Source organism: Novosphingobium colocasiae (genome assembly GCF_014652555.1).
GTDB lineage: Bacteria > Pseudomonadota > Alphaproteobacteria > Sphingomonadales > Sphingomonadaceae > Novosphingobium > Novosphingobium colocasiae.
Genome location: NZ_BMZA01000002.1, coordinates 395,834 through 510,321 on the forward strand (window position 1 = coordinate 395,834; position 114,488 = coordinate 510,321).

108 protein-coding genes, 1 tRNA gene, 1 pseudogene and 2 riboswitches (2 of these 112 running past the window's edge) are annotated in these 114,488 nt (G+C 65.0%); of the genes and pseudogenes, 51 read left to right on the forward strand and 59 right to left on the reverse strand.

All coding sequences use genetic code 11. The features are described 5' to 3' along the window. Window positions 1–148, reverse strand: partial view of a thermostable hemolysin gene (locus tag IE122_RS05675; protein WP_189620118.1) — the 5' portion only. It extends 398 nt beyond the left edge of the window; the window shows 148 of its 546 coding nt (coding positions 1–148); its start codon is at window positions 146–148; its stop codon lies beyond the left edge, outside the window. A gap of 284 nt (window positions 149–432) precedes the next feature. On the opposite strand from IE122_RS05675, the gene IE122_RS05680 reads away from it, so the two are divergent. From IE122_RS05680 to IE122_RS05690, 4 genes and pseudogenes are all read left to right on the forward strand, one after another. After that, window positions 433–1,164, forward strand: coding sequence for a helix-turn-helix domain-containing protein (locus IE122_RS05680; RefSeq protein WP_189620119.1), 732 nt, complete (start codon window positions 433–435; stop codon window positions 1,162–1,164). Window positions 1,165–1,461: 297 nt separating this feature from the next. Beyond that, a pseudogene (locus tag IE122_RS18545) lies at window positions 1,462–1,700 on the forward strand (Plug domain-containing protein); the annotation flags it as partial. 96 nt (window positions 1,701–1,796) lie between these two features. Further along, window positions 1,797–3,536, forward strand: a complete 1,740-nt coding sequence (locus tag IE122_RS05685) for a TonB-dependent receptor (RefSeq protein ID WP_373299112.1) — start codon at window positions 1,797–1,799, stop codon at window positions 3,534–3,536. Window positions 3,537–3,759: 223 nt separating this feature from the next. Further along, window positions 3,760–4,101 carry a hypothetical protein gene (locus tag IE122_RS05690; RefSeq protein ID WP_189620121.1) on the forward strand — a complete coding sequence of 114 codons (342 nt, stop codon included), beginning with the start codon at window positions 3,760–3,762 and terminating at the stop codon, window positions 4,099–4,101. A 292-nt stretch (window positions 4,102–4,393) separates the two neighbouring features. Here the strand turns inward: IE122_RS05690 and IE122_RS05695 are convergent, their stop codons facing one another. From IE122_RS05695 to IE122_RS05705, 3 genes are read right to left on the reverse strand one after another with little or no spacing between them, the layout of a single operon-like run. Further along, entirely contained in the window at window positions 4,394–4,813 is a 420-nt protein-coding gene (locus IE122_RS05695; RefSeq protein ID WP_189620122.1) for a hypothetical protein, read from the reverse strand. Then, the gene (locus IE122_RS05700) at window positions 4,810–5,835 is read right to left on the reverse strand and encodes a phosphotransferase family protein (protein ID WP_189620123.1); all 1,026 of its coding nucleotides are present in this window, start codon (window positions 5,833–5,835) and stop codon (window positions 4,810–4,812) included. Before IE122_RS05700 ends, IE122_RS05695 begins: the two co-directional genes overlap by 4 nt. Before the next feature lie 22 nt (window positions 5,836–5,857). After that, entirely contained in the window at window positions 5,858–6,919 is a 1,062-nt protein-coding gene (locus IE122_RS05705) for a zinc-binding dehydrogenase (RefSeq protein ID WP_189620124.1), read from the reverse strand. 218 nt (window positions 6,920–7,137) lie between these two features. On the opposite strand from IE122_RS05705, the gene IE122_RS05710 reads away from it, so the two are divergent. Continuing rightward, entirely contained in the window at window positions 7,138–8,190 is a 1,053-nt protein-coding gene (locus IE122_RS05710) for an NAD-dependent epimerase/dehydratase family protein (protein WP_189620125.1), read from the forward strand. A gap of 51 nt (window positions 8,191–8,241) precedes the next feature. Here the strand turns inward: IE122_RS05710 and IE122_RS05715 are convergent, their stop codons facing one another. Next, window positions 8,242–9,363: an Rv3169 family protein gene (locus IE122_RS05715; RefSeq protein WP_189620126.1), complete on the reverse strand. Its 1,122-nt coding sequence runs from the start codon at window positions 9,361–9,363 to the stop codon at window positions 8,242–8,244. Between the two features lie 249 nt (window positions 9,364–9,612). Between IE122_RS05715 and IE122_RS05720 the strand changes: the two genes are divergently transcribed. Next, on the forward strand, window positions 9,613–10,929 hold the full coding sequence (locus IE122_RS05720) for a sensor histidine kinase (protein ID WP_229813798.1): 1,317 nt from the start codon (window positions 9,613–9,615) through the stop codon (window positions 10,927–10,929). Between the two features lie 65 nt (window positions 10,930–10,994). Here the strand turns inward: IE122_RS05720 and IE122_RS05725 are convergent. From IE122_RS05725 to aguB, 3 genes are all read right to left on the reverse strand, one after another. Beyond that, a tRNA-Lys gene (locus IE122_RS05725) sits at window positions 10,995–11,070 on the reverse strand. Window positions 11,071–11,112: 42 nt separating this feature from the next. Beyond that, window positions 11,113–11,610 (reverse strand): 2-amino-4-hydroxy-6-hydroxymethyldihydropteridine diphosphokinase, encoded by a 498-nt coding sequence (gene folK, locus IE122_RS05730; protein ID WP_189620127.1) that lies wholly within the window; start codon window positions 11,608–11,610, stop codon window positions 11,113–11,115. Between the two features lie 5 nt (window positions 11,611–11,615). Then, window positions 11,616–12,491 (reverse strand): N-carbamoylputrescine amidase, encoded by an 876-nt coding sequence (gene aguB, locus IE122_RS05735; protein WP_189620128.1) that lies wholly within the window; start codon window positions 12,489–12,491, stop codon window positions 11,616–11,618. Between the two features lie 140 nt (window positions 12,492–12,631). On the opposite strand from aguB, the gene msrA reads away from it, so the two are divergent. Then, the gene (msrA, locus tag IE122_RS05740; RefSeq protein ID WP_189620129.1) at window positions 12,632–13,168 is read left to right on the forward strand and encodes a peptide-methionine (S)-S-oxide reductase MsrA; all 537 of its coding nucleotides are present in this window, start codon (window positions 12,632–12,634) and stop codon (window positions 13,166–13,168) included. A gap of 53 nt (window positions 13,169–13,221) precedes the next feature. Then, window positions 13,222–13,566: a nucleotidyltransferase family protein gene (locus tag IE122_RS05745; RefSeq protein ID WP_189620130.1), complete on the forward strand. Its 345-nt coding sequence runs from the start codon at window positions 13,222–13,224 to the stop codon at window positions 13,564–13,566. Between the two features lie 311 nt (window positions 13,567–13,877). Here the strand turns inward: IE122_RS05745 and IE122_RS05750 are convergent. Both IE122_RS05750 and IE122_RS05755 read right to left on the reverse strand, forming a co-directional pair. Beyond that, window positions 13,878–14,821 (reverse strand): IS630 family transposase gene (locus IE122_RS05750; protein ID WP_189620131.1). Its coding sequence is split into 2 segments (ribosomal slippage): window positions 13,878–14,483 and window positions 14,486–14,821, totalling 942 coding nucleotides; the frame shifts between segments, so codons are not numbered across the junction. A 241-nt stretch (window positions 14,822–15,062) separates the two neighbouring features. Beyond that, window positions 15,063–16,292, reverse strand: a complete 1,230-nt coding sequence (locus IE122_RS05755; protein ID WP_189620132.1) for an RsmB/NOP family class I SAM-dependent RNA methyltransferase — start codon at window positions 16,290–16,292, stop codon at window positions 15,063–15,065. Between the two features lie 55 nt (window positions 16,293–16,347). Between IE122_RS05755 and IE122_RS05760 the strand changes: the two genes are divergently transcribed. Next, window positions 16,348–16,518: a DUF1674 domain-containing protein gene (locus IE122_RS05760; RefSeq protein WP_189620133.1), complete on the forward strand. Its 171-nt coding sequence runs from the start codon at window positions 16,348–16,350 to the stop codon at window positions 16,516–16,518. Between the two features lie 17 nt (window positions 16,519–16,535). Here the strand turns inward: IE122_RS05760 and IE122_RS05765 are convergent, their stop codons facing one another. Next, window positions 16,536–17,525 (reverse strand): sensor domain-containing diguanylate cyclase, encoded by a 990-nt coding sequence (locus tag IE122_RS05765; RefSeq protein WP_189620134.1) that lies wholly within the window; start codon window positions 17,523–17,525, stop codon window positions 16,536–16,538. Between the two features lie 267 nt (window positions 17,526–17,792). Beyond that, window positions 17,793–19,409: a hypothetical protein gene (locus tag IE122_RS05770; RefSeq protein WP_189620135.1), complete on the reverse strand. Its 1,617-nt coding sequence runs from the start codon at window positions 19,407–19,409 to the stop codon at window positions 17,793–17,795. Window positions 19,410–19,581: 172 nt separating this feature from the next. Here IE122_RS05770 and IE122_RS05775 point away from each other — a divergent pair, with 172 nt between their 5' ends. Then, a complete protein-coding gene (locus IE122_RS05775) occupies window positions 19,582–20,667 on the forward strand; it encodes a helix-turn-helix transcriptional regulator (RefSeq protein ID WP_189620136.1) in 1,086 nt (361 codons plus the stop codon). A gap of 30 nt (window positions 20,668–20,697) precedes the next feature. On the opposite strand, the gene IE122_RS05780 is transcribed toward IE122_RS05775, so the two are convergent. Together IE122_RS05780 and IE122_RS05785 are read right to left on the reverse strand one after the other, a co-directional pair. Then, on the reverse strand, window positions 20,698–21,987 hold the full coding sequence (locus IE122_RS05780) for an adenylosuccinate synthase (protein ID WP_189620137.1): 1,290 nt from the start codon (window positions 21,985–21,987) through the stop codon (window positions 20,698–20,700). A 95-nt stretch (window positions 21,988–22,082) separates the two neighbouring features. Next, on the reverse strand, window positions 22,083–23,207 hold the full coding sequence (locus IE122_RS05785) for an ATP phosphoribosyltransferase regulatory subunit (protein WP_189620138.1): 1,125 nt from the start codon (window positions 23,205–23,207) through the stop codon (window positions 22,083–22,085). A gap of 163 nt (window positions 23,208–23,370) precedes the next feature. Here IE122_RS05785 and IE122_RS05790 point away from each other — a divergent pair, with 163 nt between their 5' ends. Then, the gene (locus IE122_RS05790) at window positions 23,371–24,096 is read left to right on the forward strand and encodes an EF-hand domain-containing protein (protein ID WP_189620139.1); all 726 of its coding nucleotides are present in this window, start codon (window positions 23,371–23,373) and stop codon (window positions 24,094–24,096) included. Window positions 24,097–24,161: 65 nt separating this feature from the next. Here IE122_RS05790 and serA read toward each other — a convergent pair whose 3' ends face one another. Both serA and IE122_RS05800 read right to left on the reverse strand, forming a co-directional pair. After that, window positions 24,162–25,748 (reverse strand): phosphoglycerate dehydrogenase, encoded by a 1,587-nt coding sequence (gene serA / locus IE122_RS05795; protein ID WP_189620140.1) that lies wholly within the window; start codon window positions 25,746–25,748, stop codon window positions 24,162–24,164. Window positions 25,749–25,897: 149 nt separating this feature from the next. Then, window positions 25,898–27,025: a phosphoserine transaminase gene (locus IE122_RS05800; protein ID WP_189620141.1), complete on the reverse strand. Its 1,128-nt coding sequence runs from the start codon at window positions 27,023–27,025 to the stop codon at window positions 25,898–25,900. A gap of 176 nt (window positions 27,026–27,201) precedes the next feature. Between IE122_RS05800 and IE122_RS05805 the strand changes: the two genes are divergently transcribed. Then, window positions 27,202–27,867, forward strand: coding sequence for an extensin family protein (locus IE122_RS05805; RefSeq protein ID WP_189620142.1), 666 nt, complete (start codon window positions 27,202–27,204; stop codon window positions 27,865–27,867). A 94-nt stretch (window positions 27,868–27,961) separates the two neighbouring features. Further along, window positions 27,962–28,666 (forward strand): DUF2490 domain-containing protein, encoded by a 705-nt coding sequence (locus IE122_RS05810; RefSeq protein WP_189620143.1) that lies wholly within the window; start codon window positions 27,962–27,964, stop codon window positions 28,664–28,666. Between the two features lie 2 nt (window positions 28,667–28,668). Here the strand turns inward: IE122_RS05810 and IE122_RS05815 are convergent, their stop codons facing one another. The 6 genes from IE122_RS05815 to ykgO all read right to left on the reverse strand — a co-directional run bounded on the left by IE122_RS05815 (window position 28,669) and on the right by ykgO (window position 33,799). Continuing rightward, complete coding sequence (locus IE122_RS05815; protein WP_189620144.1) at window positions 28,669–29,433, reverse strand: proteasome-type protease; 765 nt, start codon at window positions 29,431–29,433, stop codon at window positions 28,669–28,671. Window positions 29,434–29,488: 55 nt separating this feature from the next. After that, entirely contained in the window at window positions 29,489–30,352 is an 864-nt protein-coding gene (locus IE122_RS05820; protein ID WP_189620145.1) for a transglutaminase family protein, read from the reverse strand. 41 nt (window positions 30,353–30,393) lie between these two features. Further along, window positions 30,394–31,341: an alpha-E domain-containing protein gene (locus tag IE122_RS05825; protein ID WP_189620146.1), complete on the reverse strand. Its 948-nt coding sequence runs from the start codon at window positions 31,339–31,341 to the stop codon at window positions 30,394–30,396. A 40-nt stretch (window positions 31,342–31,381) separates the two neighbouring features. Continuing rightward, the gene (locus IE122_RS05830; RefSeq protein ID WP_189620253.1) at window positions 31,382–32,791 is read right to left on the reverse strand and encodes a circularly permuted type 2 ATP-grasp protein; all 1,410 of its coding nucleotides are present in this window, start codon (window positions 32,789–32,791) and stop codon (window positions 31,382–31,384) included. A 144-nt stretch (window positions 32,792–32,935) separates the two neighbouring features. Next, entirely contained in the window at window positions 32,936–33,577 is a 642-nt protein-coding gene (locus IE122_RS05835; RefSeq protein WP_189620147.1) for an HAD-IA family hydrolase, read from the reverse strand. 96 nt (window positions 33,578–33,673) lie between these two features. Further along, on the reverse strand, window positions 33,674–33,799 hold the full coding sequence (ykgO, locus tag IE122_RS05840) for a type B 50S ribosomal protein L36 (RefSeq protein ID WP_003046794.1): 126 nt from the start codon (window positions 33,797–33,799) through the stop codon (window positions 33,674–33,676). A gap of 267 nt (window positions 33,800–34,066) precedes the next feature. Here ykgO and IE122_RS05845 point away from each other — a divergent pair, with 267 nt between their 5' ends. From IE122_RS05845 to IE122_RS05855, 3 genes are all read left to right on the forward strand, one after another. Beyond that, a complete protein-coding gene (locus tag IE122_RS05845) occupies window positions 34,067–34,849 on the forward strand; it encodes a DUF4136 domain-containing protein (RefSeq protein ID WP_189620148.1) in 783 nt (260 codons plus the stop codon). Between the two features lie 78 nt (window positions 34,850–34,927). Continuing rightward, window positions 34,928–35,587: a DUF4136 domain-containing protein gene (locus IE122_RS05850; RefSeq protein ID WP_229813800.1), complete on the forward strand. Its 660-nt coding sequence runs from the start codon at window positions 34,928–34,930 to the stop codon at window positions 35,585–35,587. Next, window positions 35,584–36,723 (forward strand): M14 family metallopeptidase, encoded by a 1,140-nt coding sequence (locus tag IE122_RS05855; RefSeq protein ID WP_189620149.1) that lies wholly within the window; start codon window positions 35,584–35,586, stop codon window positions 36,721–36,723. The genes IE122_RS05850 and IE122_RS05855 overlap by 4 nt, the downstream gene beginning before the upstream one ends. Before the next feature lie 245 nt (window positions 36,724–36,968). Here the strand turns inward: IE122_RS05855 and IE122_RS05860 are convergent, their stop codons facing one another. Genes IE122_RS05860 through IE122_RS05870 form a run of 3 tightly spaced genes read right to left on the reverse strand, consistent with a single transcriptional unit; the run spans window position 36,969 to window position 38,661 of the window. Then, window positions 36,969–37,430, reverse strand: a complete 462-nt coding sequence (locus tag IE122_RS05860) for a cytidine deaminase (RefSeq protein ID WP_189620150.1) — start codon at window positions 37,428–37,430, stop codon at window positions 36,969–36,971. Next, window positions 37,427–38,164, reverse strand: coding sequence for a glycoside hydrolase family 25 protein (locus tag IE122_RS05865; protein ID WP_373299110.1), 738 nt, complete (start codon window positions 38,162–38,164; stop codon window positions 37,427–37,429). The genes IE122_RS05860 and IE122_RS05865 overlap by 4 nt, the downstream gene beginning before the upstream one ends. Window positions 38,165–38,178: 14 nt before the next feature. Beyond that, window positions 38,179–38,661, reverse strand: coding sequence for a UPF0262 family protein (locus IE122_RS05870; RefSeq protein WP_189620151.1), 483 nt, complete (start codon window positions 38,659–38,661; stop codon window positions 38,179–38,181). Window positions 38,662–38,824: 163 nt separating this feature from the next. On the opposite strand from IE122_RS05870, the gene IE122_RS05875 reads away from it, so the two are divergent. The 4 genes from IE122_RS05875 to IE122_RS05890 all read left to right on the forward strand — a co-directional run bounded on the left by IE122_RS05875 (window position 38,825) and on the right by IE122_RS05890 (window position 44,846). Beyond that, the gene (locus tag IE122_RS05875; protein WP_189620256.1) at window positions 38,825–40,339 is read left to right on the forward strand and encodes a replicative DNA helicase; all 1,515 of its coding nucleotides are present in this window, start codon (window positions 38,825–38,827) and stop codon (window positions 40,337–40,339) included. Window positions 40,340–40,436: 97 nt separating this feature from the next. After that, window positions 40,437–41,513, forward strand: a complete 1,077-nt coding sequence (locus IE122_RS05880; RefSeq protein ID WP_189620152.1) for a sensor histidine kinase — start codon at window positions 40,437–40,439, stop codon at window positions 41,511–41,513. 121 nt (window positions 41,514–41,634) lie between these two features. After that, window positions 41,635–43,560 carry an ATP-dependent zinc metalloprotease FtsH gene (gene ftsH / locus IE122_RS05885; RefSeq protein WP_189620153.1) on the forward strand — a complete coding sequence of 642 codons (1,926 nt, stop codon included), beginning with the start codon at window positions 41,635–41,637 and terminating at the stop codon, window positions 43,558–43,560. Window positions 43,561–43,853: 293 nt separating this feature from the next. Beyond that, window positions 43,854–44,846, forward strand: coding sequence for a LysR family transcriptional regulator (locus IE122_RS05890; RefSeq protein ID WP_189620154.1), 993 nt, complete (start codon window positions 43,854–43,856; stop codon window positions 44,844–44,846). An 18-nt stretch (window positions 44,847–44,864) separates the two neighbouring features. Here the strand turns inward: IE122_RS05890 and IE122_RS05895 are convergent, their stop codons facing one another. Next, window positions 44,865–45,347, reverse strand: coding sequence for a 2,4'-dihydroxyacetophenone dioxygenase family protein (locus tag IE122_RS05895; protein WP_189620155.1), 483 nt, complete (start codon window positions 45,345–45,347; stop codon window positions 44,865–44,867). A gap of 323 nt (window positions 45,348–45,670) precedes the next feature. Between IE122_RS05895 and IE122_RS05900 the strand changes: the two genes are divergently transcribed. The 6 genes from IE122_RS05900 (at window position 45,671) to IE122_RS05925 (ending at window position 53,361) form a co-directional block, all read left to right on the forward strand. Beyond that, window positions 45,671–46,873 (forward strand): CaiB/BaiF CoA transferase family protein, encoded by a 1,203-nt coding sequence (locus IE122_RS05900; protein WP_189620156.1) that lies wholly within the window; start codon window positions 45,671–45,673, stop codon window positions 46,871–46,873. 97 nt (window positions 46,874–46,970) lie between these two features. Next, complete coding sequence (locus IE122_RS05905) at window positions 46,971–48,167, forward strand: LLM class flavin-dependent oxidoreductase (protein WP_189620157.1); 1,197 nt, start codon at window positions 46,971–46,973, stop codon at window positions 48,165–48,167. A 154-nt stretch (window positions 48,168–48,321) separates the two neighbouring features. Next, window positions 48,322–49,806, forward strand: coding sequence for an aldehyde dehydrogenase family protein (locus IE122_RS05910; RefSeq protein ID WP_189620158.1), 1,485 nt, complete (start codon window positions 48,322–48,324; stop codon window positions 49,804–49,806). 8 nt (window positions 49,807–49,814) lie between these two features. Then, on the forward strand, window positions 49,815–51,467 hold the full coding sequence (locus IE122_RS05915; protein ID WP_189620159.1) for a flavin-containing monooxygenase: 1,653 nt from the start codon (window positions 49,815–49,817) through the stop codon (window positions 51,465–51,467). A gap of 67 nt (window positions 51,468–51,534) precedes the next feature. Beyond that, a complete protein-coding gene (locus IE122_RS05920; protein WP_189620160.1) occupies window positions 51,535–52,587 on the forward strand; it encodes an alcohol dehydrogenase in 1,053 nt (350 codons plus the stop codon). Between the two features lie 84 nt (window positions 52,588–52,671). Further along, window positions 52,672–53,361, forward strand: a complete 690-nt coding sequence (locus tag IE122_RS05925) for an EthD domain-containing protein (RefSeq protein ID WP_189620161.1) — start codon at window positions 52,672–52,674, stop codon at window positions 53,359–53,361. Between the two features lie 81 nt (window positions 53,362–53,442). Here IE122_RS05925 and IE122_RS05930 read toward each other — a convergent pair whose 3' ends face one another. Continuing rightward, window positions 53,443–54,246: an SDR family NAD(P)-dependent oxidoreductase gene (locus tag IE122_RS05930; RefSeq protein WP_189620162.1), complete on the reverse strand. Its 804-nt coding sequence runs from the start codon at window positions 54,244–54,246 to the stop codon at window positions 53,443–53,445. A gap of 159 nt (window positions 54,247–54,405) precedes the next feature. On the opposite strand from IE122_RS05930, the gene IE122_RS05935 reads away from it, so the two are divergent. The 3 genes from IE122_RS05935 (at window position 54,406) to IE122_RS05945 (ending at window position 56,244) form a co-directional block, all read left to right on the forward strand. Beyond that, entirely contained in the window at window positions 54,406–54,549 is a 144-nt protein-coding gene (locus IE122_RS05935; protein ID WP_189620163.1) for a hypothetical protein, read from the forward strand. Between the two features lie 107 nt (window positions 54,550–54,656). Beyond that, window positions 54,657–55,175: a nitroreductase family deazaflavin-dependent oxidoreductase gene (locus IE122_RS05940; protein ID WP_189620164.1), complete on the forward strand. Its 519-nt coding sequence runs from the start codon at window positions 54,657–54,659 to the stop codon at window positions 55,173–55,175. Between the two features lie 37 nt (window positions 55,176–55,212). Further along, entirely contained in the window at window positions 55,213–56,244 is a 1,032-nt protein-coding gene (locus IE122_RS05945) for an MDR family NADP-dependent oxidoreductase (protein ID WP_189620165.1), read from the forward strand. A 49-nt stretch (window positions 56,245–56,293) separates the two neighbouring features. Here IE122_RS05945 and npdG read toward each other — a convergent pair whose 3' ends face one another. Further along, window positions 56,294–56,947: an NADPH-dependent F420 reductase gene (npdG, locus tag IE122_RS05950; RefSeq protein ID WP_189620166.1), complete on the reverse strand. Its 654-nt coding sequence runs from the start codon at window positions 56,945–56,947 to the stop codon at window positions 56,294–56,296. Between the two features lie 231 nt (window positions 56,948–57,178). Between npdG and cofH the strand changes: the two genes are divergently transcribed. From cofH to cofC, 4 genes are read left to right on the forward strand one after another with little or no spacing between them, the layout of a single operon-like run. Then, entirely contained in the window at window positions 57,179–59,455 is a 2,277-nt protein-coding gene (gene cofH, locus IE122_RS05955; protein ID WP_189620257.1) for a 5-amino-6-(D-ribitylamino)uracil--L-tyrosine 4-hydroxyphenyl transferase CofH, read from the forward strand. Window positions 59,456–59,513: 58 nt separating this feature from the next. After that, on the forward strand, window positions 59,514–60,272 hold the full coding sequence (gene cofE / locus IE122_RS05960) for a coenzyme F420-0:L-glutamate ligase (RefSeq protein ID WP_189620167.1): 759 nt from the start codon (window positions 59,514–59,516) through the stop codon (window positions 60,270–60,272). Further along, a complete protein-coding gene (cofD, locus tag IE122_RS05965; RefSeq protein WP_189620168.1) occupies window positions 60,269–61,201 on the forward strand; it encodes a 2-phospho-L-lactate transferase in 933 nt (310 codons plus the stop codon). The genes cofE and cofD overlap by 4 nt, the downstream gene beginning before the upstream one ends. Continuing rightward, window positions 61,198–61,755, forward strand: coding sequence for a 2-phospho-L-lactate guanylyltransferase (gene cofC, locus IE122_RS05970; protein ID WP_189620169.1), 558 nt, complete (start codon window positions 61,198–61,200; stop codon window positions 61,753–61,755). The genes cofD and cofC overlap by 4 nt, the downstream gene beginning before the upstream one ends. A gap of 49 nt (window positions 61,756–61,804) precedes the next feature. On the opposite strand, the gene IE122_RS05975 is transcribed toward cofC, so the two are convergent. The 9 genes from IE122_RS05975 to IE122_RS06015 form a co-directional block, all read right to left on the reverse strand. Beyond that, a complete protein-coding gene (locus tag IE122_RS05975) occupies window positions 61,805–63,460 on the reverse strand; it encodes a flavin-containing monooxygenase (RefSeq protein WP_229813802.1) in 1,656 nt (551 codons plus the stop codon). 174 nt (window positions 63,461–63,634) lie between these two features. Beyond that, a complete protein-coding gene (locus IE122_RS05980) occupies window positions 63,635–64,675 on the reverse strand; it encodes a TIGR03857 family LLM class F420-dependent oxidoreductase (RefSeq protein WP_189620170.1) in 1,041 nt (346 codons plus the stop codon). Window positions 64,676–64,737: 62 nt separating this feature from the next. Continuing rightward, window positions 64,738–65,517, reverse strand: coding sequence for an EthD domain-containing protein (locus tag IE122_RS05985; protein WP_189620171.1), 780 nt, complete (start codon window positions 65,515–65,517; stop codon window positions 64,738–64,740). 6 nt (window positions 65,518–65,523) lie between these two features. Next, on the reverse strand, window positions 65,524–66,024 hold the full coding sequence (locus tag IE122_RS05990) for a hypothetical protein (protein ID WP_189620172.1): 501 nt from the start codon (window positions 66,022–66,024) through the stop codon (window positions 65,524–65,526). Next, a complete protein-coding gene (locus tag IE122_RS05995) occupies window positions 66,024–67,211 on the reverse strand; it encodes a phosphotransferase family protein (protein WP_229813804.1) in 1,188 nt (395 codons plus the stop codon). Before IE122_RS05995 ends, IE122_RS05990 begins: the two co-directional genes overlap by 1 nt. A gap of 352 nt (window positions 67,212–67,563) precedes the next feature. Then, window positions 67,564–70,233 carry a TonB-dependent receptor gene (locus IE122_RS06000; protein ID WP_189620174.1) on the reverse strand — a complete coding sequence of 890 codons (2,670 nt, stop codon included), beginning with the start codon at window positions 70,231–70,233 and terminating at the stop codon, window positions 67,564–67,566. 108 nt (window positions 70,234–70,341) lie between these two features. Continuing rightward, window positions 70,342–71,082, reverse strand: a complete 741-nt coding sequence (locus tag IE122_RS06005; RefSeq protein ID WP_189620175.1) for an SDR family NAD(P)-dependent oxidoreductase — start codon at window positions 71,080–71,082, stop codon at window positions 70,342–70,344. Between the two features lies 1 nt (window position 71,083). Next, window positions 71,084–71,917: an alpha/beta fold hydrolase gene (locus tag IE122_RS06010; RefSeq protein WP_189620176.1), complete on the reverse strand. Its 834-nt coding sequence runs from the start codon at window positions 71,915–71,917 to the stop codon at window positions 71,084–71,086. Between the two features lie 248 nt (window positions 71,918–72,165). Then, complete coding sequence (locus IE122_RS06015) at window positions 72,166–72,933, reverse strand: SDR family NAD(P)-dependent oxidoreductase (RefSeq protein ID WP_189620177.1); 768 nt, start codon at window positions 72,931–72,933, stop codon at window positions 72,166–72,168. 202 nt (window positions 72,934–73,135) lie between these two features. Here IE122_RS06015 and IE122_RS06020 point away from each other — a divergent pair, with 202 nt between their 5' ends. Further along, entirely contained in the window at window positions 73,136–75,544 is a 2,409-nt protein-coding gene (locus tag IE122_RS06020; RefSeq protein WP_189620178.1) for a membrane-bound PQQ-dependent dehydrogenase, glucose/quinate/shikimate family, read from the forward strand. A gap of 24 nt (window positions 75,545–75,568) precedes the next feature. Here the strand turns inward: IE122_RS06020 and fsa are convergent, their stop codons facing one another. After that, on the reverse strand, window positions 75,569–76,219 hold the full coding sequence (gene fsa / locus IE122_RS06025) for a fructose-6-phosphate aldolase (RefSeq protein WP_189620179.1): 651 nt from the start codon (window positions 76,217–76,219) through the stop codon (window positions 75,569–75,571). Between the two features lie 437 nt (window positions 76,220–76,656). Next, the gene (locus IE122_RS06030; protein WP_189620180.1) at window positions 76,657–77,358 is read right to left on the reverse strand and encodes a DUF4197 domain-containing protein; all 702 of its coding nucleotides are present in this window, start codon (window positions 77,356–77,358) and stop codon (window positions 76,657–76,659) included. 51 nt (window positions 77,359–77,409) lie between these two features. On the opposite strand from IE122_RS06030, the gene IE122_RS06035 reads away from it, so the two are divergent. Together IE122_RS06035 and IE122_RS06040 are read left to right on the forward strand one after the other, a co-directional pair. Then, window positions 77,410–79,575 (forward strand): primosomal protein N', encoded by a 2,166-nt coding sequence (locus IE122_RS06035; RefSeq protein WP_189620181.1) that lies wholly within the window; start codon window positions 77,410–77,412, stop codon window positions 79,573–79,575. Between the two features lie 107 nt (window positions 79,576–79,682). Then, window positions 79,683–81,296, forward strand: a complete 1,614-nt coding sequence (locus IE122_RS06040) for a tetratricopeptide repeat protein (protein WP_229813805.1) — start codon at window positions 79,683–79,685, stop codon at window positions 81,294–81,296. A 32-nt stretch (window positions 81,297–81,328) separates the two neighbouring features. Here the strand turns inward: IE122_RS06040 and ada are convergent, their stop codons facing one another. Further along, window positions 81,329–82,378, reverse strand: a complete 1,050-nt coding sequence (ada, locus tag IE122_RS06045) for a bifunctional DNA-binding transcriptional regulator/O6-methylguanine-DNA methyltransferase Ada (RefSeq protein WP_229813808.1) — start codon at window positions 82,376–82,378, stop codon at window positions 81,329–81,331. 371 nt (window positions 82,379–82,749) lie between these two features. Between ada and IE122_RS06050 the strand changes: the two genes are divergently transcribed. From IE122_RS06050 to IE122_RS06075, 6 genes are all read left to right on the forward strand, one after another. Then, window positions 82,750–83,304: a F0F1 ATP synthase subunit delta gene (locus IE122_RS06050; RefSeq protein WP_189620183.1), complete on the forward strand. Its 555-nt coding sequence runs from the start codon at window positions 82,750–82,752 to the stop codon at window positions 83,302–83,304. Between the two features lie 13 nt (window positions 83,305–83,317). Beyond that, window positions 83,318–84,847: a F0F1 ATP synthase subunit alpha gene (gene atpA, locus IE122_RS06055; protein WP_189620184.1), complete on the forward strand. Its 1,530-nt coding sequence runs from the start codon at window positions 83,318–83,320 to the stop codon at window positions 84,845–84,847. A 116-nt stretch (window positions 84,848–84,963) separates the two neighbouring features. Next, a complete protein-coding gene (locus IE122_RS06060; protein WP_189620185.1) occupies window positions 84,964–85,839 on the forward strand; it encodes a F0F1 ATP synthase subunit gamma in 876 nt (291 codons plus the stop codon). Window positions 85,840–85,860: 21 nt separating this feature from the next. Next, window positions 85,861–87,318 (forward strand): F0F1 ATP synthase subunit beta, encoded by a 1,458-nt coding sequence (atpD, locus tag IE122_RS06065; protein WP_189620186.1) that lies wholly within the window; start codon window positions 85,861–85,863, stop codon window positions 87,316–87,318. A gap of 177 nt (window positions 87,319–87,495) precedes the next feature. Next, complete coding sequence (locus tag IE122_RS06070; protein WP_189620187.1) at window positions 87,496–87,753, forward strand: ATP synthase F1 subunit epsilon; 258 nt, start codon at window positions 87,496–87,498, stop codon at window positions 87,751–87,753. A 416-nt stretch (window positions 87,754–88,169) separates the two neighbouring features. Continuing rightward, window positions 88,170–89,681 (forward strand): hypothetical protein, encoded by a 1,512-nt coding sequence (locus IE122_RS06075; protein ID WP_189620188.1) that lies wholly within the window; start codon window positions 88,170–88,172, stop codon window positions 89,679–89,681. A gap of 4 nt (window positions 89,682–89,685) precedes the next feature. Here the strand turns inward: IE122_RS06075 and IE122_RS06080 are convergent, their stop codons facing one another. After that, window positions 89,686–89,985 carry an HNH endonuclease gene (locus tag IE122_RS06080; RefSeq protein WP_189620189.1) on the reverse strand — a complete coding sequence of 100 codons (300 nt, stop codon included), beginning with the start codon at window positions 89,983–89,985 and terminating at the stop codon, window positions 89,686–89,688. 156 nt (window positions 89,986–90,141) lie between these two features. On the opposite strand from IE122_RS06080, the gene IE122_RS06085 reads away from it, so the two are divergent. After that, entirely contained in the window at window positions 90,142–91,671 is a 1,530-nt protein-coding gene (locus tag IE122_RS06085) for a TadA family conjugal transfer-associated ATPase (RefSeq protein ID WP_189620190.1), read from the forward strand. Between the two features lie 528 nt (window positions 91,672–92,199). On the opposite strand, the gene IE122_RS06090 is transcribed toward IE122_RS06085, so the two are convergent. After that, complete coding sequence (locus IE122_RS06090) at window positions 92,200–92,406, reverse strand: hypothetical protein (protein ID WP_189620191.1); 207 nt, start codon at window positions 92,404–92,406, stop codon at window positions 92,200–92,202. Window positions 92,407–92,450: 44 nt separating this feature from the next. Between IE122_RS06090 and IE122_RS06095 the strand changes: the two genes are divergently transcribed. Together IE122_RS06095 and IE122_RS18490 are read left to right on the forward strand one after the other, a co-directional pair. Beyond that, entirely contained in the window at window positions 92,451–93,416 is a 966-nt protein-coding gene (locus IE122_RS06095) for a DMT family transporter (RefSeq protein WP_229813810.1), read from the forward strand. A 106-nt stretch (window positions 93,417–93,522) separates the two neighbouring features. Beyond that, window positions 93,523–93,651: a hypothetical protein gene (locus tag IE122_RS18490; RefSeq protein ID WP_268249004.1), complete on the forward strand. Its 129-nt coding sequence runs from the start codon at window positions 93,523–93,525 to the stop codon at window positions 93,649–93,651. Window positions 93,652–93,676: 25 nt separating this feature from the next. On the opposite strand, the gene IE122_RS06100 is transcribed toward IE122_RS18490, so the two are convergent. From IE122_RS06100 to IE122_RS06165, 14 genes are all read right to left on the reverse strand, one after another. Then, window positions 93,677–94,726 carry a bile acid:sodium symporter family protein gene (locus IE122_RS06100; RefSeq protein ID WP_229813812.1) on the reverse strand — a complete coding sequence of 350 codons (1,050 nt, stop codon included), beginning with the start codon at window positions 94,724–94,726 and terminating at the stop codon, window positions 93,677–93,679. Further along, complete coding sequence (gene gcvPB / locus IE122_RS06105; protein ID WP_189620192.1) at window positions 94,699–96,270, reverse strand: aminomethyl-transferring glycine dehydrogenase subunit GcvPB; 1,572 nt, start codon at window positions 96,268–96,270, stop codon at window positions 94,699–94,701. The genes IE122_RS06100 and gcvPB overlap by 28 nt, the downstream gene beginning before the upstream one ends. Continuing rightward, window positions 96,267–97,637: an aminomethyl-transferring glycine dehydrogenase subunit GcvPA gene (gene gcvPA / locus IE122_RS06110; protein WP_189620193.1), complete on the reverse strand. Its 1,371-nt coding sequence runs from the start codon at window positions 97,635–97,637 to the stop codon at window positions 96,267–96,269. Before gcvPA ends, gcvPB begins: the two co-directional genes overlap by 4 nt. A gap of 31 nt (window positions 97,638–97,668) precedes the next feature. Then, the gene (gene gcvH, locus IE122_RS06115) at window positions 97,669–98,040 is read right to left on the reverse strand and encodes a glycine cleavage system protein GcvH (protein ID WP_189620194.1); all 372 of its coding nucleotides are present in this window, start codon (window positions 98,038–98,040) and stop codon (window positions 97,669–97,671) included. An 11-nt stretch (window positions 98,041–98,051) separates the two neighbouring features. Beyond that, complete coding sequence (gcvT, locus tag IE122_RS06120; RefSeq protein ID WP_189620262.1) at window positions 98,052–99,185, reverse strand: glycine cleavage system aminomethyltransferase GcvT; 1,134 nt, start codon at window positions 99,183–99,185, stop codon at window positions 98,052–98,054. Between the two features lie 53 nt (window positions 99,186–99,238). Next, window positions 99,239–99,355: riboswitch (glycine riboswitch) on the reverse strand. A 33-nt stretch (window positions 99,356–99,388) separates the two neighbouring features. Then, window positions 99,389–99,500: riboswitch (glycine riboswitch) on the reverse strand. Between the two features lie 61 nt (window positions 99,501–99,561). Further along, window positions 99,562–100,245, reverse strand: coding sequence for an NAD(P)H-binding protein (locus IE122_RS06125; protein ID WP_189620195.1), 684 nt, complete (start codon window positions 100,243–100,245; stop codon window positions 99,562–99,564). Further along, on the reverse strand, window positions 100,238–101,398 hold the full coding sequence (locus IE122_RS06130) for a deoxyguanosinetriphosphate triphosphohydrolase (protein ID WP_189620196.1): 1,161 nt from the start codon (window positions 101,396–101,398) through the stop codon (window positions 100,238–100,240). The genes IE122_RS06125 and IE122_RS06130 overlap by 8 nt, the downstream gene beginning before the upstream one ends. Before the next feature lie 7 nt (window positions 101,399–101,405). Then, a complete protein-coding gene (locus IE122_RS06135; protein WP_189620197.1) occupies window positions 101,406–102,095 on the reverse strand; it encodes an aspartate/glutamate racemase family protein in 690 nt (229 codons plus the stop codon). A gap of 82 nt (window positions 102,096–102,177) precedes the next feature. Further along, on the reverse strand, window positions 102,178–102,483 hold the full coding sequence (locus tag IE122_RS06140; RefSeq protein ID WP_189620198.1) for a hypothetical protein: 306 nt from the start codon (window positions 102,481–102,483) through the stop codon (window positions 102,178–102,180). A gap of 196 nt (window positions 102,484–102,679) precedes the next feature. After that, window positions 102,680–104,101: an NAD(P)(+) transhydrogenase (Re/Si-specific) subunit beta gene (locus IE122_RS06145; RefSeq protein WP_189620199.1), complete on the reverse strand. Its 1,422-nt coding sequence runs from the start codon at window positions 104,099–104,101 to the stop codon at window positions 102,680–102,682. Beyond that, window positions 104,101–104,406 (reverse strand): NAD(P) transhydrogenase subunit alpha part 2, encoded by a 306-nt coding sequence (locus IE122_RS06150; protein WP_189620200.1) that lies wholly within the window; start codon window positions 104,404–104,406, stop codon window positions 104,101–104,103. The genes IE122_RS06145 and IE122_RS06150 overlap by 1 nt, the downstream gene beginning before the upstream one ends. Before the next feature lie 16 nt (window positions 104,407–104,422). Continuing rightward, window positions 104,423–105,169, reverse strand: a complete 747-nt coding sequence (locus IE122_RS06155; RefSeq protein WP_189620201.1) for a hypothetical protein — start codon at window positions 105,167–105,169, stop codon at window positions 104,423–104,425. A gap of 59 nt (window positions 105,170–105,228) precedes the next feature. After that, complete coding sequence (locus tag IE122_RS06160; RefSeq protein ID WP_189620202.1) at window positions 105,229–106,362, reverse strand: NAD(P) transhydrogenase subunit alpha; 1,134 nt, start codon at window positions 106,360–106,362, stop codon at window positions 105,229–105,231. Between the two features lie 8 nt (window positions 106,363–106,370). After that, window positions 106,371–106,496, reverse strand: a complete 126-nt coding sequence (locus tag IE122_RS06165; protein WP_189620203.1) for an aa3-type cytochrome c oxidase subunit IV — start codon at window positions 106,494–106,496, stop codon at window positions 106,371–106,373. 258 nt (window positions 106,497–106,754) lie between these two features. Here IE122_RS06165 and IE122_RS06170 point away from each other — a divergent pair, with 258 nt between their 5' ends. Next, window positions 106,755–108,179: a sigma-54-dependent transcriptional regulator gene (locus IE122_RS06170; protein WP_189620204.1), complete on the forward strand. Its 1,425-nt coding sequence runs from the start codon at window positions 106,755–106,757 to the stop codon at window positions 108,177–108,179. Between the two features lie 11 nt (window positions 108,180–108,190). Here IE122_RS06170 and folP read toward each other — a convergent pair whose 3' ends face one another. From folP to rnhB, 3 genes are all read right to left on the reverse strand, one after another. Beyond that, window positions 108,191–109,300, reverse strand: a complete 1,110-nt coding sequence (gene folP, locus IE122_RS06175; protein WP_189620205.1) for a dihydropteroate synthase — start codon at window positions 109,298–109,300, stop codon at window positions 108,191–108,193. Window positions 109,301–109,512: 212 nt separating this feature from the next. Continuing rightward, entirely contained in the window at window positions 109,513–110,646 is a 1,134-nt protein-coding gene (locus IE122_RS06180; RefSeq protein ID WP_189620206.1) for a site-specific DNA-methyltransferase, read from the reverse strand. 213 nt (window positions 110,647–110,859) lie between these two features. Beyond that, window positions 110,860–111,489, reverse strand: coding sequence for a ribonuclease HII (rnhB, locus tag IE122_RS06185; protein WP_189620207.1), 630 nt, complete (start codon window positions 111,487–111,489; stop codon window positions 110,860–110,862). On the opposite strand from rnhB, the gene IE122_RS06190 reads away from it, so the two are divergent. The 5 genes from IE122_RS06190 to IE122_RS06210 form a co-directional block, all read left to right on the forward strand. Continuing rightward, on the forward strand, window positions 111,488–112,642 hold the full coding sequence (locus IE122_RS06190) for a PQQ-dependent sugar dehydrogenase (RefSeq protein WP_189620208.1): 1,155 nt from the start codon (window positions 111,488–111,490) through the stop codon (window positions 112,640–112,642). The genes rnhB and IE122_RS06190 overlap by 2 nt on opposite strands. A gap of 39 nt (window positions 112,643–112,681) precedes the next feature. After that, window positions 112,682–113,218, forward strand: a complete 537-nt coding sequence (locus IE122_RS06195) for a GNAT family N-acetyltransferase (protein ID WP_189620209.1) — start codon at window positions 112,682–112,684, stop codon at window positions 113,216–113,218. A gap of 73 nt (window positions 113,219–113,291) precedes the next feature. Continuing rightward, window positions 113,292–113,837, forward strand: coding sequence for a DUF1285 domain-containing protein (locus tag IE122_RS06200; protein WP_189620210.1), 546 nt, complete (start codon window positions 113,292–113,294; stop codon window positions 113,835–113,837). After that, on the forward strand, window positions 113,834–114,427 hold the full coding sequence (locus IE122_RS06205) for a CoA pyrophosphatase (protein WP_189620211.1): 594 nt from the start codon (window positions 113,834–113,836) through the stop codon (window positions 114,425–114,427). Before IE122_RS06200 ends, IE122_RS06205 begins: the two co-directional genes overlap by 4 nt. Further along, window positions 114,420–114,488, forward strand: partial view of a CCA tRNA nucleotidyltransferase gene (locus IE122_RS06210; RefSeq protein ID WP_189620212.1) — the start only. It continues 1,104 nt past the right edge of the window; the window shows 69 of its 1,173 coding nt (coding positions 1–69); it begins with the start codon at window positions 114,420–114,422; its stop codon lies beyond the right edge, outside the window. Before IE122_RS06205 ends, IE122_RS06210 begins: the two co-directional genes overlap by 8 nt.

The window sequence follows — 114,488 nt, forward strand, 5'->3', positions numbered from 1 at the left end:
CATTGCCGGCCCGCTGATACCCCAGCACCGCGCGCGGTGCTCCGGCACGTTGAACATCCAGCAGGTTGGCAAACCCCGGCCGCACCGGCGCGCCATGCACCTGCAGAAACCTGCTGCGCACCAATACGCTGGAAGGTGACTCCATCATCCGCAATTCCTCGCCATTTGGAGACAAGACGCCGGGAGCGAGGCGCGTCCTCAGTGGGGGCGGGAAAAATTCTGAAATGGTTTGCAGAGCGTCCGGACGGGCGGGCCGGTAACAATGGGCTTCCCGTCAATGTGCAGCGCTTGCGCGCCCGGCCCAAGCCTGGAGCTGCCCTTTCATGAACCGCTCACTTAACACGATATCGTTTGACGAAATGTCCGGATGATCCTACATTTAGCGGAAAATGGCATCACAGGCCAGGCGATCCCAGGGAGCGGACAAAACTCATGCCTTCAGCCAGTGACATCGCGACGTATACGGAACAGGTGGTCAGCGATTGCCGGTTGACCTCAACGTCGATCTTTTTCGTCGATCAGACCGTTGAGCACCGGCGCGTCTCCTATCTCTATCACACCGGGGTGAGCGACGAGGCGAAGCATATCTACTCCTCGCGCATGGTTTACCTGTCCGATCCTTTCGCCAAGTGCGGCAAGGCGACGAACGAGTTCATCCGCTGGGAAGCCCCGCACCTCGGGCCGATGATGCAGGAAGCTGCCGACTATCGGGGGTTCCTCACCCATCACAACATCAACGTGGTGGGTGCATGGTGCCGGGGCCTGACCGATGACCTGTCGCTGATCATCGGCACGCACCGCGCCAACCGGAGCGGACGGGCGGACGATGTGCCCATCGGCCTGCTGCAGGACCGGCTGAACAGTCTTTCCAACATGGTGGTCGAGCATCTGTTCGCGGAAGTTCTGGATAATTCCGCCGGGCAGATCGCGCTGCGCTTCGCCCTGCCGGGTGCCACCGCGACGACTTCGGAGAGCGTGCGCATGTCCGACCGCGAATGCGAGATCGCGGCGCTTATCTGCGAAGGCAAGCAAAACAAGCAGGTCGCGTGGACGCTGGGCATTTCCGAGTTCACCGTGGAAAATCACCTGCGGCGAATTTATCGCAAGCTGGGCATTCACAGCCGCGCCGCGCTCGTCGCCCACTTCTCGCGGCGCGTTCACTGACCGTACTCCCTGACGCTCCCTGATGACGGATAAGCGTCACTCCTGCCGTCGCCCCCACTCCCGTACCCTCCGGCCATAATCACACATAACATGAGGAGGGATAGGATGCAGAAGAGAGATAGCGGCAGGCGCATGGTGGCGCTGCTGGTGGCGACGACGTGCCTGGCGGCACCCGCTGCGGTATGCGCGCAGGAGCGCACGGCGGCGGACGCCGGCGCGAGCGGGAACGGCGAGATTGTCGTGACGGCACAGCGCCGCGCGGAATCGATCCTCAAGGTTCCGGTTGCCGTCACCGCGATGTCGCAGGACGATCTGCTCAAGCAGGGCGTAACCAATACCGCGCAGATGACCGGCATGGTCCCTTCGCTGCAGGTCAACAGCCCCTATGGCGACAGCCAGCCCAACTTCACGATCCGCGGCGTGGGCGTGGCCAACGAGCACAACCCCAACCAGGCCTCGCCGGTCGGCGTGTATTTCGACGATGCCTACATCGCCGCCCGCGCCGTGCACGGTTGCAGTTGTTCGATCTGGAGCGCGTGGAAGTGCTGCGCGGGCCGCAAGGGACGCTGTACGGCCGCAACACCACCGGCGGCGCGATCAATTTCATCTCCAAGAAGCCTTTGCTGTCGGGAATGAGCGGCAACCTGCAGGTCGGCTACGGCAACTACAACACCGCGACCGCTTCGGGTGCCCTAGACACCACGCTGGTCGAGGACAAGGTGGGTCTGCGCGTTGCCTTCAATTATGCCAATGGCGACGGTTACATCCACAATATCGCGCCGAATCAGCCTGACGCGAACTCGACCGATTCGATCGCCGGCCGCGCCATCCTGCTGGTGAAGCCGAGCGATCGGCTGACGATCACGCTGAAGGGCACCTATGGCCGTTCGAACCCGACGCAGGCGGCGGTGTACAACCTGGGTACCGGCGTCGACGGGTTCAATCCCGTCCTCGGCACCGGTCGCAAGGAAAAGGGTCTGGGCTTCTTCGAGGTCGATAGCGAACGCCTTGGCCACAGCTACGTCCGCACCATGGGCAGCGAACTGACGGTGCGATACGAACTGTCCGACAGCCTCGCGTTCACGTCGCTGACGTCTTACGATCATGCCCGGCAGAAATTCACGCAGGAAGGCACCGGGCTGACTTCGCCGGTGTTCGAGCAGCCACTCGACACGCTGTATGGCAACCGCTTCAAGATGTTCAATCAGGAACTGCGGCTGACGTATACCGGGGACTCGACCAATCTTCAGGTCGGTGCCTACTACGGTTACGACAAGGACTCGTCCAATTCGTACTACTGGCTGCTCGACGGCGCGGCCATGATCCACCAGCTCTACGACCAGATCCGCAAGTCAAGCGCGATCTTCGCCCAGGCGGATCAGAAGTTCGGCGATCACCTCGGCATGACCGTCGGCTTGCGCTACACCTGGGACCGTTCGTCGTACAAGAATTACGCCAGCTATGTCACGCCGGCCAGCAACTACACCGGCGACCGGGACACGAACAGTTTCCCCTATGATACCGGCAGCTACATCCATGGCAGCTATGACCCCGCGACCGGCGGGTTCACGTCGGGGCCGACGATCCCGCTGCGGTCCAGCGCGCTGACCGGGCGGGCGGCGGTGAACTACACCTTCGATGACGGGCAACTGCTCTACGCCAGCTACAGCCGGGGTTATCGCAGCGCGGCCTATTGCGGGCAGTGCTTCTTCGCCCCGATCGACACGACCAAGCCCGAAAAGGTCGATGCGTTCGAACTGGGTGCCAAGGGCCGCTTCCTCGACAATGCGCTGACCCTGTCGCTGTCGGCGTTCCTGATGAAGTACCGCAACAGCCAGATCAACGAGACCAACGGCCCGCAGACGCTGCTCGTCAACGTCGACAAGTCCAAGGTCAAGGGGGTCGAACTGGAAACCACGCTGACGCCGATCAGCACGGTGCGGATCACGCTGAACGGTTCGATCATCGACGCGACCTACCAGAAGGCGAACCTGCTGTTCGGCAGCGTTGCCGGCAACGTGGTTCCTTATGCGCCCAAGTTCCAGGCATCAGGCCGGATCGATTGGGAAGTGGTCAAGCTGGCGAACGGCGCGATCAACTTCACGCCCTCGTTCGTCCATTCGGGCAAAGCCTATTTCACGCCCTACAATACCGACAACGGCAACGGCAATCTGCGGCAGGACGCCTATACCAAGGTCAATGCCCAGTTGAGCTACGACACCGACGCTTATTCGCTGCGCTTCTGGGTCAACAACCTGTTCAACAAGAAGACCTTTGCCGATGGTCTCGATCTGCGGGCGTCGTTCGGCTACGATTACCTGGTCGCCGCACCACCGCGTCAGTACGGTGTATCGTTCAAGGTCAACTTCTGACTCCCGGGTTGCCGGGGCATGATTGCCCTGGTGACCATCTTCGAAAAGGTGCTGACGCCCTCTCCCGTCAGCACCTTTTTGCTTTCTTGGCCGATCCATCTGCGGGGCGCGTAGCGCACACGCCGACTGGGCCGCGTGGACAGTTCGGCGGCGAGCGGAGCGACCTAGTTGAGGTGGGAAGTCGACGTTGCACCTTGCCCTTTATCACTGCTAATCTTCTTGCATGTCCGTCCACACCATCACGCCACTGGAAAGCATCGGTTTCGGCGGAGATGGCGACCAAGTCGATGCTTTCTTAGCGTTAGAACGTCATTTTGATGTGTCGATAGACGATACCGAGTGCGGTCAGTGGCGCACGGCCGGCGACGTATTCACTGCCTTTTTGCAAGCTCTCCCAGAAAAGCAGAGAGAGCGCGACGACCTCTGGCCAACATTCGCCAACATCATGTGCGAGGAAACTGGAGCCGATGCTTCACGCCTCGGGTATGATACCCTTCTCCTTGCTCTTCCGATCAGCACAGTCTTGCTCCGATGGATTCGAAAGGCCTTCAGGCATTTTCGTTAAATGTCCGCAAGGGGGCGGAAGGCGTCGTTTGAATTTGCCCATGCGCCCTGGGCACGCAAAAAGACCGGCCCTGCGGAAGCAGAGCCGGTCCTTGCCTCTCATACCGAGGCTCGTTGAGCCGAACTCATAGCCCTCTCCCCTTCAGGGGAGAGGGTTGGGAGAGGGGGATGGTGCCGCTTCGCCCCCTCTCTACTCCGGCTAGGCGGACGAGCCGCCAAGCCTGCGTATCTCTCCCCTGAAGGGGAGAGAGCGACACGATTCAAAGTTATCGAGACTCTGTATCAATCCAGGATCAGAAGTTGGCCGACCTGATCTGGCGCTCCTTCACCGTCCGCGCCAGTTCCTGCCAGATCGCATCGAGCAGTTCCACCGCCGGGGCGGACACATCATCTTCCAGGCGCTCCATCAGCGTAGTAATGAGGCCGCGCAGCCGATCATTCTCGGCGGTCAGCGCCGATATGCGCAGGTCCTCGTCGCTGCCACCGGCCGGAGCGCTGCCGTACAGTGCGCCGCCACGATCCAGCAGCGCACGGAAGGCGCGGTTTTCGCGCACCAGTCGCGCGGCTGCGCCGTCCCATTCGTCGGCCACCATGTCGAGCATGGCCGCACCCATCGCCGCCACGCTGGCACGAAAGCCGGTCAGTTCGGCGAGCAGGTCGGTACGCAGGCGGTTGGCCAGTTCGGCCACCGCGATCGAGACGTCCGGTTTCATAGTTTCCCCATCAGTTCGAGCATCGCCTTGTCCTGCGCGTTGCGCAGCCACCAGGCGGCATAGGCGTGGATCACCTCACGCCCCTGCCCGCTGGCCCAGACATGAGCGGCAGCATTCCAGATTGCCTGCGCCTTCACGCAGATGAACAGTTCCCACCACGCCAGCGCGGCCGGATCGGCGGTAAGGCCGCTCGCCTCCTCCCAGATGCGGATGGCATCCTCGCGCAGCGCCAGGCCCGAGCGCAGGTCATTCTTGCCGAAGCAGAACGTCCGGGTCATCGACCAGGCGAGATCTTCGAGCGGATCGCCGCAATGCGCCATTTCCCAGTCGAGCACGGCGATCAGATTGCCGTCATCGTCGTAAAGGAAATTCCCGGCCCGGAAATCGCCGTGGACCAGCGCCAGCTTCTGCGCCACCGGCTGCCACCGCCGCAGTTGACGGATCGCCGCGCGGGTAATCGGCTCCGGCCCGACGTCATGCTTGTCAAGCGATGCGACCCAGTAGTCCAGCTCCTGCAGCGCGGTGTTTTCGCGCGTGGCCGGACGGGTGAACGACAGGTCGAGATCCTCAACCGGCACCGCTGCCAGCTTGCCCATCGCGGTCCACATTTCGCGCGCGACGTGCGGCAGCTTGTCCGCCCAGGCCGGGTCCTGAAACTGGTATTCGCTGTTGTGGAACCCGCGCAGGTCTTCTGCCAGCGATACCGCGCCGTCAAACCAGCCGGCATCCTCTTCCAGCAGGATCATCTTCGGCACGGGCACGCCGTGGCCGTAAATGGCCTGATAGGCGGCAAATTCATGCGCCCGGTCGCTATCGACGTTGGACGCCGGCGGATCGCGGCGCAGGATCACCTTCATCGCCTGCGCGCCTTGCTGGGCGTCGGCATAGGACAAGTCGAAGCGGAAGGTTTCGCGCGATGCGCCCATCGGCAGGCGGTGGAGGTTGTCCACCGCGATCTCCGTCCACTGCGGCTTGCGCGCGGTCAGCCACGCGACGACATCCTCACTGATGAGCTCCTTCATGAAGCCTGTTCTCCCTGTATTGTCATGTTGGATAGACCAGCGCTTTCACCGCCCCGCCGCCGCCGGTGAGCGCGGAAAAAGCGTCATTGATGCCGGCAAGGCTCACCCGGGTGGTAATCATCGGCGCAAGCCGGCCGGGATCGGCGCAGATCATCCGGAACGCCTCGCGAAATTCCGCGTCGGCATAAGCGAAGACGAACCGAAGGGTCAGGCTCTTCTGCAGCAGGAACGCCGGTTCGATCCCGTCCGTCTCCATGCAGTTGCCGACCACGACGATGGTCGCGCCGACCGGAGCCGCCTGCGCCAGCGCCATCAGCATCCCCGGCTTGCCGACGCAATCGAACAGCACAGCTCGCGACCGTTTGCGGGTGGCGGGATCGATCGCCATGGCATCGGACAGCCCTTGCGGCAGCCCCTGATCCAGCCACCATTCCGGCAGCGAAGGATCGCCCGGCACCATCACCGCATCGGCACCCATACGTTCGGCCATCGCCGCCCGCGCCGCATCGGGTTCGATCGCCACCACCGGGCCCAGGCCCAGCGCTTTCAGCCGCGCGATCACGAACAGCCCCACCGGCCCGCAACCGAACACGCAGAACGCACTGTCGGCATCGGCCCCCGCCTCGGCCACGGCATGGACAGCCACGGCCAGCGGTTCGGTCAGCGCGGCCATGTCGGTGGAAACCTCGTCCGGCACGGTCATGCAGGCGGCGGCGGACAGCAGCATGCGTTCGGCGAATGCGCCGGGATAGGAATTGGAATAGCCCAGCAGCACGATCCCGTCCGGGCCATAGAGAAACGGCGGGCTGACCACCCGCGCGCCGGCCCGCAGCCCCTGCCCGGTCTCCAGCACTTCAGCACAGAATTCGTGTCCCATGATTACCGGCCGGTCCGGGTTCATGAACCCGCGAAACCCGGCGCGGTCCAGCAGGTCGCACAAGTGCGGGGCATGGTCCTTGGCGTGCAGGTCGCTGCCGCAAATCCCGCAAGCGAGCGGTTTGACCACCACTTCGCCGGGGCGCGGGCTCGGCTCGGCCACGTCTTGCACCGTGACGCGCCCCGCGCTGAGAACTGCTGCCTTCATGCCTCACCCTTCCGTGCCCAATTTGGCAAGCCCAAGCTATCTTTAGCGATCGTTGCGGTCATGGACGGGTTTCCGTCCGCTCGGGCAAAGGCTTGCGCGCAGTTCAGGCCAGGCGGCGCGACCCGTCAATGACAAACTGGCCGCAACGGGATTCCGTCCCTTGGCCAAGGTGAGCGCATGGTTCAGACTGTGGCCGACAAGATAGGGAGAGCCGGGCTATGAAAGTGCTCGTGATGGGCGGAAACCGGTACATCGGTCTGCAGCTCGTGAACGAACTGGTGGAGCAGGGGCACGATGTGACCGTGCTCAACAGCCACGAAGCGCCGCTACCGTCCGGGGTCCGCCGCCTGCACGGGCAGCGGCATGAACCCGGCACCCTCGAACGGCTGCTGACGCCGCTGCGCGACGATTTCGACGCGGTGTTCGACAATACCGCCTATGTGCCCGAGCACCTCGATCCCATGCTCGACCTGTTTCGCGGGCGGGTGCAGCATTTCGTGTTCACCAGTTCCATCGCCGTTTACGAGATGGCGGCCGCCCAGCCGATCGACGAAAGCGGCGAGGTCGGCCGCGACGCCGCAACCGCGCTGTATGGCGCCTATGCCGCCGGCAAGGTACGCTGCGAGGAACGGCTGGCGCGTGAGCGGCAGGACAACGGCCTGCCCTATACCGTGATGCGCGTCGCCCATTCGTGCGGGCCGATGAGCCCGGCGGTTACCCGTGAGCCCGGGACGTTCCGGCGGCTAGAACTGGGCCGGCCGCTGCTGGTGGCGGGCAAGGTCGAGGCGATGGTCCACTTCGTCCACACCCGCGATGTGGCTCGGGCGCTGGTAGCCGTGCTCGGCAAGCCGCAGGCGGCGGGGCAGATCTACAATGTGGCCGGCAAGCAGTTCTGCAGCATCGAGAACTACATGCGCCTCATGGCGGATGCCGTCGGGGTGGCGGCAGAGATCATTGCCATGCCCGATGACCTGCCGGCAGAGATGCGCTCGCCCATCGTCCACTGGCTGGAGGCGAGCCGGGGCAGCATGGTGTTTTCGATCGACAAGGCCCGCCGCGAGCTGGGCTGGGAGCCGTCGTTCTCGCTGGCGGAAGGGCTGGCGGATTCCTGGCGGTGGTTCAGCGCCGGCGGACGCGACCGCTATGAGTATGACTTCGCGCAGGACGATGCCATCCTCGCCGAGATCGCCCGGCGCGGCGGAGTGCGGGCTGACAGCGGGCCCGCCCGCACGGTGTTCCGCGCGCAACTGAACACGCTTCAGAACATGTAGGCGAACGGCCGGCCATACCCTGACCGGCCCGCCCTCGCCCTTGCTCCGTGGTCACAGCGGATCGAGGAAACCCTTCATGCCATAGCGCGTGTGCGGCCCGACGATGTACTGTTCCAGGACGCCGACGCCGACCGCGTCCTCGCAAGTGGCGCGCACCACCTGCTGCACATGCATGAACTGGGGCGCGTTGACGTCGATTTCGTTGATGTTCCAGCTTTCCAGCGTCCAGGCTTCCTTGCCCTTGTAGAAGCCATGGCCCCATTCCGGGTGGTTATAGCCGGTGCCGTACATGTGGTAACGCAGCAACGGTTCGAGCACGAACGTCTCGGTGCGCCCATCGGAATAAGTCGTGTCGATTTCGGCGCGGCTTATCAGGCGGCTGCCCTTGGCGAACTGCAACCGGTGATCGCCGCAGATCGCTTCCGATACCTGGGCTTCGTCCAGCGTATCGAAATCGCGGTCCTTGTCGAAAGTCTGGAAAACCTGCGCGAACTGTTTCCAGCGCTTGCTGTCCTCGTATTCGTGCTGGCCCCAATGGGTGCAGCGGTTGTCCCAGTGGATCGGGGCCCAGAGCCAGAAGAACTGGCTGGGAATATCGCGCGAAACACCCTTTTCCGTCTCGCCGGTCCAGCGCCAGCCCCACGAGCGGTCCTTGGTGCCATACGTCGTTGCCGGCCTGATCTCGGTGCGCTCGCCGTTCACCTCGATCCAGCCTTCCCAGCGGCCGAACTGGCTGAACCGCTTCATCTGCGCGACGGTGCGCACGCCCTGTTTCATATGGTCGGCCGGCTCCTCGTGCGCCACGGTCGTTGCGTGGAACCACAGGTCGCAGGCAAAGCCGGTGTCATTCGGCTCCACCACGATGCGCATGGTCTTCATCGGCTCGACGATATCGTGCCGCATCGGCCCGGCGAACAACTGCGTGCGATCGCCGGTCAGATGGCGCGAGGCGCGAAAGCTGTGCTGCGAGCCGTCCTTGCGCACCAGCGAGACCGCCCCGTCCATCACCTCGCGGTTGGGATAGGCGGCAAAGGCGACGCCGATGTAGAAATCGCCATCGAAGTCATAGCCGTTGTACCAGTAGCGGGCATACATGTTGCGCTCGCTCGATGCCATGTAGCTCAACGGCTCTGCCGTCTGATGGACCGGATAGTCGTCGAACTTGATCAGCATCACATTCTCCCGTTGGACCCGATGCGGGACTCGCACCGATCGTACCGTCCTTTCGTCCAGGAAGGAATTGCGCGCCTACCGACGGATACCCGTCATTCGGGGGCGGCCGCCGCCACCGCACCAAAGGTAACCCTCGGCATCCGTTTCAAAATATTTCCGGCATCCGAAAAGGTTTGACCCCGGCGGTGGGCAACCGGATCGATGACGAAGCAGCGGGGAGCTCTCGCCATGCTTTTAGGGATGTGCCGCTTGCCTTCGCTGAGCCACTCGAAATTCGCTGCCTGCATCGCCGCTCTGGTCGTGGGGCTCGGTGTGGTGCAGCTCACCGCCAGCCTCCTGTTCTACCAATACATCGATCGGCAAACCCTGCGGGACGATCACGCACGGCGCATTGCCGAGCTTCTCGTTGTCGGCGAGCGCGTTGACCTGCTTGCGCCAAGCCGGGTTTCACCGGTGATGAGCACCAGATTCCTTGCCGCTTCAGTCGCAAAGGAACCAAGGGCGCCCCACGCCGGCCACGATGCCGATCTGCCTGCGATCACGCGGGAGATAGAGCGATGGGAACCGGCACTGGCCGGCAAGGCACTTCGGCTTGACCGGGTGCGGGGCGGAACGGGCGAGGACGACCTTGTAGGGTCGATCCGCCTTTCAGACGGCCGCTGGCTGAATTTTCGCTCGTCGGACATCAGTTCGATGTGGCCGGTTGCATGGCGGGCCATCATTCTCACAATCGTCAGTACGACCGGGCTGATGCTTTTGGGTCTGTTGCTGCTTCATCGGCTTGCGCTGCCGCTGCGCAACCTTGCCAATGCGGCGAACGCGATCGGCCAGGGCCAGCGGATCGACATTGCCGAGCATGGCCCGAAGGACTTGCGCGGCCTCGCCAAGGCGATGAACATGATGCAAGGCCGCATCGCCGCACTGTTGCAAGAGCAGGCCCAGTCATTCGAGGCAATCAGTCACGACCTTCGCACTCCGCTGGCCCGGCAAAAGGTGCTCGCCGATCTGCTGGACGATCAGGAACTGGCGTCGATGCTGGCAGCCAACGTCGATGAGATGGAAGCGCTGCTGGCCTCGCTCCAGCAGTTCTTGCGCGCCCAACACCTGGCAGCGCAACCGGAAACGGTCGACCTGACGGAACTGGCTGAAGCGATAGCCGGGCCGTTCGGGAGCGCCGTCACCGTTCACCGCCAACCCGGATTTACGACGACGACGTTCGTCGAGCCGGTCGCCATCAGCCTCGCGGTGCTGATCGAAAATGCCCTGCAATACGGGCACCGCGCGGACATCCGTTTCGCACGGACGCAGGACGGTCGCGCCACGATTTCGGTGGAAGACGACGGGCCTGGGCTGTCTGAAGACCATTTTCAGGCGGTGCTTGATCCGTTCTTCAGGTTGGATCAGGCGCGCGCTCGGAACACCAAGGGTTTCGGCCTGGGCATCCCGACGGCGCACCGGCTGATGACCCGCTTTCAAGGCGATCTGTCTTTTGCGCGATCGAGCGCCGGAGGACTGCGAGCGACCATAACCGCGCCGTTGCCAACCTCGACGGCTGAGGGTGCTTGATAGACAATATGCGTCGGCGAATATCCGGACACCTAACCACCGCAAAATTTCGCGTTTTTCTGCGGTGGTGAGCCCTGCTGGGTTCGAACCAGCGACCTACTGATTAAAAGTCAGTTGCTCTACCGACTGAGCTAAGGGCCCCCGGGTGCGCCGTTCGCGTTTGAGCGGCAGCACCGGAGCCGGTCACCTAGGGGCGGGGCGCGGCTTGGTCAAGCGGGCAGCGAGGTGGCATAGCGAAAGTCCTGTGATCGGATCGCGCCAGTGGCCGGCGATGCGGGCGGCGGGGGTCAGCACGAAGGCGCGCTCGCGAAATCGGGGGTGGGGGACGATCAGGTCGTCGCCGGCCCAGGCCCCGCCGTCCCACAGCACCACATCGAGATCGAGCACCCGCGCCTGCCACGGCTGGCCTTGGCGGCGGCGACCGAACTTGCGTTCGATGTGCTGGAGCCGGTCGAGCATTTCGACAGGATCGCGCCGGGTGCGCACCAGCGCGACGGCATTGGCATAGCGCCGCCGCGACGGGCCGAGCGGCACGCTTTCGATGATCGGCGAGGCGGCCTTGAGCGTCATGTGGCCGCGATCGAGCGCGGCCAGCGCCGCCTTGAGCACCTGGCGCGGGGACCCGTGGCGCGGGTGGCGCTGGTTGGAGCCGAGGGCGACCAGATAGCGGTGCTTGGCCACGTGGCCTAGATATCCTGCGCGATGCGGCCGTAGAGTTGCGGGCGGCGGTCACGGAAGAAGCCCATGCCGGCGCGGTGCGTGGCGGCGCGGGCCAGGTCGAGTTCGGCGAGCAGCCCCCCGGTTTCTTCGCTACCATATTCGGCGACGAAATCGCCCCATTCGTCCGTGATGAACGAGTGCCCGTAGAAGCTTTGTTCGCTGCCGCATTCGGGTTCGGCCCCGATGCGGTTGGCGGCGATCACCGGCATGCAGTTGGACACCGCATGGCCGACCATCGCCCGACGCCACATGCGGCTGGTATCGAGCGTGGCGTCATAAGGTTCGGAGCCGATGGCGGTGGGATAGAACAGCAGTTCGGCCCCCATCAACGCCATCACCCGCGCGCATTCGGGGTACCACTGATCCCAGCACACGCCGACGCCGATGCACACGGTGCCATCGCGCACCGGCACGTCCCACACCTTGAAACCGTCATTCCCGGGGCGGAAATAGTACTTTTCCTCGTACCCCGGGCCATCGGGAATGTGGCTCTTGCGATAGGTTCCGCTGATCGTGCCGTCGGGCCCAATCATCGCCAGCGTGTTGTAATAGTGGTGGCCGTCGCGCTCGAAAAAGCTGGTCGGGATGGTGACTTTCAGCCGCGCGGCCAGTTCCTGCATGGCGATCACCGAGGGGTGCTGCGCGGCGGGCCGGGCCAGCGCGAACAGCGCCTCGTCCTCCACCTTGCAGAAATAGGGGCCGGAGAACAGCTCGGGCGGCAGCACGATCTCGGCCCCCTGCCCGGCCGCCTGCTCCACCAGCGCGGAGACCGCGGCGATGTTCTCGTCCTCGTCGGCGGAGCCGAGGGCGAGTTGCAGGGCGGCGACGGTAACCTTGGTCATGGGGCGGTGGTTTATTTCTCCCGCAGGGCGAAGTCCACCTGAATGGCGCGGCGAATGCTGGCGGGGCGATGACAAGCAGCCGATGGCTTCCTACCTTGGCGCTGACGGGGCCTTGGGCCATCGAAAAGGACGGAACTTTCATGACCCAGCAGACCGCGATCGTCGCCGGTGGGTGCTTCTGGTGCACCGAGGCGGTGTTTCGCGACGTCATCGGCGTGACGGCGGTGGAGAGCGGCTATATCGGCGGCACCGTGCCCGATCCCACGTACCGGCAGGTCTGTTCGGGCAGCACCGGCCATGCCGAGGCGATCATGGTAACCTTCGATACAGCGGTCATCACCCTGCCCGAGGTGTTCGACGTGTTCATGGGCACGCACGATCCGAGCCAGCTCAACCGGCAGGGCAATGATATCGGCACCCAGTACCGCTCGGCGATTTTCCCGCTCGATGACGATCAGCGGGCCGAGGCCGAGGCAGCGATCGCCCGGTGGAACGCCGATCACCCCGGCGAGCACGCGGTAACGACGATCGAAGGGCCTGACACCTGGTATCCGGCCGAAGACTACCATCAGGAATACTGGGACGGCGAAGGCCAGCGCAATCCCTATTGCCTGGCGGTTATCCCGCCCAAGCTATTGAAACTGCGCAAGAGCTTTCAGGATAAGGTGAAGGGCTAGGAGAAGGCATTTTTTGGCAGCGGCCCGGAGCAGGCAACTAACTGGATCAGCTCATGAATGATGGACTACCTGAGGGATGGCGGGAAAGCGCAGCAAATTGGGCCAGTGGAAAAAACCGGATTTGCGAGCTCTTTCTCTTCGGCTCACGCGCAAAGGGAGTTTTCACCGATAAGAGCGATATCGACATAGCCTACACGCTGACGGGATGCGATGCAGGCGAAACGCTCGCCTATGATATAATTGAAGCCACAACTTGGGAAAGCGAGTTGCAGCTCATCGTGAGCCCTATGGTACAACTCCACATGGCGGATCCGCTCACAGATGCGATTGTCTGGCCTGCGGTTAGGGCGCATGGCCAACTCATCTATAGTAAGCTCGGGCAGTTGCCACTGGGATGACCGCCGGTACGTTTGCGGCGAAGGAAGACATGCGATGAAAGATGATGAAGAACTGCCGCCTGGCTCCCATACGCCCCATCCGGCGCAGTCTACCGCCGCAAGGCCGACCAGTTGGCGGAGAGGCGTGCGCCCTATATCGGTCGATGGATTGGGTCACCTTGGCGTGGGGGAGGACGGAGCACTCTTTTGGGATGGCCGACCTGTCGAAGTTGCCAAGCGGTTTACGCTTTCATTTTGGCAACGACTGGGAGCATTCCTGACGGTTGTAGCCGCGGTTGCGGGAGGTGGTGGCGCGCTAGAGTCTTTCTGACTTATATTGAGGCATATCCGGCACCCCGGATGTAGTTTGCGCACTCGCTTGGCGGGAAGTGGTCGAGCAGGTTTCCGATGCGTCGCCAGGTTGCCTCGACGGTGCGCTCGTTGGCCTTTCGCAAGAGCCGCTTGAGTTTGGAGAACATCTCCTCGATGGGATTGAGGTCGGGAGAGTAGGGCGGCAGGAAGAGCAGCTTGATGCCTGCCGCTTTCAGGAGTCTTCGGACCTTGGCACCCTTGTGGCTGCCGAGATTGTCGATGACCACGATGCTGCCGGGGGCCAGCTCGGGGATCAGGAACTGCTCGACCCAGGCGGTGAAGGTCTCGCCATTGATCGGGCCATCGAGCACACAGGGGGCGACGATGCCGTCGTGCCTGAGCCCTGCGATGAAGGTCAGCGTCTTCCAGTGTCCGTGCGGCACCTTGTCGATCAGAGGCTTGCCCCGGTCATGCCAGCCGTGGGTCCGGGTCATGTTGGTCTTGGCCCAGGTCTCGTCGACGAAGACCATGCGCCTGGGATCTATCCAGCGCTGGAGCCAGAACCAGCGGGCACGACGCCGGGCGACATCGGGCCGATCCTGCTCCTTGGCGAAGAGCGTCTTTTTTTAAACGTCTTGCCGCAGCGCTTCAGGAACCGCCACAGCGTATCGCAGCACACCACCACGCCCCGCTCGTCGCGAAGCTCGGCCAGCAGTTCGTGCAGGGTCAGGTCCTTTTTCTGCGCGATCCGCGCCATGAGCCATTCGCGCTCGCTCTCCAGACGCGGACGAAGATGGCCACCGACCTTGCCCGGCTCGATCGTCCCGCGCGTCCGCCACGCTTGCGCCCAGCGAACTCCCGTCGCGGCGCTTACATCAAGCGTCCGCGCAGCCGATCGAGCCGACATGCCACGGTCAAGCGCCCGGCAAAAACGCTCCCGCAAATCCGACGATAAGGGCCTCATCCATGCTGGCCTCCTGTCCAGTACCCAGCTTGAATCACAAATTGCCCCTCAGGGGAATCCCTCCCGATTCTTTCAAACACGGAACGACTCTAGCATCCGCATGGATAGACTGGCATCCAGAGCAAGTATGTCAGAAACCTAATCCGTAAGGGGGCATTAATCGCGCGCCCCTTACCATTATTCGTTCGGTTGGCTCAGGTCTCAGCATTCCCCGATTATCAGCGATCGAACCCTTGCAAGCTTATCGACACCAGCGGGCCACGAAGAACCCGTCCAGCCCGCCCGCCTCCGACAGCATGCCGGGATCGGTGAGCAGCCATCCGTCGCCGGTCGGGGCCAGGCCGGCCGGCAGTTCGGTGGCAAGGATAGGATCGGGAGACAGCCTGACCCGCGCCGCTTGCCCCACGCCCTCGTCGGGTTCGAGCGAACATACCGCGTAGACCAGCGTGCCGCCGGGGTTGAGCCATCGGGCGGCGCGATCGAGCAGGCGCTGCTGCAGCGGCACCATATCCGCGATCTGGCGCGCGCCGATGCGATGGAGGACATCGGGGTGGCGGCGGCAGGTGCCGGTGGCGGTACACGGCGCGTCGAGCAGGATCGCATCGAACGGCGCGGGCGGCTCCCAGGCCAGCGCGTCGGCCTGCACCACCTCGGCATGAAGGCTAGTGCGGGCGAGGTTGTCACGCAGGCGCTGGATGCGTCGGCCGGCGATGTCGAGCGCAGTGACGTCCCACCCGGCAGCGGCAAGCTGCAATGTCTTGCCGCCCGGTGCGGCGCACAGGTCCAGCACGCGGCGGCCACGGCCCTCACCCAGCAACCGCACCGGCAGCCCGGCGGCCAGATCCTGCACCCACCATGCGCCTTCGCCGAAACCGGCCAGCCCCTCCACCGCTGCCCCGCGCGGCAGGCGCAGATGCCCCGGCAGCAGTGAAACGCCACCGAGCCGCTCAGCCCACAGGTCCGTCTCGGCCGGATCGCGCAAGGTCAGGTCGAGCGGCGGCGGCTCGGCAAGGCCGGCAGCGATCGCCCCTGCCCGTTCGCCCCACCGCGCCGCTGCTGCATCCGGCAGGCCGGGTGCCTGCGGCAAGCTTACACCGCGCTTCATCAGGGTCGAGAATACGCCGTGGGCCAGCCGGCGCGGCCCGCCCGCCAACAACGGCAGTCCGGTGGCGATCACCGCATGCGGCGGCGTATCGAGGCGCAGAACCTGGGCCAGCATGATCTCCAGCACCGCGCGCGGCTTGGCGTCGGCGGGCAACACTTGCGCGGTGGCGCTGTCGATCAGGGCATCAAGGTCCCGGCGCCAGCGCAGCACTTCGCTGGCAATGGCGCGGGCCAGAGCCCGGTCGGCGTCCCCCTTCACACGGCCAAGCGCGGAGCTTGCCGCCTGATCCAGGGTTTCGCCACGTCGCAACACGGCATCGATCAGGGTGAGCGCGGCGCGGCGCGCGGGAAAGCCGGGAATGTCCATCGGCGCGCGTCTATATCGGATTGCGTTTTACCGCCAGCCGCACCACATGGGGGCCATGACCGAACGCGCGACAAAACGTCCCGAAGGCTTCACCAAGCCGGCCCACTGGACCAACGATCCGGTGCCGGCCCCGGTGCCGCAAGATCGGAAGGCAGAGGACGCCGAGGAACTGTCCCCCACCCGCTACGGCGATTGGGTGCACAAGGGAATCGCCGTCGATTTCTGAGGGTCAGCCCGCCGAGATCAGGCTGCCCGCGCCAGCTCGCAACGATTGCGGCCGGCGCGCTTGGCCGCATAAAGCGGGGCATCGGCGGCGGCGATCCAGTCTTCTGCCGAAGCGATGCCGGTGCGAACCGGGGCGATGCCGATGCTGGCGGTGATCTGCAATTCGCCGAAACCCGGAATGGGGACGTAATCGCCGGCGATTGTCCGGCGCAGGCGTTCGGCGACGGCACCCGCGTTCGTCACATCGGTCTCGGGCAGCAGCAGCGCGAACTCCTCACCCCCCAGGCGCCCCAGCACGTCGACCGGCCGCTTGGCAGAGGAGATCGAGGCAGCCAGATGCCGCAACACCTTGTCGCCCATCGGATGGCCGTGGGTATCATTCACCGACTTGAAGTGATCGACATCGATCAGCATCAGGCTTGCAGGCCGGCCGTAGCGAAGGAAACGCACGATTTCCTGCTCGGCCGCTTCTATGAAGCCGCGCCGGGTCAGCGCGCCGGTCAACTGATCGCGGCCGGCGATCCGCCGCAGTTCCAGCTCGTTCATGACGATCCGCGCCAGGTTGCCCAGGATCGCCAGATCGTTTTCCGTGTAGCGCCGCACGCGGGTATCCACGGCGCACAGAGAACCGATATTGTACCCATCCGGGGTGCATAGCGGGATGCCGGCGTAGCTGCGCACGAACGGGGCTTCCAGCACGCTGGGGCTGTTGGCAAAGCGGACATCCAGTCGCGCGTCCTCTATGACGAGCGGCTCGTGCTTGAGGATGGTGTGCGAGCAGAACGAGGCGCTGCGTGGCGTTTCGGTGGCTTCGAAGCCCGACCGCGCCTTGAACCACTGCCGGTCCTGCTCGATCAGGGAAACGGCGGCGATCGGAACATCGAGGATATTGCGCACCAGCGATACGACATTGTCGAACGGCTCTTCAGGCGGGGTATCGACCACGGCGAGCCTGGCCAGCGCCGCAAGCCTGCCGGGTTCGTCCACCAGTACGCCATCGTTCGTCATCGGCCGCGCTGCCCTTTCCGGCGGGAGACGATCGATTTGCGCCGATCACAACCGCCTGCCCCACGCAGAAATTGCTCGCGGGATGCCCGAGGAAAATAAGGATAGCGAGGTTAACAATTTGTCATCCGCCATAGGCAAACGCGACGAATAGTGGCTCAATCCGGCGCGAAATGGCGCGTCAAACCCGATTGTTTCACCGGGGAGCCCAGCGGGGCACCTAAGCTTGCGCAAAGGGTGCGGCCGGCCCTTCCGGACCGGCCGCCGGGATCAGAAGCGGTAACCGATGAACAGGTGGCCGCTCTTGTAGTTGTTGGCCAGCTTGCCGATCAGGCCGAAGCGGAACAGCTCCTCGCTGGAGCGCGTATCGGTCTCGCGGGTGCGCACGCCCATCGACAGCGTCGCCTCGTGGATGTTCTCGGTATAAAGCTCGTCACCCACGTACTTGGTGAAGGCATAGCTGGCCCGCACGGATGACTGGCGCTTGCCCACCCGCACGCCGCTGAGCGGGAGATCGTAAGCGAAGCCATTGCGGAAGACCACGTTGTTGGTGCGGTTGCCCACGTCGTAGCCGTAAAGCTCGGCCTTGATGACCTTGGTGTAGCCGACCATGTTGCCGATCGTCAGCGAACCGCGACCGATGTTGTCGAGCATGTAGAGGCTGCTGAGGCTGCCGGTCATGACCTGGCCTTCCAGCCCCTGATCATAGGCATTGACATAGCCGAAGCCGACCCGGGGTTCGAGGCTCCAGCGCCGGCTGACCGGATAGCGCAGCGCCATCGCGCCCGATACCCGCAAAGTGCGCACACCCTTCACGTCGGAGTAGGATACCGGAACATCGAGGATCAGCAGCGCACGACTGCCTTCGGACAGGCGGAACGCCCGGTTGATGCGGGCATCGTACTGGGTGCCGACGGCCCCCTGCTTGTTGACCCGGCCGATTCTGAGCCCCAGGCCCCACGGCGCTTCATCGACGCCGAAGGTGGGCAACGTGAAGTCCAGCGCCTGTTCGACCATCTGCTGCTGCAGACTGTCGGCATTGCCGACCAGCGGGTTCACGCCGGCCTTGCTGACCGAGCAGCCATAAATGCCCTTGAGCATCTGGCTGCTGCTGAACTGCTGCGAGCCGCGATAACCCCAGGCCACGCCCGTCTGGGGGTCGTTGGGTGCCTGCGAGGAATTGGCATCCAGGAATTGCTCGTACTTGGCGAAGGCCAGCTCCGCCGCATTGTTCGGGTCCAAGCCAATGAAGACGACGGAGTACGGATCCTGATAGTCGCTCTCGATATTGTCGAACGCTGCCTGCGAGACGCCAGCGGGTGCCGCCGTGTAGACCCCATCTTGATCAACCGCGCGCCAGCCATCGAAGTTGACGACCTGCTGGCCGGCGGCATTGGTGGTGCGCACCGGAACACGGTCACCGCTGAGGCACGGCACGGTAATGCTCAACCGCCCGACACCCTCGAAATCGACGAATTCGCCTTGAGCATCGGTAATGACATCGCCGCTGATCGCGTTGGGCTGACCGTTCTGGCCGACTGCCAGCACGCCTTCGATATAGCGCGCCTGGACCTGCGTTCCGAGGATGTTGGTGGTGGCGGTGACAAGGCTGAACGTGCCGACATCGTTGGTGCCGTCGAACCCGTAGATATCGGGAATGTCCAGCAGATGCAGCAGGTCCAGCCCGGCATCCTTGGCCACGAAGCTGCTGTCGAACGGCACGTCAAGGCTACCGCTATCGTTGGCATTGTCGAACTGCATGCGGACGTAGACCCGTCCGGGGCTGTTCGGCGCGGTGACGCTGTCCACCTGCTGCGCCAGCGCAATCGAACTGTTTGCGGAGATGGCCATCATCCCCACGGCAAAGCGCGTGATCGAATTTTTCATACTTCCCCCTGTCCGATCATACTGCCCTATGATCGGTGCAATAAAATTACTGCGATCGGGAGTAGACTGCCATACCCCAAACACGGTAAACATGGCGTCAATTCCCGGTTCGTTTGCTATTTTTTAACTGCGAAGGACCGGTATTGGGGGACGTCACATCTTTTCAGCCGACTTGATCGACCGTATCTACGAAGCCGCCGTCCTGCCGGATGGCTGGTCGGGTGTTCTGGAGGATATTGGGCGCGGTGTCGGCGCGAAAGGCGGTCTGTTGATTGCCCGGTCCGAAGACGGTGCACGGTTCGCGGGATCGCCTGAAGCGCTGGCCGTGGCGCAGGACTTCGTAGCTGCCGGCCACATGGAGCACAACGACCGGGTCCCCCGCCTGATCGCGCGCCAGCATCCCGGGTTCGAGACCGACCTCGATTTCCACACGCTTGACGAAATGGCGCGCCTGCCGATGTACGCCGATTTCCTCGTCCCGCGCGGCTGGCCGCTGGCGGCTGCCACCAGCTTGCGCAGCAGCGGCGAAAATCACCTTGTCCTCACGATCGAAGGCTTCACCAAGGTGCCGGAGTTGCTGGGGTCGGTCGAACATCTCGACGCCCTGCGCCCGCATCTGGCGCGTTCGGCGATCATGGCGGCGCAATTGCGGCTGGAACAGGCGCGCGGGATGATCGCCGCGCTGGACATCGTCGGCCTGCCCGCTGCCGCGCTGAACGGGCGGCGGATGATGGCGGCGAATGCGCTGCTCCAGACCCGGCTGGAGGCCGGGGCGCTGGCGATGGCGGGTGGATTGCGGCTGAGCGATCCGCAGCTCGACCAGATGCTGCAAGCCGCGCTCGACGCGGCCGGCGGGCACGACGGTCAGGGCACTTCGATCGCGCTGCCCGGCGATGGCGGGCACTGCCGCGACGTCGTTCACGTCCTGCCGCTGCGCGGAGACGCGCGCGATATCTTTTCGGGGATCACCGCGCTGGTCATCTTCGCCTCGGTCGACAAGCGCCCGGCGATCCCGGCAGACATGCTGCAAAGCCTGTTCGGGCTGACCGCCGCCGAAGCGTCGATCGTCCAGGGACTGGCAGCGGGCCAGTCAGTCGCCAGCCTGTCCGAACAGGCCGGCAAATCCGCGCACACCGTCAAGACGCAGGTTAAGTCTGTCCTCGCAAAAGTGGGGGTCAACCGCCAGGCAGACCTGATCCGCACCATCGCCGACCTGTGCATCCGCCGCCCGCCGGGTGCCGATGATCGGGCAGCCTGAGACGCGGGTGCACTGACGCCGGCTGGGCGATCAGTCCGCGAAAGGATCGCGGACCAGGATCGTGTCTTCGCGCTCGGGGCTGGTGGATACCAGCGCGACCGGGGTCTCGATCAGTTCCTGCACGCGCTGGATGTACTTGATCGCCTGCGCCGGCAGGTCTGCCCAGGACCGCGCACCGGCGGTGGTGCCCTGCCAGCCGTCCATTTCCTCATAGATCGGCTCGACCGCAGCCTGATCGGCGGCGTGGCTGGGGAAATAGTCCAGCACCTTGCCGTTGAGGCGATAGCCGGTGCAGATCCTGACCTTGTCGAACCCGTCCAGCACATCCAGCTTGGTCAGGGCGATGCCGGTTACGCCCGAGATCGCGCAGGACTGGCGCACCAGCACCGCGTCGAACCAGCCGCAGCGGCGCTTGCGGCCGGTCACGGTGCCGAATTCATGGCCGCGCTCGCCCAGCCGCTGGCCGGTCTCGTCTTCCAGCTCGGTCGGGAACGGACCCGATCCGACGCGGGTGGTATAGGCCTTGACGATGCCCAGGACGAAGCCCGTCGCCGAAGGGCCAAGGCCTGAACCGCTGGCTGCCGTGCCCGAAACCGTGTTGGAGCTGGTGACGAAGGGATAAGTCCCGTGATCGACATCGAGCAGCACGCCCTGCGCGCCTTCGAACAGGATGCGGGCACCGGCCTTCTTGACCTTGTTGAGCCGCCGCCAGGTGGGCGCGGCGAACTGGAGCACGAACGGGGCGATGGCGCGCAGCTCTTCCAGCAGCGCGGCGCGATCCACCGGCGGCTGGCCGAAGCCGGCGCGCAGGGCATCGTGGTGGGCACACAGGCGATCGAGTTGCGGCTCCAGCGCGTCAAGGTGGGCAAGATCGCACACCCGGATCGCACGACGGCCGACCTTGTCTTCATAGGCGGGGCCGATGCCGCGCCCGGTGGTGCCGATCTTGCCCGCACCCGCCGCAGCTTCGCGCAGGCCGTCGAGATCGCGGTGGACCGGCAGGATCAGCGGGCAATTGTCGGCGATGGCGAAATTCTCGGTGGTGATCGAGACGCCCTGCCCGGACAGCTTTTCCATCTCCGCCTTGAGCGCCCAGGGATCGAGCACGACCCCGTTGCCGATGATCGACAGGGTGCCGGTAACGATGCCCGAGGGCAACAGCGAGAGCTTGTAAACCTGCTCGCCCACCACCAGCGTGTGCCCGGCGTTGTGGCCGCCCTGAAAGCGCACCACGGCATCGGCCCGGCTGGCGAGCCAGTCCACGATCTTGCCTTTGCCTTCATCGCCCCACTGGGCGCCAATCACGGTTACGTTTGCCAAGGGGAAATGCTTTCGCTGCTATCGAAAAGTCCGCCGCGCGCCCTAGGGTATGCAGCGGCAGAGAGCAAGGCCGGTTGGCCTGCCTTGCAGTGCAGTCAGAGCGGAACCGCCTCGCCGGCTTCAAGCCGGTGTGAGCAGCCCAGTGCGACAGCATCGTCTGTTTCGTCGAGCGCCGCGACTGTCGCCCAGCCGATCGCGCGCTGGCGTGCCGCCACTTGCGGATCGTGACCCAGCGGAAGGAACAGCCGCTGCGGGGTGGTGCTGGTAACTGCCAGCGAATCGAGCAGCGGATCGGGGTACAATGAAAAGCCGGTCGCCGGCTCCGGATCCGCCCCGGCACGGCCGAGGATGCGATAGGTGCCGCCGCGTCCCATCGTGCCGGTCACGCCATCGGCATAGATCGTGAAGCCGAACCAAGACTGGTATTCGAAACCGTGGCGTTCGGAGGGGTCAAGCGTCAGGCGCGCCTTGCCTTCCACCCGCGCGGCGATCCGGCGCAGGCCGTCGATCCGGTCCGCGAGCACGCCGCCGGCGTCAAACTGCGCGAGCTTCTCGATCGCGCCGGCGAACGGCCCGACGGCATAGAGCAGCGGCAGGTACGCCGCACCGCCGGCATCAACGAGCCCGCCGGCATCCTTGGCATCCAGCATCTGGCGCACCGCCTCGATCTGGCCGGATGGCAGCGGCAGCGCCTCGGCGCTCAGCGCATCGACGAGATCGGGCAACGTGAAGTCGACAGAGACGCCGGTCGCACCCGCAGCGCGCAGCGCCTCGATCGCGACCTCGACAATCTCTGCGGCGGCGGCAACGGAATCGGAGCCGATCAGTTCGGCACCGATCTGCAACCGCTCGCGCGAAGGATCGAGTCCATCGCCCTTGATCGCCAGCACCGGCCCCGAATAGGACAGCCGCAGCGGCCGCGCCGCGTTCGACAGGCTGGTGGCGGCGATACGGGCAACTTGCGCGGTCATGTCCGATCGAACCGCCAGCATGCGCAGGCTGATCGGATCGACGAAGCGGAACATCCGCCGCGCCTGAACCCCCGCCATGCGGCTGGCCAGCGCCTTCTCGAATTCGAGCATCGGGGTATCAACGCGCTCATAGCCGTGGCCGGCCAGCACATCGTGCGCCATCCGCCGCACGTGCTGCGCGGCCCATGCCGCTTGCGGTAAACGGTCGCCAAGCCCCTCGGGCAGAAGATCGCGGTCTGTGTCCTGCATGATGGCTGGGCCCTTAGCCGGATGCACGGCGCTTGTCGAATGGCAGAAGCATTGCAAGCGGCCGGCCGGAAAATCGTCGCAGTCGCGCGACAATTTTGCGTTCGGCGGTATCATCGCCCGCTGCTATCCGCTGCACGGTCCACTCCATCGACGGTGTCAGACCATGCGCAAGATCGCACCAGCCATCCTCTCCATCCTGCTGCTCTCCGCCGTTCCGGTGCATGCCCAGGACATGCCCGGCGGCGGCATGGATCCGGGAGGAGACGACGGCGGCGGTGATGGCCCGGTTGCCGCTCACGCCCCGGCACCGCCGCGCCCCATCAAGCGTGAACGGTTCGACAAGATGGTCACCGCGATGTTCGAGAGCGGCGATACCAACCACGATGGCAGCGTGACCCTGCCCGAATTCAACGCGCTGATCGATGCCCGCCGTTTTGCCGCGATCGACGCCCGCTTCGCCAAGGCCGACACGAACCGCGACGGCATGCTCTCGCGCGATGAATTTGTCGCCTGGCAACGCCAGATGGGCTCCGCCGCCAGCGACGAGACGACCGCGCGCAGCGCGGGCGGCGCAGTCATAGCCGAAACGATTGCGCCGCCGCTCGGCAAGGACATGGATGACCTGTTGCTGTCGCGTCTGATCGACCCGCTCAGCGCGACGGTGATCGCGCAGGCCAACACCAATTACGACGCCGGTCTCTCGCTGCAGGAACTGCTGGCCTACGAGGGCGCGCGCTTCGATGCCGCTGACAGGAACCATGACGGATACCTGGATTTTCAGGAGCTGCGCCCGTCACGCAGCGGCGGCCAGGGCCCCATGGGTGATCGCCTCCCCGGCGGGCCGCCGCCGGACGGCATGCCGCCCTGCCCGCCCGGCAGTGGCTGCTGACCGCATGACGAAAAAGGGCCGGTGCCTTGCGGCATCGGCCCTTTCCCGTTGGAACCTGGTGGCAATCAGGCGAACTTGAGCGCCTTGACCGTCTTCACGCCCGGCAACTGGCAGGCTGCCTGCAGTACGTTTTCGGGCACCGGGCTATCGACCGAGAGCAGCAGCACCGCTTCACCGCCGGCCGCGTGACGGCCGAGATTAAAGGTGCCGATGTTGATGCCGTTTTCGCCCAGCAGGGTGCCGATGCGGCCGATGAAGCCGGGGGCATCCTGGTTGACGATGTACATCATGTCGCCCGACAGGTCGGCCTCGACCTTGATCGCGAACAGTTCGACGAGGCGCGGCTCGACATTGTTGAACAGCGTTCCGGCGACCGAGCGTTCGCCCGCATCGGTCTTGACCGAAACGCGCACCAGCGTGTGGTAATCTCCCTCACGCTCGGTCTTCACCTCGCGCACTTCCAGGCCGCGCTCCTTGGCGAGGAACGGGGCGTTGACCATGTTCACCGTGTCAGAAGACACGCGCAGGAACCCGGCCAGCACCGCCGCCGTGATCGGCTTCTGGTTCAGTTCCGCCGCCGCGCCCTCGACGTGGATCGAAATCCGGGGCACCGCATCGCGGGTCAACTGGCCGACCAGGCTGCCGAGCCGTTCTGCCAGCGCCATGTAGGGCTTGAGCTTGGGCGCTTCCTCGGCCGAGAGGCTGGGCATGTTGAGGGCGTTGGTGACGCCGCCGTTAACGAGGAAATCGGCCATCTGCTCGGCCACCTGAAGCGCGACGTTGACCTGCGCTTCGGTGGTGCTGGCGCCCAGGTGCGGGGTGCAGATGAAGTTGGGCGTGCCGAACAGCGGCGATTCCTTGGCCGGCTCGGTCTGGAACACGTCGAGCGCGGCCCCGGCAACCTGACCTGAATCCATCGCTTCCTTGAGCGCCGCCTCGTCGATCAGGCCACCGCGCGCGCAGTTGACGATGCGCAAGCCCTTCTTGGTCTTGGCCAGGTTTTCGCGGCTGAGGATGTTGCGGGTCTGGTCGGTCAGCGGGGTATGCAGGGTGATGAAGTCCGCCTTGGCCAGCAGCGTGTCCAGATCGGCCTTTTCCACGCCCAGTTCGATCGCGCGCTCGGGCGAGAGGAACGGGTCGAAGGCGACGACCTTCATGCGCAGGCCGAGCGCGCGGCTGGCGACGATCGAACCGATGTTGCCCGCGCCGATCAGGCCCAGCGTCTTGCCGGTGACTTCGACGCCCATGAAGCCGTTCTTCGGCCACAGGCCCGCCTGCGTCTGCGCGTTGGCTTCGGGGATCTGGCGCGCCAGCGCGAACATCATGGCGATGGCGTGTTCGGCGGTGGTGATGGAGTTGCCGAACGGGGTGTTCATCACCACCACGCCCTGCGCCGAAGCCGCCGGGATATCGACGTTATCGACACCGATGCCGGCGCGGCCGATCACCTTGAGGTTCTTGGCAGCAGCCAGGATTTCCTTGGTCACCTTGGTCGACGAGCGGATGGCGAGACCATCGTATTCGCCGATGCGGGCGATCAGTTGCTCGGGCGTCTCGCCGGTGATGACGTCGACGTCACAACCCATCTCGGCGAAGATCCGGGCGGCATTGGGGTCCATCTTGTCGGAGATGAGGACTTTGGGCTTGGTCATGATCTTGTTCCTTGCTCTGGCGCTATTCGGCCATGGCGGAGGCTTGAAACCTGCTTTCGTCATCCCCGCGAAAGCGGGGACCCATTTGCGCTATCCAGCAAGGAAGCGAAGAAACTGGGTTCCCGCTTTCGCGGGAATGACGACGGTGTTCAGGATTTGGCGGTGGCGTAGGCCCAGTCGAGCCAGGGGCCGAGATCGACGATATCCTGCGTTTCCACAGTCGCACCGCACCAGATGCGCAGGCCAGCCGGGGCATCGCGATAGCCGGCGACATCATAGGCCGCATCCTGCTTTTCGAGCAGGCCCGCGAACACCTTGATGAAATCGGCATCCGCACCCTCGACCGAGAGGCAGACCGAGGTCTTCGAACGGGTGGCCTCGTCCGTGGCGAGGTGGCTCAGCCAGTCGCGGTCGGCGACGATCGTGTCGAGCGCGGCGGCGTTGGCGTCCGAGCGGGCCTGAAGCCCCTTGAGACCGCCCAGCCCCTTGGCCCATTCGAGCGCGAAGATCGCATCCTCGACGGCGAGCATCGAAGGCGTGTTGATCGTTTCGCCCTTGAACACGCCTTCGGCCAGCTTGCCCTTGGACACCAGGCGGAACACCTTGGGCAGCGGCCAGGCGGGGGTGTAGGTTTCCAGCCGTTCGACCGCGCGGGGGCCGAGGATCAGGACGCCGTGACCGCCTTCTCCGCCCAGCACTTTCTGCCAGGAGAAGGTGGCGACATCGATCTTCGACCAGTCGATATCATAGGCGAACACCGCGCTGGTCGCATCGGCAAAGGTCAGCCCTTCGCGATCGGCTGGGATCCAGTCCGCGTTGGGGACGCGCACGCCAGAGGTGGTGCCGTTCCAGGTGAACAGCACGTCGTCGGCGAAATCGACCTGCGCAAGATCGGGCAACTGGCCATAATCGGCACGGATCACGGTGGGATCGAGCCTGAGCTGCTTGGCAGCGTCAGTCACCCAGCCTTCGCCGAAGCTTTCCCAAGCCAGCGTGGTCACGCCGCGCGCGCCCAGCATGGTCCACATCGCCATTTCGAAAGCGCCGGTGTCCGAACCCGGAACGATGCCGATGCGGTGGGTATCGGGCAGTTGCAGCACTTCGCGCATCAGATCGATGCAATACTGAAGGCGCGTCTTGCCGATCTTGGCGCGATGCGAACGGCCGAGCGATTGGATGGCGAGGCTGGCGGGGGAATATCCGGGCGGCTTGGCGCAGGGACCGGAAGAAAAGAACGGGCGTGCAGGCTTGCGCGCCGGAATCACGATATCAGTCATTTAAGACTCTCCTTGCAGAGAGCTCGCGCGGCGTTGGGACCGCGTGGCCCGCCGCCGCGTCTAGACGGTTGCCGGGCAAAGTCAATCGACCAAAGGGACGGTGCCGCATTCGTCCACACCTCAACTCACCGCGTGATAAAGCGCAAATTAACCAGTTGGGGCGAATCTCCTTCATCATGCGAAAGGCGATCCCCCTCCTGCCGCTGGTGGCCCTGCTGTCCGGGTGTCTCGACATCCCGCAGGCCGATGCGCCCCGCCGTCAGACCGTGCGCCAGTCCACCACCGCGTTTTCACCACGCCCGCAATTGCGCCAGTGCCTGGCCCAGCTTGGCGCGCAGCAGGCGAACTTCATGCCGCTGGCCGATCAGTATTTCGGATCGGGGTGCTCGAATATCGGCACCGTCCGGCTGGCGTCATTGCAAAGCGACGTGGCGACGCTCGGTCTCTCCAACCTCGGCCCGGTGACCTGCACGATGGCTAACGGCTTCGCCGCCTGGGCGCGGTTCGGGGTCGACCGCGCGGCGCAGCAGATCATGGGCAGCCGCCTGTCGCGGATAGAGACCTTCGGCAGCTACAACTGCCGCAACGTGGCCGGGACCAACAAGCGATCGGGCCACGCCACCGCCAACGCCATCGATATCGCCGCCTTCGTGCTGGAAGACGGCCGCCGGATCAGCGTGCTGGACGACTGGAGCGGCGGCACGGCGGCCGAACGCCGGTTCCTGCGCGTGGTCCACGCCAGCGCCTGCAAACGCTTCGGAACGACGCTGGGGCCCGATTACAACGAGGCCCACCGCAACCACTTCCACCTGGAAGCGGACGGGAAGGATTTCTGCGGCTGATCCGGTTCGGGAGACATTTCGAGGTGTTCGGGCAACGAACGGGAAACAGCGCGTAGCTACCCGGCGGCTCCCTTCCTGAACGGATGCCCGCGCCATGCCTCGCCTTCGCTTCACGCCCTTGTCCTTGCCGATGGCAGCCATCGCCCTTGCGATGGGCGGCACGGCACCCGCGTTGGCGGCGACGCGCGAGGACGAGCAGGCCTGGATCAACCTGACCGCGATGGGACCGCTGACCGGCGAGGTGATCTATTTCGCCGAACTGCAGCCGCGCTTCGGCGATGGCCTGTCCCGGCTCGACCAGTTGCTCCTGCGCGGCGCGGTCGGCGTGAAGCTGTCGCCGGCGGTGTCGTTCTATCAGGGCTATGCGCATGTCGTGGTGCCGCTAGAGGGCGGAAGCGACGTCAACGAGGAACGCAGCTTCCAGCAACTCTCCGCCAATCTCGGCAAACCGCTGGGTATCGAACTGTCATCGCGGACACGGCTGGAACAGCGCTGGCGTTCGGACGGTAACGGCACCGGATGGCGCCTGCGCCAGATGGCACGGCTCGAAACGCCGCTGAAGGCGGACAGCGATGCGGTCAACGCGCTGGTGTGGTCCGAGGCCTTCATCGCGCTCAATTCGACGGAATGGGGGGCGCGGGCAGGCTTCGATCAGGTACGCATGTTTGCCGGCCTGGAGCTGGGGCTGGCGGGCGCATCGACGATCGAGGCGGGATACCTCAATCAGATCATCGACCGGCCGGCCGGGCAGACCCAGGTCAACCACGTCGCATCGCTGACGCTGTTTTTCCGGCACTAGAGCTATGCCGCCGCGTCCTCCCACATCGGCAGGAAGCTGTAATCGGGCAAAGCATCGAGCGCGTGCTTGAGCGCTTCGCTCCACCCGCTGGAGACAGCGCGGAAATAGGGGTCTTCAGCGGTGATACGCCGTTCGTGCAGCGGCACGAAATTGTCCCGCTCCATCACCAGAAGATCCAGCGGCAGACCAACCGACAGGTTGGCCTTAAGCGTCGAATCGAACGACACCGTCATCAGCTTCACCGCATTTTCGAAGCTCATGGTGCGGTCATAACCCCGGATCAGGATCGGGCGGCCGTACTTGGTCTCGCCGATCTGGAAGAACGGGGTATCGAAGCTGGCCTCGATGAAATTGCCTTCGGGGTAGATCAGGAACAGCCGCGGTTCCATGCCCTTGATCTGGCCGGCGACGATCATCGTCGCGCTGAACGTGCCGGCTGCGGCGGTCTCGCCGTTATCGGCGCTGCGCATCGAGATCGTGTCCTGCAGCAGATCGCCGACGATCGAGGCTACCTTGAACATCGTCGGCGCTTCGAGCAGCGAATTATGCCGGTCCTGCGGGGCCTTGTTGCGTTCCTCAAGCTGGCTGATGACCGCCTGCGTGGTCGCCAGATTGCCCGCCGTCATAACTGTGATCAGCCGTTCACCGGCAATTTCCCAGTGGTACATCTTGCGGAAAGTGGAGATGTTATCGACGCCCGAATTGGTGCGGGTGTCGCTCATCAACACCAGCCCGCGATCCAGCATCATGCCCACGCAATACGTCATTCGCTCATGCCCCTGCAGAGCCCGGCTTTCCGCGATGGCGGAGTTGCCGGCCGATCTAGCCGCCTTGTGCCTGGCTTTGCGAGCCTTCGGACTGTTGCTGCTGCTGCCCGCCTAGCACCTTATCGCTTACCGACAAATCGACGGTGAGCGAAGTTTCCCCGGCTCCCATCGCCATACCGGTAATCGGTGCAGCCTCGCCATAGTCGCAACCGGTGGCTACGCGGATATACCGCTCGTCCGGGCAGACCTTGTTCGAAATATCGAAACCGACCCAGCCCAGCCCCGGAATATGCGCCTCGGCCCAGCCATGACCGGCTTCCTGCTCCACGCGATCTTCCATCCACAGATACCCGCCGACATAGCGCATCGGGATGTCCAGCAGGCGACCGGCGCTGATGAAGACATGGGCATGGTCCTGGCAGACCCCCTTGCCGGCGGCCAGCGCCTGTTCGGCGGTGGTGGTGACATCGGTGACGCCCGGCTCGTAGACCACCTGCTCGGCGATCAGGCCGGACAGGGCGTGGAGGAAGCCGAGGGTATCGGCACGGTCATGCTCGACCGCAGCCACCAGCGCGCGCACGCGGTTGCCGGCGCGGGTCAGCGGGGTCGGCCGCAGGAAGCACCACAGCGGCATGTGCCCGGAGTGCTGGCCGGTCACCCCGGCCCGATCCACTGTGCTGACCGAACCCCGGCAGGTGACGACCACTTCGGACACCCCCGGCTCGATCGTGACCAGCGTGGTGTGGTTGTTGTGCTGGTCCTCGTAAGCCGCCTGCGGCTCCGCGCCGGTGAAATCCATGTGCCACTCCAGCACCTGCTGTCCGTGCGTGGACTTGGGCTTGAGCCGCAGGCGCTGCAGCCCGTGCACGACAGGCTCGGCAAAGGTGTAGCGGGTAGTATGGCTGACGTTGAGATTCACGGCTGACGACGCCCCCCGAAGTCGCGGCCCGGTTCCGGCCTTCAATCAATAAAGCGGTAATCGGCGGCGATTGCACTGCCGAGGCGGATGGTGGCGCTGATGAATTCCTGCAGGAACTCGTGCAGCCCGGTCTCGAAGATCTCCTCGACCGACAGCGCGTGAAGCCGCGCGCCCATATCGCGTACCAGTTCGTGTGCCTGGGTTTCATGGCCGTACTGCTTGGCAAGGCCGGCCATGTTGCTGCGGATCTTGTCGTAGCTGAACACCAGGCTGCGCGGGAACCGGCCGTCGAGGATCAGGAAGCTGGCGATCCCGCGCGGGTCCATCGACCCGGCGTTGAGCCACGAATAGGCACGATCGCCCGCTACAGATCGCAGCAGCATGTCCCACTGCACGTTATCGAGGTTCGAACCGACCCACGCGACCGAGGGCAGCAGCACGTAGTATTTGACGTCAAGAATGCGGGCGGTGTTGTCCGCCCGTTCAACGAAGGTGCCGATGCGGGCGAAGTTGAACACTTCGTTGCGCAGCATCGATCCGTCCACCGCGCCGCGCACCAGCATCGCCTGCTTGCGGATTTCCGACAACACCGCGCCCAGGCTGCTTTCCTTGACCGGGCGGGCCAGCAGATCGCGCAGGATCATCCACGCCTCGTTCGTGGCTTCCCAGACCTCGTTGGTGATGCTGGTACGCACGACGCGCGCGTTGGTCCGCGCGTTCTCGATCATCTGCATGACCGAACCGGGATTGTCCTTGTCGCGCAGGATATAGTTGAACACCTGCGAGGCTTCGAACCCGCTGTACTTTTCGAGGTAGCCTTCGTCCTGCCCGGTGGTGACCAGAACCGAGCGCCATTCCTCTTCCTGCGAATCCTTGTTCCCACGGGTCAGTGCCATGTGGAAACCGACATCGATCAGGCGCGCGGTATTCTCCGCGCGTTCCAGATAGCGGGCCATCCAGTAAACGCCGTTGGCGGCACGTCCCAGCATCAGCCGCGCCCCCCCCGGCGCGTGAACCTTGTGCGCATCATCATTCGTCCAGAACCCAGCTATCCTTGGTGCCGCCGCCTTGCGACGAGTTGACCACCAGCGACCCCTTCTTGAGCGCCACGCGGGTCAGCCCGCCGGGCGTGATGTCGATCTTGTCAGGCGAAACCAGCACGAACGGCCGCAAGTCCACGTGGCGCGGGGCCAGGCCCGCCTTGGTGAAGATCGGCACGGTCGATAGCGACAGCGTCGGCTGCGCGATATAGTTGCGCGGGTTGGCCTTCAGCTTTTCGCGGAAGGCGGCGATTTCCTTGCGGCTCGCGGTCGGCCCGATCAGCATGCCGTAGCCGCCCGAACCGTGCACTTCCTTGACGACGATATCCTCAAGATTGTCGAGCACGTAAGCTAGCGAGTCCGGTTCGGAACAGCGCCAGGTCGGCACGTTCTGGAGGATCGGCTTTTCCCCGGTGTAGAATTCGACGATCTCTGGCATGTAGCTGTAGATCGCCTTGTCATCGGCGATGCCGGTGCCCGGCGCGTTGGCGATGGTGATGCCGCCCGACCGGTAGACATCCATGATCCCGGCAACGCCCAGCGCCGAAGCGGGGTTGAAGGTCAGCGGATCGAGATAATCGTCATCGACCCGGCGATAGAGGACATCGATCGCCTTGTACCCGGTGGTGGTGCGCATCGCGACGCGGCCGTCGATCACGCGCAAGTCCGACCCTTCGACCAGTTCCGCGCCCATCTGATCGGCCAGATAGGCATGTTCGAAATAGGCCGAATTGTAGATGCCGGGCGTCAGCACCGCCACCACCGGCCGTTCGCCGTTGTCGCCCGAATAGGCGGGCGGGGCGCAGGCGCGCAGCGAGCGGGCGAGCCGGCGCGGATAGTCGGAAACCGGGCGCACCGGCACCTTGGTGAACAGTTCGGGGAACATCGCCATCATCGTCTGGCGGTTTTCCAGCATGTAGGAGACGCCGGACGGGGTGCGGGCATTGTCTTCCAGCACCATGAAATCGTCCGGTCCGGTGCGGACCAGATCGATCCCGACGATGTGGGTATAGACCCCGCCGGGCGGCGTGAAACCGATCATCTGCGACAGGAAGGCATCGTTGTCCTTCAGTGCGTGGATCGGGACGCGGCCGGACTTGATGATTTCCTGCCGATGATAGAGGTCCTGGAGAAAGGCGTTCAGCGCCCTGACGCGCTGCTCGATCCCCTTGGTCAGCTTGCGCCATTCCGGTGCGGTGATGATGCGCGGGATCATGTCGAACGGGATCAGCCGTTCTTCCGCATCCGAATTGCCGTAGACATTGAAGGTGATGCCGACCCGGCGGAAGAAGCGTTCGGCTTCTGCATCCTGGCGCTTGAGCCAGAGCCGATCCTGCGCCTCGTACCAGTTGCAGAAATCGCTGTAAGCCGGGCGCACAGTGCCATCGGCATTCATCATTTCGTCGAAATTGGGAATGTTGGCTGCGCTCACATCGTGCTCCCGTTCACACGATTGATGCAACAGGATTCGGCGCTTGCCAAGGGACTACGCTGCAAGTGCGAAATAAATTGCGTAAGCCGCAATACGCAACCGCGCGAAGGATCAGCCCAAGAGGCCCCGTGCAGCAAGGTCCAACCGCAGTTTTTCGGCGTTTTCAAAGTGGTGAACCTGCCATCCCAAGGCCTTTGCGGCAGCGACGTTGGCGGCGTTGTCATCGATGAACAGCATCGCCTGCGGTCGGTATCCGAACCGTGCAGCGGCCAGATCGAAGATGGCCGGATCGGGCTTCACGATCTTCTCGTCGCCCGAAACCACGATATCGCCGAACAGATCGAACAACGGTTCGGCGCTGCGGTATTCCTTCCAGAAGGGGCTGGCGAAATTGGTGATCGCGAACAGCGGCACCCCGCGCGATGCCAGCGTGTGCACGATGTCATTGCTGCCGGGGACATTGCCGGGGATCGTTTCGAGGAAGCGGGTGGCGTAAGCGTCGATCAGCGCGTCGTGGCCGGGGAACTCGGCCTTGCGCGCGGCCACCATCTCGGCCAGATCGCGCCCCGCGTCGTGCTGGAAATGCCATTCCTCGCTGACCACGTGGCGGGTGAACCACTCCAGCCGCGCCGGATCGGTGATCAGCTTGCCGTATAGCGCCTTGAGGTCCCACTGGACCAGCACCCGGCCGACATCGAACACCACGGCGAGGACAGGCTCGTATTCGGCAACGAATTCATCGGGTTCAGACACGACAAGACCCCCGCAAATGGCGGGGGCCTTCAACACGTCAAACCATGCGCCCGTCCGCCTGAAGACCCCGCCCGAAAGCGGGGCTGGCGAACCGGATCAGCCCTGGCGGGCCTTGAAGCGGCGGTTAGTCTTGTTGATGACGTAAGTGCGGCCGCGACGACGGATCACGCGGTTGTCCCGGTGACGGTCCTTGAGCGACTTCAGGCTGTTGCGAATCTTCATCGGTTCTCTCGTCTGTCAGTGTCCGGCAACGCCCTGCCCGCAGCAGGCCCGCCACCCGAAATTCGAAGTGCGCCGTTACGGGCCACGCAGCCCCGAGTCAAGGCGCAACGTGCGCTGCAGCGCGCCTTTCACGCACCCGTGAACCTTTCTGTTCGCCGTGCAAGACGTTCATCGCGGCGCAATGTGTTCATCCGCGCGCAAGCGAAGGGGGGCTAGACCGAGCTTGGGGAATGACGTCGCGTAATATTGCGAAAGGTTCGTAAATTCATGGCCAGACCCCTGCGGCACGTTCTCCTGCGCCGGGCAGTCCTGCCCGGTTTCCTCGCGCTGACCGGTGCGGCTGTCCTGACCGGCCCGGCGCTGGCCCGGCCGGGCGGTTGGAACGATCCTTATGGGGCCGGTCCGGGGTGGCGCGGGTCGCCAATGGGCGATGGCCCCGCAAGCACCGCGCGCAGCGCCGATCCGCGCGAAGGCCGGGTCGAAGTCAGCCGCTTCGTCAGCGCCGGCCCCGGTGCCGCATCGCTCGGCAAAGGCCAGATCGCGGTCGGATCGACATCGGCGGACAAGGATTTCATGGCGTTCTCGCGCCGCGCCACGTTCGAGGCCGCCGTCATCGATGCGCTGATCCGGCAAGGCTACGACACCCGCCATGCCGACGCGCCCGGCCACCAGAGCGCATCCTTGCGCATTTCGCGCAGCGTCCTCACCCCGGCCGAGGAAAAGCGCAGCCCGGTCAGCGGCACGGCGGCGATGGAAGTGGGCTCGCGCGGGTCGGCCTATGGCCTGGCGGTCAACGTCGATCTGACCAAGCCGCGCGCCGCGCTGGTGCAGACGCGGATGGACGTGAGCATCTCTGATCCGGCCAGCGGTGCCGTGTTGTGGGAAGGCTATGCCACCATCGCCACTCGCGAGGGTGATGACAAGTGGGACGACGGCCGCATCGCCGGCAAGCTCGCCGAAGCGCTGTTCGATGCCTTCCCGCAGGGCCAGAAGGTCGATGCCCCCCACCTCGTCCAGCCTGTGTCACCTGCCGCACCGGGTGACGGTTGAGCCGACCGCTTGCATCCCGCGCAGGGGCACTGCACATCAGTCTCAGGCGCGCAAGCAACGAGAAGAAAGAAGAAAACCATGACCTCCGGCTGCCCTGATACCGATCGCTCCCCCGCCAGCCGCTGTGGCCGCGCTGCCCTTACCCGGTGGCGCGGGACTCTTGCCGCTGCGGGCGTGCTGGCATTGGCAGGGTGTGTTGCCCCGGTGGGACCGGTGGAGGTGACCCGGTTCAGCGCCCCGGCGGCGGACTTCGCCGCGCGCGGCACCGTCTCGGTGGAACCGGGACCCGGGCAGGATGCCAACAGCCTCGAATTCCGCGCCTACGCGGGCGCAGTGGCGCAGGAACTGGCGGGCCTCGGCTATCGCGCGCCGCTGCCTGGTGCAGCCCCTGCCGCGCGCGTGGCGATGCTCGATATAGAACGGCGGACCTGGCAACCCGAACGCGGCCGCAGCCCCGTATCGGTAGGCGTGGGCGGCAGCACCGGTAGCTATGGCTCAGGCCTGGGCGTCGGCCTCGGCTTCGATCTGTCCGGCCCGCCACCGGCACAGGTGGAAACGCGCCTGCATGTCATCCTGCGCGATCGGGCCGCAGCCACGCCGCTGTGGGAAGGCCGCGCCGCTTTTGTGGTGCGGGCGGATTCGCCGCTGGCACAGACCCCGCTGGGCGCGGCCAAAATGGCCGGGGCGCTGTTCAAGGGGTTTCCCGGCAACTCGGGCGAAACTATCTACGTCAAATGACGCCATTGCAGATCCACGCCGCGTTCGACGCCGGCAACATCGAAGTGCTCGACATCTCCGGGAACGAGGCACGGCTGGCCATCCGCAAGGATCACCAGTCCGACTTCTTCCAGTGGTTCCACTTCCGCGCTTCGGCTGCGGCGGGGAGCGAGCTGGTGCTACAAATCACCGGGCTGAAGGACAGCGCCTATCCGGGGGGCTGGCCCGGGTACCGCGCCCGCGTGAGCGAGGACCGCGAGGAGTGGACACAGGCCGAAACCACTTACGACGCCGAGGCGGGTATCCTCACCATCCGTTACCGGCTGGACGGCTGTATCGCGTGGTTCGCCTATTTCGCCCCCTATTCGATGGAGCGCCACCATGATCTCGTCGCCGCCGTGGCGCAAGGCGAAGGCGTCGACCATCGCACGCTGGGCACCACGCTGGATGGCCAGCCGCTCGATTGCCTGACGATGGGCGACGGGCCAACGCAGGTCTGGCTCATCGCCCGTCAGCATCCGGGCGAAACCATGGCAGAGTGGTGGATGGAAGGCGCGCTCGGCCTGTTGACCGACCCCACCAGCGCGGTCGCCCGCGAATTGCGCCGGCGCTGCCGCATCCATGTTGTCCCCAACATGAACCCCGACGGTTCGCGGCGCGGCCACTTGCGCACGAACGCCGTGGGCGTGAACCTGAACCGTGAATGGGCCGGCCCAACCGCCGAACGCTCGCCCGAAGTCCTCGCGACGCTGGCGGCCATGGATGAAACCGGCGTCGATTTCGCGATGGACGTCCATGGCGACGAGGCGATCCCAGCGGTGTTCCTCGCCGGGTTCGAAGGCATCCCGTCGCTGCGCCCCGGCCAGCGCGAAGGCTACGATCGCTATGCCTCGTTGCTGGAAAAGCGCACCCCCGATTTCCAGACCCGCATCGGCTATCCGGTGGCCCCGCCGGGGCGCAGCAACCTGACCATGGCAACCAACCAGATCGCCGAACGCTTCGCCGCGCGCGGCTGCGTCGCCATGACCCTCGAAATGCCGTTCAAGGACCACGACCCCAGCGCCGACCCGCGTCAGGGCTGGAGCCCGGAACGATCAATGCAACTGGGCCGCGATTGCCTGGGAGCACTGCTGGAATGGCTGGTGGAGCGGGAATAGGGCCGGCGCTTGGGCGCGATGTCCCGACGTTGCTCTGCACTGACGGGTTGATGTTCGTCACACAAAACTTGGTCATGCTGAATTTATTTCAGCATCCATTCCGCCACTCGCACCCAGGCGTCTTTCGGGCACAGCGGCACCGGCAGCTCCCTTTCCATGGCTTCGGCCGGAGCCGAGAAATGGGCCCTGAAACAAGTTCAGGGCGACGAGTTTGTGGACTTACCCCGTGTGCTTCGATCCGACGATCAGACGAGAGCCCCCGGCCCAAAGGCGTGCGGCAGCAGCGCGGAAAGCCGCAGTTCCAGCACCTCGTCCGGCCCGTCGCACCACACCAGCGGGTCGCTGCCGTCGAGGCCCGCCAGTTCCATCAGCACTTGCCGGCACCGGCCGCAGGGCGTGACCTGGACCGTGCTGCCCGGCGCGTCGGCGGGACCGCCGCTGACGGCAAGGGCCAGAACACCGCCCCGCCACGGCTCGCTCAGCACCTTGGCGACGGCCACGGTCTCGGCACACAGCGACAGGCCGTAGCTGGCGTTCTCCACATTCGCACCGGTTACCACCGAGCCATCGGCCAGGAGCAGCGCCGCGCCGACATTAAAACCCGAATAGGGGGCATGCGCGTGAGCGGCAACAGCGCGGGCATGGGCGATCAGGGTATCGCGGTCCAGCGGTGTCACGCTATCCGGCGAACCGCCCTGCCCGTTCATGGCTGCATCACCACCCAGCGCAGATCGCCGGCCACGACCTCGCTGGAAAGCGAGGAATTGGCGGTCCACAAGGTCCACGGCCGGCCGGCATAATCCGGCTGCCAGCGATCGCGCACCAGCCAGATGTTGCGATCGAGCTTGGCCGCGATCGCGTACCGCGCTTCGAAGGCGGGAGAAATCTTGAGGATCAGGGCTTTCCCGGTATGGGTTTCAACCTGGTTGATGAAGGTCATCAGCTCGCTCTCGACCTTCGCCTCGTTCACCGTCACCGGGCACTTGTCGGCCAGCATGTCCAGCTCGATGGCAGCCGGCAGCAGCGTCTGATCGCCGGGGACGGTGACCACGAAATTGGCCGCCTGCCGGTCTGCGGGCTGGCAGGGATCGTAGCGGTGCAGCGCGCCCACCTGCAGCCCCGCCTCGCGCGCGCCCTGCAGGTTGCCAACGAAGGCAGGATCGCGGGCAAAGGCGCTGGCGCTGGCATCTAAATAGGCAAAGTCGGCACCGATCGCCTTGATCGAGCCCCAGTTGACCGGCCCGTCCGCCTCGCCGATCTCCACGCCCTGAACGGGAAAGGCATCGCGCGGCGGTATCCAGTGATGCTGCTGCCACCACCATACTGCCGCCGCGATCAGCCCCGCCAGCAGCAGGGCGCCCAGCACCTGATAGGTGATCCCGGTGCGCCCACCACGCCCACCGCGCGGGCGACTGCGCGCCCCGCCCGCTTTCCTGGCCACCTTCGCGTTCTCCCTCAGCCCCTGATGTGCAGGACGCAGATCAGGGTGAACAATCGCCGCGCGGTCGGAAAATCGGTCTCGACCTTGCCTTCGAGACGCTCCTGCAGCAGTACCGCCGCTTCGTTGTGAACGCCGCGGCGGGCCATGTCGATCGTTTCGATCTCCTGCGGGGTGGCCTTGCGGATCGCCTGGTAATAGCTTTCGCAGATCGCGAAGTATTCGCGGATCGGCCGCCGGAACCGGCCCAGCCCCAGCACCAGCGTTTCCAGATGCTGGCCGGACCTGTCCGACACTTCCATCGAAAGCCGCCCGTCCTGCACCGACAGCCGCAGCATGTAGGGGCCTTCGAACCCGGCCTCGAACGCGCGTACCGGCTTGAACAGGTTCTCCTCGATCAGATCGAAGATGGCGATCCGCCGTTCCTGTTCGATATCCGCGTTGCGCCACAGGATGGTCGCATCGTCGAGTTCGATGTGGGAGATGCGCGTGTCCGCCATAGTGCGGATGGCCTTTACGCGCTGGCAGCGGGAAACGGCAAGCCTTGCGTGGTGCCTGCGCCCGCGAATTTCGCGCGGCCCGGTCATCCACAAGCTGTGGACAAAAATGCCGCGCACTCCCGGCTTGCGCCGCGGCCATGCCCGGAGCAATGTCCGCCGCCTCATGTCGAACACCATTGCCCTTGCCCGCGCCCCGGAAGCGGAAGCCCGCACCCTGCCCGCCAACGTCGAGGCGGAGGCAGCATTTCTGGGCGCGGTCCTGATCGACAACCGGGTTATCGAAGACCTGCCGACCCACCTCACCCCGGCGCATTTCTTCGAGCCTGTCCACGCCCGCATCTACGAACGGGTGATCCAGTTGCTCGATCGCAAGGCGGTCGTCACGCCGGTGACCCTGCGTCCCTATTTCGAGGCGGACGAAGCGCTGAAAGCGCTGGGTGGCGTAGCCTATCTGGCGCGACTGACGGCCGATAGTCAGGGCTTGCTCGCCCCGCGCGAGCTGGCCGAGCAGATCTACGATCTGGCGCTGCTGCGCGAACTGATCTCGGTCGGACGCAACCTTGTCGAAAGCGCCATGGACACTTCGGAGTCGGTGGAGCCGCTCGAACAAGTGGAGCGCGCCGAAGCGGCACTCTACAAGGTTGCCGAAGGTGCCGGCACCTCCAACGAAGCCAAGAGCTTCGGCACGGCAACCCGCGTCGCCATCCAGGCGATCGAGAAGGCGTTCAATTCTGGCGGCCACGTTTCGGGCAAGACCACCGGGCTCGATTCCGTGAACCAGAAGATCGGCGGCCTGCACGACAGCGACCTTATCATCCTGGCCGGACGTCCGGGCATGGGCAAGACCTCGCTCGCCACCAATATCGCCTACAACTGCGCGGCCCGCCTCCAGCGCGACCTGACCGACGGGATCGCGCCGGAGAAATCGGTGGGTGCCGCCACCGCGTTCTTCAGCCTCGAAATGAGCGCCGACCAGCTCGCCACCCGTATCCTTGCCGAACAGTCGGGCATCAGTTCCGAATCGCTGCGCATGGGCAAGATCAGCCGCGAGGATTTCCAGTCGCTGTCCTTCGCCAGCCAGCGACTGGCCGAGCTGCCGCTTTACATCGACGATACGCCGGCCCTGACCATCGCCGGCCTGCGGACCCGCGCGCGGCGGCTCAAGCGTCGGCACGATATCGGGCTGATCGTGGTCGATTACCTGCAACTGCTTCAGGGCTCGGGCCGCGCCAACGACAACCGCGTGAACGAGATTTCCGAAATCAGTCGTGGCCTCAAGACGCTCGCCAAGGAACTGTCCTGTCCGGTGATCGCGCTGTCCCAGCTCTCCCGCGCGGTCGAAAGCCGCGAGGACAAGAAGCCGATGCTGTCCGACCTCAGGGAATCCGGCTCGATCGAGCAGGATGCCGATATGGTCTGGTTCGTGTTTCGCGAGGACTACTACGTCAACGCCACCGAACCCAAGTATCCGACCGAGACCGATCCACCGGATGTCCACGAAAAGCACCGCTTGTGGAGCGAGAAGATGGAACAGGTGACGGGCCTGGCAGAACTGATCGTCGCCAAGCAGCGCCACGGTTCCACCGGCCGGGTGCGCCTGCGCTTCGAATCGCGGATCACCAAGTTCTCCGACCTTGCGCCCGAGGATATGCGCGCGTCTGCTTACGACGACGACTGAACGACGGCGCCGGCCGTCCGGGAACTATCGCCGTGCCGATGCGTACCAATCGGTAGCACGGCCCGGGGGCGTCCCGCGATCTGCTGCGGAGCATGCTGTGACCAGTCAATCCGACCCCGAACAACGCGCGTTCCGGGCGACCTTCATCGAGAGACTGCCGCTGGCCGGGAACCGCCCATACCTCGGCTATGGCGGAGCGATCGCACTGTCGGTGGTCGCGTTGTGGCTGCGGTGGGAGATGGATTGGGCGTTTCCGCCGGGCTATCCGTTCCTGACATTTTTTCCGGCAGTTATCCTGTCATCTTTCCTGTTCGGGCCGCGGCCGGGCATTCTGGCCGGTCTGCTGTGCGGCGCGTTCGCGTGGTACTTCTTCGTTGCGCCCCGGGTGGGGCCGATCATCACCGCCAGGACGATCACCAGCATGTTGTTCTACGCCGGCGTGGTGACGATCGATATCGTGCTGGTCCACCTCATGCAGCGCGCCAACCGGCGGCTGGCCGACGCGCGCGAGAATGTGCGGTTGCTGGCAGAAGAGCGCGGACAACTGGCAGAACGCGCACAAGTGCTGTTCCAGGAATTGCAGCACCGGGTGGGTAACAACCTGCAGATGGTCGGCGCGGTGCTGGCGCTGCAATTGCGCACGCTCAAGGAGCCGACAGCGCGCCAGGCCATCTCGGATGCGGCGGCCAGGCTCACCGTCATCGGCCGGATCCAGCGCCAGCTCTACAGCCCGGACGGCCGGATGGTCGCGCTCGATACGTTCATCCGCCAGGTGGCCGAGGCGGTCATGGCCAGCAGCGGCCGCCCAGGTACCGAATGCCGGATCGAGGCCGAGGAAGGGATCGACGTCGGCTCGGAAAGCGCGGTGCCGATCGCGCTGATCCTGACCGAGGCGATCGCCAACGCGCTGGAGCACGCCCTTCCCGACGGCGCGAACGGGGTCATCGAGATCGACGTGCGCCGCGAGGGCGAGCTGGTGGCGCTGACCGTGCGCGATCATGGCGCGGGCTTGCCCGACGGCTTTTCGATCGATGCGGTGGACAGCATCGGCCTGCGCATTTCGCGGGTGCTGAGCGAGCAATTGCTGGCGGAATACCGGCTGGACAACAGCCACCCCGGCACCCGCATGGCGTTGCGCATACCCGCCGCCCAGCTCGTCCGCAGCCCGCCCTGAACGGTCCGGGCCCGGCCGTTTCTCCGGCAAATCGCCTTTCGCGTTCGTGCCTGCCATGCTGTTAGCTTGAGATTCAGTCCGGCTCGCCTACATTGGCAGGGCAAAGGACGGACCTGCTTCGATGAACGATAATCAGCCTAACGGAAATCCCTGGATCAAGAGCCTGCTGGTCTGGGTGGGCATCTTTCTGGCGCTGCTGATGGTGGTGTCCATATTCAGCCAGCGCACGCAGAGCGGGCCTTCGATCGCCTATTCGGAATTCCGCAACCGGGTTTCGGCGGGCACTGTCGCGCAGGTCCAGATCGGGACTGACCGGATCGACGGCAAGTTCACGAACGGTGACAGCTTCTCCACCGTGCCGATCGCGGCTGACACCACGCTGCCGCAACTGCTGCAGGACAAGGGCGTCAAGTACGAAGGCAAGGCCCAGGAAGAGGGCGGGATCATGGCCTATATCCTGGTCCAGACCCTGCCCTTCCTGCTGATCCTGGGCATCGCCTTCTTCGCGCTGCGCCAGGTCCAGAAGGGCGGCGGTTCCGGGGCGATGGGCTTTGGCAAGTCCAAAGCCAAGCTGCTGACCGAACGCTCGGGCCGGGTCACGTTCGACGACGTCGCCGGTATCGACGAAGCGCGCGAGGAGCTGCAGGAAATCGTCGAGTTCCTGCGCGATCCCAACCGCTTTTCCAAGCTCGGCGGCCAGATCCCGAAGGGCGCGCTCCTGGTCGGCTCGCCCGGTACCGGCAAGACCCTGCTCGCCCGCGCCATCGCCGGGGAGGCCGGCGTGCCGTTCTTCACCATCTCCGGCTCGGACTTCGTCGAAATGTTCGTCGGCGTCGGCGCAAGCCGCGTGCGCGACATGTTCGAGCAGGCCAAGAAGAACGCGCCGTGCATCGTCTTCATCGACGAAATCGACGCGGTCGGCCGCCATCGCGGCCATGGCCTCGGCAATTCGAACGACGAGCGCGAGCAGACGCTGAACCAGTTGCTGGTCGAGATGGACGGGTTCGAGGCGAACGAAGGCATCATCATCATCGCCGCCACCAACCGCCCCGACGTGCTGGACCCGGCGCTGCTGCGCCCCGGCCGGTTCGACCGGCAGGTGGTTGTGCCGGTGCCGGACATCGAAGGGCGCGAAAAGATCCTGTCGGTGCACATGAAGAAAGTGCCGCTCGCCCCCGACGTCAACCCGCGCGTCATCGCGCGCGGCACGCCCGGCTTCTCGGGCGCGGACCTTGCCAACCTCGTCAACGAGGCGGCGCTGCTGGCGGCGCGACGCAACAAGCGTCTGGTCGCCATGCAGGAGTTCGAGGACGCCAAGGACAAGGTCATGATGGGGGCGGAACGCCGCTCCATGGTGATGACCGACGACGAGAAGAAGATGACCGCCTATCACGAGGCGGGCCACGCGATCGTCAGCCTCAACGAAGCCGCGTCCGATCCGATCCACAAGGCAACGATCATCCCGCGCGGCCGCGCGCTGGGCATGGTCATGCGACTGCCGGAGCGGGACAGCTATTCGTACCATCGCGACAAGATGCTGGCGAACCTCTCGGTCGCGATGGGCGGCCGCGTCGCCGAGGAGATCATCTTCGGCTATGATAAGGTTTCGTCCGGCGCATCGTCCGATATCCAGTATGCCACCGGCCTCGCCCGCAACATGGTCACCAAGTGGGGCATGTCCGACAAGCTGGGCCCGCTGCAATACGAAGAGCAGCAGGAAGGCTATCTCGGCATGGGCGGTTCGCACCGGACGATGGCCTCTGACGAGACCAACAAGGTGATCGACAGCGAAATCCGCGCGCTGGTGGACAATGCCCACAAGCGCGCCACCCAGATCCTCACTGATCAGGGCGAGGCGCTCCACACGCTGGCGCAGGCGATGCTCGAATACGAGACGCTTTCGGGCGACGAGATCAAACAGTTGCTGGATACCGGGACGATCGACCGGCCAAACGAACCGCGCGGCAATGCGACGCCGCGCCCGGCCAGCGGGTCGTCCATCCCCCGCGCCGGCAAGCGCTTTTCCGGGGGCCCTGCTCCGGCCTGATCGAAATAAGGTTTCTCCCGTCTCGGGAGAATGCAGGAGGGGGCGTTGACCTGACGGGGTCGACGCCCTTTTTTTGCTGTCGGGAAAAGTCGGTCTTGCGGCCCCACGCCCTCCCCGCCGGCACCGATTCCGCCGTATCCGACACAAATTGACCATCTGGAATTGATTATTGCGCCGCCATGGGCCACGATGGCGCAGCAAGACAGGGCGGCAACCGGCATGAACAATCTGCCAGCCCCCTGATCGGCGCGATTCGCACATCCCCGGTTTCGCGCGTGAGAGAGGAAACCACGATGGACATTCGCCATCTGCGCTATTTCGTCGGTATTGCCGAGTGCGGCAGTCTGATGCGGGCGAGCGAGCGGCTGCACGTCGCCCAGCCCGCGCTCAGCGTCCACATCAGCAATCTGGAGGTGGAACTGCGCGTCAAGCTGATGGAGCGCAGCAATCGTGGCATCAAGCTGACCACCGAAGGGCAACTGCTCTACGATCGCGCCAAGACGCTGCTGGGGTATTTCAACGATACCATCAAGGTGGTGCGCAACCAGCGCGAAACGCCGGGCGGCGAGGTATCGATCGGCCTGCCTTCCACCACGGCGGCGGCGCTGTCTCCCTCGCTCTATCGTCGGGTGAGCGAGGAACTGCCCGACGTGACGCTGTACATCACCGATGCCAGCACCGCGATGGTCTATGAACTGATGCAGGAGCAGCGGCTGGATCTGGCGATCCTGTTCAACACCCCCGACAGCGTCGAACTGGAACTGACCCCGGCCGGGTTCAATGACTACTTCGTCTATGGCGTGCCCGACCTGCTGCCCGCCGGTGGCGACATGGAGTTCGACGACCTGTTCGATTGCCCGCTGGTGCTGCCTTCGCACGCCAGCACCTGGCGCAAGATCCTCGACGATATCGCCGAGCGGCGCGGCAAGCGGCTGGTGACGACTGTGGAGAGCGAATCGTACAACGTCCTGCGCGCCATCACCCTCGACGGACTGGCATGCTGCGTCCTGGGCGGCTGTGCGCTGCGCGATGATGTTGCGGCAGGAAGACTTGTCGCCCGGCGGCTGATCAATCCGAGTGCGCGCGGTGTCCTTACGGTCGCCCGCCTGCAAAGCGCGGTGCCCAGCCCCGCAGTCGATGCGGTGAAGACGATCCTGATCGAGGAATCCCGCAAGGCTTACAACTGGCACGAACCGGCCGGCGATGAACCGAACGTCCTGCCGATGCTGCGCGCCTTGCCGACCAAGGTTCTGCCGCAGGAACGGGCGACTTCGGCCACCCGCTGATCGGGTGCCAGCCGCAGCCTAACGGATGAACTTGCGCACGTAATCGCGGCCCAGCCCGACCGCTGCGAAATGTGCCGCCGCCTGTTCGATCCGCGAGAACACATCGGCATAACCGATCGTTTGCCCCTGCTCGTCCAGCTCGATCAGCGCCCCGGCGATATTGAACAGCGTGTCCGACCCGCCGGGAAGGCCGAGCAGCGTGTGGATATCACCTGCCGGCTCGAACAGGTAATCCCCCGCCCGGGCGATCCAGTCACGCTCGGCATAGCGCCATTCACCGGCCAGAACATAGGCGTGAACCGGGCACGGGTGGGCATGGCGACTGATGAACCCTTCGCAGCGAATGCGGGTGATGTTGACCCAGCCGCCGCTGACCGTATCGAACAGGATCGGCCGCAGCCACACGCCCTCGCGCGCGGTGGCGATCCAGTCGGCGGGATCGTCGCTCAGGCCCCTTGCGAGAAGTTCGGCCGGATGAAATTCCGAACGCGCATCCATCATTGTTCTCTCCCGCGCCGATCCTGTCGCGCGCCGGTCCTGCGGATCGGGATGACCCGGATGGACCTACCACCGCCGGTTCTGCAATTGCCAGTCGGACCATAAAATGCTGCGCGGCATCTGCAACCATTTTTCCGAATGTCCGTCGGCTTATAGATGTCGACAGCAAAGCATCACCCACCCCCTCGCCGACAACGATAGCTTGGCGATAGGCCAGCTATCGCAATTTCGTACATCCCACGAAGTCACGCGGCTGTTATGCAGCATCGGCGCGATGGCACGGCAGGCCGCGCGGCATTTAAAGACATCGATCGGAATTCAATATCATGGGTGAGGTTTCGCAAATGCCTCTGGCGGGGATCCGGGTTATCGATCTCAGCCAGATCTACAACGGACCTTACGCCACCTACCTGCTCGCCCTGGCGGGAGCCGAAGTCATCAAGATCGAACCGCCGGCCGGCGAACCGCTGCGCAAGCGTGCGGTGGTCGGCGGCGCGGGCCTGCCGTTCGCGATGCTGAACGGTGCCAAGCGCTCGATCACCCTCGACCTCAAGAGCGAAGACGGCAAGGCCGCGCTGAAGGCGCTGGCGGTCGATGCCGACATTCTCGTCGAAAACTTCTCGCCGGGGGTGATGGACCGCCTGGGCCTGGGTGCCGATGTGCTGGCGCAGATCAACCCGCGGCTGATCTACGCCGCCAGTTCGGGATACGGGCGCGACGGGCCCTATGCCGCTTATCCGGCTATGGACCTGACCATGCAGGCGATGTCGGGCGCGCTCTATGTTACCGGCTTTCCCGAACGCGAGCCGGTCAAGTGCGGGCCAGCAGTGGCCGATTTCTTTGCCGGCATCCACCTTCATGCCGCGATCATGACCGCGCTGTTCGAACGCGAACGCACCGGCATCGCGCGGCGGGTCGAAGTGACCATGCAGGATGCGATCTACGCCTCGCTCAGCTCCAATCTCGGCCTGGCGTGGGCGAGCAACGGTGACGACGCGGCCCCGGCGCGCACCGCCAACCGCCACGGCGGCCTGGCCGAGTGCCCGTACAATGTCTATCCCACCGCTAACGGCCACATCGCCATGATCTGCGCCCGCGATGAGCACTGGCAGCGGCTGGCGGCGCTGATGGGCAAGGCCGAACTCGGCTTCGATCCCCGCTATGCCACGCTGCGGGAGCGGGTTTCGCGCATGGAAGAAGTCGATGCGATGATCGGCGAATGGTCTTCGCAGATGGAAACGCAGGCCTGCTTCGACCTCTTGATGGGCGCGCGCATCGCCTGCGCCCCGGTGCGCACGCTGCCCGAGGTGATGGAAGACGAGAACATGATCGCCCGCGGCTCGCTGATCGATGTCGATCATCCGCGCTATGGCCAGATCAAGGTGCAGCAGACCCCGCTCCGGCTCGAAGGCTCGCCGCTGCGCGCGCCTTCGCCGAGCGAAGACCTCGGCGCATCGACCCGTGAGATCCTGAGCGCGCTGGCGGGCTTTGACGAGGCACGCATCACGGCCGCTTCCGGCGCGCCATGAGCAGCCTCCCATACAAGTTGACCCATGCAATGGCAGGGGCCAGACATGCCAATAATCCGAATATGATTCGGATAAATCCAGCGGAGAGAACTTCGAGATGAGCAACCGTATGCGCTTTGGCGCTTTCATCGCGCCCCACACCCCGGTCGAGGAGCACCCGTCGGTATCGATCGAGCACGACATGGACCGGGTCGTGCTGATGGAAAAGATGGGTTTCGCCGAAGCCTGGATCGGCGAACACCATTCGAGCGGCTGGGAAATCAACGGCTGTCCCGAGCTGTTCATCGCCGCGGTTTCGCAGCGCACTTCGACGATCAAGCTGGGCACCGGCGTGTCTTCGCTGCCTTATCACAACCCCTATACTCTGGCCGATCGCATCCGTCAGCTTGACCACATCACCAAGGGCCGGACCATCTTCGGCATGGGCCCCGGCTCGCTGCCGTCCGACGCCTACATGATGGGCATCCCCACTCCCAAGGTCCGCGATCGCATGGACGAGGCGATCGATCCGCTGGTCCGCCTGCTGAACGGCGAAGTGGTGACCGCCCAGTCCGAATGGTTCAACCTGCAGGAAGCCTCGCTCCAGCTCGATTCCTACGACGACCATGGCGTCGAAATCGCGGTGGCCAGCCAGGTTTCGCCGGCCGGTGCCACGGCTGCCGGCAAGTACGGCCTGTCGATGCTGTCGATCGGTGCGACGTCTGCCGGCGGCTTCAACGCCCTTGCCCGCAACTGGGACATCGCGGTCGAGACCGCCGTCGAACACGGCAACACCATGGATCGCAACGCCTGGCGTCTGGTCGGCCCGGTCCACATCGCCGAAACCCGCGAAAAGGCGCGTGAGAACGTGCGCTACGGGCTGGAACGCTGGATCGAATACATGTCCAAGGTAGCCGCAATCCCGCTCGCACCGCCGGTCGGTGTCGATCCGATCGACTACATGATCGAGACTGGCTTCGGCGTGATCGGCACCCCGGACGATTTCGTGGCGCAGATGGACCGCCTCAACGAACAGTCCGGCGGCTTCGGCTGCTTCCTCAACCTCGACAACCACTGGGCCGACTGGGACCAGACCAAGCGTTCATATGAACTGATCGGCCGCTTCGCGATCCCCAAGGTCAACAAGCTGAACCAGTATCGCGTGCGTTCGGAACAGTGGCTGCGCGAAAATCATGAGACTTTCCGTGGCGAACTGACCGCCGCCGTGAAAGCCAAGCTGGACGAGCATGCTGCCAAGAAGGGCACCGACAAGCTCAATCCCGCGATCCGCGAGATGTTCGGCAGCAAGGACTGAAGATGAAGGAACAGGGGCGGGACCGTTGCATGCCAACCGGCGCGGTCCCGCCCCGGTCCTTCAGGTGTGATCGCCGAACCCGCTGCGGCCAGGTTTGCGCCCATGAGATGAACAGGCCGGTGCGGCCGGAACTGCGTGAGAGAGGAACAGCCCCGTGACCTTCCAGGACACCTATCGTCATCCGTTTCTTGAAAGCGGCCACAAGCAGCTCTTCATCGGCGGCGAATGGGTCGATGCGATTTCCGGCGAAACCTTTGCCTGCATCGATCCATCGCGAGGGACCGCTTCGATCCAGGTGAGCCGGGGCGGCGCTGCCGATATCGACGCGGCGGTGGCTGCGGCCCGTACCGCATTCAAGGGTGAATGGTCGAAGTTCAAGGCATTCGACCGGCAGGCGCTGATGCTCAAACTGGCCGATGCGATCGACGCGCGGTTCGAGGATCTGGCCCGGCTCGAAACCATCGACATGGGCGCGCCGATCGCGCGCACTTCCATGTTCCGCCGCTGGATCCAGCAGACCTTCCGCTATTACGCGGCACAGGCAGTGGCGGACACCGGCGACGTGTTCAACAATTCGGTTCCCGGCAACTTCATGAGCTATTCGCACCGCGAACCGCTCGGCGTCGTCGGCGCGATCATTCCGTGGAACGGGCCGCTCATCACCCAGTTGTGGAGCATCTGTCCGGTCCTTGCCTCGGGCTGCACGCTGGTGCTCAAGCCGGCCGAGGAAGCGCCGCTGTCAACGCTGATGCTCGCCGGGATCATGCACGATGCGGGGCTGCCCGCGGGCGTGATCAACGTCGTCCCCGGCCCCGGTGCCACTGCCGGTGCCGCGCTCGCCGCGCATACCGGGGTGGACAAGGTAAACTTCACCGGCTCCACCGCCACCGGCCGCCGCATCATCGAGGCTTCGGCCACCAACATGAAGCGCGTGGCGCTGGAACTGGGCGGCAAGTCGCCCGACATCGTGTTCGCCGATGCGGACCTCGATGTCGCCGCCACCGGCGCGGCGATGGCCTGCTTCAACAACACCGGGCAGGTGTGCTTCGCCGGCACCCGGCTGTTCGTCGAACGCTCAATCTACAACGATTTCGTCGAGCGGGTGGCCGCAGTCGGCAGCAAGCTGAAGGTCGGCCTGCCGCTTGACGGCGAAAGCCAGCTCGGCCCCCTCGCCTCGCAAGCGCAGCTCGATCGCGTGCAGCACTATTTCGAAGTCGCCCGCAACGAAGGCGCGCGTCTAGTGACCGGCGGCGAGCGGCTTGGTGGCAATCTTGCCGATGGGTTCTTCGTGGCCCCCACCGTCTATGCCGATGTCGACATGGGCATGGCGATCGCCCGCGAGGAAATCTTCGGCCCGGTCCTGTCGGCCATCCCGTTCGATACCGAGGAAGAGGCGATCGAGCTGGCAAATGCCACTGAATACGGCCTTGGCGGCGGGGTGTGGAGCCGTGACGTCGGCCGGGTCCATCGCGTCGCCCACGGCATCCGCACCGGGATGGTATGGACCAACTGTTACGGGGTCACCGATCCGGGCGTCACCTTCGCCGGCACCAAGCACAGCGGCTATGGCGTCAAAGGCGGCCCCCATCACCTCAACGAATTCATGATCTCCAAGACCGTGTGGCTCAACCTGGCGTGAGACAACTGATGACTGAAACGCAAAATCCGCTTGATGTCCTGATCGTCGGTGCCGGTTTCGCCGGTGTCTATGGCGTCCACAAGTTCCGTTCGATGGGCTTCAATGTCCTCGCTGTCGAAGCCGGCGAAAACGTCGGTGGGACCTGGTACTGGAACCGCTATCCCGGCCTGCGCTGCGACGTGGACAGCCTGGAATACTGCTTCGGTTTCTCCGAGGAACTGCAGCGCGACTGGACCTGGACCGAACGCTACGCCCGCCAGGAAGAGATCGAGCGCTACATCAACTACGCCGCCGATCGCCTCGATGTGCGCAAGGACATCCGCTTCAACGCGCGCGTCGCCAGCACCGCATTCGACGAAGCGAGCGCGTTGTGGACAGTCACGCTCGAAAACGGCGATAGCTACCAGAGCCGGTTCATCGTCATGGCGACCGGCTGCCTGACCGTGCCCAAGACGCCCGACATCGCCGGGATCGGCGACTTCAAGGGCGAGCTGTTCCACTCCGTGCGCTGGCCGCGCCAGTCGCCCGATCTTTCGGGCAAGAACGTGGCGGTGATCGGCACCGGGTCCACCGGGGTCCAGATGATCCCGCTGCTGGCCCAGCAGGCCAAGAACCTTGTCGTCGTGCAGCGCACGCCCGCCTATTGCGTCCCCGCCCGCAACGGGCCGTGGCCGCAAGAGCGTGTCGAATACTGGCGCGAGAACTTCACGCAATTGCGCGATATGGCGAAGAACAGCCGCGCCGGCGTGCTGCACGAATACGGCATCCTCCCGCTCCATGCGATCCGTGCCGAGGACCGTGAGGCGGATCTGGAGCGGCGCTGGCTCAAGGGCGGCCCCAACGTGACCTATGCGTTCAACGACGTGGTCACGAACAAGGCCGCGAACGAAGTGGTCGCCGAATTCTTCCACCGCAAGATCCGCTCGGCCGTCACCGATCCGGCGACCGCAGAAAAGCTCATCCCCTCGGGCTTCCCGATCGCGACCAAGCGCATGTGCGTGGGCACCGACTATTACGAGACCTACAACCGCGACAACGTCCAGTTGATCGACCTGCGCACCGAAAAGCTGGAGCAGATCGAGGCGCATGGCATCCGCACCACGGACGGTTTCTATCCGGTCGATGTCATCATCCTGGCCACCGGCTACGACGCGATGACCGGGGCGTTGCTGGCGATCGACATCCAGGGTCGCGATGGCCATCGCCTGCGCGAAGACTGGTCGCACGGCCCCGAAAGCTACATCGGCATGGGAATTTCCGGTTACCCGAACATGTTCGTGGTCACCGGCCCGGGCAGCCCCTCGGTGTTCAGCAATGTCGTCGTTTCGATCGAGCACGACATCGAGTGGATCGCCGATTGCCTCGCCTACATGCGCGAGCATGGCAAGCAGACGATCGAGGCCGATCCGGCCGCCCAGGATCGCTGGATGGACCATGTCGACGAAGTGGCCGGCCGCACCCTGCTGAACGAGGCGGCAAGCTGGTATCGCGGGGCCAACGTGGCGGGCAAACCGCAGCGGTTCATGCCCTACGTCGGCGGCGTCAACACCTATCGCGACACCTGCCGGCAGATCGCCGCCAACGGCTACGAAGGCTTCAACATCGACGGCGGCAGCGATGCGCGCGGAGAACCGGCGATCGCGCAAACCGCCGACACCTGAACACCTTTGCCGGCAAGGCTGGTGCCCCGCCATGCCGCAGCATGCCCATGATTACTGGAGAGATACGATGAAAGCCTGGATGGTAACCGCAGCCAAGGCACCGCTGGAACAGCGCGAGCTGGAGACCCCGGTGCCGCAGGGTACCGAAGTACTGGTCGAAACCGCCTATTGCGGCGTGTGCCATTCGGACCTTCACTTCTGGAAGGGCGAATACAACATGGGCGGCGGCAAGATCATGAAGCTTGCCGATCGCGGCGTAAAACTGCCGCAGGCACCCGGTCACGAGATCGCCGGCCGGGTAGTCGCCAAGGGGCCGGACGCGACCGGCGTCGAAGTGGGCGACATGCGGGTGGTCTATCCCTGGCTCGGCTGCGGCGACTGCTACTATTGCAACAACGGGCTCGATAACTGGTGCCGCACGCCCAAGGGCATCGGCGTGGTGCGCTCGGGCGGGTTCGGCAGCCATGTGATGGTGCCGCATGCCCGCTACTTGGCCGATCCCGGCAAGGTCGATCCGGCGCTGGCGGCGACGTATGCATGCTCTGGTCTGACCATCTATTCGTCGCTCAAGAAGATCATGCCGCTCGATCCCGACCGGCCGATCCTGTTGATCGGTGCCGGCGGCCTCGGGCTGATGGCGATCGAGATGCTGAAGGCGCTCGATCATCACCAGATCATCTCGGTCGATATCGACGCCGACAAGCGCCGTGTGGCCGAAGAACGCGGTGCCACCGTCACGTTCGACGGCCGGGCCGACGATCTCGTCGACCAGATCGCTGCCTATTGCGGCAAGGTCCCCGCGGTGCTCGATTTCGTCAACAACGACAAGACCGCGGCGGCCGGGCTGGCCTGCCTCGACAAGGGCGGCACGCTGGTACTGGTCGGCGTCGCCGGGGGCGAGCTGGCGATATCGCTGGCAACGATGATCTTCATGGGCTGGCGGATCGAGGGCAACCTCACCGGCACGCCGGGCGATCTGCACGAAGTGCTCGCACTCGCCAATTCCGGCAAACTGGCTCCGACCCCGATCGAATGCCGCCATATCGACGAAGCCAACGCGGCGATGACCGACCTCAAGGAAGGCAAGGTCACCGGCCGCGCGGTTCTCGAATGGTCATGACCGGGCACTGAAAACGGGCCCGCCATCGGACAGCCCCATAGGGCGCGGCGGGCTCCGTTCACTTTACGGGCGAGAGGAAATCCGATGAGCAGGGTAAAGATGTTCGGCGCGATCCCGCGCCCGCCGCACGTTCCGGTGCAGTTTTTCCACGATCACTGGCGTCACCCGCACGGCACGCTGGGTCGGCACATCTCCACGATGCGCGGCTACGTGCAGAGCCATCAGGTCCACACCGATCTGCTGGGACCCGACCAGACGCGGTTCGAAGGCGTCGCCGAAGTCAACATCGACAGCGCCGCCGATGCCGCTTGGTTCGGCGAGGAGCCCGTATATCTGCGCGATGTGAAGGACGACGAGCCCAACTTCGTCGATCTGCCGGCGCTGCGCTGGATCTTCGCCGAAGAGGAAATCCTGGTCTCCTCGCCCGATCTGCGATCGGATGCATCGGCTGGCGACAAGGCCTGGCGGATCGACAACCGGCCGACCACGTTCAAGGTGATCCAGTTCATCGAGCAGGATGGCGCGATACCTTGGGCGGATGACACCGATGTCGCTCTCGGCCATCGGCTGGGCGCGCTGCGTCATGTCCGTTCGCGCCCCTCGCCCGCCGTCCATCCCGACGGTGCCTTTGCCATCGGCGTGCGCGAACTGTGGTGGGGATCGAAGACCCACATGGAAACCTGCGTAGCCGCCGACATGGACGCCTGGCGGGAACTGATCGGGCGCCCGGCGGTAGCGACGACGCTGTGCGCGAATGCGGAACGCTTTTTCTGAGGATTGGCGCAAGTCAAAGCCGCATCGGTAAACCAGGCCTGCGGGGACCCCGGCGTTTTCCCGGAGCCCCGTCCACGCCGCCTAACTGTTGAATGCGCGCTGCAGTTCTTCCATGAACGGCGCGAGATCGGGGAAGCCGGTCTTGCAGGTGATGCCGCCATCTACCGGGATCACCGCCCCGGTCAGGTAGCTGGCCTTGTCGGACAGCAGGAACGCGGCCACTTCGCCTATCTCGTCGGGTGCGCCGATCCGCCCCATCGGGACATTGCTGACGAACGTGTCGAACACGCTGGGCGCTTTCTTGAGGCCGGAGAACAGCGGCGTATCGACCGTGCCGGGGCACAGCGTGTTGACCCGGATCCCCCGGCGCGCAACGTCGAGCGCGATCGAGCGGGACAGATTGATCACGCCGCCCTTGGCCGCCGCATAGGAGCTCATCCCGTATTCGCCGAACATGCCCGAGATCGACGCATTGTTGAGGATGGCACCCTTCCCGGCCGGGATCATGTGCTTCAGCACCGCCTTGCAGCCGAAAAACACCGAGAACAGATCGACCCGGATGACCCTTTCGAAGCCGGCTTCATCAAGATCGATCACCGAGCCCATGCCGCCAATGCCGGCATTGTTGAACATCGCGTCCACCTGTCCGAAGTGATCGACCGAACCATCGACGAAGGCGGTCATTTCTTCGAGACTGGAGACGTCGGTCTTGTGGAACACGGCATTATCCTTGCCGAGTTCATCGACCATCCGCGCGCCGAGTTCCTCGTTAAGGTCGCACAGCCCGACCTTGCCGCCTTCGCGCACGACGATGCGCGCCACGGATGCGCCCATGCCGGATGCCCCGCCGGTAATCAGCGCGACTTTGCCATTCCAGTCTGCCATTGTCTTTCCATCCTCTCCGGAAACGAACCGATTGCAGGCTGCACCGCTCTATCGAACCCGACTGCGCCTGAAGCGCCGAGGGAGGCTAAGGGCGCGCAGCAGTGCTGGCAAAGCATTTTCCAAAGTTTAGTCGAAATTTTTCCTCACATGATGAGATGCATGACGGAGCATCTGAAATTCTCGAATTTCGATGCTGGAACGCTCGACGAAATGGAGCTATTTCGCCGATTAACAGGATTCGTGCTGCCCGCTGAAACATCCGGGCCGCAGCGCAGCTATCTGGATTTCCTATGGCGGCCATAGCTTGAAGCGATATAATTTATAGCGATTAAATTTCGGATTATCGCGCAAACTTGGGCGGTGACGACCGCCCCGCCAGAATTTCAAAAAAACAATGAGAGGAGAAGCGTATGGGTTCCGGCAAGATGGATGAAGTCCGCGCCACCGATTTCGCCAAGGATGAGTTCAAGGCCCTGCCCGATCTGGTCAAGGAAGAACTGGAAAAGCATCGCCGGCTCTATCTGAGCGATCCTGCGGCCGCTCACATGTGGGACCCGATCGCCATCGGCACCCCCGGCGGCCCCGTCACCTGCCTGCTGCTGCACCACAAGGGCCGCAAGAGCGGCGAATGGCGCAACACCGCGCTGCAGTATTACCGCTTCAACGGCGATATCCTGATCGTCGCCTCGCGCGGCGGCACTGAAGAGCCGCCGGTGTGGTCGCTCAACCTCGAAGCCAATCCCGAATGCCGCATCCAGGTCGGTGCCAATGGCTCGGAAGCCACCGCCCGCGTGATTACCGGTGAAGAGCGCAAGCCCTACTGGGATTTCATCTCGACCGAGCAGCCCGCTCAGGCGGAATATCAGGCCCGCTGCCAGCGCGAAATCCCGATCATCGCGCTCGACCTGCCCGAAGGCGTCACGCTGTAAATGGCACCAGCATGAACCGGAACCGGCGGGACAGAGCATGACAAACAGACAATGGTTGCTGGAAAAGCATCCGGACGACGCGGTGACCCGCGCCTGCTTCCGGCGGCAGGATGGGCCGGACAAACACGGCGCGGGCACCGATGGGCAGGTGCTGGTGCAATGGGAACTGCTGCTGTGCGCACCGACGATCCGCAACTGGATCAGCGGCAAGACGGACAGCTATCACCCGGTCACCGCGCTCGGCGATCCTGTGCTGGCCCCCGGGCTCGGGCGGGTGATCGAAACGCGCAATCCGCAGTTTCCGGAAGGTACCCGGCTGTTCGGACCGGCCACCTGGCAGGACCAGCAATGGCTCGATCCGACGGTCGGCTATCGCATCATTCCCGACGGCATTTCATCGGTCGATGCGATGGGCCCGCTCGGGATCAATGCGATCACGGCCTGGTGCGGCCTCGTCAAGATCGGCGAGCCGAAGCCGGGCGATGTGCTGCTCGTATCGGGCGCGGCGGGATCGGTCGGATCGGTGGTCGCGCAGATCGGGCGGATCAAGGGTTGCAAGGTCATCGGCATCGCCGGCGGGGCTGAAAAGCTGGCCTGGCTGCGCGAGGAGTGCGGCGTCGAACACCTGATCGACTACAAGCACGAAAACCTGGCCGAACGGCTCGACACGCTGTGCCCCGATGGCATCGACATCTATTTCGACAATGTCGGCGGCGATATGCTGGCGCAGGCGGCGGCGCGGATGCGTCCGCTGGGCCGGATCGTCCTGTGCGGGCAGATTTCAGCCTATGACGGCGGCGGGCCGATCGTCGCCCCGCCGATCGACATGATGCGCCTGATCTATGGCTGCATCCGCATTGAAGGCTTCGTCGGCCGCCATCACCCGGAGGCTATCCCGATGGCGCTGGCCGATCTGGCGGACTGGACCGCGAAAGGGCTGATCGCCCATCGCGAAGATGTCCGCCCCGGCTTCGACAATCTGCCGGAAACGCTGTCGCTGCTGTTCAGCGGGTCCAACCAGGGCACCCTGATTGCGCGGATCTGTGACGAGGCCGGTGCGCCGGTCTGACGCCGGTACGCGCCGCCCGGTTCGAAACGGGGCGGCGCGTGCGGCGATCTTACGGAATCGGCGGGGCGCTGACGAGGCCGGTGAAGCGGATGCCCGCGCCGTCCGCGCCATAAGTCTTGTTCATGTAGATGAGGATCGAGGTCAGCGCTTCGGCCGCCGCGGAATTGGCCAGAGCGCCGCCGCTCAAGCCGCGCAGGCCCATATCGCCGCACAGGCCCACCACCAGATTGCGGCCTTCGACATCGTCGGAAAAACACAGCACATCGCATTCGATCACGTCATCGGCATGATCGAGGCGGTGCGCGGCGACGTTGTGGAACGCGGTGACGAGCCGGGTATCGGGGTTGAGCGCGGCGCGCGCCTGCATCGCCGCCGATCCTTCGGCCGGAAGCTGCACCCGCATGACCTTGGGCGGAACCAGCGGCACGGTGGTATCAACCACCACGGCGCTGCCCACGCGATCGCGGATTTCCGCCAGCGTCGCCGCTTGCGAGGCATGCGGAACAGCCACGATCACCACCTCCTGCCCGGCAGCGACCGCAGCGTTTTCACCGCCGCCCGCCGCGCCGATCTCTTGCGCGCAGGCCGCTGCCCGCGCCGCGTCGCGCGAGCCGATGTTGACGTCATGGCCGCCTTTGACCAGCCTGCGAGCAATCGCCTTGCCCAAGTTTCCTGTGCCTCCGATAACTGCGATCCGGGTCATATCTGCTATCCTTATCTTGTCCTTGCGCCAGACCATGGCGGCAGCGACAGTTGCATTAGGCGAGTTTGAGGCTCAGTAAAAACAAATTATCCGACAAATCGACGAAAAATTGCATCCTTGCAGAACATTTATCAGCAATGACGGCGAAAATGATAATGGAGACAGAGGTTGAAGGCCCTGGGCAGTAAAACTTCCACCACGTGGTTGCTCGAATCCCCGCTCGAAGACGTGATGGCTGCTGCATGTGCCGTACGTTCGCAGCGCGGGTTCGAGCGTATGACTTATTCCCCCAAGGTCTTTATTCCGCTCACCCGCCTGTGTGCCGATGTTTGCCATTACTGCACTTTCGCCACCACCCCGTCCGCCCTGCCTGCGCCCTACCTTGATGAGGAAGAGGTGCTGAGCATCGCCCGCGAAGGCGTCGCCGCCGGCTGCACCGAAGCGCTGTTCACCCTGGGTGACGCGCCCGAGCGGCGGTACAACGTCGCGCGCCGGTGGCTGGCCGATCGTGGATATTCGCGCACCATCGATTATGTCCGCCACTGCGCCGAGCGGGTGCTGCGTGAGACCGGGCTGCTGCCGCACATCAACGCCGGGGTGCTGGACGAAGACGATTACCGCATGCTGCGCCCCATCGCCGCCTCGTGCGGGCTGATGCTGGAAACCACCGCCGAACGCCTTTGCGCGGCAGGGCACGCCCACCACGGTTCGCCGGACAAGGTGCCGCAAGTGCGCATAGACTCGATCGCGGCGGCTGGCCGGGCGCGGATGGCAATGACGTCCGGCATGCTGATCGGTATCGGCGAAACGCCGCAGGAACGCATCGAAACGATCGAAGCGCTGCGCGACCTGCATCTGCAGCATAGCCACCTGCAGGAAGTGATCGTCCAGAACTTCAGCCCCAAGCCGGGCACCCGCATGGCCGATGCACCGACGGTGAGCGAGGATGACATGCTGCGCACCATTGCCGCAGCACGGATCATCCTCCCACCGGAGGTTTCGGTGCAGGTGCCGCCCAACCTCAACGATGCGCGGCTGAGCGTCCTGATCGATGCCGGGATGGACGATTGGGGCGGCATCTCCCCCGTCACGCCCGATCACGTCAATCCCGAAGCCCGCTGGCCCGAGATCGAACGTCTGGGCGCGATCTGCGCCGCCAAGGGCCTGCCGCTGGCCGCGCGGCTGACCGCACACCCCGCCTATGTGAACGCGGCCGATGACGGCTGGATCGATCTCGCGCTGCGCCCGGCCGTGCTGAAACTGGCCGATGCGCAAGGTCTGGCGCGCGACAGCCGCTGGTGCCCGGGATCGAGCCTGCCCGTCCCCGCCAGCCCCGAGGCACCTTTGGGCGCTGTCCACTCCGGCCCGGTGGCAGCCAGCCTGCACCGCCTGCTCGACCGTGCGGCCAGCGGGAGCGAACTGACCGAGACCGAAATCGCCGCGCTGTTCGACACCCGCGATGCCGCCGCGATGGCGGTGGTCGAAGCGGCGGACGTGCTGCGCCGCGAAGTTTCGGGCGACGAGGTGACGTACGTCATCAACCGTAACATCAACTACACCAACATCTGCACCCACGCCTGCGGCTTCTGCGCCTTCTCGAAGTCATCGAGCAAGGCCGGATTCCGCGACCGCCCCTATCGCCTCAATCTGGACGAGATCGCGGCCCGGGCGCAGGAGGCGTGGGATCGCGGGGCGACGGAAGTGTGCCTGCAAGGCGGCATCCACCCCGAGTTCACCGGCGACACCTATGTGTCGATCCTGCGGGCGATCAAGCGGGTCTGCCCGGACCTGCATATCCACGCCTTCTCGCCTCTGGAAGTTACGCAAGGGGCGCATACCCTCGGCCTCGACATCGCCGACTATCTGGCGATGCTGAAAGACGAAGGACTGGGTTCGCTGCCCGGCACCGCCGCTGAAATCCTTGACGACGACGTGCGCCGGGTCATCTGCCCCGACAAGCTGACGACCGACCAGTGGCTGAACGTCGTCGGCACCGCGCACCGTATCGGCCTGCCCACCACTTCGACGATCATGTTCGGCCATGTCGAAAGTCCGGTGCACTGGGCACGGCATCTGCTGCGGCTGCGGCGGCAGCAGCAGGAAACCGGCGGGTTCACCGAATTCGTCCCCCTGCCCTATGTCCACATGGAAGCGCCGATGTTCCGGCGCGGCCAATCGCGCGGCGGGCCGAGCTGGCGTGAAAGCGTGCTGATGCATGCGGTGGCCCGGCTGGTACTGCACGGCGCGATCGGATCGATCCAGTGTTCGTGGGTCAAGCTGGGGTGGACCGGCGCGGCGGCGATGCTGCGGGCCGGGGTGAACGATCTGGGCGGCGTGCTGATGAACGAGAGCATCAGCCGTGCGGCCGGGGCGGCGCACGGGCAGGAAATAACGCCCGAAGATCTGCGCGCCATCGCCGCCACCGGCGGCCGGCCGCTGGTCCGGCGCGATACGCTCTATCGCCGGGTTTCCAACTCGGATGATGCCCTGCTACTGTCGCTGGCCTGAATCGCCGCCAGAGGACCTGCGTTGACCCGTATTGCCCAACATTTTCGGCTTGCCGCCGATGCTTGATATTGTACCGATCACGGGTATCGGCGAAATCGCGCCTGGCTGCGATCTGGCCGCAGTGCTGGCCGATGCGCTGATCGCCATCGGCTGCGCGCCGGGGCCGGGCGATGTTCTCGTCGTGACATCGAAGATCGTTTCGAAAGCCGAGGGCCGCGTGGCGGTGCTCGATGAAGTCGTCGTCGACGATGCCGCAGCGGACCTTGCCGCGCGGACACGCAAGGACCCCCGCTTGGTGGCGCTGGTGCAGGACGAGGCGACGCGGATCGTCCGCGCGGTTCCCCATGTGCTGATCGCCTGCCACCGCACCGGCCACGTCATGGCCAACGCCGGCATCGATCAATCGAACCTGGGCGATCAGGCCGATGCCGACACGGTGCTGCTGCTCCCGCAAGACCCCGACGCTTCGGCCCATGCCCTGCGCGAACGGCTGGCAGCACGCCTGTCCCATGCCCCGGCAGTGGTCCTTTCAGACAGTTTCGGCCGCCCCTGGCGCATGGGCGTGGTCAATGTCGCGATCGGCGCGGCAGGGCTGCCGTCGCTGATCGACCATCGCGGCGCGCCGGATCGCAACGGCCGGCCGATGGCGGTCACCCAGGTCGCCTTTGCCGATCTTGTCGCCAGCGCGGCCGGGCTGGTGATGGGCGAAGGCGCACAAGGCATTCCCGCCGTGCTGATCCGGGGGCTGGAGTGGGATGCCCCCGATCGCCCCGCTGCGGCGCTTGTCCGCCCGATTGAAGAGGATCTGTTCCAATGACCGGCCGCATCGTCATACTCACCGGCGGCGTCGGCGGGGCCAAGCTGGTAAAGGGCTGCTGCGAGGCTTTCCCACCCGACACGGTAACTGCGATCGTCAACACCGCTGACGATTTCGTCCATCTCGGCCTCCCGGTTTCCCCCGATATCGACACGCTGGTCTATACCCTTTCCGGCAAGGCCAACCCCGAGCTTGGCTGGGGCCGCGCCGGCGAAAGCTGGAATTTCATGGAGGCGTTGCGCTCGCTCGGCGGGCCGGGCTGGTTCCAGTTGGGCGACGGCGATCTGGCGATGCACGTCCTGCGCGCGCTGGCGCTGGCGGCGGGTGCGCCGCTGTCCGCGTTCACTGCCGGGGTCTGCGAAAGCTGGGAGATCGGCGCAACGGTGCTGCCGATGAGCGATAGCCCCGTGCGCACGATGCTCGATACTGACGCCGGCGAACTGGAGTTTCAGGACTATTTCGTCGGCCGCCGCGCTGCACCCGTGGTCAGCGCCATCCGCTTTGCCGGTGCTGCCGATGCCCGGCCCGGCCCCGGCGTGATCGAAGCCATCACCGCCGCCGATACGCGCGCGGTGCTGATTGCCCCGTCCAATCCGTTCCTCAGCGTCGATCCGGTGCTGTCCGTGCCCGGCATCCGCGAGGCGCTGTGCGCCACGAAAGCCCCGGTCGTCGCGGTATCGCCGCTGGTCGGCGGGGACGCGGTGAAGGGGCCGACGGCCAAGTTGATGCGCGAACTGGGCATGACCGTGGATGCCGTCGCCGTGGCCGGGCATTACGCCGGGCTGATCGACGCCATGCTGATCGACGCAGGCGATCCCCAGGCCGATTTCGCCGTAACAGTGGCGCGTGCTGATACACTGATGCATACCCAAGCAGACCGCGTCCGCGTCGCCCAGGCGGCGGTGGCGCTGGCGGACAGCCTGCGGTGACCTGGCGGGTCGTCGTCCCGATCAAGCAACCCGGATCGCGCAAGTCGCGGCTGGCCGGGGCGCTGGACGCGGCGGCGCGCGAGGACCTGGCTGAACGCATGTTTCGCCACGTGATGGCAGTGCTGGCCGAAATCCCGGGCGTGTCGCCGCTGGTACTGTGCCCGGTGCGGCCCGCCGGATGGTCCGGCGAATGGGTTGCAGACTGGGACGAGGTCAACGTAATGCTCGCCGCGCTTCGCGGTGCGGTGTCTGAACAGGGATTCTGCACCATCAACGCCGACTTGCCGCTGCTGTGCGGTCATGACGTCAGCGCGCTTCTCGCAGCCGCTGGCGAAGCGGGTATCGCCCTCGCCCCTGATCGCGGCGGCACCGGGACGAACGCGGTGGCACTGGCCCCGGGCCACACCGTCGATTTTCATTTCGGACCGGGCAGCTTTGCCGCATTCGCCCGCGAAACCGGGGCGCTGGCGCGAACCGTCACCACGCCGGGACTGGCGACCGATATAGACTGCGCCGAGGATCTGGCGATCATCGCCACCGCCTGCAGCGCATGAGCCGCCGGGCCCGGCGGCCGGGCCCCCGCCCCGCCGCCGGCCGGTGCGCTCAATCCACCACAGCGGGCTGGCGCATGATGAAGCCTTCGTATCCCCTGGCCCGCACTTCTTCGACCTTGGCGCGATAGGCCGGGTTGCCGCCGTTGTAGACCAGCAGGCGATGGCCGCGCTCCAGTCCCTTGCCGAATTCCGCCCAGAACCAACTGTTGGTCGCCGTGGTCAGCAGCGTGGCATCCGCCACTTCGAACACATGGCGCGTCCATTCCTCGGCCGCCTGCTCGTCCGCCTCGATTCGGTCGATACCGTTCTCCACGGCATGGGCGAACAGGTCCGCCACCCATCTGATCTGCGCTTCGGCACAGCGCGGTATGTTGCAGAAGGTCGCCCCGTTGTGCGCGCCGACCAGCGTGAACAGGTTGGGAAATTCGGGCACCTGCAGGCCAAGATAGGTGAACGGCCCGTCCTGCCACGCTTCCTTCAGCGTCTTGCCGCCCAGGCCCCGGATGTCCATTTCCTTGAGCCCGCCGATGATCGCATCGAACCCGGTGGCGTAGATGATCATGTCCACATCGAAGTCGCGGGTGCCGGTGCGGATGCCGTCCGGCGTCATCTCGATGATCGGGTCTTCGCGGATGTCGATCAGTTCGACGTTGTCCTGATTGTACGCCTCGTAATAGTTGGTTTCCATCGGCACCCGCTTCAGCCCGAAGCCGTGGTCCTTGGGGATCAGCTTTTCGGCAATTGCCGGGTCCTTCACCCGCTGGCGGATTTTGCGGGCGATGAAATCGGTGATGTAGCCGTTGGAAACCGGATCGGTGAACATGTCACCATAGTGGCCGACCCAGATGGCATAGCCGGACTGGTTATAAAGTTCCTCGAACAGCGCCTCCCGCTCTTCGGCCGTCGTGCCGTGCGCGGTTTCGAACATGAAATCGTGCTGGAAGCCGGAATTGGTGGATTCGCACTTTTCGAAGATGATGGGGTAGCGGGCCTTGATCTCGGCCATGCGTTCCGGTTCGATCGGCTTGTTGCACAGCGGCGCGCACCAGTTCGGGCTGCGCTGGAAAACGAACATCCGGTCTGCCGTCTTGGCCACTTCCTGGATGATCTGCACCCCGGTCGAGCCGGTGCCGATGACGGCCACGCGCTTGCCGGCGAAGCTGACCTCCTTGCCGCCGTAACCGCCGCGTTCGTGCGGCCAGTAGTAGGAATGGAACACCTCGCCCCGGAACAGGTCCATACCCGGATAGCTCGGCATGCGCGGAGTCGACAGCGCGCCAACCGCCGTCAGGACAAAGCGGGCGCGCAGGATTTCCGCGTTGTCCAGTTCGACCGTCCAGAAATTGCCCTGTTCGTCATAGACCATCCGGGTGGCCTTGACGTTGAAGGTGATGTCCTTGCGCACGTCCATCCGGTCGGCGGCCTTGCTGAAGAATTCCATCAGCTCGGGCTGCGACGCGAACTCGTTCGACCAGTTCCATTCCTGCAGCAGGTCCGGGAGGAACGAATAGGCATAGGTGTACGATTCCGAATCCAGCTTGCAGCCGGGATAGCGGTTCATGTTCCACGTCCCGCCGACATCGCCGTTCTTCTCGATCACCCGGACCGACATCCCCAGCTCGCGCAATTTGTAGAGCATGTACATGCCGGTGATCCCGGCACCGACTACTATGACATCGAAATCCACTTCCTGCTTGTCAGGCACGGACTCTCTCCCATTATGATTCCTGGAACCATAAACCTAGGCCCGAAAAAAGCGAAATCTTTTCGGTTATTGCGAGGGATTTTCACGCATTTCCGCCGATCGCGCAAGATAATCACCTCTGGGATCGTACTTTGTCACCCTGGCGTCAAGCGGCCATGCCGCGCAGCAAAAGCCTCAGCCCGGCGGCAACGCGCCGACGATCTCGCCCTGCTGGTCCGGGGTCGTGCCGTGCAGCAAAATGTAGTCGACACCGGCATCGACATATTCGCCCAGCCTCTCGATGCAGCGCGCCACGCTGCCGACCGCCGCACCCTCTGTGAGCCATTCCGAGGGCAGGAGACCCGCCACCTCGGCCATCCGCCGGCGCTTGTCGCGCGCGTCACCGGTGCCGTATTCCAGCGCGGCGAGGCCGGTCGAAGCCATGACGTCGAGCGGCTCCTCGCTCCACCCGTTCGTCGCCACGATCGGCATGCCGAGTTCACGGTGCATGAAATAGGACACCGCCCGCGCTTCTAGGATATCGATGCGCTGATCTTCCGACAGAGTATCCGGAGCGGTGACGATGGTGGCGTAGATCTTGACCGCCAGCGGATCACGCCCCGCCGCTTCGGCCGCATCGCGCACGATGCGGATCGATCGCGCCACGCCGTCCACGGTCAGGAACGGGTGCAGCACCACACCGTCGAAATGCGCGCCGGCCATCGCCAGGGTCTTGGGGCCGATCGTGCCCATGATCAGCGGCGGCGGGTTGTCATAGCCCTGCGGCAGTTGCAGCGCCGGATAGTCCCCCGCCGGGCCGTTGTAACTGATCGATTCGCCAGCCCACAGCCGGCGCAGGATCGATACATAATCCACCATGCCCTGCATGTTGGGGGTCGGGATGCCGAGTTTCTTGAAGTGCGAGACGACCCCGCGCCCGTAACCCAGCACGAAGCGCCCGCCGCTCAGCATCTGCATCGTCTGCGCCATGCCGGCCTGGACGACCGGGTGGCGGGTGCCGAAATGGGTGAGCCCGGCCACGAGTTGCAGCGACGTGGTGGCATGCGCCAGCGCCCCCATCACCGCGCCCAGTTCCTTGCTCTCCCACCGCTCGGACAGGAATATCCCGCCGATCCCCAGCGCCTCGGCCGCCGCCGCCTGGGCGAACACCGGATTGGGATCGGACACTTGCCCGGGCAGGACATAGGAATAGATCTGTTTGCGGGTCAGCGTCATGAAGGTTCCAGCCTTGGTGTGGGGTGGCCGAACCGGTCACCCGGTCCGCCAGCGGGTGGGGTTCAGAGCGCCCAGTCGCGCTCTACGAAAGCATATTCCTTGCCGGAGAACAGCACCGAACCGGCCAGGCCGATAAAGCGGCGCTCATCCTCCACCGCTTTCGTCTTGGCCTCCTCCAGATCGGCCCCGCCGCGCATAGCCGAACGGTCGAACCACGCTTCGGCATGGCCCATGAAGTCACCCTCGGCCAGACCCAGCGCTGCCGCCAGCTTGGGCAAGCGTTCCCGATCATCGCGGCGATGAACCTGGTAATAGGCGTGCATGCCCCGCGCCGGCGCATAGGAGCGGATCAGCGGGCCGTGCCCGGTCAGCCAGTAGTCGCGCGCCTCCGCGTCGGTCATCCCGGTGGCCCGCCGCAGCATGAAGGCCAGCTTGAGCAGCGGCGTGCGCGGCCGGGCGACGACCCGCGCATGCTGCGTCTGGACTTGCGGAAACTCGCTCGCCAGCCAGCAGCAGGAGGCTTGCGGGTCGACCACTTCCGCCACCGCAGCGCCGATCCGGTCCAGCAGCGCTCCGGCGCATGCGGCATCGACCGCCGCAGCAGACGCCCACCAGAAATCCATCATCGCCGCATGCGGTGACGGTGGCATATCGCGCATCGCCCGGGCCGCAGCATCGCCCTCTGCCGCATCGGCATCGGCCAGCAACTGGACGTAGCGGATCAGGTCAAGCCCGGTCTGCATCCCCGCCACCAGCGGCCCCACGCGATCGCGCAACACCGCATGGAAAGCGGCAACGGACACACCCGCGCGCGGGGCCAGCAGGCACACCAGGCGGATCACGGCCGCTCAGCCCAGCGACGCGACGGGCGGCAGTTCGGACCGGTCGGGATCGATCCCCACGCCCTGGAACCAGGTGCGCTGGCGCTGCGCATCCTTTTCGCCATAGGCCAGCACCGCCGCCCAGGCTTCGGGGCCCAGCGGGCGGGTGCCCTCCTCGCCCAGGATCACCTTGTCCACCGCCGCGCCGACCGCGCAGATCGAAGCGTTCAGTGCGTCGATATCCTGCCAGTCGATCCGCGCCGTGGCTTCGGCGGCGGCGCTCAGTTCGCGCGCCTGATCGTCCGCAACCTGCGGGATCAGCGCCCACGCCAGGTCCACCAGCGCCGCCAGCGATCCCGCTTCGAAGCGCACAGCATGCCGCCACTGGTCCTTGATGATGGCCAGATGGCCGGCGATCAGCCGCGCCTGTTCGCGCGCCAGGCTCTGGTCGCCGGGGATCGCCGGCAGGACGATATCCTCGATCGACTTGATCATGTTGCGCAGGCGCAGATCGATACCCGGAAGCATCAGATTTCCTCCCGTATCATCTTGACGATCTGGTTGAGGAAGACGCCCCCCGCCGCCCCCAGCCAGGTGAGCACGTTTTCCTGATGGTTGTTGTGCTCGTGCGCGGCGCGCAGCGCCTGGCCGAGGTCCATCGAGGCGCACTTGTAGGCGTTGAGGATCTCGTAATAGCGCAGCGTCTTCGGATCCACGACATTGCCGGACTGCGCCTCGTACCGGGCGATGAATTCGTCACGCGGGAGAAGGCCTGAGACGAGGAAATTGCCGGCACTGTCCCAGTTGCCGAACAGGCGCTGGATCGCCCAGGCAATATCCTCGTGATAGTCGCCCAGATGCCCCAGTTCCCAGTCGAGAATGGCGGTGAAGCGGCCGCTGGGCTCTTCGAACATGAAGTTGCCGATCCTGAGATCGCCATGAACCACCACCGGGTTTTCGCAAACCGGCAGGTTTTCGCGCAGCCAGCGTTCGCACAGGGTGATGACCGGGATCGGTTCGACCACCGCGTTCCACCACAGTTCCGACCAGTAGTTGACCTGCCACAACGCCGCATCGGTGGTCCCGGGGCGCGGAGCCGCGAACAGGCTGAGATCGGCACCGGCCCAGTCGAAGCCATGCGTCTTGACGAAGGCATCGACGAACTGGGGGGCCAGCCTGGGGGCCCAGTCGCCCATCTGCGATCCCATGCCGGAGACGCCCTTGGCGGAACTGTCGCTCGGCTCGGTCACGCCGTGGACGAATTCCAGGATCGATCCGGGCTGGTCCATCACCTCGGCGTCCATATCGACCAGGCGCACCGGAGCAACCGGCAGCACCGCGCCCATCGCGGTCTGAAGCTGGGCTTCACGGCCACGGCAGGTCTGGGCGATGCATTCCAGCGGGTCCATCCGCAGGATCAGGCGTTCGCCCTCAGGCAGATCGGCATGAGCGATATCGAAGAAGAACTGCTCCTTCGAAGCCCCGCCCGACATTCGCCGCACGCCCGAGACGACCACGTCACGCTGGCCATGATGGCTGAAGAAGCGGGTCAGCATCGCCGCGATCTCGGCATCGGACTTGGCGCGATAGGGCCCGCGTGGACGCCATTCGACCGTGCGATCAAGAATGACTTTCAGCCGTGGTTCGACGGCGGTGCGATCCCAGGGATCGCTGTTTCGGGTTGCCGTTGCCGGTGCATCTTGGATCGCGTTCACGTCAGTTGCCATTTCCCGTCCAGAGGGAGGACATACCTCCCTTCTCCCATACCGCCGCAGACTTCTCGTGAGCTTGCGGGCATCTTTTGACCATGTGGAACGTATCGAAAGGATATCGCCAGTGGAACAGTGACGTTACCCGTAAGGGGCACAGGAAGCGGATGGCCTCTCAAATAGCGAGAAATAGGGTCGAGAGTTGGATCCCGACGCACAGCGCCGGAGCCCGAAGCAGGAAAAGCCGCGCCGATCCGGCCCATTGGGCCGGATCGGCGCAGCACTCTCCGGTCGCCTGGCCTCTCAGAACTAATCCCCGGGAAGACTTACGCTTTCCCGGGGATCACCCTCATTCCTGTTACTGCACCTTCATCGCGATCGTGAGGCCATAGGTGGCCGGCATGCCCGCAAAGCGAGCGGCCGAGTCCGCCGAGGAGATCACGTTGGTCCAGTAGTACTTGTTGAACATGTTCTTGGCCCAGAACATCAGCTTCCAGGCCCCGTCCTTGCCTTCGACGCCCACGCGGCCATCGACCGTCGCGTAGCCGTTGAGCATGAACGGATTCTTCACGCCCGGAGCGAGGAAGCATACGTCGGTCCCATCCGTTGCCGTCTGGCAAGGACTTTCGCCCTTTAGACCGAGATAATCCATCCGCTCCGAGCCTAGCTGCGAATCTGCCTTAGTTCGTGCGCTGACCGACACACCGATGAACGGGGTCAGACCGCCCGACGTCTCATAGCGGTAGTCCAGATTGACCGAACCCGACCATTCCGGCGTAAACGGCAGCGGATCGCCGACAAAATTGTCGGCCGTACCCAACACGTTATAGTTCTTGGGAGGCTCCGGGCTCTTGAGGATTTTCGAACTCAAATAGGTCACTGCGCCGCTCAGAGTGAGCCCTGAAGTCGGACGTACCGTCACATCAGCCTCGAATCCGGCAATCCGTGACTTCGGAATGTTGACCAGCGTTTCAAGACCGCCGAAGATCGGATCAAGCAGTCGGCCACGAACCTGCTTGTCGCGGTAGTCCATGTAGAACCCCGCAGCATTTAGCTGAACGACGCGATCGAACATGCTCGCCTTGAAACCCGCCTCGAACGCCGTCACATATTCCTGATTGACCGGCCTTAGAGCAACAGCATTCGCAGCCGCGAGGCTGGGGAACGAGCCTGCCTTGTAGCCACGCGAGACGTTCGCGTAGAGCAGAACATCAGGATTGACCTTGTAGTCAACGCCCACGCGCCAGGATACGTTGTCTTCCTTGAGGTTCCCACGGAAGACTTCGCCCGGCATGAAGGAGCTGTTGAGCGTGTAGTTCTGGTCAGGCGTGATCGGCGTGAACGGCAAGGGCAACGGATTGCCTGCCGCGTCGGTCGGCACACCGTTTTCGTTGTAGTAGTCGCTGGTAACGCCGTTCAGCAACGCGCCGAGGTAGTTGAAGAACTTGTTCACGTTGCCGTTTTCGGTGGTGTACGAAATCAGCGCGTTGCGGTTCTTCGAGCTGGTGTAACGCGCTGCTGCCTTGAGGGTCAGACTCGGCGAGACATCGAATTCCAGGTTGGTGAACGCGGCGATGTTTTCGATCTTCTGCTTGTTCGTCACACCCGAATAGTTGATGAAGAACAGCGACGAGTCATGGCTGGTATTATCGAAATAACGCAGGCCCTGATCTTCGAACGTGGTGCTCTTTTCATAGTTGCCGCCAACCATCCAGCGGAACGCGCCGGTCTGGTCGTTGGACAGGCGCAGTTCCTGGCTGAAGCTGTGGATATAGCCGTCGCTCTTCTCAAGATCGTAAGTGACCTGCTTCATGCCGTCGCCATCAATGCCCTGACGCTGCTTGAAATCAGCATATGACGTGATCGAGGTCAGCGTCATTCCGCTCAGGTCAAGGTCGGCACGCAGCGAACCCTGCCACATGCGACGATTGCCAAAGGGATCGAGGTTGTTTTCGCCCCAGGTGCTTTCCGGGCCGAAGCCGTAGGGAAGCGTGGACGAAGCCGGCGACAGGCCCGGGTCACGCACCAGCGTGCTCCAGTCAGCGATGCGCGGATTGCCGCCGCTCCAGGTCGGGTTCAGGTAGAACGGGTGACGCGCTTCACGCTCTGCGCTCCAGTTCTGCACGCGGATGCCGACAAGCTGCTGGGCCTGCGGCTGCGACTTGTCGCGCCAGCCTGACAGCATGCCTTCCAGCTTCAGGTTGCCAAGGTCGGCATCCAGGATGAAGCGGCCCGCGATATACGACTGATGGCCGTTGCCGTCGTCGCGCGTGGCGCTGTACTGCCAGTCATCCATGTGACGACCGTTCATCGCCAGACGGGCGCGGACATTCTCGGTCAGCGGGCCGGACAGGAAGGCGTTGGCTTCGATCGCGTTGAAGCGGCCGTAGCTGATGTCGCCGCCGGCCTGGAACGTGTCGGTCGGCTTGTTGGCGATGTAGTTGATCGCACCACCGGTCGAGTTCTGGCCGAACAGGGTACCCTGCGGACCCTTCAGCACTTCGATGCGCTGCACGTCGAACGCCGAGTGCGCAGCGAGCGCCGGGAAAGGCTGCGGGACCTGGTCGACGTAAACCGAAACGGCCGGATAGACGCCCAGCGAGCTTTCGTTGAAGCCGACGCCGCGCAGCGTCAGGATCGGGGTGCCGGTGTTGGACGGCGCGAAGGCAAGGCCGGGGATGGCGGAGGCCACATCGGCCAGCGAGGTAATGCCGCGCTCTTGCAGAGCGGCACCGCCGATTGCGGTGATGGTCAGACCGACGTCGTTGAGGTTCTGTTCGCGCTTGTTCGCGGTGACGACGATTTCGCCGCCTTCATCCTGGGCCTGCGCTGCAGCCGGCGCGACCAGCGCAGCCACAAACGTGCCAAGCATCAATCTGGTACGAAGATTCATCTTCCGTCCCCCTAGAGTATTTTTGTTTACCCGACGTTCAATCGGTTTTTCGGCTATATTTTTACGGTCGCCCGCTGTCAATAATTCCCACGAATTCCTGACAGATTGGTCATATTTTTTGGGTATGGTGGACATATTGTCACACCTTCCCCTCCAAAACGAAGTCGGCTTTCGATCGCCTGTTTGCGCACGTGCAGCATAACCGATGCCCCGTCATAAATGCGGGGTATCCGGATTTTCTGATCAGCGGGCCAGATATCCCCCATCGACCGGATAATAGGCACCGGTGGCAAAACTGGCGCGGGGCGATGCCAGAAACGCAACGATTGCGGCGATTTCTTCAGGTCGGCCAAGCCGCCCAAGGGGGTGCAGCGCAGCGATCTCGTCGATGTTGGTCAGCGTCGCCTGCTGCAGCAACGGGGTGTCGATATAACCCGGCCCGATAGCGTTAATCCGAATATTTTGCGCCGCAACATCAAGCGCAGCGGCTTTGGTCAGGCCAACCACCCCATGCTTGCTCGCCACGTAAGGTGCGGCACCGACGGTGGAGACAGCCCCCATGATCGAGGAGATGTTGATGATCGACCCGCCGGATTCGCTCATCGCCCGCACCTCCGCCCGCATCGACAGGAACAGGCCGGTCAGATTGACGCCGATGACCTGATCCCACAGCCGCGTTTCGATGTCGCCGAACAGCGTCTTCGGGCTGGTGATACCGGCGCAATTGACCGCCACGTCCAGCCTGCCGAATCGCTCGACCGCCAGCGCCACCATCGCTGCGCACTGGTCCTCGGACGTCACGTCCACGCCGATCGCCACGGCACCGGCTCCCAACTCGGCCGCCAGCGCCGCGGCCTGCTCCTCGTTGCGATCGGCGACGACGATGCTGGCACCCTCGCCCGCCAGTACGCGGCAGCACATCGCGCCGATGCCGGATGCGCCGCCGGTGACCAGCGCCACCTTTCCTTCAAGCCCAAGATCCATGCTAACGTCCTCCTGTTGCGCCGCTATCGACAGCGATTTCCTGCAAGAATTCCTCGATGGCGCGGTTCACCTGCGCCGGATGGGTCAGATTGACGGCATGTGGCCCACCCTCGATCAGGGTCACGCCGCGCGGATCCGGCACAGCAGCCGGCGTCCGCAGCCCCAGTTCATGCGACGTCGCGATATCCGCCAGCCCGTGGATGGTCGCGACCGGCAGGGTCACTTCGCCGAGCCGGTGCCACAAGGGATCGATCGTCATCAGCGCCCCGGTCGCATCGCGCACCTGCGCCTGCGTCATATTGCGCCAGTGCTGATGCCAGGTGGCGTGATCCACCCCCGGCCCGAGGATGAACGAGGCGAGAAACTCCAGCTTATCCGCATCCGGTCCGTGATCGATCCAGTCCCCGATCATCCGCGCGAAGCTGTCATCCAGGCCTTCGGGCATCGCCCCGGCCTGAGTCGCGAGCTGAACCAGGCCGGCCAGACGGCCGGGCCGCAACAGCGCCGCCCGCATGCCCACCAGCCCGCCCTGGCTCATCCCCACGTGGACCACGCGCGCGAGATCCAGCGCATCGCAGATCGCCAGCAGATCACGGGCGGAATCCCAGTAATCGAACGGCCCGTCCCAGCGCGTGTCGCCATGCCCCCGCGCATCCCAGGCGACACAGCGATAACGGGCGCGAAAATGATCCACCTGCGGCGCGAACATCTGGCGGTTCATCATGAAACCATGACTGAACACCAGCACCGGGCCATCCGCATTGCCATCGGCAGGACCAGTATCGTCCACGGCAAGCTGCGCGCCGCCGGGCGAGGCGATCAGGCGAACTGGCATCTTCTACTCCCTTTTTTTCAAAGCCGAGAAGGTATGATCAATCCTTCCTCCACAATGGCCCATTGTATGGGTTTCGTTGCTTTCACTGCTTCGGCGTTCACGGATAAGCTGATATTTTCCAGTTGGTGATAAAAGATCCAGAATGGATGGACCCTGCAATATCCGACTTGTAATCGGATTTAAATCACATGCCCCAAAGTCCAACCATTTCCGAGCAGCGACGAGAGCGCGCCACCGCCGCGCCGGCCTCAGATCGCGCTGATGCCGCCGTCGATCGGATAGAGCGCCCCGTTGATGAAGCCGCTGGCGGGTGAGAGCAGGAAGGCCGTCAGCCCCGCAACCTCGTCAGCCCGTCCGAAGCGGCGGCTCGGCATCTGCGCCATCCGCGCCCGCGCCTGCTCCGAAGGCTGACCCGGGCTGCTGCCATAGATCGCATCGATCATCCGCCCCTCGATCGGGCCAGGACACACCGCGTTCACGCGGATGCCGCGCGGCCCGCATTCCACCGCCGCAGAGCGCGTCAGCCCGATCACCGCGTGCTTGCTCGCCACATAGGCGCTGACCAGCGCCGCGCCCTTGATTCCGCCGGTGCTGCCGAGGTTGACGATCGATCCGCCCGCCCCCGCCATACGCGGGACGCCGTATTTGAGGCCGAGGAAAAGGCCGGTGACGTTCACGTCCATCACCTTGCGGAACATCGCCAGGTCGAAATCCTCGATCGGCATCGGCGGATTTTCGATTCCCGCAGCGTTGACCAGCCCGTCGATCCGGTCCCCCGCCGCCGCGAACGCCGCACGCATCGACGTTTCATCGGTCACATCGACCACGCGCACCTCGATCTGCGCCGGCGCGCCGAGCGTTTCGCGCAGGCGATCAAGCGCCGCAGCATCGCGGTCGAATACACGAAGCTGCGCACCCAGTTCAACGAACTGCCGCGCCATCGCCGTCCCGATATCCCCGCCACCGCCGACCAGCACGATGTGCATCCCGCCAAGATCAACCAGCGGCACCGTCACGCTGCCAATCCTTCGCTAATCAGCCCATCGCGGGCCGCCGCCCGATCGCGCCGTTGTGCCATCCTTCGGCTCCCATGTTGTGCCGAGCGCGATTCCCGCTCCTGTCCTGCCTATCGACCGGTCGATCGCTATTGTCGAGAAAGTTTCGGTATTGTACGCAACTCCATCGGCGCAAAGCCGGGTGTGGAGAGGAGAAGGCCGGATGACCGATAACCCCAAGCCGCTTGCCGCCGACAGAGTATGGGGACGGATTTTTTCCGTAATTCTCGCCGTTTGCGGCGCAGCATTGCTGCTCGGCGGGGCGCAACTGCTGCTCCTGCACGGCTCTGCCTATTATGCGCTCAGCGGCTTGGCCCTGTTGGCAACCGCATTCTGGCTATGGCGTGGAAACCCGAATTCGATTTGGGTTTATCTGGCGCTGTTGGCGATCACCTGGATCTGGGCGCTGTGGGAAACCGGCGGCAACGGCTGGGCACTGGTGCCGCGCACCGCGTTCCTGACCGGGTTGGCTCTGGTCTTCCTGTGCCCGCCGATCCTGCGCCATACCGGACATGTCCGCGCGGCCCGCAACGGCGGCAGGGCACTGATCGGGGTGCTGGCCCTGGCCGTCGTCGCCATCGCGGCGTTGCTGATCGCCAATCCCTCCGGCCCGGTCACGGGGGCGAGGGACCAGCTCGCGCGGTTCGATGCCCGGCCGACGGAATGGCAGGTGTGGGGCAACGATGCCGGCGGTGGCCGCTTCGCCCCGTCGGCCCAGATCACCCCCGCCAACGTCGGCAACCTCGCCGTCGCGTGGACATACGAGACGGGTGCCGCCCCGCGTCCCGGCGGTGCCCCGGCGCTGGCCTTCGAGGTGACCCCGCTCAAGATCGGCGATGTGCTGTATGGTTGCACGCCGCACAACGTGCTCTACGCGCTTGATGCCGCCACCGGAAAGCAGATCTGGCGGCACGATCCGCAAACCGACGATCAGGGGCTGGCCTTCGCCAACTGCCGCGGCGTCGCTTACGCCAACCTTGCCGCCCGGGGCATGGCCCCTGCCGGTGACCCCGCCGCCGCCTGCGCAGAGCGCATCTACACCGGCACCATTGATGCGCGGCTGCTCGCCATAGACGCCCGCACCGGCGCGCCCTGCCCCGGTTTCGGCACGAACGGCGCGGTCGATCTGCGCCGCAACATCGGCCCGCACGAACGCGCCTATTTCTACTACACCTCGGCCCCCACCGTGTCGGGCAACGTCATCGTGCTGGGTTCCTACGGGTTCGACGGCCAGAAGCTGCTCCAGCCTTCCGGCGTGATCCGCGCCTATGACCTCGCTACCGGCCGCCAGGCCTGGGACTTCGATCCCGCCGATCCGGAGCGGACGGCGCCCTTGGGCGATACCGAAATCTATCAGCCGGGCACGCCCAACAGTTGGTCGATCTCCAGCACCGACGAGGCGCTGGGGCTGGTCTATGTCCCGCTCGGCGTCGCCACGCCCGACTATTACGGCGGCGAGCGCACGCCGGCGGCGGAGAAGTTCTCGAACGCGATCATGGCGCTCGACAACAAGACCGGCGCGGTGCGCTGGATGTTCCAGACCGTCCATCATGACGTCTGGGACTACGACATCGCCTCGCAACCGGTGCTGACCGATTTCCCGGTCGGCAACCACACCGTCCCGGCGCTCATCAGCATCAGCAAGACCGGCGATACGTTCGTGCTGGACCGGCGCACCGGCAAACCGATCATGCCGGTCGTCGAAAAGACGGTGGCGCGCGGCGATGCGCCGGGCGAACAGCGCTATTCGCGCACCCAGCCCTTCTCGCCCGACATGCCCACTTTCGCGGGCGAGCGGTTGCAGGAAAAGGAGATGTGGGGGCTGACCCCGTTCGACCAGCTCTGGTGCCGGGTGGCATTCAAGTCGCTGCGCTATGAAGGGCGCTACACCCCGCCCAGCCTGCAAGGGTCGCTGCAGTACCCCGGCTTTGCCGGCGGGGTGAACTGGGGCGGCTTCTCGATCGATCCGGTCAACCACCTGCTGCTCGTCAATTCCAACCGCTTGCCGACCAAGGCGCGGCTGATCGACCGGGCCGAGGCCGACCGGCGCGGCATGAAGCCGCTTGGCAAGGGCGTTAAGTCCTCGCCCGAAGCGGTGCGCGCCGGGGTGCCGCAGAGCGGCGCACGCTATGCCGTGCTTAACGGCACGCTGATGTCACCGCTCAACGTGCCCTGCCTGCAACCGCCGGTGGGCGAACTGACCGCGGTCGATCTGGTCAGCCACAAGGTCGCATGGAAGCGCCCGATCGGCGGGGCCGAGCGGATGGGCCCGATGGGGATGGCCTCGCACATCCCGGTGCCGTTCGGCCTGCCTGCCGTGGGTGGCCCGATGACGACCGCCGGCGGCCTCACCTTCATCGCCTCCACCCCGGACAAGCGCATCCGTGCCTTTGAAACCAGAACCGGCAAGCTGCTGTGGCAGGCCGACATACCGGCCAACGGCAATGCCAACCCGATGTCCTACGTGGCGCGAGACGGCCGCCAGTACGTCATCATCGCGGCCGGTGGCAGCGGCGCACTGGCGACGAACGAGAAGAACATCCTCGTCGCCTTCGCCTTGCCGAAGACGTAGCGGCGGTTCTGCCTGAGGGGGCGATCAGATCGTCTGGCCGGTCTTCGCCCAGTCGGCCAGGAAGCCCTCGATGCCCTTGTCCGTCAGCACGTGCTTGAACAGGCCCTTGATGACGGCGGGCGGCGCCGTCATCACGTCGGCTCCGATGCGGGCGCATTCCAGCACATGGACGCCGTGGCGGATCGAGGCGGCGAGGATTTCGGTCTGGAAATTGTAGTTGTCGTAGATCAGCCGGATATCGCGGATCAGGTCCATCCCGTCGAAGCCGTTGTCATCGTGGCGGCCGATGAACGGCGAGATGAAGGAAGCGCCGGCCTTGGCCGCCAGCAGCGCCTGGTTGGCCGAGAAGCACAAGGTGACGTTGACCATCGTGCCATCGCCGGTCAGCGCCTTGCAGGTCTTGAGCCCGTCGATCGTCAGCGGGACCTTGATGCACACGTTGTCGGCCAGCTTGCGCAGCACTTCGGCCTCACGCATCATCCCTTCGTGATCGAGCGCGACCACCTCGGCCGAGACGGGACCATCGACGATGGCGCAGATTTCGCGGGTCACTTCCATGAAATCGCGCCCCGACTTGGCGATGAGCGAGGGGTTCGTGGTCACGCCATCCAGCAGGCCGGTCGCGGCCAGTTCCTTGATGTCGGCGATTTCGGCGGTGTCGGCGAAGAATTTCATGGTCCGTATCCTGCTGCGCGAGGGGGCCGGACGCACGGATGCGACCCGACACGAATCTTGCGCGCCGCTATAGGGAACCGGGCGGGGCGGGGCTAGGCGGCTTGGAGAAGTTGGCCGGTGGATGTTTTTGGACTTACGTCGTACCCCGCCTCAGCAAAGGCACAGCAGCACGCCAAACTCACTGTTTACCCCGCGACAGGCACCGGCCGCGCTACCCTCCAAAAACCGGGCAAGCCGCATGATGGACCCTGAAACAAGTTCAGGGCGACGAGGATGCGGGGTTGGGGATACTCCCGGCGTCCAGGAAACCATGGGTCTTCGCCCACTCTTGGTCATGCTGAACTCGTTTCAGCATCCATCGGGCAACAACGCACGAAGGCTGAAGGAGCACGCCAAACTCGCCGTTTGCTCCGCAACAGGTACCGGCATCGCCCATCCTACAACACCTTGAGCGCTGCGATCAGCAGCGGGTCGTTCGTGCTTTGCGGGTCGCGGCGGATATCGGCTTCGGCCTCGCCGATCTGGTACCAGATGGCGTTATCGATGTTGAGCGCCAAAGCATGCGCCGCATCTCCCAGGTTCACGCCCGACAGCAGCGCGATCGCCTGGTTCAGCACCGGGTCATTGGCAACCTGCATCGCATCGCCCAGCGCCGGGATCATCGCGTTCACCAGTCCCGGCCCCATCGCCTGCCGGAAATAGGTGGTCGCGCCGGTCCCGCCGCCCTTGAGCAGCGCCAGCGCATCGGTGAAGGTCAGCGAACGCAGCGCATCCGCAGCGACCGGCGCGGCGCGGCGGGCACCGTCTTCGGCAAAGCGGTTCAGACTGTGCTGGAGCTTTTCGCGAAATGCCGGGCTTTTCAACACGACTGAGGCGATCTTGCCGGGTTTGCCGAACAGCACGGGCAATTCCACCCGCGCGACAGTGCTGTCCCAGAAGCCGTCCGGGCGGGTGAGTTGCGCAAAGGCGCGCTGGGTGGCCAGCGTCAGCAGCCGCCGCACCGCTTCAGTATAGCTGGTCTGGCCGATCGTGGCGCAGCCGCCCAGCGCCAGCGCCCCGGTGGCGGCAAAGCCCGCCAGCAGCGTGCGCCGGTTGATCGCCGCGGATCCTGCGCCTTGCGTAATTGCCCACATGCTCATCGCCTCCTCCTTCACGTTCACGCCCCGGGCCGCCTATAAGCCGGGGCTGTGATGACTCGCGTCCGCCTTCTGGTCTTCAACGCCGCGCTCGGCGTGCTCGATTATCGCGTCCCGGAGGGAATGCGGATCGAGCCGGGCAACGTCGTTATCGCACCGCTGGGCCCCCGGCAAATCCTCGGCATCGCCTGGGAACCCGAACGCCTGAACGCGAAGGAAGTGCCATCCGAAAAACTGCGTAGTGTGCTGGAAGTCCTGCCGGTCCCGCCCCTGCCCGCGCCGCTGCGCCGGCTGATCGAGTGGACGGCAGACTATTACTGCGCCCCGCTGTGGGCGGTGGCGCGCATGGCGCTGGGTAGCATGGCGGCGCTGCGCGGCGGCGGCACGGTGACCGAATATCGCCTCACCGGGCAGGAACCGGCGCGCCTGACGCCGCAGCGCGCCGCCGCGCTCGATGCGTTGCAGGGGGAACAGGGCACCATCCGCGAACTGGCCGAACTGGCCGGCGTCTCGGAAGCGGTGCTGCGCGGCATGGTCGGTGCCGGGCTGGTCGAGGCGGTGACCGTCGATCTGGACCGGCCCTATCCGCGCGCCGATCCTGCCCATGCCGCGCCGCACCTGTCCGCGCTTCAGCAGGAGGCGGCCGACCTGTTTGTCCGCGCCGTCGATGATGGCGGTTTTGCGCCGTTCCTGCTCGATGGCGTGACCGGATCGGGCAAGACCGAAGTCTATTTCGAAGCCGTTGCCGAGGCGCTGAAACGGGGCCGGCAAGTGCTGGTGCTGTTGCCCGAGATCGCGCTGACCGAGAATTTCCTGCGCCGCTTCGAGGCGCGCTTCGGGGTGCCGCCGATCCTGTGGCACTCCTCGCTCAAATCGAGCGAGCGGCGGCGGGCGTGGCGCGCGATCGTCCAGGGCAGCGCGCAAGTGGTGGTCGGCGCGCGTTCGGCGCTGTTCCTGCCTTACGCCCGGCTGGGGCTGGTGGTGGTGGACGAGGCACACGAAGTGTCGTTCAAGCAGGACGACGGGGTGCGCTACAACGCCCGCGACGTGGCGGTCATGCGGGCCAAGGTGGAAGGGCTACCGGTGATCCTCGCCAGCGCCACGCCCGCGCTCGAATCGATGCAACTGGCCGATGCCGGGATCTACCGGCGGGTCGAACTGACCGACCGCTTCGGCGGCGCGCGCCTGCCGGCGATCAGCGTGGTCGATCTGCGCAGCGAGGTGCCGCCGCCAGGCAAATGGCTGGCCCCCCGGCTGGTCGACGAGATGCGCGCCCGGCTGGAGCGCGGCGAACAGTCGCTGCTGTTCCTCAACCGGCGCGGCTATGCCCCGCTCACCTTGTGCCGGACCTGCGGCTACCGTTTCCAGTGCCCCAACTGCACCGCCTGGCTGGTCGAGCACCGGTTCAGCGGCCGGCTCGCCTGCCACCACTGCGGCCACGAAACGCCGGTGCCGGAAGCCTGCCCCGAATGCGGGGCCGCTGACTGCCTCGTCGCCTGCGGCCCGGGGGTGGAACGCATCGCCGACGAAGTGGCGGAGCTGTTCCCCGAAGCGCGTGTCGCGACCGTCACCTCGGACACCATGAACAACCCCGAACGCATCGGCACCTTCGTGGCGGCGGCGGAAGCCGGCGCGATCGACGTCATCGTCGGCACCCAACTGGTGACCAAGGGCTATCATTTTCCCGAACTCACCCTCGTCGGCGTGGTCGATGCCGACCTCGGGCTCGACGGTGGTGACCTGAGGGCGGCGGAGCGGACCTTCCAGCAGATCGCGCAGGTTTCCGGCCGCGCCGGTCGCGGCGAAAAGCCGGGGGAAGTCCTGATCCAGACCCGCCACCCCGAAGCCGCCGTCATTGCCGCACTGGCCAGCGCCGATCGCGACGCCTTTTACGCCGCCGAAATCGAGGCGCGGCGCGAGGCGGGCGCACCGCCGTTCGGACGCTGGGCGGCGATCATCGTATCAAGCGAGGATCAGGCCGAAGCGCTCGCCGCCGCCCGCGCGATCGGCGGCTGCGCCCCCGACCTGCCCGATGTCCTGATCCTCGGCCCGGCCCCGGCCCCGCTGGCGCTATTGCGCGGCCGCTACCGCTTCCGCCTGCTGGTCGCTGCGCGCCGCTCGGCAGAAGTGCAGAAGGTCCTGCGCGGCTGGCTCGACCCACTCGAATTCCCGCGCGGGGTGCGGGTGGCGATAGACGTGGACCCGTACAGTTTCGTCTGACGGTGAACAATTTGTCATTGGCCGTCACGGCAAAACTAATTAGTCTCCCAGCCCGGCGTTATATGGGGTGAAACGTGCTGGGGACTTTGTGGAAGTCGGCTGCGATCTTGTTGGCGGCGCTCGTCTCCGCCCCCGCCTGCGCCGCTACCTGGATGCGGGCGGATACGCACAACTTCATCCTCTACAGCAGCGGCAGCGAAAGCCAGCTTCGCGAATACGCGACGAAGCTGGAAAAGTTCGACGCGGCGTTACGCTTCCTCCTGAACCTGCCTAAAGACGCCAACCCCAATCGCCTTGAGATTTATCTCGTGGCCGATGCCGATGATGTCGGCAGACTGCACGGCGACCAGCACACTGCGGGGTTCTACAGCCCTTCGCTTGACGGCAGCTTTGCTATCGCCAACCGGGATCGCAAGGCTAACAAGTTCGCGTTGGACGGGTTGACCGTGCTGTTCCACGAATATGCCCATCACATGATGTATCGCAATTTCAACTATTCCTACCCGACCTGGTTCAGCGAGGGGTTTGCGGAATACGTCTCGACTATGCAGTTCAACAACGATGGCAGTTGGACATACGGCTTCCCGGCATTTCACCGGAATTACGACCTGGTGGCCGACACTCGCAGCTATCCGGTCGATGCCATGGTCTATAACGAACTCAAAGGCAGAGCGAGCAACCGTTACGGCCTCTACGCATTCGGATGGCTCACGGTTCACATGCTCTTTTCCACTCCGGAATACCGTAAGAAGCTTGATACATACCTCAGGGCCTTCGGCCAGGGCACGCCTCCCCGGGTCGCAGCGACGGAGGCTTTTGGCGACATGAAAGCCTTCAAGGCAACGGTGAACAAATACCGCGGCGGGAAGCTGATCTACAAGAAATCGACGATGCCGCTCGATTACGAGACAGCCATGGCGATCAGCACCTTGAACGCCGATGACAGCAAGCTGGTCGAGCTGACCATGGCCCGCAAATCCTCGACCAACCCTGTTCGGACCCGTAACGGACTGGCGGCACTGTCAGCGAAATTTCCCAACAATGCCAATATAGCGCTCGAACTGGCTTACGCCGAGCACGAAGTCGTGCTGGAGGAATATCGGGCTGCGCGGAAGGCTGCCTTGGCCGCGAAGGGCGAAGCCAAGCCGCCGGTTGCGGAAGGCGAAGAGGAAGACGAGGAGGAAGACGATTTCGACGTTGACCCGAAGCGCTACGCTGCAGCCTTCGCCGCGCTTGATCGCGCCATTGCGCTGAACCCGGCGCAACGGCGCGCGCTCGATTTCAAGGGTCGCCTGATGATCGAGACGCTGCCGGGCGATGACAAGGATGGCTGGAAAAAGGCTCGCGGGTACATCTCCGCCGCGAACCGCCTTTCCCCTGACGACCCTGCCCCTCTGTTTGACTACTACATGAGCTTCAGGCGTCAGGGGGTAACGGTGCCGAAAGCGGCCAAGGACGCCCTCGCGCAGGCTTTCGGGACGATCCCCGAAGTGAACGAGGTGACGTTCGAATACGCCTTCGCCCTCGCCGAGGAGGGCCAGTACCGTGCTGCCGAAAACCTCCTGAAGACCATCGCCTTCAACCCGCACGCCGGCGGTTCGCTGGCCCCCCTCCATGCCCTCGCCGAAATGGAACGGGCCAAACTCGGCTCAACGCCCATCGATGCCGAACTCAAGGCTCTAGAAACTGCGACGGCCGAAGCGGAGCCGGCGAAGAAATAAATTGCGGGCCCGTCCCTGCCTCTCGCGGAACCTTATCTTCCGCGTTCACGCCTCAGCAGTTCGGCCTTGATCGCCTCGCCATAGGCATAGCCGCCGAGCGAGCCGTCCGAGCGCACCACCCGGTGGCACGGGATCAGCACCGCCACGTTGTTGGCACCATTGGCCGATCCGGCCGCGCGCACTGCGCCGGGGCGGCCGATCGCGGCGGCGATCTGGGCGTAGCTGCGGGTTTCGCCGGCGGGGATGCGCTGCAGTTCGCGCCACACCGCTTCCTGAAACGCCGTCCCCTGCACGTCGAGCGGGATCGCGGCGGAACTGCCGGGGCGCTCAACGGCGGCCAACACCTGTTCTAGCAACGCCGCGAACGGCGCATCGCCTGCCACCAGTTTGGCCTTGGGGAACCGCGCCGCCAGCTCGGCGTGCCCCTCTTCAAAGGCTACGCGGCACACGCCCTTGTCGGTAGCGGCGACCAGCATCGCCCCCAAAGTCGTGGGCACCACCGCCCAGCGGATCGTCGTTCCGCGCCCGCCTTCGCGCCATGCCGATGGCGTCATGCCCAGCTTCTCCTCGCTTGCCTCATAAAATCTCGACGGCGCGCCGAACCCCGCTTCGTAAACCGCATCGGTAACGCGGGCCCCGTCGCTCAGCGCATCGACCGCGCGCTCGAACCGCAAGGCACGGGCATAGGCTGCCGGGCTCAGGCCGATGGCGCGTTTGAACAGGCGCTGGAAATGGGCGGGGGAATAACCGGTCTCGGTCGCCAGCCAATCGAGCGCCGGGGGGCCTTCGCAGGTCCGGATCAGTTCGATCGCCCGGCCCACCGCGATCTCGTCGCGCGAGAGGTCCTGCGGACGGCAGCGCAGGCACGCCCGCAGCCCCGCCGCCTCCGCGTCTTGCGGCGCAGCGAAGAACGCCACGTTCTCACGGCGCGGGTGGCGTGCCGGGCACGAGGGGCGACAGTAGATGCCGGTGGTCAGTACCCCCGTGACGAAACGCCCGTCCCAGCTCCGGTCGCGCGCCAACACCGCCTGCCAGCGGCGCACCTCCAGATCATCCTCCGCACAGTCCATCATCGCCAGCATAGCGCATTCCTTTCCGCATGCCGAACCTCTCTCTTCGTGGCCGGCGCTGAACTTCGCGCAAGGTTTAGACAGAAGCCTGCGGCGAGGCTTCCCGCCGCTTGCTACCAAAGGACAATGTGGCCGGTCCCCGCCGTTTTCCCGGCGCGCGCCGGTGGCACGAGTGCCGGTTCCGCGCGGTTTCTGCGCCGCACCATGGCAGCCGCGCCAGCGCCGATCCGGTTCACTGTCCACCGCATCGGTAATTCGCCGAGGCCCCGCCTTGCATCGCAGCACAATCGTCGCTATGCGCGCCCCGACTGCGGGCCGGATGCACTTTTTCCGGAGTGTCTTTTTGTGCCCCAGCCCACCCGAAGTGCGAGGATAGATCAGGCGTGGAGAATTCAGGGGGAATCAAGGCCAGCTTGCAGGGACGCTATGCCTCTGCGCTGTTCGATCTCGCCAGTGAACAGGGTTTTGTCTCGGCCGTCGAAGCCGATCTGGAAGCCATCGGCAGCAGCCTGGCGCAGAGCGCCGAATTCGCGACGCTGATTCGCAATCCCAAGGTCAGCCGTGATGTGGCGAACAAGGCCGTCTCCGCGATCGCGGATGTCCTCGGCCTCTCGCCCCTGACCCGCAATTTCCTGGGCGTGCTCGCCGGCAACCGCCGCCTGTCCGCGCTGCCCGAAATCATTCGCGCCTTCGCCGCGATCGCCGCCGCCCAGCGCGGCGAGGCCACTGCCGTGGTCGCCTCGGCCCACCCGCTCGACGACACCCAGATCGAGCAACTGCGCCAGAAGCTGGAGGCCCGCGAGGGTCGCTCCGTCAAGATCAGCACCAGCGTCGAACCGGACCTGTTGGGTGGCCTCGTCGTCACCATCGGCTCCAAGCGAATCGACAGCTCGATCCGCACCCGTCTCAATTCGCTCGCCCAGGCCATGAAGGGCTAAGAAAGGCAGAACAATGGATATCCGCGCAGCAGAAATCTCGAAGGTCATCAAGGACCAGATCGCCAGCTTCGGCACCGAAGCCCAGGTTTCCGAAGTCGGCTCGGTTCTGTCGGTCGGTGACGGCATCGCCCGCATCCACGGCCTCGATCAGGTCCAGGCCGGCGAGATGGTCGAATTCTCGAACGGCGTACAGGGCATGGCGCTCAACCTCGAAGCCGATAACGTCGGCGTCGTGATCTTCGGCTCGGACGCCGAGATCAAGGAAGGCGACGACGTCAAGCGCACCGGCACCATCGTCGACGTGCCGATCGGCAAGGGCCTGCTCGGCCGCGTCGTCGATGCGCTCGGCAACCCGATCGACGGCAAGGGCCCGATCGCCTACACCGAACGCCGCCGCGTCGAAGCCAAGGCTCCCGGCATCATCCCGCGCAAGTCGGTGCACGAACCCGTGCAGACCGGCCTCAAGGCGATCGACGCCCTGGTGCCCGTGGGCCGCGGCCAGCGCGAACTGATCATCGGTGACCGCCAGACCGGCAAGACCGCCGTCGCGATCGACACCTTCATCAACCAGAAGGAAGCCAACCAGGGCGACGACGAGAGCAAGAAGCTTTACTGCATCTACGTCGCGGTCGGCCAGAAGCGCTCCACCGTCGCGCAGATCGTGCGCCAGCTCGAAGAAAACGGCGCGATGGAATACTCCATCGTCATCGCCGCCACCGCTTCGGAACCGGCCCCGCTGCAGTACCTCGCGCCCTACACCGGTGCGGCGATGGGCGAATTCTTCCGCGACAACGGCATGCACGCCGTGATCGTCTATGACGACCTTTCCAAGCAGGCCGTCGCCTATCGCCAGATGTCGCTGCTGCTGCGCCGCCCGCCGGGCCGCGAAGCCTATCCGGGCGACGTGTTCTATCTCCACAGCCGCCTGCTCGAGCGCGCCGCGAAGATGAACGACGAGAACGGCAATGGCTCGCTCACCGCGCTGCCGATCATCGAAACCCAGGCGGGCGACGTTTCGGCCTACATCCCGACCAACGTGATCTCGATCACCGACGGCCAGATCTTCCTTGAAACGGGCCTGTTCTACCAGGGCATCCGTCCGGCCATCAACGTCGGCCTCTCGGTCAGCCGCGTCGGCGGTTCGGCCCAGACCAAGGCGATGAAGAAGGTTGCCGGCTCGATCAAGCTGGAGCTGGCGCAGTACCGCGAAATGGCGGCCTTCGCGCAGTTCGGCTCGGACCTCGACGCTTCGACCCAGAAGCTGCTCAACCGTGGCGCGCGCCTGACCGAACTGCTCAAGCAGAAGCAGTTCTCGCCGCTTTCGTTCGAAGAGCAGACGCTGTCGATCTTCGCCGGCACCAATGGCTACCTCGATAACCTGCCGGTTTCGAAGGTGACCGAGTACGAAGCCGAAATGCTCAGCTTCATGCACGAAAAGCATGCCGACGTTCTCGCGCTGATCCGCTCGACCAAGGACTTCGGTGACGAAGCCAAGAGCAAGACCAAGGTCGCGCTCGACGCCTTCGCCAAGCAGTTCGCGTAAGTCTTACGCGCGTATTGAAAACCACTGTCGTCATCCCCGCTCAGGCGGGGACCCATCCCGGGACGTATCAGTTGGGTTCCCGCTTTCGCGGGAATGACGAAAGAGGAGAAGTTTGAGTGGCTTCGCTCAAGGAACTCAAAGGCCGCATCAACTCGGTCAAATCGACCCAGAAGATCACCAAGGCCAAGCAGATGGTCGCCGCGGCCAAGCTGCGCAAGGCGCAGGCCGCGGCGGAAGCCGCGCGTCCCTATGCCCAGCGTCTGGCCGAGGTGATGGGCTCGCTGTCGTCCAAGATCACGGTCAGCGAGAACAGCCCCAAGCTGCTCGCCGGAACCGGCAGCGATCAGGTACACCTGCTCGTCGTCGCCAATTCGGACAAGGGCCTGTGCGGAGCGTTCAACTCGAACATCGTGCGTGCCGCGCGCGCCAAGGCGATCGAGCTGGAAGCGGCCGGCAAGACCGTGCTGTTCTACCTGATCGGCCGCAAGGGCCGTGCCGTGATCCGGCGCGAATATCCCAAGCAGATCGCTCACATGTTCGACACCACCGACGTGCGCGAACCCGGCTTCAACGAAGCCGAGCGCGTCGCCGATGAACTCGTCGCCATGTACGAAGCTGGCAAGTTCGACGTCGCGCACCTGTTCTATTCCAAGTTCCGCTCGGCGCTGGTGCAGGAGCCGACCAGCCAGCAGATCATCCCGGTCCCCGCCCCCAAGGCGGCGGCGGTCCAGGCCGATGCGGTCACCGAATACGAACCCGACGAGGAGGAAATCCTCGCCGCGCTGCTGCCGCGCTATCTGAAGACCCAGCTCTTCGGCGCGCTGCTCGAAAACGCCGCGTCCGAACAGGGCGCATCGATGACAGCCATGGACAACGCCACGCGCAACGCCGGCGATCTCATCAAGAAGCTGACCATCGTCTACAACCGCACCCGTCAGGCTGCGATCACCACCGAACTCGTCGAAATCATCGCGGGCGCGGAAGCGCTCTAAACCGCAGGCAAGGAACCAATAATGGCCACCGCACCCGTGCTCAACCTTACCACCACCGGCAAGATCAGCCAGGTCATCGGCGCCGTCGTCGACGTGACCTTCGAAGGCGAGCTGCCCGCCATCCTCTCCGCGCTGGAGACCGAGAACAACGGCCAGAAGCTGGTTCTCGAAGTCGCCCAGCACCTCGGTGAGAACACCGTGCGCACCATCGCCATGGACGGCACTGACGGCCTGACCCGCGGCCAGCCGGTCAGCAACACCGGCAAGCAGATCTCGGTGCCGGTCGGCCCGAAGACGCTCGGCCGCATCATGAACGTCGTCGGCGACCCGATCGACGAACGTGGCCCGGTCGGCTCGGACATGTTCGCGCCGATCCACGCCAAGGCTCCCGAATTCGTCGACCAGTCGACCGAAGCGGCGATCCTCGTCACCGGCATCAAGGTCATTGACCTGCTGGCCCCTTACGCCAAGGGCGGCAAGATCGGCCTGTTCGGCGGTGCCGGCGTCGGCAAGACCGTGCTGATCCAGGAACTGATCAACAACATCGCCAAGGGCCACGGCGGCGTCTCGGTATTCGCGGGCGTCGGTGAACGGACCCGTGAAGGCAACGACCTTTATCACGAATTCCTCGACGCCGGCGTTATCGCCAAGGACGCCGAAGGCAACGCCACTTCGGAAGGCTCCAAGGTCGCCCTCGTGTTCGGTCAGATGAACGAGCCCCCGGGTGCCCGCGCCCGCGTCGCCCTGTCGGGTCTGACCATGGCCGAATACTTCCGCGACCAGGAAGGCCAGGACGTGCTGTTCTTCGTGGACAACATCTTCCGCTTCACCCAGGCCGGTGCCGAAGTGTCGGCGCTGCTCGGCCGTATTCCTTCGGCCGTGGGCTATCAGCCGACCCTGTCGACCGACATGGGCGCGCTGCAGGAGCGCATCACCTCGACCACCAAGGGCTCGATCACTTCGGTCCAGGCGATCTACGTCCCCGCCGACGACCTTACCGACCCTGCACCGGCCACCTCGTTCGCGCACCTTGACGCCACGACCACGCTGAACCGCGCCATCTCGGAGCTGGGCATCTACCCGGCGGTCGATCCGCTCGACTCCACCAGCCGCGTTCTCGAGCCGCGCGTCGTCGGTGCCGAGCACTACGAAACCGCGCGCCGCGTCCAGGAAACCCTGCAGAAGTACAAGTCGCTGCAGGACATCATCGCCATCCTGGGCATGGACGAGCTGTCGGAAGAGGACAAGATCACGGTCGCCCGCGCCCGCAAGATCCAGCGCTTCCTCTCGCAGCCGTTCCACGTGGCCGAAGTGTTCACCGGCATCTCGGGCAAGTTCGTGCAGATCGAGGATACCGTGAAGTCGTTCAAGGCGGTCGTCGATGGCGAGTATGACCACCTGCCCGAAGCCGCGTTCTACATGGTCGGCGGCATCGACGAAGCGGTCGCCAAGGCCAAAAAGCTGGCTGAAGAGGCCTGATCCAACGCGCGCCGCGCGTAGCGCAGGCGCTCGCCAATTTCCCCTCCCGCTTGCGGGAGGGGTGAGGGGAGGGCATGTGGGCACCCTTCCTACCGATCGACAGGCCCTCCCCCAGCCCCTCCCGCCAGCGGGAGGGGAGATTTCAGACCCTCCGGTCAACGGAGGGGGAGATTGCAGATGCCGCTTCACTTCGAACTCGTCACGCCGGCCAAGCTCGTTCGTTCGGAAGACGTCCACATGGTGGTCGTTCCCGGCACCGAGGGTGAGTTCGGCGTGCTGGAAGGCCATGCGCCCTTCATGTCGACCATCGCGGACGGCGCGCTCAAGGTCTATCGCACCGAAAACGGCGCGCCCGAGGAAATCCGCATCACCGGCGGGTTTGCCGAAGTGGGCGATGCCGGCCTGACTGTCCTCGCCGAGCACGTTTCCGAATAACCCGACGGCCCATGCGGTCCCCGGCATGATGGCTTGCGGCAACGGGTGCGCCCTTCTTGCCGCCACGACGCTGATCGCGATGCCCGTTAGGACATCTTTAACACCTTGCGGCTAGAACGGCCTCAAGAGCTTCACACCCCATGTGAGCATCAAAGGGCGCTTCCGGGAAACCGGGAGCGCCTTTTTTGTCACCTCCCCCCTCGTTATCCCCGCGCACGCGGGGACCCATCTCCTGGCGTTCCAGTTGGGTTCCCGCGTTCGCGGGAAAGACGAAGAGGGAGGATCGCTTGCTTCCCGTCACACCTCCGCGCCGTCGCGCCTCCGCGTGACCCCAGACGACCAGCCCGCCCCGCCTATCTCGCTTTCCGCGAACGCCGCCGCTATGCCCGTCGCAATAGCCGGAGAATGGTGGGGCGATGGCGCGTGACGAAGTGATAGCAGCGGAAATGCCCGCCGCGCGGCTGGCCGGCGCGGTGGACACCCGTCCGGCGGCACGCTTTGCCCTCTTCATCCTCGTCGCGCTGGTACTGCGCTGGCCGGTGCTGGGCGACTGGAACTGGTACAGCGACGACCAGTTCTATGCCCTGGTCGGCCAGAGGATGGCCGCCGGCGACCTGCTTTACGTCGATATCTGGGATCGCAAGGGCCCGGCCCTGTTCGCGCTCTATGCCCTGATCGCGATGGTTTCACACGCCCCGCTGGCGTGGCAACTGGCGGCGGCGCTGGCGGCAGCGGCCGGGGCTTGCTGGGTCTATGCCTTGTCACGTCTGATCGGCGGCCGGCGCGGCGCATTCATGGCGGCGACCGCCTATCTGGCGCTGATGATCCGGTTCGACGGTTCGACCGGGGAAGCGGCGGTATTCTACAACCCGCTGATGATGCTGGCGGCGTGGTCCGTGGCCACCCGGCTGGATGCCCTGCGCACCGGAACCCTGCCCCTGCGCGTCGTCGCCGGAATGGCGGCGGCGGGGCTGGCGATCGCCTTCAAGCCCACGGCGCTGTTCGAAAGCCTGTGGTTCGGGGCGACGATCGCCGTGCTGCTGTGGCGCAGCGGCATGGCACCGGGGCGGCTGGTTGCGGCTCTCGCGATGGCGGCGCTGGCGGGGAGCCTGCCGTGGCTGCTGACCGGGCTGTGGTATCTCCACCTCGGGCATTTCGCCGATCTGTGGCAGGCGACGGTGGCGAGCAATTTCCACCGCCAGAACCTCCACCCGCATGAACGAACGATGCGCGCGCTGGCGCTGCTCGGCCAGCTTGGCCTGCCGATCCTGTGCGCCGTGCTGGGCGAGGCGGACCGGCGGCGCACGCAAGCGCAACCTTCCCCGGCGCTGCGGTTCCTGTTCGGCTGGTGCCTGGTCTCGTTCGGGGCGGTGCTGGGCTATCCCAACATCTTCACCAACTATGCGCTGCCGATGCTCGCCCCGCTCTGCGTGCTGGGCGTTGGGTTTTACCAGCAGCGCTCGATCGCGCCCTTGCTGCTGGCCGCGATCGTCATCAGTTCGCTGGCCTTCGCGCATATCTACGAACTGCCCACCCGCTGGCGCGCGCGCACCCAGCTCGCCGCGTTCGAGCGCCATGTCCGTGCCGAAACGCCACACCGGCGGCTGCTGGTCATCGGCCATACCAGCCTCCTCTATGCCCGCATCGGCGCGCGTCCCCCTTCGATCCTCGCCTTCCCGCGCCACCTCTACGATGGTGCCGAAGCCGGATCGAGCGGGATCGATGAAGTGGCCGAAATGCGCCGCATCCTCGCCGCCCGGCCCGAAACCGTGGTGATCCAGGATCCGCTGCGCGCCAACCCGGTGAACGAGGCCAACCTGGCGGCGGTCAACGCCTATGTTCGCCGCTGCCGCACGGTGCGCGCCTTTGCCCTGTCCGACAAGGACGGGCCGGTCACCCAGACCGTCTACAGCCGCTGCGCCCCCTGACCGCTCAGCGCCGCCTGGCGGTGGCGGCGTGGAAGTCCGGCGGCTTCGATGCGATCCAGCACAGGAACCGCACCATCGCCGGCTCATCGGCCAACGCCGCCGGCTCGGGCGGCAGCTTGGCCAGTTGGGAATTGGTAAACAGCGCATGGATCGTGCGGTGGCAGATGGGGTGCAGGGGCACCGTGGCGCGTCCGCCCCGACTCCTGGGAATCGGGTGGTGCCACTCCACCCGCTGCCCCAGCGGCCGGGCGCACAGCCAGCAGCACCCTTCCCCGCCGTTTCCGCCGGTTTGGGCCGCTGTCATGGGCTGTTCGACCATCGCGTTTCGCGCGTCACGTTTACGAATTGCTCCATAGTTGCGGGCATTAGGAAGTTATCAAAGTTTCAACCTTAATGTTCGACGTCATTCGCAACGGTTTGTTCCGGGTTGGCCCCGGAGCGATAGAAGGTTTCGCAGCAGATGACGGCATTCGGGCGACGCAACGGAGTGAGCGGAATGGGCCAGGGCGCACGCCCGGCCTTCGGCGTGGCGAAACCGCTCAAGGGCGGCGCGGCAGACAAGGCGCAAGGCGCACCGGTTCCCGGCGGGGTACCGATGCCCGGCGACCAGTTCCCGCCGATCCCCGGCGGGGACATGGGCAATTCGCAGACCATGCGCGACGATGCCATGACCCGGCTGGCCGATCGGGCCAACGCGGTTCACGATACCGCTAACGACCAGGGCGGCTTCGAAGCCTCGATCCACAAGATCAAGGAACAGGTCCTGCCCCGTCTGCTGGAACGGGTCGATCCAGAAGCGGCGGCGACGCTGACCAAGGACGAGCTTTCCGAAGAATTCCGCCCGATCATCGTCGAAGTGCTGGCCGAACTGAAGATCACCTTCAACCGGCGCGAACAGTTCGCGCTCGAAAAGGTGCTGATCGACGAACTGCTCGGCTTCGGCCCGCTGGAAGAGCTGCTGAACGATCCCGATATCTCGGACATCATGGTCAACGGCCCGAACCAGACCTACATCGAAAAGAAGGGCCGGCTCCAGCTCGCCAGCACCAAGTTCCGCGACGAACAGCACCTGTTCCAGATCGCCCAGCGCATAGTCAACCAGGTCGGCCGCCGCGTCGACCAAACCACACCGCTGGCCGACGCCCGCCTCAAGGACGGCAGCCGCGTCAACGTCATCGTGCCGCCGCTGTCGCTGCGCGGCACCGCGATCTCGATTCGTAAGTTCTCCGAGAAGCCGATCACCATCGATATGCTGAAGGAATTCGGCTCGATGAGCGAAAAGATGGCCACCACGCTCAAGATTGCGGGCGCGTGCCGGATGAACGTCGTGATTTCGGGCGGTACCGGTTCCGGTAAGACGACCATGCTCAACGCCCTGTCGAAGATGATCGATCCGGGCGAGCGCGTGCTGACCATCGAAGACGCGGCCGAACTTCGCCTGCAGCAGCCGCACTGGCTGCCGCTCGAAACCCGGCCGCCGAACCTGGAAGGCCAAGGCGCGATCACCATCGGCGATCTCGTCAAGAACGCCCTGCGTATGCGTCCTGACCGCATCATCCTGGGCGAAATTCGCGGCGCGGAATGTTTCGACCTGTTGGCCGCGATGAACACCGGCCACGATGGCTCGATGTGTACGCTCCACGCCAACAGTCCGCGCGAATGCCTGGGCCGTATGGAAAACATGATCCTTATGGGCGACATCAAGATCCCCAAGGAAGCCATCAGCCGCCAGATCGCCGAATCGGTCGATCTGATCGTCCAGGTCAAGCGCCTGCGCGACGGTTCGCGCCGCACCACCAACATCACCGAAGTGATCGGCATGGAAGGCGAGGTCATCGTCACCCAGGAACTGTTCAAGTTCGAGTATCTGGACGAGACTGACGACGGCAAGATCCTGGGCGAATTCCGCAGTTCGGGCCTGCGCCCCTATACGCTGGAAAAGGCCCGCCAGTTCGGCTTCGATCAGGCCTATCTGGAAGCCTGCCTCTGATCGCCTGACGCCGGGAGAGCGGCCTTGGCCGCCTCCCGGCCCACGCCACGGCCCGCTGATCGGAACTCCTGCCAGTCATCGCACGCCGCAAGGCGAAGCGATCCGGGGCGGTCACCACCGCTCGCGACCCTCGCGCGCCTCACATGTTTCCTACACCCGAAACCTGCGGCATAATCCGCAACGGCGCCCCTGCGCCTTGCTCTTTCCCATCGTTGGAACGTGACATTTTTTCGCAGGTCCGAAAGTGTAAACTTCGCAATTTTCTGCGCGTAAGAAACTGATTTAAATATGAAATATTTCAATTCCGAAAGTTACACCCTGTAACCTTTGTCACCTTAGCCAGCGAAGAAAAAAGGTTCACGCGGAGGCGCGAAGGCGCAGAGATGTCCAGCTTGCCGCAGCGCGGCTTTCCCTTTCCACGATGCGTTTGTCTCGACGTCGAATCGGGGAGGAAGGCTGCGCCATCACGCAACACCTCTGCGCCTCCGCGCCTCCGCGCGATCACCGGCGAAGCGGCACGACTGAGTTTCAGCCGTTCAGCCAGAGCTTGCCGGACACGCCGAGCAGGATAACCGCCGCCAGCAGCGCGAAGAAGAACAACCCGGTCCACGGCATGCAGCCGACGCGATCGGGATCGCGCCGGTTGCGCCGCCGCCGGTCACCCCACCAGGCGATCACCGCCAGCGCTGCCGCCACGCCGCCGCCGATCGCCATCCATCGCACCGATTCGTCCATCAGCCGCCCTTGCCTTGGCAGTCGCGCGCTATAAAGCACAATCGGTGCCTGCCCCCACCGCCTCTCATCAGCAAGACCGGCCGCTGCTCGCGCTGGCGATCCGCGTTATGGCGATGGTGCTGCTGTCGACCATGTTCATGCTGATGAAGCTGGCATGGCAGAACGGGGTGTCGATCCCCGAACTGGTGTTCTGGCGGCAGGCGATGGCGGCCCCGCTGATCCTGATCTGGCTGGCCGGCGCACGAAAGCTGCCGACGCTCAAGACCCGCCGCATCGGCAGCCATGCGCTGCGCGCGGCGGTCGGCACGTTCGGGCTGTGCTGCAATGTCGCCGCCAACACCCTGCTGCCGCTGCCGGAGGCGACCACGCTGAGCTTCACGACGCCGCTGTTCGCGGTGCTCATCACCGCGCTGGTGCTGCGCGATACGGTGGGGGTCTGGCGCTGGGCGGCAGTCGTGCTGGGGTTTATGGGCGTGCTGGTAATGGCGCAGCCGGGTAACGGGCCACCGGTACCCGCGCTCGGCCTGATTGCCGGGACCGGCGCGGGGCTCGTCATCTCGATCGTCAGCTTCCAGATCCGGGATCTCGCGCGCACCGAAGCGCCGATCGCCTGCGTCTTTTACTTCGCGCTGTTCGGTGGGCTGTTCACGGCCGTGCTGCTGCCCTTCTTCGGCCGGCCGCACGGGCCGGTGGAATGGGCACTGCTTGCGGCGGTCGGGCTGACCGGCACGCTGGCGCAGATGCTGATCACCACGGCGCTGCGCTATGGCCAGGTAGCGACGGTGGTGGTGATGGATTACACCGCGCTGATCTGGGCCACGCTTTATGGCTGGCTGGTGTTCAAAGACCTGCCCGAGGTGACGACCTGGCTCGGCGCGCCGCTCATCATCGGGGCCGGGCTCGTCGTGGTGTGGCGCGAACACCGCCTTGCCCGCACCATCTCGCCCACCAGCGCCCTGGACGAGGCCGCCATGGAAGAAAGTGCCGAGGCGAGGACGCCACGAGCCTGAACCGACGGCGGCTCTCGCCGACTGCGGAACAACGGGGCGCATCAGGTGTTGGATGAGCCGAACCGGATCGACGATCCGGGGACTGTTTCACCAAGGAGCCCAGATCATGGCCAAGAAAATCATCCTCGCGCTCGTCGCCTCCAGCATCGTGCTCGGCGCATCGGCCTGCAACACCGTCCGCGGTGCCGGCAAGGACGTCGAATCCGCTGCGAACGCGGTCGACAAGGAAATGTGAACCGATCCGCCCGGACCGGTCGCGCTCAATCCTGAGGCGTGTCGGTCCGGGCCGGAACCCTGCGCCACAGCGCTGCAAGCAGGCTGCCGATCAAAACGTGCATGACCGCCGAGATGGCGGCCGGCACCGGGGCAAGAGCGGCTTGGGCAGGGTCCATGAACTGCCCGGCGAAGTTCTTGCTCGAAGCTAGGCTCGCCCCCAGTCCGCTGTTCTGCATGCCGACCTCCACGCTGATCGTTCTCGCGGTGATTTCGCTGAGCCGCAGCGCCTTGCCGCTGAGATAACCGAACAGGAACCCGGTAAAGTGCAGCGTGAACACCGCCAGCAGCAGCATACCGGCATGGCTTTCGATCATCGGCTTTGACTTGGCGATGATGCCCGCCACGATGATTACCACGAAAATCACCGAAACCAGCGGCGCAACCTGATCCAGCGCCCGGCTGAGCCGCGCCGCATACCGATTGAGCAGGGTCCCGGCGATCACCGGCACCAGCACCACCGCGATCAGTTCGCGAAACAGGGACCAGCGATCGATCTCGATATAGACGCCGGCCAGCCACCCCGTCAGCAGCGGCGTCAGGACCACCGCCACCAGCGTGGAGAGCATGGTCATAGCGACCGAAAGGGCCACGTTGGTTCGGGCCAGATAGTTGATGACGTTGGATGCCGTCCCCGCCGGGCAGCAGGCGACGAGGATGAGGCCCACGGCCAGGCCCGGCTCCAGCCCGTACAGGATGGCAGAGCCGAACCCGGCGATCGGCATGATCGTGAAGTGCAGCACCGTCCCGGCGAAAACCTGACGCGGCATGGCGATGACGCGACGGAAATCGTCAACGCTGATGTGCAGGCCCATCCCCAGCATGACCACGCCCAGCATCACGCTGATCAGCGGCTGACCGAGCGGCCGGATCGTCCCGTCGGTCACCCAGGCGAAATGTTCGGGCACGAACCAAGCCCAGGTCACGCCCAGCACCGTCCACAAGGCGAACAGCCTTGTCAGCCGCTCCATCATTTCGCTCTTCCCCCGCTGGCCGCCGAAGCGGCCGGTCACGACGCCGGTGCGTCGCCCTTCCACACCAGCACGGGCTTACGCGCGGCCAGCGTTTCGTCAAGCCGGCGGCGCGGCGCGAAGTGAGGCGCGCTGTGCAGGGTGTCGTCGCCGGCCTGCGCCCGCTGGGCGAGGCTGCGCAGCGAGGCGATGAAGCGATCGAGCCCGGCCTTGCTCTCGGTCTCGGTCGGCTCGATCAGCATCGCGCCGCGCACGACCAGCGGGAAATAGACCGTCATCGGGTGGAACCCCTCGTCGATCAGGCCCTTGGCGACATCGAGGGTCGAGAATCCCTCGGCCATCCCGGCGTCGCTGAACAGCGCCTCGTGCATGCACGGGCCGCTGGCGGCGAACGGCGCGGTCAGGACATCCTCGCAGGCGCGCAGGACATAGTTCGCGTTCAGCACCGCATCCTCGGCCACCTGGCGAAGGCCATCGGCCCCGTGGCTGAGGATATAGGTCAACGCGCGGGTGAACATTCCCATCTGGCCGTGGAAGGCGACCATCCGGCCGAACGCCTGGTCGTGCCCATCACCCCGATTTTCCTCTTCGACCAGATGCACCGTGCCATCCACATCGCGGGTGACAAACGGCAGCGGCGCAAACGGTGCCAGCGCCTCCGACAGCACCACCGGCCCCGCACCGGGACCACCGCCGCCGTGCGGGGTGGAAAACGTCTTGTGCAGGTTGATGTGCATCGCATCGACGCCCAGATCGCCGGGGCGAACCTTGCCGACAATGGCGTTGAAGTTCGCCCCGTCGCAATAGACATACCCCCCGGCGGCATGGACCGCGTCGGCGATCGCCTTCATGTCCGGCTCGAACAGGCCGCAGGTGTTGGGGTTGGTAATCATGACCCCCGCCACATCCGGCGTCAGCGCGGCCTTGAGGGCATCAAGATCGACCCGCCCCGTCGCCGTGGCGGGGATCGAACGCACCTTGAAGCCGGCAAAGGCGGCGGTGGCAGGGTTTGTACCGTGTGCGCTTTCCGGCACCAGTACCACGTCGCGCGCCTCGCCCCGCGCATCGAGCGCGGCGCGGATGCACAGCAGGCCGCACAGTTCGCCGTGTGCGCCGGCCTTGGGGCTCATCGCCACCGATGCCATGCCGGTCAGGCGGATCAGCCAGTCGGCCAGTTGCTCGATCACCTCAAGCGCACCGGTCACGGTCGATTGCGGCTGGAGCGGATGGACATCGGCAAAGCCCGGAAGCCGGGCCATCTTCTCGTTCAGGCGCGGGTTGTGCTTCATCGTGCACGAGCCAAGCGGGAACGGACCCAGATCGATCGCATAGTTCTGCCGCGACAGCCGGGTGTAGTGGCGCACCGTTTCCGGCTCGGTCAGTCCGGCCAGTGCCGGTGCCTCCTTGCGCAGGAACCGCGAAAGGCCCTGCACCGGGGCGCGATCGGCCGCGTCCAGATCGACGCCGCACTTGGCCGGAGTGCCCAGTTCGAAGATCAGCGGCTCTTCGAGCATCAGCCCCCGGTCGCCACTGGCAGTGGCCGGTCCGGCCGCGGCCTCGCCGCCATCGTTCATCGCCGGGCGCCAGCCCGCTGCGTTCAGGCCGCTCATGCCGCCACTCCTTCCAGCACTTGCGCAAGTTCGCGGGCGAACACCTCGATATCCTCGTCCGTGACGGTCTCGGTCGCGGTGACCAGCAGGCCGCTGGCCAACTCCGGATGGCCGGGGAACAACCGCCCGAGCGAAACCCCGCCCAACACGCCACGCTCAGCCAGCTTGCGCACGACCTCGCGCGCATCGGCGGGCAGCAGCAGCGTGGCCTCGTTGAAATAGGCATCGTTCAACAGGGTCACGCCGGGTATCGCGGTTAGCCGATCGACCATCGCCTGCGCCCGGGCGTGATTGACGGCCGCGAGCTGCGCCATCCCTTCTCCGCCCAGAAGGGTCAAGTGAATACTGAAAGCCAGAGCACAAAGCCCCGAATTTGTGCAGATATTGCTCGTCGCCTTTTCGCGGCGGATGTGCTGTTCCCGGGTAGACAGCGTCAACACGAAGCCGCGCTTGCCATCGGCGTCCACGGTCTGCCCGCACAGCCGGCCCGGCATCTGCCGCACAAACTTCTCGCGGCAGCCCAGCAGCCCGAGGTACGGCCCGCCGAATTGCAGGCCGACGCCAAGCGACTGGCCCTCACCCACCACGATATCGGCACCCAGATGCCCCGGTGCCTCGATCATGCCCAGCGCCACCGGTTCGGTCACCACGCAGATCAACAGAGCCCCGGCGGCCTGCGCCGCGGCGGAGATCCGGGCAAGATCGGGAATGCGGCCCAGCACGTCGGGGTACTGCACCACCACGCAGGCAGTTTCCGCGTCGATCGCGGCGATCACAGCGGCATCATCCGGTGCGGCCGTAAGTTGCGCATCGAGGCTGGTGATCGCATCGCCGGTGAAGCGCGCCAGAGTGCGGACGACTTCGGCATAATGCGGGTGCAGCCCGCCGGACAGCACCGCGCGGCTGCGCCGGGTAACGCGCCCGGCCATCAGGATCGCTTCCCAGCACGCGGTAGACCCGTCGTACATCGAGGCATTCGCAACGTCAGTGCCGAACAGCCGCGCGACCTGGGTCTGGAACTCGAACAGCACCTGCAAGGTGCCTTGCGCGATCTCCGGCTGATAGGGGGTGTAGGCGGTCAGGAACTCGCCACGCTGGATCAGGTGATCGACGGTGGCCGGCACATGGTGGCGATAGGCCCCCGCACCGATGAAGAACGGCGCGGTCCCGGCGCTGAGGTTGCGGGCTGCCAGCGCGCTCATATGCCGCTCCACCGCCATCTCGCTGGCATGCGAAGGCAATCCGGCAACAGGGCCGGCAAGACGCGCGGCTTCGGGAACGTCGACGAACAGGTCGTCAACGCTGGCGGCACCAATGACGCCGAGCATGTCGGCGCGTTCTTGAGGCGTCAGCGGCAGATAGCGCAAGACCGGATACTCCCGGATATATCGTTCAGGATTAGAGGGTTTCGACGTAGGCCTTATAAGCCGCATCATCCATCAGCGCCGCGAGTTCCGACGTGTCGGACAGCGTGATGCGAAACAGCCACCCGCCCACTTCGGCGTCGGTGTTGACCAGTTCGGGTTCATCGACGAGCGCGGCGTTCACTTCGGCGATGGTGCCGGACACCGGAGTGTAGACGTCGCTGGCGGCCTTGACCGAATCCACCACGGAGACCGCATCACCCTTGGCGACGCTGGCCCCCACTTCGGCCGGATCGACGAAGGTGATGTCGCCCAGTTGTCCTTGCGCATAGTCGGTGATGCCGACCGTGCCGAGATCGCCCTCGATCTCGATCCATTCGTGGTCCTGCGTGAAATAGCGCGTCATGTTGCTGCTCCTCAGCGGTGATAACGGTGGGGTACGAACGGCATCGGCGTGACTTTGGCGGGCAGGCGCTTGCCGCGCATGCCGATTTCCAGCGCGGTGCCATCGCCGGCGTGCCCGGCATCGACATAGGCCATGGCGATCGGCTGCTGCAGACTGGGCGAGAAACCGCCCGAGGTGACAATGCCAACCTGTTGATCCCCGGCGTAAACCTCAGCCCCTTCGCGCGCTGCCATGCGCCCGTCCAGCACCAGGCCGATACGCTTGCGCGCGGGGCCTTCGGCCAGATCGCGCTGGACCCGCGCCGCGCCGGGAAAACCGCCTTCGGTGCGGCGGCGCTTGTTGATGCCGAACGCCAGCCCGGCTTCGACCGCACCGTGGTCCGGGGTCATGTCATGGCCGTAGAGCGGCAGGCCGGCTTCGAGACGCAGCGAATCGCGCGCGCCGAGGCCCACCGGCTTCACTTCCGGCTCGCCGCACAGCAGATCGGCGATCTGCGCCGCCGCCTCGCCGGGGATCGAAATCTCGAACCCGTCCTCGCCGGTATAACCCGAGCGGCTGATCCAGGCATCGATCCCGCCCAGCTTGAACGCGGCCCCCTTCATGAAGGTCAGCGCCGACACGCCGGGCGCATGCCGCTCCAGCGCCTCGGCCGCCTTGGGCCCCTGCAGCGCCAGCAGCGCGGTTTCATCGAGATGGTTGAGCAGGACCTCGTCAGGCAGCGCCTCGCGCAAGGTGCCGATGTCATCCCACTTGGTCGCGCCGTTGACCACCAGATAGAACCCGGTGCCCCAGCGGGTGACCATCAGGTCATCGAGCACGCCGCCATCGTCATCCAGCAGCAGCGAATAGCGCACCGATCCGGTCTTGAGCGTGGATAGGTCGATCGGCAGCACCGCTTCGAGCGCCGCATCGACATCGAACTCGGCCTCGCCATCGGACGAGACGTAAAGCTGGCCCATGTGGCTGACATCGAACAGCCCGGCGCTCTCGCGCGTCCACAGGTGTTCGGCCATGATGCCCTCATACTGAACGGGCATCCAGTACCCGGCGAATTCGACCATCCGGCCGCCCTTCGCGCGATGCCAGGCATCCAGCGGCAGGGTCAGCGTCTCGATCGGCGTTTCGTCGTCGTTATCGTTCGAAATGGTCAACAGCTATCATCCCGCGCATCTGGGCACCCATGGCACTATGGCCGCTCGGCACCCCCTCTGTCACGGAAACCTGAGAGCTTCCCCCGCGTCCCTTGTGGAGAACGGGGTTACACCGTCGGCGGCCCGGCCGACGTGCGGCGCGGACGCTTTCCAGAGTATCGCTATCGACGCCTGCCGTTACGGCAGACTTGCCTTGCGGCAAGGGCGCGGTCCTTTTGCCTGAGAGATTCCGGGGCGGTTGCTCCTTCGGCGCCATGCCATCAGCCCCGTTTCCGAAGCGAGCGACACGGACTCTCCCGCGCTGTCAGCGATCCGCCGCCCATGCTGGAGCGCGCTGCCGGAGTCAACGCCCCCGTCCTCGCCAGCGCGATTAATCCCCGCTGCGCTGCGCCAGGGCGCGGATCGCGCCATATTCGTGAACGCGCCGACCGCGCGCCGTTTCACGGCACAGCGTGAGCATCGCCCTCGCCACCGTGGCCGCGCGAATCGATCGGTAGCCCTGCCAGCGCCCGTGCAACAGCAGCGGATCGAGCGCGGGCTGGATGATCCGGGCGATCCGTTCCAGCGGCCGCGCCTCTGCCCGTGAACCCAGCAGCAACCCCGGCCGGACAAGATCGAGCCGGTGAAACCCCAGCTTGCCAAGCGCTTCCTCCGCCTCGCCTTTGGTGCGCAGATAGAACGCGCGGGCGGCAGGATCGGCACCGGTCGAGGACACCGCGATCATGCGCGTAATCCCGCAGTCGCGCGCCGCCTGCGCGGTCGCCAGCACCAGATCGTGATCGACCGCGCGGAACGCCGGCTGGCTTCCCGCCGACCGGATCGTGGTGCCCAGCGCGCTGACCAGCACATCGGCGCGGGCGGCGGCGATCAGCGCCGGCCAGTCCTGCGGCGGCCCGACCAGCAGTTCCATCCGCGCGCCGGGCGGCAGCGCCACCTCGCGTCGGGCAATAGCGATGATCCGCACATCTTCGCGCCCTACCGCCTCCCGCAGGATCGCGCTGCCCACCAGCCCGGTCGCGCCTGCCAGGCAGACGCGCACCGGCGCTTCAGACATTGCGCAACCCCTCGGGCGTGCGGCCGTAAATGCGGGCATGCGCGGTGATGGCGAAGCGATCGGTCATCCCGGCGATATAATCGGCAATATGGCGGCTGCGCGCCGGTTCCTGGCGCGGCAGGGTGTCGATCCATTCCTCATCCATCAGGAACGGCTGCTGCGAATAGGCGGAATAGAGCTCCGCCAGCACCTCGCGCGCACGGCGGGCGGTGGCGATCTGGTCGGGATGGTAATAGAGCTTCTCGTACATGAACCGCTTGAACGCCCGCTCGCTCTCGCCCAGTTCCGCGCTGAACGCGACCAGCGGCCGGCCTGCACCGCGCACTTCATCGATGCTGCCCACGCCCTTCAGCCGCTCGCGGGTTTCGGCCAACAGGTCGTTGACCATGAAGCCGATCTGGCTGCGGATCAGTTCGGCAAGCTGCCGGTTGCGCGGCACGCCGGGAAACCGGCGCTCCACCTCGGCCCAATGCTCGGCCACGAACGGATGGGCCAGCACTTCATCGAGATCGAGGAACCCACCGCGCAGGCCATCGTCGATGTCGTGATTGTCATAGGCGATATCATCGGACAGCGAGGCAACCTGCGCCTCCAGCGAGGCGTGCGTCCCCAGATCCAGTGCATAGGCAGCGTCCAGTTCCGCGAGAGCCCAGTTGGGCGCGGTCACCGGCCCGTTGTGCTTGGCCAGCCCTTCGAGCGTCTCCCACGTCAGGTTCAGCCCGTCATGCTCGCAATAAGGGCTTTCGATCCGCATCAGCGTGCGCAGCGTGTTGGCGTTGTGATCGAAACCGCCCGCCTTGTGCAGCGCCGCGTCAAGCGCCTCTTCGCCGGCATGGCCGAACGGGGCGTGGCCGATATCGTGCGCCAGCGCCAGCGCTTCGGTCAGGTCCTCGTCCAGTCCCAGCGTGCGGGCGATGGTCCGGGCGATCTGCGCCACTTCCAGGCTGTGTGTCAGCCGGACCCGATAGTGATCGCCATCGGGCGCGATGAACACCTGCGTCTTGTAGCGCAGCCGCCGGAACGCGATCGAGTGGATGATGCGATCGCGATCGCGCTGATAGGCACTGCGCGGCCCGCGTGCGAGTGCGTTCTCCAGCGCAAATTCGCGACCGCGCGAACGGGCCGGATCGGAAGCGTAAGGTGCCCGGTCCAAGGGCGGGCTAGCCCATGATCCAGTCGACTGCGGCATCGGCATGGATGCGGGTGCAATCGTAGATCGGCAGGACATTGGCATCGACGTCGACGATCATTTCCAGCTCGGTACAGCCCAGCACCACCGCCTCGGCCCCTTCCTGGCCCAGGTTGGTGAGGATCGTCTTCAGCTCGCGCTCCGACTGGCGGCTGGCCTTGCCGAGCATCAGTTCCTCGTAAATGATGCGATCGAGCGTCTCTACCCGCTCCATCTTCGCGGCCAGCAGCTCGATATCGCGGGCGATCAGTTTCTGGCGATAGAAGCTTTCGAGCATCACGTTGCGCGATCCCAGCAGGGCTGCCTTCTTCACCCGATCGGCCACCATGCGCTCGGCCACGCATTCGGCGATGTGCAGCACCGGCACGGATACCGCCCCGGCCACCGCGTCATAGACCTTGTGCATCGAATTGGCCCCGATCAGCAGCGCTGTCGTCCCGGCCTGTTCAAGCCGGCGGGCACTGTCCGACAGGACGCCGGCGGCGCGGGCCCAGTCGTCGGCACCGGACAGACGCATCAGCGCGCTGGCATCGAGGTTTTCGATCACCATCGGCGCGCTCGCCTGCTTGCCGGCGCGCGCCTGAACGCCGCGATTGATATGTTCGTAATAGGTGCGGGTCGAGTACCAGCTCAACCCGCCGATAAGGCCGATCTTTCGCAAGAGGGGGTATCCTTCGTGGGCTTTGGTCCGCCCTGCCTAGCCCGTTGCCGGGCCGGGCGTCCACCCCGTCAGGCCCGGCCGATCATCGGGCAAGCCCGGTTGTACACAGAGCTGCCGAAGAGGTGGTGACCAGCACCACCTTGGCATCGTCGATCCGCCGCGCCGCGCGCACCAGCCCGCCGATCGTTGGTTTTTCCTCCTGGAACGCCTCCAGCTTGTGCATCTGCCACAGCGTCAGCCGCTTCGACAGACGCCGTGACATGCAGGCAGCCGCCTTCTCGTTCATCCCGCCTTCGATCAGCGCGGTGCGGATGCGCCACGCGGCGTATATATGTGCGCCGAACCACAGCACGGCGAGCATGACAAGCACCAGGATTGTGCGTTTCAACAGTCCCATATGCGCTTTCTGGCTGCCTAGAAGGGGAAAGGCCGAGGGCATGGTTCGGGGCCACTCCAGTCCCGTTCGTGTCGAGCGAAGTCGAGACACCCGAGCCCCGCTCCAGGTGTCTCGACTTCGCTCGACACGAACGGAAGGGTGGGTGGGAAAAACGCCCCTCCCCAAACCGGAGAGGGGCGCAGGGAAATCAGTCGGCAAGCGCCTTGTTGATTTCCTCGACCATCTTCTTGGCGTCGGCGAGGAGCATCATGGTCTGGTCCATGTAGAACACGTCGTTGTCGACGCCTGCATAGCCCACGCCGCCCATCGAACGCTTGATGAAGAACACGGTCTTGGCCTTGTCCACGTCGAACACCGGCATGCCGTAGATCGGGCTGGACTTGTCGGTCCGCGCGGCGGGGTTGACGACGTCGTTGGCACCGATGATGAACGCCACGTCGGCTTGCGCGAACTCGCCGTTGATGTCTTCCAGTTCGAAGACTTCATCATACGGCACGTTGGCTTCGGCCAGCAGCACGTTCATGTGCCCTGGCATGCGGCCCGCGACCGGGTGGATAGCGTACTTCACGTTGACGCCGTGCTTCTTGAGCTGGTCGCCCATCTCGCGCAGCACGTGCTGGGCCTGCGCCACCGCCATGCCGTAACCCGGGATGATGATGACGTTTTCGGCTTCCTTCATGATGAAGGCCGCGTCCTCGGCAGAGCCGCGCTTCCACGGGCGCTGTTCCTTGGGCGCACCGCCGGCACCGCCGCCGGCACCCGCATCGGCCCCGAAGCCGCCGGCAATGACCGAAAGGAACCCGCGGTTCATGGCCTTGCACATGATGTACGACAGGATCGCACCCGAAGAACCCACCAGCGCGCCGGTGATAATCATCGCCGTGTTGTGCAGGGTGAAGCCCATCGCCGCAGCCGCCCAGCCCGAATACGAGTTGAGCATCGAGACGACCACCGGCATGTCCGCGCCGCCGATGGGCACGATCAGCAGGAAGCCGATCAGGAAGCTCAGCACGGTGATGGTGACGATCACCCACTGGCTCTGGTCCTGCGTGAAATAGCCGACGAGGCCCAGGATCGCGATCAGCGTGCCCAGGTTGATGACGTGGCGGCCCGGAAGCAGGATCGGCGATCCGCTCATCTTGCCGGCCAGCTTGAGGAAGGCGATGATAGAGCCGGAGAAGGTGATCGCACCGATGGCGATGCCCAGGCCCATTTCCACGCGGCTCTGCGGCTCGATAACCCCGTCCGCGCCGGCGATGCCGAACGCGATCGGATTGAGATAGGCAGCCAGGCCGACCAGCACGGCGGCGAGACCGACGAGGCTGTGGAACGCCGCGACAAGCTGCGGCATGTCGGTCATCTTGATCTTGCGTGCGGTGATGAAACCGATCACGCCGCCGACCGCGATGGCACCGATGATTTCGGGCAGGCTGGCGATCTCGTGCGTGACAAGCGTCGTCACCACCGCGATCGTCATGCCGAACATGCCGTAACGGTTGCCCGCGCGGCTGGTGGCGGGGCTGGAAAGCCCGCGCAGCGCGAGGATGAAGCAGACGCCCGCGACAAGGTAGGCGAACGGAACCCAGGGGGTCACGGCGAGGTGTGCCATCAGTGCTTACCTCCCTTAGCCGGACCCTTGTCCTTCTTCTTGTACATCGCGAGCATGCGTTCGGTGACCGCGAAACCGCCGAAGATGTTCACGCTCGCCAGCGCCACGGCGACGAGACCCAGCCACTTGGCGGCGGGCGAACCGGCCGCCGCTGCGGCAACAAGCGCGCCGACCACGATGACCGAGGAAATAGCGTTAGTCACCGCCATGAGCGGCGTATGCAAGGCCGGCGTCACCGACCAGACAACGTAATAGCCGACGAAACAGGCCATCACGAAGATCGAAAGAATGCTGATGAAGTCCATGTTCCTGGGCGCCCCCTCAATAAATCCTATAGGTCATGCTGTTAAGAGTCGACCAAACAACATCGAGGCGAGCATCCGACAAATCAAAACCTTTTTCGACGACTACCGCGTACTTGCCACCAGATTCAACCACTCGATACTCTCCACCAAGGAGGTTAAATCTCAATCCGGCCGGCACACATGAAGCTTTGTTAAAAAAATCAGCAGATCTTGCCCCACTCACTTGGGCAGCGAGACGAAAACAAACTCTAGCCTTCTTCGGGTCGGATTTTACACGATACACGCCGAATTTAATGTCTTTGAAATAGTCTTTAGAGCTCTCAACCGAGAATTTTGCCTCATTGACATCGTCGTATAACTTTATAGACTGCCCCAAAATCTTTGATTTGTTCAAAAGAAGAACATTTTTCGAAGCATGTCTCGTCAGATTGCGAATTTTACTATCGCCGTGATCTTCGAAACAATTAACAAAACCAATGTTAAAAACTCCGATGTTCTTCAGATTTTTATCGCGATAATCAAAATTTGGCCAAGACACTGCGCAAAATGTTGGGTTAAATCCGCTGTTCTGAACTAGCGCAAAGTGCATACCCTTTGGAGCTATTACTTGGCCAGTTTCTTTTTGGACTATATCTTCATCCAATTGAACGGAAGCCGGTGGCCTGAGCCAGCCAAAGTCTACAAAGCCTTCATCAGCGGAGACTTCCGATGTGGGCGCTTCAGAGGTTGCACTCCAGATTCCCCGCAAATCGTCGGCCGGCAAAGCGTAGGCAGTTATAGGCATCACGAATACTAGTGATGCGGCTGCCCGACGAACACTCCTCACTGTGCGAGCCTCGCGTTCACCATTTGCCCGCCCTTGGTCAGGCGGATGGCGTCACCGATTTCCTCGTCGAGCACCGGCTTGCCCGCTTCCTTGTCCCAGAAGGCCGAAAGGAAGTTGAACAGGTTGCGGCTGAACAGCGCCGAGGCGTCTGCCGGCAGCAGCGCGGGCGTGTTCGAATAGCCGACGATCTTGACCCCGTGGCGCACCACGATCTGGTCCGCCACGCAGCCTTCGACATTGCCGCCCTGCGGCGCGGCCAGATCGAAGATCACGCTGCCCGGCTTCATCGTCGCGATCTGCGCGTCCGTGATGAGGCGCGGCGCGGCGCGGCCTGGGATGAGCGCGGTGGTGATGACGATGTCCTGCTTGGCGATGTGGCTGGACACCAGTTCGGCCTGGGCCTTCTGGTATTCCTCGCTCATTTCGGTGGCATAGCCCCCCGAACCTTCGCCTTCGATGCCGGCCACGTTCTCCACGAAGATCGGCTTGGCGCCGAGCGACTGGATCTGTTCCTTGGTGGCGGAACGCACGTCAGTGGCCGAAACCTGCGCACCGAGGCGGCGCGCGGTGGCAATGGCCTGCAAACCGGCAACGCCGACGCCCATGATGAAGGCCTTGGCAGCGCTGACGGTGCCGGCGGCGGTCATCATCATCGGGAAAGCGCGGCCATAGTGGCCCGCCGCTTCGATGACGGCCTTGTAGCCCGCCAGGTTCGACTGGCTGGAGAGGATGTCCATCGACTGCGCGCGGGTGATGCGCGGCATGAATTCCATCGCCAGCGCTTCCAGCCCGGCGGCGGCATACGCATCGATCCGCGCCCGCTGGCCGAACGGATCAAGCCCGGCGACGATCCACGCCCCCGGCTTCACCCCGCCCAACAGCGCCGGATCGGGGCCCTGCACGCCGAACACGATATCGGCACCGGCCAGCACGCTATCCAGCGGGCCGACCTCGGCCCCGGCGGCGGCATAGTCCGCATCCGAAACCGACGCGTTAAGGCCAGCGCCCGTTTCGACAGCGACGGTTGCCCCCAGGGCGGTCAGCTTCTTGACGGTTTCCGGCGATGCCGAAACCCGCGTCTCTCCCGTCGCGCGTTCCTTGAGAACCGCGATCTTTTGCCGTTCGGCCATCTTTTTGATTAGCCGGAGATCAGAACGACGACGAACGCCGTCACCAGGATCACGAACCCGGTGCCCCAGGTAGCGGCCTTAATGAACGACGCATAAGTTGCGGCATGCGCCTTCATGTCGTTTCCTGCTGCCATGTCGTCAAATTCCCCTCATGTTGAAACCGGCTCACGGCCTCTAGCCTCATGGTAGCCACGGCTCAAGCGCTGATGGCACGAAACCGGTAAGCTCAATTACGGCTCTACGCAATTTGCACCCGTTTTTGTCAGACGGCCTTGTTCAAATTGCCGTCCCCATGCGGCGTGCTGTTTTCCGGATCAGCCTTAAGTCGGTCTTTACCGGTCTTGTCCTAAAACGGGATTTCGATCCGAGGAGCCTGGGACAACCGCACGCATATGACGGAAAGCGATACCCGCCTGCTGATGCTCATCGACGATGAGCCGGCCCAGAGCCGCCTCATCTCTGCGCTTGCCGCGCGCGAAGGCTGGCGCACGCTGATCGTGCGCGATGCCGAAACGGCAATCGCCACGCTGGGCACCCGCCAGGGCATGCAGCTTTCCGCCATCGTGCTGGACCAGTGGGTTCCGGGAGACGACGCCTGCTCGCTGATCGCCGAGCTGAAATCACGGCGACCTGCGTTGCCGATCCTGATGCTGACCGCCAGCACGTCGCCGCTGCTGGCGGTCGAGGCGATGCGTGCCGGTGCGACCGATTATCTCGTCAAACCCATCGCACCGGATCGGCTGATGCACGCGCTGCGCGCCGCCACCACGCGCGAGACCCCGCGCGACGAGCTGGCCCCGCTGACCGAGAAGATGCTGCTCAACCCCGATTTCGAATCGATGATCGGGGCCGCCACGAATTTCCGCAAGGCTCTGGCCGTGGCCGCCAAGGTGGCGCGCGGACATGGCGCGGTGCTGATCGAGGGCGAGACCGGAACCGGCAAGGAAATGCTGATCCGGGCCGTCCACGCCTCCAGCCCGCGCAGCAAGCTGCCGCTGCGGATTGTCAATATCGGCGGGCTGTCGGCCAACTCGATCGAATCGGTGCTGTTCGGGCATGAAAAAGGCGCGTTCCCCGGCGCATTCGACCGGCAGATCGGGGCCCTGCAGCACTGCGATGGGGCAACTCTGGCGCTGGACGAGATCGACCGGATGCCGCTGCCGGTGCAGGAACGCCTGCTCGAATCGATGCGCCGCGCCGATGTGCGCCCGATCGGCGCACGGCACAGCTTCCGCGTCGATGTACGCATCCTCTCGGCCAGCAACATCCCGCTCGCCCAGCTCGTCGAGAACGGCGATTTCCTGCCCGAGCTTTACGAGTTGCTCAGCGCGACCCGCATTGCCCTGCCGCCCTTGCGCGAACGGACGGGCGACATCCCCGCCCTCACCCGCTTCTTCCTTGCCCGTATCGGCGAACAGCCGGGCCTGCGCGAACTGGGCATCACCGACGGCGCGCTGTCGCTGCTGGCGGCCTATGACTGGCCGGGCAACGTGCGCCAGCTTCAGGCTGTGCTGTTCCGCGCCGCCGTGTTCTGTGATGGCGACGCGCTGACTTCGGAAGATTTCCCGCAATTGCTCAACATCCTGGGCAGCGGCCCGTCGAATGTTGCGGGGAACCCGGTGCAGGAAAGCGCCGGGGTGGTCCTCTATACCGCCGATGGCAACTTGCGCCCGCTGGAAGATATCGAGGCCGACGTGATCCGCCTCGCCATCGGCCTCTACCGGGGCCGCATGACCGAAGTCGCGCGCCGGCTCGGCATCGGCCGCTCCACGCTGTACCGCAAGCTGACCGAACTGGGCATCGACAACGCGGCCTGAGGGCCAGCGCTTCAGGGCAGTTGCGAAAAGTCCGTCAGTGCTGCGTCAACGAGCCCGCGCCACACGCGCAGGGCCTGCACGGTTTCGGGCACGTCATGCACCCGCAGCAGGTGGGCCCCCGCTTCCATCGCCTTCACCGCCAGCGTGATCGACCCCGCCAGCCGCTGGTGCGCGGGCGCTTCGGCCGATAGCGCGCCGATCATCCGCTTGCGGCTCACGCCGACCAGCAATGGCTGGCCCAGGGCGTGGAACAGCGGCAGCGCATTGATGAGGGCCAGGTTTTCCGCCACCGTCTTGCCGAACCCGATGCCCGGATCGAGGATCACGTTGTGCGCCGCCACGCCCGCCGCCAGCGCGGCATCGCGGCGATCGGCCAGCCAGTCGAACACATCCAGCACGACATCCCCGTAAGTGCCGTTGGAGTGAAGATCATCGCCCTTGCCAGGCGCGTGCATCAGCACCACCGGCGCGCCCGACGCGGCGGCAAGTTCCAGGCTGCGCGGATCATAACGCAGGGCCGAGACGTCATTGATGATATGCGCGCCGGCACCGAGCGCGGCCTCGATCACCGCCGGGCGGCGGGTATCGACGCTGATCGCCGCGCCCATCGCCGCCAGCCGCTCGATCATCGGCACCACGCGCTTGAGTTCATCACCTTCCCACACCGCCGCCGCGCCGGGCCGCGTCGATTCGCCGCCCACATCGAGGATCGCCGCCCCGGCCTCCAGCATCGCGGAGGCGTGATCGGCCGCCACTTGCGCGTCATCGAGGAACTGGCCGCCGTCGGAAAAACTGTCAGGCGTCATGTTGAGGATGCCCATGATCTGCGGCTGATCGAGCCGGATCGTGCGATCGCCGCAAGTCAGCGGGGCGTGGACCTTGCGCAAGTTCGCCCACTGGCTTTCGCCCATGGCCCCAAGATCGGCAGGCAGCGCCGCGAGCGCCGCAGCCATCTCTCCGGCACTAACCCGGTCTCGCGACACGATCCGGCCACCCTCGCGCATGATCACCGCGAACCGGCTGGCCCACACCATCGCCCCGCCCAGCCGCACCGCCTCGCACTCCTCGCTCTGCGGGCTGAGGGCAAGGGCGATCGGGTGGATGTAGAGCTTGCGGGTCATGCGGATGGCCTTTTCACCCGGTGTTTGGACGGATCAAAAAATGGGATCACGCGGAGACGCGGAGGCGCAGAGATTTCGCGCTTCAGGCACAGCCGGCATGACCTTCAGGATCGCGTGTTACTCTCGTTCGAAATGAAATGCTCGCCTGCGGCGCAGCCCGACATCTCTGCGCCTCCGCGTCTCCGCGTGCTTCCGATAATCCCTTCTGAAAATCACGGTTCCGTGGCCAGCAGGTAAAGCTGGCGGATCGCGTCGAGCGGCTTGCGTTCGCCTTCGTGCACCAGATGCCAGAACGTCCAGCCGTTGCACGAAGGCGCGCCTTGCAGATCCTTACCGACGCCGTGGATCGATCCGGTCAGCGTGCCCGCAGCCAGCGAGCCATCGGCGCGCACGGTGGCGGCGTGGCGGCCCTTGCGATCGGTCAGTTCGGTGCCCGGCGCGATCCAGCCGGTTTCGACGAGCGTCCCGAACGCTACCTTGGGCGCGGCCCGTTTGCTCTGCATCGTCGAAAGCGCGCTTTCATCGAGCGGCAGCGCCATTTCGATGCGCTCCATCGCCGCTTCGCGATAGACGCTCTCGCGCTCGCACCCGATCCAGTCACGGCCCAGCCGCTTGGCCACCGCCCCGGTTGTGCCGGTACCGAAGAACGGATCGAGCACCACATCGCCCTTGTTTGTGGTCGCCAGCATCACCCGATAGAGCAGCGCTTCAGGCTTCTGGGTCGGGTGGACCTTGTGCCCATCCTTGCGCAGTCGTTCGGGCCCGCCGCAGATCGGCAGCACCCAGTCGGACCGCATCTGCAATTCGTCGTTCAGCGTTTTCATGGCGCGATAGTTGAAGGTGTACTTCGCCTTTTCCCCCATGCTGGCCCAGATCAGCGTCTCGTGCGCGTTGGTAAAGCGGGTGCCCTTGAAGTTGGGCATCGGGTTGGCCTTGCGCCACACGATATCGTTGAGCAGCCAGAACCCCATGTCTTGCATGATCGCGCCGACGCGGAAGATGTTGTGGTACGATCCGATCACCCAGATCGAGCCTTCCGGCTTCAGCACCCGGCGCGCTTCTGCCAGCCAGTCGCGGGTAAAAGCATCGTATGTGGCGAAGCTGGCGAACTTGTCCCACTCGTCCGTCACGGCATCGACATGGCTGCCGTCGGGACGTGCCAGATCACCGCCAAGCTGAAGGTTATAAGGCGGATCGGCGAAGACCATATCGACCGAGGCATCGGGAATGGTGCGCATCGCTTCGATGCAATCGCCGGGGATGATCCGCCCCAGCGGCAGCAGTTCGCGGGGCGTCGGCGCAGGCGCGCGGGCACGCATCCGTTCCTTGGTGAGTATCTGCCCCATTGACCGTTCCCTTGCGCGACAAACCTGTGGAAAGCGCGCAAGATGAGTCATCCCGGACTCCGCGTCAACCCGCGACTCGCCGGAAATGCTTGCGATTCAGACCTGTGATGGCGCGGAACAAAACGAATCCGACGCTATATCTTGAGCCGCCCGGCCGCGCCGGACTCAATATATGGTGGGGTGCGATCGCCTGGCAGCCCCCGCAAAAAACGATCAAAGCGCCAGAGCGAGCTGCGCCACGGGCGCGAAACTGCGGCGGTGGTGGGCGGTGGGGCCATGCCGACGCAGCGCCGCCAGATGCTCGGCCGTGCCGTATCCGGCGTTGCGCTCCCAGCCGTAATGCGGATGGGCCAGCGCCAGTTCGCGCATCATCCGGTCCCGGTGTTCCTTGGCGACGACCGAGGCGGCCGATATGCTCGGCTCCAGCGCGTCGCCGCCGACGATCGCCCGTGCCGGCCAGCGCCATTCCGCGCAGCGGCCGTGCGGCGTCATGTTGCCGTCGATCAGCACACCGCCCGGCTCCTCGCCCAGTTCGGCACAGAGCGCGGCGACGGCGCGGGTCATCGCCAGCATGGTCGCCCCGAAGATGTTGAGCCGGTCGATCTCATCGACATCGACCACGCCCACCGCCCAGCGGCACCGCCGGTGGATGACCGCTTCAAGTTCGGCGCGGCGGCGCGCGCTCAGCTTCTTGGAATCGTCGAGCCCGGACGGGCGGGGCTTGCACAGCACCACCGCGCCCGCCACAACCGGCCCGGCCAGCGGGCCACGCCCGGCTTCGTCCACGCCGATGACGACGCCGTGCGCGAACTCAAACCGGGTTGCGGGCGTTAGACGGGTCATGACCTTGAACAAGCTCCTTGCAGTGCTATCGCCGCTCGCTGTCCTGACCGCAAGCTGCGGCCCCGCCGCGAGCGGGGAAAACGCCGGGGACCGGCCGTTCACGGTGCGGGCCATCGGCCGGTTCGACCACCCCTGGGCCATCGCCATCGATGCCCCCACCGGCATCGCCCTGGTGACCGAGCAGCCGGGAAAACTGGTCCTGCGCCTGCCCGATGGCCGCACCGCCCCGGTCCCCGGCACGCCGAGAGTCGATTACGGCGGACAGGGCGGGCTGGGCGATGTGATCTTCGCGCCGCAGGGCGGCACTGCCGGGCCGACACTGGACGGGCGGGTCATCTACCTGAGCTGGGCCGAAGCCGGTGCCGGCGACAAGCGCGGTGCCGCAGTCGGGCGCGGCAAGCTGGCCTGCACCGGGCCGCTTTCCTGCCGGATCGACACTCTGAGCGTTATCTGGCGGCAAGTGCCGAAGGTATCGGGGCGGGGGCACTATTCGCACCGGCTGGCGTTCTCGCCCGATGGCCGGTTCCTGTTCGTCTCTTCGGGCGAACGGCAGAAGTTCACGCCGGCGCAAGCGCTGGACACCAATCTCGGCAAGATCGTGCGCCTGCTGCCCGATGGCACCGCCGCGCCGGGCAATCCTTTCGCGGACCGTCCGGCCCCGGCCAACCAGATCTGGTCCTACGGCCACCGCAACGTGCTGGGGCTGGCGTTCGATGCGGCGGGGCAGTTGTGGGGGCTGGAACACGGCCCGGCCGGCGGCGATGAACTGAACCGGATAGAGCCGGGGAAGAACTACGGCTGGCCGCTGGTTTCCGGCGGCGACAACTATGACGGCCCCCCCATCCCGCGCCACCCGACCCGCCCGGACCTCGCCGCCCCGGCGCTGGAGTGGAACCCGGTCATCGCGCCAGGCGACATGATGATCTATTCCGGCACCCGCTTCCTGGCCTGGCGCGGGCAGATGCTGATCGCCGGGCTCAAGACCCAGGCAATGATCCGCGTCAGCCTGCACGGCACCACCGCGCGAGAAGAAGCCCGCTATCCCTTCCCCAATCGCCTGCGCGATATCATTGAAGCACCCGATGGCGCGATCTGGCTGCTCGAAGACGGGCCCGATGCCCGGCTGCTGCGGCTGACCCCGGCGGCGAATTGAATCGACAAATCCGCCGCCCGCCCCTATCGGGCGCGCGCCATGTCGCCCGCACAACACCAGACCGCCCAAGCCGCCATCATCCCGCTCGATAACGTCGATCCGGCCATGGTCGAGAATTTGCTGGACCGCGCTTTCGAGCCGGAACGGCACCGCCGCACCGCCTACAAGGTGCGCGAAGGGATGGACTGGTTGCCCGCGCTGTCATTCGCCGCGCTCGACAGCGCCGATCTGCTGGTCGGCACGATTCAGTGCTGGCCGGTCGCGCTGACCGACGAGGAAGGGCGTGCCCATCCGATGATCATGGTTGGTCCGGTGGCGGTGCTGCCGGAGCGGCAGAACGAGGGTTTCGGCCAGGCGCTGATGTCGGCCAGCCTCTCCTGCATCGACGATCGCGCGCCGCTGCCGCAAGTGCTGATCGGCGATCCCGAATACTACGGGCGGTTCTGGGGTTTCTCCAACGAAGGCACCGGCGGCTGGTCTCTGCCCGGCCCGTTCGAACAGCACCGCCTGCTGGTCCGCTGCGCCAATCGCGCGGTGCTGCCGGCGGCGGGCGTGCTGGGCCCCTGGCTGCGCTGAACGCGGCAGGTTGAACGCTACCAGGCGTCGCCGGAGCTTGGCGAAGCCTGCGCGATCTGGCATCGCGAACCCGATGCCCTACGAACCGCCTCCCGAGCTTGCCGCGCTGTCGCTGGCGGACGTTGCGGCGCTTGTCGCAACCCGCAAGCTGCCGCCCGTCGATCAATGGTCGCCTCAGGAAACCGGCGACAGCCACATGCGCATCGCCGCAGACGGGCGCTGGTATCATGAAGGCGGCGAGATCACCCGCCCGGCGATGGTGCGGGCGTTTTCCTCGCTGCTGATGCGCGACGAGGCCGGCCAGCACTGGCTGGTCACCCCCACCCAGCGGCTGTCGATCGTGGTGGACGATGCCGCGTTCATCGCGGTCGATTGCACGCGGCAGGACGGCGCGCTGCTGTTTCGCCTCAGCACCGACGATCTGCTCATCGCCGGCCCCGATCATCCGCTGCATGCTGAGGGCGATCGCGATACCCCCGCGCTCTATATCGCCGTGCGCCACGGCACCCGGGCCCGGCTCAACCGCAGCACGTATGCCCAGCTCGCCGAAATCGCACTGGAGGATGGCGAGTTGACCGTTTCCAGCCAGGGCACGACCTTTTCCCTGATCCCCGAATGAGCGCGCTGTTCGACCGCATATCCGCCAGACTGACGCAGGGCCATGCACGCACCGATGTGCCGCTGCACCGCGATCCCCGCGCGCTCATATCCGAGGATTTCAAGCCCGCTGCGGTGCTGGTAGCGCTGACCGAGCGCGAGGAGCCGGGGGTGCTGCTGCTCCACCGCCCGTCGACGATGCGCGCTCATCCGGGACAAGTGGCGCTTCCCGGCGGGCGCATCGATGCCGATGAAACCCCGATCGACGCCGCTCTGCGCGAGGCGCACGAGGAACTCGGCATCGCCCCCGCGCTGGTGCGGGTGATCGGCCAGACCGACCGCTATGCCACCGGCAGCGGCTATGACATCACCCCGGTGATCGGCGTGATCCCGCCCGATCTTGCCATCAGCCCGAATCCGACCGAGGTGGCGCAGTGGTTCGAAGCGCCACTCGCGTTCGTGCTCGATCCCGCGAACCACCATCTCAAGACGTCTGAATGGGAAGGCCGCAAGGTCGATTACTTCGAGATCCAGTGGCGCGAACATCGTATCTGGGGTGTGACCGCAGGGGTACTGCGCAATCTGTCGCTGCGGCTGGGCTGCCATGGCTGACCGGCTCGACAGCGACTGGCTGCAGCGCGAGGACCTCCTTGCGCTGGTGGATGCGCTGGGC

Excerpts from the sequence above, each read along its gene's own strand:
- IE122_RS05680 (WP_189620119.1), top strand. The coding sequence starts at position 433 with ATGCCTTCAGCCAGTGACATCGCGACGTATACGGAACAGGTGGTCAGC.
- IE122_RS05685 (WP_373299112.1), top strand. The coding sequence starts at position 1,797 with ATGAGCGGCAACCTGCAGGTCGGCTACGGCAACTACAACACCGCGACC.
- IE122_RS05690 (WP_189620121.1), top strand. The coding sequence starts at position 3,760 with ATGTCCGTCCACACCATCACGCCACTGGAAAGCATCGGTTTCGGCGGA.
- IE122_RS05695 (WP_189620122.1), bottom strand. The coding sequence starts at position 4,813 with ATGAAACCGGACGTCTCGATCGCGGTGGCCGAACTGGCCAACCGCCTG.
- IE122_RS05700 (WP_189620123.1), bottom strand. The coding sequence starts at position 5,835 with ATGAAGGAGCTCATCAGTGAGGATGTCGTCGCGTGGCTGACCGCGCGC.
- IE122_RS05705 (WP_189620124.1), bottom strand. The coding sequence starts at position 6,919 with ATGAAGGCAGCAGTTCTCAGCGCGGGGCGCGTCACGGTGCAAGACGTG.
- IE122_RS05710 (WP_189620125.1), top strand. The coding sequence starts at position 7,138 with ATGAAAGTGCTCGTGATGGGCGGAAACCGGTACATCGGTCTGCAGCTC.
- IE122_RS05715 (WP_189620126.1), bottom strand. The coding sequence starts at position 9,363 with ATGCTGATCAAGTTCGACGACTATCCGGTCCATCAGACGGCAGAGCCG.
- aguB (WP_189620128.1), bottom strand. The coding sequence starts at position 12,491 with ATGACCAAGGTTACCGTCGCCGCCCTGCAACTCGCCCTCGGCTCCGCC.
- msrA (WP_189620129.1), top strand. The coding sequence starts at position 12,632 with ATGACCCAGCAGACCGCGATCGTCGCCGGTGGGTGCTTCTGGTGCACC.
- IE122_RS05745 (WP_189620130.1), top strand. The coding sequence starts at position 13,222 with ATGAATGATGGACTACCTGAGGGATGGCGGGAAAGCGCAGCAAATTGG.
- IE122_RS05755 (WP_189620132.1), bottom strand. The coding sequence starts at position 16,292 with ATGGACATTCCCGGCTTTCCCGCGCGCCGCGCCGCGCTCACCCTGATC.
- IE122_RS05760 (WP_189620133.1), top strand. The coding sequence starts at position 16,348 with ATGACCGAACGCGCGACAAAACGTCCCGAAGGCTTCACCAAGCCGGCC.
- IE122_RS05765 (WP_189620134.1), bottom strand. The coding sequence starts at position 17,525 with ATGACGAACGATGGCGTACTGGTGGACGAACCCGGCAGGCTTGCGGCG.
- IE122_RS05770 (WP_189620135.1), bottom strand. The coding sequence starts at position 19,409 with ATGAAAAATTCGATCACGCGCTTTGCCGTGGGGATGATGGCCATCTCC.
- IE122_RS05785 (WP_189620138.1), bottom strand. The coding sequence starts at position 23,207 with ATGCAGGACACAGACCGCGATCTTCTGCCCGAGGGGCTTGGCGACCGT.
- IE122_RS05790 (WP_189620139.1), top strand. The coding sequence starts at position 23,371 with ATGCGCAAGATCGCACCAGCCATCCTCTCCATCCTGCTGCTCTCCGCC.
- serA (WP_189620140.1), bottom strand. The coding sequence starts at position 25,748 with ATGACCAAGCCCAAAGTCCTCATCTCCGACAAGATGGACCCCAATGCC.
- IE122_RS05800 (WP_189620141.1), bottom strand. The coding sequence starts at position 27,025 with ATGACTGATATCGTGATTCCGGCGCGCAAGCCTGCACGCCCGTTCTTT.
- IE122_RS05805 (WP_189620142.1), top strand. The coding sequence starts at position 27,202 with ATGCGAAAGGCGATCCCCCTCCTGCCGCTGGTGGCCCTGCTGTCCGGG.
- IE122_RS05810 (WP_189620143.1), top strand. The coding sequence starts at position 27,962 with ATGCCTCGCCTTCGCTTCACGCCCTTGTCCTTGCCGATGGCAGCCATC.
- IE122_RS05815 (WP_189620144.1), bottom strand. The coding sequence starts at position 29,433 with ATGACGTATTGCGTGGGCATGATGCTGGATCGCGGGCTGGTGTTGATG.
- IE122_RS05825 (WP_189620146.1), bottom strand. The coding sequence starts at position 31,341 with ATGCTGGGACGTGCCGCCAACGGCGTTTACTGGATGGCCCGCTATCTG.
- IE122_RS05830 (WP_189620253.1), bottom strand. The coding sequence starts at position 32,791 with ATGATGAATGCCGATGGCACTGTGCGCCCGGCTTACAGCGATTTCTGC.
- ykgO (WP_003046794.1), bottom strand. The coding sequence starts at position 33,799 with ATGAAGATTCGCAACAGCCTGAAGTCGCTCAAGGACCGTCACCGGGAC.
- IE122_RS05845 (WP_189620148.1), top strand. The coding sequence starts at position 34,067 with ATGGCCAGACCCCTGCGGCACGTTCTCCTGCGCCGGGCAGTCCTGCCC.
- IE122_RS05850 (WP_229813800.1), top strand. The coding sequence starts at position 34,928 with ATGACCTCCGGCTGCCCTGATACCGATCGCTCCCCCGCCAGCCGCTGT.
- IE122_RS05855 (WP_189620149.1), top strand. The coding sequence starts at position 35,584 with ATGACGCCATTGCAGATCCACGCCGCGTTCGACGCCGGCAACATCGAA.
- IE122_RS05860 (WP_189620150.1), bottom strand. The coding sequence starts at position 37,430 with ATGAACGGGCAGGGCGGTTCGCCGGATAGCGTGACACCGCTGGACCGC.
- IE122_RS05870 (WP_189620151.1), bottom strand. The coding sequence starts at position 38,661 with ATGGCGGACACGCGCATCTCCCACATCGAACTCGACGATGCGACCATC.
- IE122_RS05875 (WP_189620256.1), top strand. The coding sequence starts at position 38,825 with ATGTCGAACACCATTGCCCTTGCCCGCGCCCCGGAAGCGGAAGCCCGC.
- ftsH (WP_189620153.1), top strand. The coding sequence starts at position 41,635 with ATGAACGATAATCAGCCTAACGGAAATCCCTGGATCAAGAGCCTGCTG.
- IE122_RS05890 (WP_189620154.1), top strand. The coding sequence starts at position 43,854 with ATGGACATTCGCCATCTGCGCTATTTCGTCGGTATTGCCGAGTGCGGC.
- IE122_RS05895 (WP_189620155.1), bottom strand. The coding sequence starts at position 45,347 with ATGATGGATGCGCGTTCGGAATTTCATCCGGCCGAACTTCTCGCAAGG.
- IE122_RS05900 (WP_189620156.1), top strand. The coding sequence starts at position 45,671 with ATGGGTGAGGTTTCGCAAATGCCTCTGGCGGGGATCCGGGTTATCGAT.
- IE122_RS05905 (WP_189620157.1), top strand. The coding sequence starts at position 46,971 with ATGAGCAACCGTATGCGCTTTGGCGCTTTCATCGCGCCCCACACCCCG.
- IE122_RS05915 (WP_189620159.1), top strand. The coding sequence starts at position 49,815 with ATGACTGAAACGCAAAATCCGCTTGATGTCCTGATCGTCGGTGCCGGT.
- IE122_RS05920 (WP_189620160.1), top strand. The coding sequence starts at position 51,535 with ATGAAAGCCTGGATGGTAACCGCAGCCAAGGCACCGCTGGAACAGCGC.
- IE122_RS05925 (WP_189620161.1), top strand. The coding sequence starts at position 52,672 with ATGAGCAGGGTAAAGATGTTCGGCGCGATCCCGCGCCCGCCGCACGTT.
- IE122_RS05930 (WP_189620162.1), bottom strand. The coding sequence starts at position 54,246 with ATGGCAGACTGGAATGGCAAAGTCGCGCTGATTACCGGCGGGGCATCC.
- IE122_RS05935 (WP_189620163.1), top strand. The coding sequence starts at position 54,406 with ATGACGGAGCATCTGAAATTCTCGAATTTCGATGCTGGAACGCTCGAC.
- IE122_RS05940 (WP_189620164.1), top strand. The coding sequence starts at position 54,657 with ATGGGTTCCGGCAAGATGGATGAAGTCCGCGCCACCGATTTCGCCAAG.
- IE122_RS05945 (WP_189620165.1), top strand. The coding sequence starts at position 55,213 with ATGACAAACAGACAATGGTTGCTGGAAAAGCATCCGGACGACGCGGTG.
- npdG (WP_189620166.1), bottom strand. The coding sequence starts at position 56,947 with ATGACCCGGATCGCAGTTATCGGAGGCACAGGAAACTTGGGCAAGGCG.
- cofH (WP_189620257.1), top strand. The coding sequence starts at position 57,179 with ATGGCTGCTGCATGTGCCGTACGTTCGCAGCGCGGGTTCGAGCGTATG.
- cofE (WP_189620167.1), top strand. The coding sequence starts at position 59,514 with ATGCTTGATATTGTACCGATCACGGGTATCGGCGAAATCGCGCCTGGC.
- cofD (WP_189620168.1), top strand. The coding sequence starts at position 60,269 with ATGACCGGCCGCATCGTCATACTCACCGGCGGCGTCGGCGGGGCCAAG.
- IE122_RS05980 (WP_189620170.1), bottom strand. The coding sequence starts at position 64,675 with ATGACGCTGACCCGCAAACAGATCTATTCCTATGTCCTGCCCGGGCAA.
- IE122_RS05990 (WP_189620172.1), bottom strand. The coding sequence starts at position 66,024 with ATGCTTCCGGGTATCGATCTGCGCCTGCGCAACATGATCAAGTCGATC.
- IE122_RS06000 (WP_189620174.1), bottom strand. The coding sequence starts at position 70,233 with ATGTCCACCATACCCAAAAAATATGACCAATCTGTCAGGAATTCGTGG.
- IE122_RS06005 (WP_189620175.1), bottom strand. The coding sequence starts at position 71,082 with ATGGATCTTGGGCTTGAAGGAAAGGTGGCGCTGGTCACCGGCGGCGCA.
- IE122_RS06010 (WP_189620176.1), bottom strand. The coding sequence starts at position 71,917 with ATGCCAGTTCGCCTGATCGCCTCGCCCGGCGGCGCGCAGCTTGCCGTG.
- IE122_RS06020 (WP_189620178.1), top strand. The coding sequence starts at position 73,136 with ATGACCGATAACCCCAAGCCGCTTGCCGCCGACAGAGTATGGGGACGG.
- fsa (WP_189620179.1), bottom strand. The coding sequence starts at position 76,219 with ATGAAATTCTTCGCCGACACCGCCGAAATCGCCGACATCAAGGAACTG.
- IE122_RS06030 (WP_189620180.1), bottom strand. The coding sequence starts at position 77,358 with ATGAGCATGTGGGCAATTACGCAAGGCGCAGGATCCGCGGCGATCAAC.
- IE122_RS06035 (WP_189620181.1), top strand. The coding sequence starts at position 77,410 with ATGACTCGCGTCCGCCTTCTGGTCTTCAACGCCGCGCTCGGCGTGCTC.
- ada (WP_229813808.1), bottom strand. The coding sequence starts at position 82,378 with ATGCTGGCGATGATGGACTGTGCGGAGGATGATCTGGAGGTGCGCCGC.
- atpA (WP_189620184.1), top strand. The coding sequence starts at position 83,318 with ATGGATATCCGCGCAGCAGAAATCTCGAAGGTCATCAAGGACCAGATC.
- atpD (WP_189620186.1), top strand. The coding sequence starts at position 85,861 with ATGGCCACCGCACCCGTGCTCAACCTTACCACCACCGGCAAGATCAGC.
- IE122_RS06070 (WP_189620187.1), top strand. The coding sequence starts at position 87,496 with ATGCCGCTTCACTTCGAACTCGTCACGCCGGCCAAGCTCGTTCGTTCG.
- IE122_RS06075 (WP_189620188.1), top strand. The coding sequence starts at position 88,170 with ATGGCGCGTGACGAAGTGATAGCAGCGGAAATGCCCGCCGCGCGGCTG.
- IE122_RS06080 (WP_189620189.1), bottom strand. The coding sequence starts at position 89,985 with ATGACAGCGGCCCAAACCGGCGGAAACGGCGGGGAAGGGTGCTGCTGG.
- IE122_RS06085 (WP_189620190.1), top strand. The coding sequence starts at position 90,142 with ATGACGGCATTCGGGCGACGCAACGGAGTGAGCGGAATGGGCCAGGGC.
- IE122_RS06090 (WP_189620191.1), bottom strand. The coding sequence starts at position 92,406 with ATGGACGAATCGGTGCGATGGATGGCGATCGGCGGCGGCGTGGCGGCA.
- IE122_RS18490 (WP_268249004.1), top strand. The coding sequence starts at position 93,523 with ATGGCCAAGAAAATCATCCTCGCGCTCGTCGCCTCCAGCATCGTGCTC.
- gcvPB (WP_189620192.1), bottom strand. The coding sequence starts at position 96,270 with ATGAGCGGCCTGAACGCAGCGGGCTGGCGCCCGGCGATGAACGATGGC.
- gcvH (WP_189620194.1), bottom strand. The coding sequence starts at position 98,040 with ATGACGCGCTATTTCACGCAGGACCACGAATGGATCGAGATCGAGGGC.
- IE122_RS06125 (WP_189620195.1), bottom strand. The coding sequence starts at position 100,245 with ATGTCTGAAGCGCCGGTGCGCGTCTGCCTGGCAGGCGCGACCGGGCTG.
- IE122_RS06145 (WP_189620199.1), bottom strand. The coding sequence starts at position 104,101 with ATGGCACACCTCGCCGTGACCCCCTGGGTTCCGTTCGCCTACCTTGTC.
- IE122_RS06150 (WP_189620200.1), bottom strand. The coding sequence starts at position 104,406 with ATGGACTTCATCAGCATTCTTTCGATCTTCGTGATGGCCTGTTTCGTC.
- IE122_RS06160 (WP_189620202.1), bottom strand. The coding sequence starts at position 106,362 with ATGGCCGAACGGCAAAAGATCGCGGTTCTCAAGGAACGCGCGACGGGA.
- IE122_RS06165 (WP_189620203.1), bottom strand. The coding sequence starts at position 106,496 with ATGGCAGCAGGAAACGACATGAAGGCGCATGCCGCAACTTATGCGTCG.
- IE122_RS06170 (WP_189620204.1), top strand. The coding sequence starts at position 106,755 with ATGACGGAAAGCGATACCCGCCTGCTGATGCTCATCGACGATGAGCCG.
- folP (WP_189620205.1), bottom strand. The coding sequence starts at position 109,300 with ATGACCCGCAAGCTCTACATCCACCCGATCGCCCTTGCCCTCAGCCCG.
- IE122_RS06180 (WP_189620206.1), bottom strand. The coding sequence starts at position 110,646 with ATGGGGCAGATACTCACCAAGGAACGGATGCGTGCCCGCGCGCCTGCG.
- IE122_RS06190 (WP_189620208.1), top strand. The coding sequence starts at position 111,488 with ATGACCTTGAACAAGCTCCTTGCAGTGCTATCGCCGCTCGCTGTCCTG.
- rnhB (WP_189620207.1), bottom strand. The coding sequence starts at position 111,489 with ATGACCCGTCTAACGCCCGCAACCCGGTTTGAGTTCGCGCACGGCGTC.
- IE122_RS06195 (WP_189620209.1), top strand. The coding sequence starts at position 112,682 with ATGTCGCCCGCACAACACCAGACCGCCCAAGCCGCCATCATCCCGCTC.
- IE122_RS06200 (WP_189620210.1), top strand. The coding sequence starts at position 113,292 with ATGCCCTACGAACCGCCTCCCGAGCTTGCCGCGCTGTCGCTGGCGGAC.
- IE122_RS06205 (WP_189620211.1), top strand. The coding sequence starts at position 113,834 with ATGAGCGCGCTGTTCGACCGCATATCCGCCAGACTGACGCAGGGCCAT.